Genomic DNA, 115,343 nt, shown 5'->3' with positions numbered 1-115,343 from the left:
CCAGCCTCTTGCGCTGGTCCGTGGCCAGCGCGACCAGGATCGGCTCCAGGGCCGTGTTGAGCTGGGTGATCGCCTCATCCACCGCGCTCCACTGCTCGGTGGTCATGTGCGTGCTTGCAATGTTCTGTGCCATGTCTTCCGTGTCTCCATTTGAATGAACGTGCTTCCTTGCCGGCCGTCGTGGCCGGCCCGCGGATGAAAGCACAGATGGCGCGCGGGGTCCCGTACGCCGGCGAACGCCCGCGCGGTCACCGGGAGGGGTGCGCGCAGTTCCCCCGGCAGGGGTCGAAAGGGCCGCGGCGGCCCGTGCGAGGGCACCCGGCGGGGGTGTCATGCACCAGATTGGTGCGCTCGGACGGCAGCGGGGGTATGCCAGCGGGCCGGCCGGGCCCGTCAGTAGGCCCGCGGGGCCCTCGGCCGGGGTTGCGGCGCCCTCCGCCGGAGCTGGGACCGTGCGCGTGAATACCGGCGCGGTCCTCGCAGGCAGGGTGCACCGCTATCGCGAGGGCCGTGGCGGGGAGTGCGTGGACGCCTCATCGTCCGACCGAACGGCTCCCGCGGCCCTCGCGAGCGCCCCGCCGGCCCCGGAGGCAACTGCGTCTGAGCCTGCCGAAGTAGGCGATCCCGCCGCGATGGGCGATCATCTGGACTGGGGAAGCAGAAGAGCAACGCACCGGATCTCATGTCTCTTGAATCACAAGCTGAACGCTTCGTCGAAGCCCTCGTTTCACTGGAAGGAAAGGCCGGCAACCAACGGCTCCGCGACGTACTGGGCTGGGAGGAGAGCACCTACCAGCGGGTCAAGGATCACCTGGTCGAGGCGGGCCGGATCCTACCGGGACGCGGACGTGGCGGCTCGGTGGCCCTCGTCGACCCCTCGGATCAAGCGGCTGCCGCTGACGTGGCACGGCCGGCCCGTGGTGAGGCAACCAAGCCTGCCAGGGCTCGCAACGGCGACGGCAACCCCTACAGCAACCCCTACAGCCAGGCCTTCAACGCCATCGACAAGGCCATGCGCAACGACGAGGGCCTGGCGTCCGAGCTGGACTACGCCGAGCAGACCTCGTGGCTGCTGTTCCTGAAGTACCTGGATGACATGGAGCATGAGTGGGCTGATGAAGCCGCGCTCGAGGGCAAGACCTACGATGCCATCCTGACCAAACCTTACCGCTGGCAGGACTGGGCGGCGCCGAAGGTGGCAGACGGCAATCCCGACCCCAATGCCCGCACCGGCAGCGACCTGATCGAGTTCGTCAACGGCAAGCTGGTCCCGCACCTTAAGTCGTTCAAAGACAGCAGCGTCGATGCCGACAGCCTGCAGTACAAGATCGGCGAGATCTTCTCCGAGGTCGCCAATCGCTTCCGCTCCGGTTACACCCTGCGCGACGTGCTGCAGATCGTCGACACGCTAAGCTTCGGCAGCTCCGAGGCCAAGCACGAACTGTCCGACCTGTACGAAACCCGCATCAAGCGCATGGGCAATGCCGGGCGCAACGGCGGTGAGTACTACACCCCGCGCCCGCTGATCCGCGCGATGATCCAGGTGATCCAGCCCCAGATTGGCGAGACGATCTATGACGGCGCCTGCGGGAGCGCCGGCTTCCTGTGCGAAGCCTGGGAGCACCTGCGCCGCGACGATCTGTCCGCGAAGGACTGGGACACCCTCCAGCGCAGGACCTTTTACGGGCAGGAGAAGAAGTCGCTGGCCTACGTGCTGGGTGTGATGAACATGATCCTGCATGGGATCGATGCGCCCAACATCCGCCATGCCAACACGCTGTCCGAGAACGTCATGGACATCCGGCAGAGCGACCGCCATGACATCGTGCTGGCCAATCCACCGTTCGGCGGTGGCGAGCGGCAGGAGGTACAGCACAACTTCCCGATCCGCAGTTCGGAGACGGCCTACCTGTTCCTGCAGCACTTCATCCGCAAGCTCAAGGCCGGCGGTCGCGGCGCGGTGGTGATCAAGAACACTTTCCTCAGCAATACCGACAACGCCAGCGTCGAGCTGCGCCGCGAACTGCTGGCCAACTGCAACCTGCACACCGTGCTGGACTGCCCGTCCGGCACCTTCCAGGGTGCCGGCGTGAAGACCGTGGTGCTGTTCTTCGACAAGGGCACCCCGACGCGCAACGTCTGGTACTACCAGCTCGACCCCGGCCGATCGCTGGGCAAGACCAATCCCCTCAACGATGCCGACCTGACCGAGTTCGTCGCCTTGCAGAAGAGGAGGGCCGGCGGCGAGAAGAGCTGGACTGTCGACGTCGCCGACGTGGATGCGGCCACCTGCGACCTCTCGGTGAAGAACCCGCACGCCCCGGAAGCAGCGCCGCAGCGAACGCCACGGCAGATCATCGACGACATGCTGGCGCGGGATGCGGAGACAGCGCAGCTGCTGAAGCAGGTGAGGGGGATGTTGTGAGCGAGTGGGAGCAGATTCCACTCGGGGACGTACTGACCCTGCACTATGGAAAAGCGCTCGATGGCGCGATGCGCGGAGCGGATGGCTCGGTGCCTGTTTACGGCGCCAATGGAGTCAAGGACTACGCAGAAGTGTCACTGACTTCCGGTCCCACTTTGGTGGTCGGCAGAAAGGGGTCGGCGGGCGAAGTGACCAGAGCAGTGGGCCCGCTCTGGCCTTTGGACGTCACGTACTACACGGAGCATGATGCAGAAAGGATCGATTTCGTTTTCCTGGAGCATTTGCTTCGTCTGCTCGATCTGCCGTCCTTGGCGAAAGGAGTGAAACCGGGCATCAACAGGAATGACGTTTACGAACTGAGGATTTCGCTTCCGCCGCTGGATGAACAGAAGCGCATCGTCGCGAAGCTGGATCAGGCCTTCGCCGCCCTCGACCGCGCCCGCACCAATGCCGAAGCCAATCTTGCAGATGCGAAGACAGTCTTTGCCAGGCACGTTGACATCGCGCTCTCTGGTCGTGAGAAGACATGGCGCACAAAGTCACTCGGCGATCTTGCGGAACTCCGTAACGGAATCAACTTCACGAAGGCAAGCAATGGCAAGCAGGTTCGCGTGCTTGGTGTGAAGGATTTCAAGAACTACTTCCACGCGCCGGATACGGGGCTTGATCAAGTAACTATCGACGGCAAGCCCGATGCGGGCGAGTCCTTGCGCAGAGGCGACATCGTATTTGTTCGTTCAAATGGGAACCCCCAACTAGTCGGCCGCTCTCTCGTAGTTGAAGGAATGAGTCAGGATACGGCGCATTCAGGATTCACTATCCGGGCTCGACTTCACAACGAAGAGCTCTTGCCTGATTATCTCGGACACTTCGTCAAATCGAGCGCTGTCCGCAGGAAGATGGTGGAGGGCGGAATCGGCACAAACATCAAGAGCCTGAATCAAAGGACGCTTTCGCAGTTGCTCATTTCATATCCGGATAGGAATGAGCAAGCAAGGATTGTCGACCGTTTGAGAGCAATCCGCGACGAGACTCAACGCCTCGAATCTCTTTGCGTTGACAAGCTCGCCGACATTGACGCCCTCCGCCGATCTCTACTGCGCGCCGCCTTCTCCGGCCAACTGAGCTGATACGGTTGCCGGCATGTCCGAAACGGAAGCCGACACCCGCACCTACCGCATTGGTCCGGTGCTACGCGTACCTTCGTAGGAGTTGCATCACGGATGGCCAAGTCGAAATCGCCGACTGACGACGCGTATTCACCCGATGCAGCGGGGCAGATCCCGCTGTTCGGGGATCATGTGCCCCAGCATGTGGGCGAGGCGGCGCCGATGGTGCCGGGCAAGCAGTACAGCCAGCATGTGGTCTACGTGGACGAAAGCGGCGACCACAGTCTGGAAAGCATCGATCCGCAGTACCCGGTGTTTGTGCTGGCGTTCTGCGTTTTCCACAAGAACCACTACGCCACACGCGTGGTGCCGGCTCTGGAAAGCTTCAAGTTCAAGCACTTCGGACATGACGTGGTCGTGTTGCACGAAACCGACATCCGCAAGGAACGTGGCAGCTTCCGCTTCTCCAGTCGTCCGCACAAAGAGGCATTCCTTGATGAACTGACGGGCATCATCGAAGCCAACAACTTCATTCTGATTGCCTCGGTCATTGACAAGATGCGGCTGCGTGAGCGCAGTGAAAACCCGTACCACCTCGCCCTCGGATTCTGCCTAGAGACCCTGTACGAGTTGATGCAAGAGAAGGGTCAGGATGACCTGCCGACGCACGTGGTGGTTGAATGCAGGGGCAGGAAGGAAGACGCCGAGCTCGAACTCGAGTTCCGTCGCATATGCGCGGGCGAGAACCGGTTCGGCAGTCCCTTGCCCTTCGAGGTGGTGTTCGCCGACAAGAAGACCAACTCGACGGGCCTGCAGTTTGCCGATCTGGTGGCCCGCCCAATCGGGCTGTCGGTGACCAGGCCGGGGCAGGTCAATCGCGCTTTCGAGGTGCTGACGCGCAAGTTCTTCTGCAGTGGCGGCCGCAAACAGGTCGGAACCGGGTTTGATGGATGGGGGTTGAAGATTCACCCGGCCCCAGAAAGCGAAAGGCCCCGGTGATCGCACCGAGGCCATGACGCCGGCCGGGAACCCCCAACCCACTTGCGGCGAGTATGGGGTCTGGTTGACACAATTTGCAAGAAAGTCAGGCCGGGCATCCGATGGCTGGCAGCTGCAGGGGCGGGTACATTCATGAACATGATCGAGACCGAGGCCGACACCCGTGCCAACCGTATCGACCCGGTGCTGCGCGACGCGGGCTGGGGCGTGGCGGACGGCGCGCAGGTACACCGGGAGCTGATCTGCCCCGGCCGCATCCTGGCAGGTGGACAGCGTGGCACCGGGCTGTCGGCGGATTACGTGCTGAGTTACCGCGGCCGCAAGCTGGCGGTGATCGAGGCCAAGAAGGCCGGTCTGGGCCATACGACCGGGGTCGGCCAGGCCAAGGACTACGCGGACCGCCTCAAGGCACGTTTCGCCTATGCGACCAACGGTATCGGCTGGTACGGCATCGACATGCACACCGGCGCGGAAGGCGACATTGCCTTGCCGTTCCCGACGCCGGAGCAATTGTGGTTGCGTTGCTTTCCGGACGGCAACGACTGGCGAGAGCGCTTTGGTACGGTGCCCTTCGAAACCGGCGGCGGCAGGTGGCAGCCGCGCTATTACCAGCACAACGCCATCACCGCCGTGCTGGAGGCCATCGCAAAGGACCGGAATCGCGTCCTGCTGACCTTGGCCACCGGCACCGGCAAGACCTCGATTGCCTTCCAGATCGTCTGGAAGCTGTTCCATTCGAAGTGGAACCTGAGCCGTGACCCGGTCCGCCGGCCACGCATCCTCTTCCTCGCCGACCGCAACATCCTGGCCGACCAGGCCTTCAATGCCTTCAGCGCCTTCCCGTCGGATGCGCTGTGCCGCATCCGGCCGGAGGAAATCCGGAAGCGTGGCGGCATTCCCCGCAATGCCAGCGTCTTCTTCACCATCTTCCAGACCTTCATGACCGGTGGCGGCGCTCCGGACGAGCCGCAGTTCACCTTCGAGGGCTACGAGCCGGACTTCTTCGACTTCATCGTGATCGATGAATGCCACCGTGGCGGCGCGCGCGACGAGAGCACCTGGCGAGGGATCCTCGAGTACTTCAAGCCTGCCGTACAGCTGGGCCTGACCGCCACGCCCAAGCGCGACGTCAATGCCGATACCTACGCCTACTTCGGCGAGCCGGTCTATACCTATGCCTTGAAAGAGGGCATCGGCGACGGCTTCCTGACCCCGTTCAAGGTCAGGCAGATGGCTTCGACGCTGGACGAGTACACATTCACGGATGGCGACGTGGTGCTGGCCGGCGAGATCGACCGGGACAGGACGTACACGGAGGCGGACTTCAATACCCGGCTGATCATCGACCAGCGCGAGCAGAGCCGGGTGCAGGAGTTCATGGACCAGATCGACCAGCGCCAGAAGACCCTGGTGTTCTGTGCGACCCAGGATCACGCCGCGCGCGTGCGCGACTTCATCAACCAGATCAAGGACAACCCGGACCCGCACTACTGCAAACGCGTGACCGCCGACGACGGCGAGCTGGGCGAGCGCCACCTGCGCGAGTTCCAGGACAACGAGAAGACGTTGCCGACCATCTTGACGACCTCGCAGAAGCTGTCCACCGGCGTCGATGCGCTGAACATCCGCAACATCGTGCTGCTGCGGCCGATCAGGTCGATGATCGAGTTCAAGCAGATCATCGGTCGCGGAACCCGCACCTTCGACGGCAAGGATTACTTCACGATCTACGACTTCGTGAAGGCCTACGAGCACTTCAACGACCCCGAATGGGACGGCGAGCCACTGCCGCCAGAGGACACACGGCCATCGCGCAAGGATCGGGACCACGACGGGCCCTTTGACCCGCCTGACGGCCCGCCGCACGTTGATGAGCCGCCACCGCCCGAGCGTGTCGTGGTGAAGCTGGCCGACGGCAAGGAGCGCAGCATCCGCTACGTGTCCGCCACGACCTACTGGCATGACGGTCGCCAGATCAGCGCCCAAGAGTTCATGGAACAGCTGTTTGGCGACCTCGATGCGCTGTTGACCCACGAGGACGAGCTGCGGGCGATCTGGAGCGATCCCGACCGGCGGGAGGCCTTCATCCAGCAGCTGACGGACCGCGGCTACGACAGCGAGCGGCTGGACGACATGCGTCGCCTGATCGATGCGCCCAACAGCGACATTTTCGACGTGCTGGCCTACGTGCGCTTCACGCTGGCACCCCTGGCCCGCTCACAGCGGGTCCGCTGCGCACTGTCCAATGGCCTGGGCGGATACGAGCGGGAGATGAAGTCGTTCCTGGAGTACGTGCTGGGCAATTACGAGCGAAACGGCATCGGGGAGCTGGCCAGCAACAAGGTCGCGGACTTCCTGCGTATTCGCTACGGCGGCGTGAACGATGCCAAACGGGTCCTGGGCAGCGTGGAAGTGATCCGCCGGGCTTTCGTCGACATCCAGGGGCATCTGTTCCGATAGCAGGCTGACTGGTTTCATTGGCATTTGGCGGGGAAGCCTCAAGGAGGTTCCGATGAAGTTCGAGGGGAGAACCATTGCCGGGAGTAAACTGCCGGCACTCGTCCACGAGTTGCGGGTTGGGCGCCGGACGCTCAAGGCCGGAACCCGGCAGTCGATCAAGCCGCGGGCGGCGTTGACGAATGCCCAGAGGGCGCGGCGGACAGCCCGCGCCGCTCGTGCATAATCCGGACACGACCCCGGGGAGGGGTGCGTTCGAGATCACGTTTCAAAGGGGGACATCGTCGATGCTGAAGAAAAGCCTTGCCGCCGTGTTCATGGCCGTGCTCCTGGCCAGCTGTGCGTCATCCGGATCGAGCCCGTCGGTGCCGCGCATCGATGCGACGACGACGGCGACCGCGGAGGCCTCCTACAAGGCCATGCACGCACGGCTGCCGCAGCAAAAGCAATTGCAGCTCATGCTGGCCATGCTTTCCATCAACATGATCGGCGTCAACAGCGCCCATGAAGTCGCCGGCAACCCCGACCTGCAGTCTCCGTCCATCGGCCGCATCAAGGACGTGGTCGCGGGAATGTCCGCGGACGAGATCATTGCGTATGCCGCGGAGCATTCAACCGTAAGGATGGAAGTGACCCCCCAGTAGGACGGAACTGGAAGGCGTTACACATGGCCCGCGGCACCGCAGGGCCTGGTCGATCACCCAGGTCGACGCCGCATCGCGGCGGCGCTTGGTTCCCTGGACAACCGGCCCTGAAAGGGGGTGTCGTGAAACCTGTAATCCTTCTGCTGCTCCTCGCGGTGCCCTTCGGGGCGGTGTTGGCAGCGATATCCGCACCCAAGCCCGAGGTGGAGCTCTACGAAGTCGACGGAGCGTCGCTTGCCGAGCTGAGGGAAGGGCTTGCCACGCGCGGTCCGGTCGGCCAGGACGCCGTGCGGTACCACGGCTACACGGAGTGGCACGTGAGCTGGAGTTACAGGACCGCGACCGATGGCGCGAGCTGCGAGATCGTTGACTTCAGCACAACCGTCACCGCGACGATAATGCTGCCGATCTGGCGCCCGGCGCCTCGGGTCGACGCAGGGCTCGTTGAACGCTGGACGACATACCGCAATGCGCTGGAGCGGCATGAACTGGGCCACCACGCGTTTGCGTTGGCGGCCGCCGACGAGCTGGAACGGGAGCTGGGCGCCTTGAGCGGCGATGCGGGCTGCGCACCGCTTGTCGAGCAGTTGAACGCGCGCGGTAGCGAGATCGTCGCGCAGCAGGCCGAGCTTGAACGTGAGTACGACAGGACCACCGACCACGGCGCAACCCAGGGCGCGATTCTTTGACGGTGCGCTTCGCGCATACTCGGCCAGCGCCCCGGAGCCTGGGGTGGGGCGCGCCCCGCCTGTCCACCTGACCGGAGTCCACATGGTCCGTTTCATCCTGCTTGCCGCGCTCATGGCCAGCGCGCCCGCCGCCGCAACCGATACGGGGATGCCCGGGGCGCTGCCCGAAGCGCAGGAGGCCGCGGCCCTTCGCACGGCGGAAGCGACGGGCCGGGTGATCTATCGCCACGACCAGGCGGCGACCGTTGCGACCGACGTGGCCCTCGCTGACCGCGCCTTCCGAAGCGACGGGCGACTCGACGGTTGGATCACCGAAGAGCAGGACGGCGGGATCGTCGTGACCTTCATCGACGACACGCCGTCGGCGCTCTACCGCGTGACCGTATCGGCGAATGGGGTCGCCGGTCCGCTGGAGGCGCTGGACGCGCCCACGCCACTGTCACCGCATGAGCAGGCGGCGGCCCGCGCGCGATCGGCGGCGCTGGCGAGCGGTTTCGAGCCCTGCACGCGCACCTACAACAGTGTCGTGCTGCCGCCGGGTTCGCCTGCAGGACCGCACTGGGTGGTCTATCTGCTGCCCGGCACCACGGATCCGCATGCCGTGCCGATCGGAGGCACGTACCGGTTCGACGTGGACGGCACCACCGTCGTCAGCCAGCGGGGTTTCACCCGCACCTGCATTGCGCTGCAGAAGAATGAAGTTGCAGAACACAGTTTGGCGTTTCTCATGATCACCCACCTGTTGGATCCGATCCCGACGGAAGCCCATGTGTTCTGGAGCCTGTGGGCGCAAAAGCCCATGTACGTGTCGACGGTGCCGAAAGGCAGCCTGTGGTTGATCGAGGACGGCACGATCCAGCTTATCGAGCGCGACGCCGCCGAAGGGTGACGGCGCCCAGCCGGACGCCGGGACAGGGGGCGAACGTGGGCTCCGCTGGCACCCGGCGGGTGATGCATACTCCGCAAACCGCCCCGGGTCCGGGGTGTAGTGGGCGTCAGGCATCAATGGAGAGCCTCATGCGACTCATGCCGCTGTTCTCGCTGCTTCTCGCAGTTCCGCTCGCGACGCTCGCCGCGGAACCGAACAGTGATCGCACCGCAATTGAAGATGTCGTCGAGCAGTTTCGGGCGTCGATCATCGAGAAAGACAAGGAGAAGTTTCTTGAGACGTTCCTGCACAACCGGGTGACCTGGCAGGCCGCCACTTCGACTGAGCGACATGCTGCCGAACTCCAGTCCGATCCGGGGGCAAGGAGGGTTTCATACCGTCCGGAAGACACCCCGGAGGCATTCATCGATGGCATCGTCAACAGCCCATCCGAGATTGAAGAAACGTTCTCCGGCGTAACGATCGACACTGATGGCATGGTGGCTTCAGTCGCCTTCAATTTCGAGTTCCTGCGTAATGGGGAAGCGATCAACACCGGCCGCGAGTATTGGCTCCTGGTCCAGACTGGAACCGGGTGGAAGATTGCGGCCGTCACGTGGTCCCGGAACACACCTTGAGGCATGGCCCGATTGATGCGTAGCCGGTCAATCAAGCCGGCATCCGTTCGACGCTCGGGGTAAATTCACCGGCAACGCCGCAGGAGTCGCAGTCATGCATCGTGCAGTGCCCTGGCTCAGAACCCTGATCTCGCTGCCACTGGGCGTGGCGGCCATCGTCATGTTCCACAAGGGTGTGGGCGTCCTCTTGCCGCGCCTGTACGGCACTGATCTTTCGAACGACCCGGACCGGCTCGCCATGCTGGGCCTGACCGTGGTCGCAGGCATCCTCGGGAGCTTCGTCGCGGCAGGCGTGGCCCGGCACCGGCTATGGCTCCACATGGGACTGTTCCTGATCGTGATGATCGCCATCGATCTTCCGGCGGTGCTCGGCTACCTGTCGCCGCAACCGCTGTGGTTCAAAGCGATGGTGATGTTGACCCTGCCGCTGCAGGCGTGGCTCGGAGGCCTGTTGGCACGCGCGGTGTTCAGAAAGGCTTACGGGCCGGCGGCCTGAGCGTTCGTTCAAGCCAGCGTCGCTTCGCGGCGCGGCGTAACCCAAGTGTCAGAGGCCCATCCATGTCCACGCAGTCGATCACCATCAGGCACCTGGAACCGGCGGACATCGCGCAGGTGCACGCGCTGTACGCGGAGCCCCATGCCTACGCGGACACGCTCCAGCTGCCGTTCCAGCCCGTGGCCGCCTGGGACCGGAAGCTGGATTGCAGCCAGCCGGGCACGGCCTGCCTGGTGGCCCTCCGCGGGGACGAGGTCGTGGGCCAGATTGGCGTCGAGGTCCATCAATCCCCCCGTCGACGCCACGTCGCGACCTTCGGCATGGGGGTGAAGGCGGCCGCGCAGGGCACGGGCGTCGGCTCCGCGCTGGTGGCGGCCGCCATTGAGCTGTGCGAGAAGTGGATGAACGTGTCGCGGATCGAGCTGGAGGTCTATACGGACAATGCGGCGGCGATTCGCCTGTACGAGAAGCACGGCTTCACGATCGAGGGCACGTGCCGCCGGTATGCGTTCCGCAACGGACAGTACGTGGACGTGCATGTCATGGCGCGGGTCGCGGCCTGAACACTGCGCAGAGCCGCGAATGCGAATTCCGATAGCGCCGTCCGGGTGGTGCATGCTTCAAGGATCGCCCTGGATAGAGCGTGTCGTTGACACCAGGCGGCCATGACATGAAAAAGTCCGAAGCGCAGTACTTCGAGATGAACCGCATCGGCTGGGACCGCCGGACGGCGGTCCACGTCGAGTCCGGGTTCTACGACGTGGACGGCTTCATGGCGGGCGCGTCGTCGCTCCGGGAAATCGAGCTGGCCGGGCTGCAGGATGTCGCGGGTAAAAGGCTGCTTCACCTGCAATGCCATTTCGGGCTGGATACGCTGTCGTGGGCCCGGCAGGGCGCCCTCTGTACGGGTGTCGACATATCCCCCGTCGCGATCCAGCAGGCGCGGGCACTGGCCGGGCAGGCCGGGCTGTCGGCCAGTTTCGTATGCGCGGACGTCTACGGGTACGCCGCCCCGTCCCCCGAATCCTTCGATATCGTGTTCACCTCGTATGGGGCGATCTGCTGGCTCCCGGACCTGGACCGTTGGGCCGATGTCGTGGCGTCGAACCTCGCCCCGGGCGGCAGGTTCTACATGGTCGAGTTCCACCCGATCCATGATCTGCTGGCCGGCTTCTCGTACTTCACCCGGTCGGAGCCTGACGTGGGCGAGGAAGGCACCTACACCGAGAACGGGGCGGATGCGGTGGCCGAGCTGGCCACCTGGGCCCACCCGATGTCCAGCGTGATCAATGCCTTGCTGGGCGTGGGCATCAGGATCGATCGGGTCAGCGAGTTTCCCTTCAGTCCCTACAACTGTTTCAAGGGCATGGTGGAGCGGACGCCTGGCCGGTTCCATCTGGAGCATCTGGGGAATGACGTGCCGATGGTCTACAGCATCAGTGGGCGGAAGGTCGCTTGAGAGCGCAGGTGGACAGAGTCGATATGACGCTGCGCGCCCTTGTGTCACATCTGTGCTGCTTTGCGTTGAGCCCCATTGCCGGGAGTCCCGCATGAGCACCACGACCATCCGCCTGCCGGACGAACTGAAGGCCCGCGTTGCCAAGGCGGCGGAGGCGGCTGGTACCACGTCGCACAACTTCATCCTGGAAGCGATCGCCGAGAAGGCGGAACTGGCCGAACGGCGCGCCGACTTCCACGCATTGGCCGAGCAGCGCTATGCGCAGTTCCTGGACACCGGTGAAAGCATCGCGTGGGAAGACGCGCGGACCTGGCTTAAGGAGCGCCTGGCGGGCAAGCGCGTGAAGCGACCTGCGGCCAGGAAGCGGGCACGCTGAGGTGGCGCGTGTCCGTTTGGTGCCTGCCGTGTTCGACGACCTGGGCCGCATCGTCGATCACCTGCACCAGCACGAGGTCGAAGACGCCGGAGCGCGCGGCGACCCGATCATCAGCGCACTCGATGTGCTTGAAGACAATCCACTGATCGGCCGCCCTGCCGGCGACGGCCGCCGCGAACTGCTGATCGGCCAGGATTCGCGGGGCGACGTGGCGTTGTACCGCTACCTGCCGGTGCTCGACACCGCGCTGGTGCTGGCGATCCGGGCGCAACGCGAGGCGGGCTACGCAGGCGACTGACGTGGCCGCGCTCGCCGCCTGGACATGGCTGCTGGCGTTTTCAGAAGCATCCGAAGCCACCCCCCACAATCCCCAAGGCAAAAAAAAAGCCCCGCGTCGCCGCGGGGCTTTCTCGTGCATCGGGTCCAACCGGACCCTGCGACCCTCAGTAGTCCTTCTGCAGGTTGAGCATCACGCCGTGGTCGTCCTGGTCGTCGCTGCCCGCTTCCGTGCGGTACTCGACGCGCGTGCTCCAGCCGCCGTCGCCATCGAAGCCCAGGCCCAGGCCGAGCATGAAGCGCGAACGGTCGAACCCGCTGGGTGACAGCGTGTAGAACGGCCCGCTGGCGAGGTCGGCGTAACGCACCAGCGCATTGCCGCCGCCTTCCAGCTCGCGCTGGTACTCCACGCGGAGCTGCGGGAGCAGCCAGCCCTGGGTGATGCGGTGGCGCCAGTCGACGCGCAGGCCGAGGTTGCCGGTGCTGCCGTCCACGTCCATCGCCTCGTAGCGCAGCGCGAGAACCGGGTGGCCGGTCTCGGTGAACGCATCCAGCGAACCGCGCGTGACATCGAAGCGGGCGTACGGGGTGAAGCGCAAGCTGCCCTCGCCGAGGTCGGCACCGACCGACACCGAGCCGAACCACTGGTCGCCGTCGCGCTGGCCGCGCACCGTGCCGGTGTCGGCGGTGAGCTGGCGGCGCATGTCGAAGTCCAGCGTCTGGTAGCCGACCAGGCCGTCGACGAACCAGTGCTCGCCCGGATGGAAACTGCCGTAGCCGACGAGGGCCTTGGCGACGCCTTCCAGGCGGCTGCCGGCGTTGCCGACCTCGTTGTCGTCGCGGCCGTAGCCAAGGCCGGCACCGAGGGTGAAGGACGGGCCAAGGTCGACGTCGAAGCCGACGCTGAGGCCGTCGCTCTCGAAGCCCACCGCGGAACCGCCCTGGCCGTCGAAGCTGCCCGAGCGGATCGAACCGCCGATCCAGGCACCGAAGCCGCGTGCGGCCTGCTGGCTGCCCAGCGGGGTCTCGTCGGCGCTGGGCGCCATGCCGGCCGGGGCCGGGATCGGCTGGGCGCAGTCGTCGCCCGGTTCGGTCACCAGCGAAGGCATGCAGCTGCGCTGCATCGCGACGCTGACGCTGCTGTCGACGCCATTGCCGCGCTGGCCCGAGTGCAGGCGCTCGAGGCGCTGCTGGAAGTTGCCGACCTGGGCGCGCGCGAAGCGGCGGGCCGACTGCAGCTGGGCGTCGACCAGGCCGCGGACTTCGGCGTCCTGGGTCGGGTCGGGCCGGTCGGTGGCCTCCAGCACATAGTCCCGCGTGCCGGTGAAGCCCAGGGCGTCGGTCGCGGTCAGTTCGAAGCTGAACTCACCGGCGGCCTGCAGGGTGCCCGACAGCGTGCCGTCGGTGGCCAGTTGCAGGCCGGCCGGCAGCGCACCGCCGGTGACCTCGAACGTGTACGGCGCGGTGCCACCCTCGGCCTGGAACACGGCGGCGTAGTCGACGCCGTAGGTGGCGGTGGGCAGGGCGTCCGGGCCGATCGCGATCGTCGGCGCGTCCACGTCCAGCGCGTAGGCCTGGGTCACGGTGCCGGCGGTGCCGGCGGTGGCGTCGGTCGCGGTCACGCTGAAGGTGAAGCGACCGGCCTCGGTCGGCGTGCCGGACAGCGTGCCGTCGGTGTTGAACGACAGGCCGGCGGGCAGGGTGCCGCTGGCCAGCGCGTAGCCGTACGGTGCGATGCCGCCTTCGGCCGCGAAGGCCTGCGTGTAGGCGACGCCCGCGGCGGCGGTCGGCAGGTCGCCGGCGGCCGGGGTCATCGCCAGCGCCGGGGCCTGCACCACCAGCTCGAAGCGGCGGGTCAGGGTGGCGCTGTTGCCGGTGGTGCTGTCGGTGACGGTCAGGGTCAGGGTGAAGGTGCCGGACTCGACCGGGCGGCCGCTGAAGGTGCGGCTGTCGCGGTCGAACTGCACGCCCTGCGGCAGGGTGCCGGTCAGGCTCACCGAATACGGCGCGATGCCGCCGTGGATCGTCAGCGCCTGGTTGAGCGGGCTGCCGGCGACGACGGCCTCGAGCACGCCCGGAGTGACGTCGAGCGCCGGCGTGGCGATCTCCAGCGCATGGACCTGCGAGCCGGTCTGGCCGTGCGCATCGGTCGCGATGACCGTGAGGCTGAAGCTGCCGGCCTCGGTCGGGGTGCCCGACAGCGTGCCGTCGGTGGCCAGCGACACGCCGCTCGGCAGGCGGCCGGCCGACACCGCGAAGGTGTACGGCGCGGTACCGCCGGTGGCCGACACGGTGGCGGCATAGGCCTGGCCAGCGGTGCCGGTGGCCAGCGTGGCCGGGTCGAGGGTGATGGTCGGGGCCGCGACCACCAGGGTGTAGCTCACGGCCACGGTGAACGGTGCGCCCACGCCGGTCGAGCCGGTATCGGTGGCGGTCACGGTGATCGGGTAGCTGCCCGGTGCGGTCGGCGCGCCCGACAGGGTGTCGCCGCTGAAGGCCATGCCGGCCGGCAGCGCACCGCCGAGGGCATAGCTGTAGGGACCGACGCCACCGCTGGCGGTGAAGGCCTGCGAGAACGCGGTGTCATAGCCGGAATTGAAGCTCGATGCGCCCGGTGCGAGGGCCAGGGCCGGGGCCATGATCTCCAGCGCATGGACCTGCGAGCCGGTCTGGCCGTGCGCGTCGGTCGCGGTGACGGTCAGGCTGAAGCTGCCGGCCTCGGTCGGGGTGCCCGACAGCGTGCCGTCGGTGGCCAGCGACACGCCGGCCGGCAGGCGGCCGGCCGACACCGCGAAGGTGTACGGCGCAGTACCGCCGGCGGCCGACACGGTGGCGGCATAGGCCTGGCCGGCGGTGCCGGCGGCCAGCGTGGCCGGGTCGAGGGTGATGGTTGGAGCCGCGACCACCAGGGTGTAGCTCACGGCCACGGTGAACGGTGCGCCGACGCCGGTCGAGCCGGTATCGGTGGCGGTCACGGTGATCGGGTAGCTGCCCGGTGCGGTCGGCGCGCCCGACAGGGTGTCACCGCTGAAGGCCATGCCGGCCGGCAGCGCACCGCTGAGCGCATAGCTGTACGGACCGACGCCGCCCGTGGCGGTGAAGGCCTGCGAGAACGCGGTGTCGTAACCGGCGTTGAAGCTCGACGCGCCCGGCGCGAGGGCCAGCGACGGGGCGGACACCTCGAGGGTGAACGCGCCGGTACCGGTGAACGGCCCGTCGCCGGTGCTCGAATCGGCCGCCGAGGCGACCAGGCCGAAGTTGCCGGCCTCGGTCGGGGTGCCGGACACGGTGGCGCTGGTCGCGGTGGTGGCCGTGACCGACAGGCCGGCGGGCAGGCCGCTGACCTGGAAGCCGGAGAACGGCGCGCGGCCGCCCGCCCAGGTGAAGGTCTGGGTGTAAGGAATACCGGCCTGTGCGGCCAGGCCGCTGCCCGCGGTGACGGAGATCACCGGGCCGCCGACCGTGATCGACACCGTGGCCGGGGCCGAGGTGCCCCCATCGTTGGTCGCGGTGAAGCTGAAGCTGTCACTGCCGGCAAAGCCGGTCGACGGCGTGTAGGTGGCCGTCGTCCCGGACAGCGAAACCGTGCCGTGCGCCGGCGCGGTGGCGATCGCCACGGTGTCGACGACGCCATCGATATCCAGCGCGATCACGCCCGATACGTCGTAGGGCACCGTGGTGGTGCTGTCATGGGCGACCGGCACCGCGTTGGTGATCGAGACCGAGTAGGCCTGCGAACCCGTGAACGGACCGCTGCCGGTGCTGTTGTCGGTGGCGGTGACGGTGAAGTTGAAGGTGCCGGCGGCCGTGGGCGAGCCGCCGAGCGCGCCCCCGCTGGAGAGCGAGAGGCCGGGCGGCAGCAGGCCTGCGGTCACGGCGAAGGCATGCGGGGCGGTCCCCCCGCTGGCCGTCATCGACGCCGTGTAGGCGGTGCCCACCGTGCCCGTTGCCAACGTGGCCGGCTGCACCGCGATGAGCGGCGCATCGACCGTCAGCGAGTAGGCGCGGCTGCCCGTGTTCGGGGCCGGGGCGGTGACGCTGTCGGTGGCGGTCACGGTGAAGTTGAAGGTGCCGCCCGCGGTCGCGGTGCCACTGAGCACGCCGCTGGTGTCCAGCACGAGGCCCGCGGGCAACGCGCCGGCGGTGATCGCGAAGCTGTACGGCGCGACGCCGCCGCTGACACTGAGCGCCTGGCTGTAGCCGACGCCGACGGTCGTGCCCGGCAGCGTGGTCGGGGCAAGCGACATCGGCGCAGACGGGGTGACGGCGTTCGACGCGGCGGATGCCAGGCCGTTGCCGGCGCTGTTGCTGGCTTGCACCGTGAAGGTATAGGTCTCGCCGTTGGTCAGGCCGGTGACGGTGAGCGGGCTGCCCGCGCCGGTGGCCAGGATGGCGCCCGGGCTCGAGATGACCGTGTACGAGGTGATCGCCGCGCCGCCGTTGGAGGCGGGCGGGGTGAACGTGACCGTGGCCTCGCCATCGCCGGCCGTCGCGGTGCCGATGATCGTGACGCCCGGCACGACCGCGTCCACGTTGAACGACTGGTTCACCACCGGGGCCGGCGCATGGGTCGCGTCGCCCGGCTGCTCCGCACGGATGGTGCAGGTGCCTGCGCTGTAGAACGTCAGCGCGCCGCCCGTGGTGATCGTGCAGATGCCCGGGGTGGCCGACGAGAAGAAGACGGTCAGGCCCGAGCTGGCGCTGGCGCTCAGCGTCGGCGTGGTGCCGAAGTCCTGCGCGCCCGGGTTGTCGAAGGTGATGGTCTGCGGGGTGAGGTCGTCGTTGAGGATGGTGACGGTCGCGGTGTTGTCGGCGATCGTCGCGTTCGCCGGTCCGGACAGGGTGACGTAGAACGTCTCGTCGCTCTCATGCACGGTGTCGCCGTTCACGAGCGCGGTGATCGTGTCCGTCGTCTGTCCCGGGGCGAAACTCAGCACGCCGCTGAAGCCGACGTAGTCGTCCCCGGCCCACGCGGTGTCGTTGCTGCCCGCGTAGTTGACCGTCACGACCTGGCCGCTGGGGGCGGACAGGCGCACGGTGACGTTCACCGGCGTGGTGCCGGCGTGGCCTTCGATCACGCTGGTATCGTCGATCGACACGCTCGGAAGGGGATCGTCGTTGGTGATCGTGCCCCGGCCCTGGCTGTCCCAGATCGTCGCGCCCGTGGCGTTGCTGATGTTGACGAGGAACGCTTCGTCGGCTTCGTTCAAGGTATCGCCGTTGGCCAGCACGGTGAAGGTGCCGCTGGTACTGCCCGCCGGAATGGACATGCCGGTCTGGGTGTTTGCCACGTAATCGCTGCCCGCGCGCGCGGCGCTGTCCGCTGTCGTGATGTCGAAGGAGACGCCACCGGCCGGCGCAGGCGCATCCAGGGTCACGGTGAACGTAAAGGGTGTGGTGCCGGCATTGCCTTCGGTCCCCGTCACGTCGTCGATCGTCAGGCGTGGCAGCGGCTGCGCGTCGTCGTTGACGATGGTGCCGGTGGCGCTGGAGAACGGACCGGTCCCGTAGCCGGTGCCCGGCGTCACGGTGAGCACGACGGTTTCGTCGGGCTCGTAGGTCGCATCACCGATCGGGTTGATGACGACTTCCCAGTTCATCGCACCCAGCGGCAGCGTGACCGTGCCGCTGGGCGGCGCGTAGTCGCTGCCTGCGGTGGCGGTGCCGCCCAGGCTGTAGTTCAAGGTGACGGGAGTGGCCGCCAGCTTGTCCAGGCCGACCTGGAATCGCAGCGGCTGGCCGCCGTTCTCGGTGACGCTCGACACCATCGCGAAGGCCTGCGCCTGCGGGGGCGTGTTGCCGTAGGGGACCACGTAGCGATTGATCTGTCCGCTGCGCGGAACGCCGTTGCTGGTCGCCGTGAAGCCACCGAACATGTCGATGCCCCAGGTGTCCGAGGCAGTCGTGACGTAGGTGAACGTACAGGTGGTGCTGCCGCCCGGATCCAGCGGCAGGCCCGCGCAGTTCAGCGGCCCCACGGTGCGGCTCATGTTCTGGAGGACGATCGCGCTGGTCACCGCGTTCGAGCTGCCGAACGTGGCCTGGAAGGTGATCGTCTGGCCGGGCCCGGTGTAGTAGCCGGGCGACGCGCCGGTGATCGTCATCACCTGGGCCGTGGCCGGCGAGGCCAGGCCAAGGCCGGCGAGCAGCAGCAGCGCCGCCGAAGCGAGCCTGTGCGACACGCGGGACTTGGGCTCGGTGCCACCGGCGCGCGAACGCACACCGCCGGCGTCGCCCTTCCGGGCGCGCAACGTCTTCAAGAACATCTGGATCCCCTGTGATGTGGCGGCAGCAACCGATCCGGTTGTGCCGATACTGCCCCCTCATGGTGGCAGATCAGGGAACTGTGAGCCAGTGCCGGTTTTGGCGGTTGCAACCCGCGCCATCGCGCGGGTCGCCCCGGTTGGGCTTGGGGAGACTCAGCCCCGTTCGCGTTCGATCGCGCGCCAGCCGATGTCGTGGCGGTGGAATTCGCCGTGCCAGGAGATGCCGGCGACTTCGGCATAGGCGTTCTTCTGGGCTTCGGCGACGGTATCGCCCAGCGCGCAGACGCAGAGCACGCGGCCGCCGGCGGTGACGACGTGGTCGCCTTCCAGCTTCGTGCCGGCATGGAACACTTTGGCGCCCTCGACGTCCGGTGTGTCCCAACTGCCGATGGTGTCGCCGGTGCGCGGCTTGTTCGGGTAGCCCTCGGCCGCCATCACCACGCCGAGCGAGGCGCGCGGGTCCCAGTCGACCTCACGGCCGGCGAGTGCGCCGTCGATCGCGGCCTCGACCAGCTCGGCCAGGTCGGAGCGCAGGCGCAGCATGATCGGCTGGGTCTCCGGGTCGCCGAAGCGCACGTTGAACTCGATGACCTTCGGAGCGCCATCCTTGTCGATCATCAGGCCCGCGTAGAGGAAGCCGGTGAACGGCGCGCCGTCGGTCGCCATGCCGCGCACGGTCGGCTCGATCACCTCGCGCATGATGCGGTCGTGGATTTCGGGCGTGACCACCGGCGCGGGCGAGTAGGCGCCCATGCCTCCGGTGTTCGGGCCGGTGTCGCCGTCGCCGACGCGCTTGTGGTCCTGGCTGGTGGCCATCGGCAGGGCGGTGTGGCCGTCGACCATGGCGATGAAGCTCGCCTCTTCGCCATCAAGGAACTCCTCGATCACGACGCGCGCGCCGGCCTGGCCGAATGCGTATTCGGACAGCATGTCGGTGACGGCGGCTTCGGCCTCGGCCTCGCTCATGGCGACGATCACGCCCTTGCCGGCGGCCAGGCCGTCGGCCTTGATCACGATCGGCGCGCCCTTCTCGCGGATGTATTCCAGTGCGTCCTCGGCCTGGGTGAACACCGCGTAGTGCGCGGTCGGGATGCCGTGGCGGGCAAGGAAATCCTTGGCGAAGGCCTTGCTGCCTTCGAGCTGTGCGGCGGCGGCGGTCGGTCCGAAGATGCGCATCCCGGCCTCGCGGAAGCGATCGACCACGCCCGCGACCAGCGGGACTTCGGGGCCGACCACGGTCAGGCCGATGCCCTCGTCGCGGGCCAGTGACAGCAGGCCCTCGAGGTCGGTCGCGGCGACGTCGACGTTGCGGCAGCCGGTCTCGGTGGCGGTGCCGGCGTTGCCGGGGGCCACCAGCACTTCGTCGACGCGCGGCGACTGCGCCAGCTTCCAGGCGAGGGCGTGCTCGCGGCCGCCGGAACCGATCACAAGGACTTTCATGGGCACTCCTGGCCTGGACGTGTAACTGGGAACACGGATTTTACGGGAGGTTGCGGAAACGGCGCATCGCGGGCCGATCCGGGGCGCACTGTTACCATCGACCGCGTTGCCCGTGGGGCGCAGGCCGGTACGTGCGGACGATGGATGCAGTGCTCGACGTGATCGAGGCGGTGCTGGCGCCGGTGATCGGTGCCATCAACGGGGTGCTGTGGGGCTACGTGCTGGTCTATGGCCTGCTCGCGGTCGGCCTGTACTTCACCCTGCGCCTGCGCGGCCTGCAGCTGCGGTTGTTCCCGCACATGCTGGCGCTGGTGGCACGCGGCACCCATGCGGATGCCAGCGGCATCTCGCCGTTCCAGGCGCTGTGCACCAGCCTGGCGGCGCGGGTCGGCACCGGCAACCTGGCGGGCGTGGCGATCGCGCTGGGGCTGGGCGGCCCGGGCGCGCTGTTCTGGATGTGGTGCACGGCGGTCGTCGGCATGGCCACGGCCTATGCCGAGAGCGCGCTCGCGCAGCTGTACAAGGAGCGCGGCGAGGACGGCCAGTTCCGCGGTGGCCCGTCCTACTACATGACGCGCGGCCTCGGCCATCGTTGGATGGGCGTGGCCTTCGCACTGGCGCTGCTGCTCAGCTACGGGCTGATCTTCTCCAGCGTGCACGCCAACGCCATGGCACAAGCGCTGGACGGTGCGTTCGGGCTGGGGCGCGCGACGGTGGCGACCGGGCTGGTGCTGCTGGCGGCGGCGGTGATCTTCGGTGGCCTGCGTTCGGTCGCCCGTTTTGCGCAGTGGGTGGTGCCCTTCATGGCGATCGCCTACCTGTTGCTGGCGGGCTGGGTGCTGGTGACGCGCCTGCCACAGGTGCCCGAAGTGCTCATGCTGGTGGTGCGCAGCGCGTTCGGCCTCGACGCCGCCGCGGGCGGCCTGCTCGGGGCGCTGAGCGTGGCCATGCTGCAGGGCGTGAAGCGCGGTCTGTATTCGAACGAGGCCGGCATGGGCAGCGCACCGAACGTGGCCGCCGCGGTGACGCCGGTGCCGCACCATCCGGCCAGCCAGGGGCTGGTGCAGGGGCTGGGGGTGTTCATCGACACCCTGCTGCTGTGCACGGCCACGGGCGTGATCATCCTGCTGGCGGGCGTCGGCGCGGAGGGCGACGGCGTGCAGGTCACGCAGGCGGCGATGACGGTGTTCCTCGGCGACTGGGGCGCGGGCTTCGTCGCGGTGGCGATGTTCTTCTTCGCCTTCACCACCATCCTGGGCAACTATTCCTACGCCGAGGCCAATCTGGTCTACCTCGGCGGCGGGCGCGGCAGCCTGCTCGCGCTGCGGCTGGCGACGCTGGCGGTGATCGTCTGGGGCGTGTATTCGAAGGTGCAGTTGGTGTGGGACGCGGCCGACGCGTCGATGGCGATCATGGCGACGATCAACCTGGTCGCGATCGTGCTGCTGTCGGGCGTGGTGGTGCGGCTGACCCGCGACTACGAGCGGCAGCTGAAGGGCGGCGCCGCGCCGCGCTTCGTCATCGGCGAGCACCCCGGCCTGGCGCGCGGGGTGGACGGCGAGATCTGGCGCTGAGGTTCAGCGCCCCTGGCGTCGGTGGTGCAGCGCGCGGGTGGTGACCACCGCCAGCGTCACCACGGTCAGCGGGATCACGAACCAGGTCATGGCGTGGCTGAAGCCGTCCAGCGCGGCGTGGCCGGTGCTGTCCAGCAGCAGGTAGGTCGCGTAGGCGACGTAGTAGCCGAGGAACAGCGCGCCTTCCCAGCGGGCGATCAGGTGCCCGGTGAAGAAGATCGGCAGGCAGGCGACCGCGGTGGCGACCATCACCGGCAGGTCGAAGTGCAGCGCGGCGCGGCTGACGTCGATGCCGGTCGGCGAGACCAGCGCGGTCGCGCCCAGCACCAGCAGCAGGTTGTAGATGCCGCTGCCGATCACGTTGCCGGCGGCGATGTCGCGCTCACCGCGCAGCGTGGCGAGGATGGAGGTGGCGATCTCCGGCAGCGAGGTGCCGATGGCGATCACGGTCAGCCCGATCACCAGCTCGCTGATGCCCATCGCCTGCGCGATGGTGACCGCCGAGTCGACCAGCCAGCGCGCACCCAGCACCAGCAGGCCCAGGCCGACCACCAGCATGCCGATGTTGAACCACAGCGGGCGCTTGGGCGGTGCGGGCGCGGCATCGCCGGCGTCCTTCTCGCGCCGGGCCAGCCACACCAGCAGGACGGTGTAGGTGACACCACCGACGACGAGCAGGGCGCCATTGGCGCGCGAGAGTTCGCCGTCGGCCGCCATCAGCCAGGCCAGCGCGGACACGCCGACCAGGACCGGCACGTCGAGCCAGATCAACTGGCGCGCGACCACCAGCGGCACGATCAGCGCCGAGATGCCCAGCACCAGCAGCACGTTGACGATGTTGCTGCCGACCACGTTGCCCAGCGCGATGTCGGGCGAGCCCTGCAACGCCGCGCCGATGCTGATCGCCAGTTCCGGCGAACTCGTGCCCATGGCGACCACGGTCAGGCCGACCACCAGCGACGACAGCCCGGTGGCCAGCGCGATCCGCGAGGCCCCGCGCACCAGCAGTTCGGCACCGCCGACCAGGACGACCAGGCCGGCCAGCAGCCAGAAAACAACGGAGATATCCATGCTCGACATCATGACCGAGTTGAGCCCCCTGAGTCAGGGCTGACGTTCACCAAGCGCCGCTTGGTGAACCCCAAAATCCGCGGTGCGGATTTCGGGCCCCGTCAAGGCGGCTCCAGACCCCCATTCGCACCTGCGGTGCGAATCGCCCCCTGACTCAGGGGGCAATGCAGCCGGACGTGTCATCGACCCTGCAGGCATCAATGCCTGAAGTGGCGAACGCCGGTGAACACCATCGCGATGCCGTGTTCGTCGGCGGCGGCAATCACTTCGTTGTCGCGCATCGAACCGCCCGGCTGGATCACCGCCTTGATGCCGGCGGCGGCGGCGGCGTCGATGCCGTCGCGGAACGGGAAGAACGCATCCGAGGCCATCACCGAGCCCTCGACGACCAGGTCGGCGTCGGCGGCCTTGATGCCGGCGATGCGCGCGGAATAAACCCGGCTCATCTGGCCGGCGCCGACACCGATGGTGCGGTGGTCCTTCGCATAGACGATCGCGTTCGACTTGACGAACTTGGCGACCTTCCAGGCGAACAGCAGGTCCTCGAACTGCGCGTCGGTCGGTGCGAGCTTCGTCACCACCTTGAGCTCATCGCGGGTGACCACGCGGGCATCGGCGGTCTGCATCAGCAGGCCGGAGCCGATCCGCTTGGTGTCGATGAAGCCCGGCGACGGCGGCGCCAGCGGAATGCGCAGCACGCGCACGTTGGCCTTCTTCTTCGCGTAGGCCAGCGCCTCGGCGTCGTAGTCGGGGGCGATCAGCACCTCGACGAACTGGCGGTCGAGGATGGCCTTGCAGGTCGCGCCATCGAGCGGCGTGTTGAAGGCGAGGATGCCGCCGAACGCGCTGGTCGGATCGGTGGCGTAGGCGAGCTCGTAGGCATCGCCACAGGCCACGCCCACCGCGACGCCGCAGGGGTTGGCGTGCTTGACGATCACGCAGGCCGGCGCGTCGAACTGGCGTACACACTCCCAGGCCGCGTCGCTGTCGGCGATGTTGTTGTAGCTCAGCTCCTTCCCCTGCAGCTGCTCGAAGGTCGCCAGCGAGCCGGGCGCCGGGTACAGGTCGCGGTAGAACGCCGCCTGCTGGTGCGGGTTCTCGCCGTAGCGCAGGTCCATGACCTTCACGAAGCTGCCGTTGGCCTGGGTCGAGAACGCCGTGCGCGATGGCAGGTCGCCCGAGGTGTCGGTGACCGAGGACAGGTAGTTGCTGATCGCGGCGTCGTACTGGGCCACGCGGTTGAAGGCGGCGACCGACAGTTCGAAGCGCTTCTCAGCCGACAGCGCGCCGCCGTTGGCCTTGAGCGCGTCCAGCAGCGACGCGTACTGGGCCGGATCGGTGGCGACGGCGACGCGGGCGAAGTTCTTCGCCGCGCTGCGCAGCATGGCGGGGCCGCCGATGTCGATGTTCTCGACCGCGTCGGCCAGCGTGCAGTCGGCGCGCATCGTGACGGACTCGAACGGGTAGAGGTTCAGCACCAGCAGGTCGATGGCACCGATGCCGTGCTCGGCCATGACCGCGTCGTCGGTACCGGCGCGGCCCAGCAGGCCACCGTGCACGAGCGGGTGCAGCGTCTTGACGCGGCCGTCCATCATTTCCGGGAAGCCGGTGACGTCGCTGACGTCCTTCACCGCCAGGCCGGCGTCGCGGATCGCCTTCGCGGTGCCGCCGGTCGACAGCAGTTCGACGCCCAGGCCCGCGAGGGCGGTGGCGAGTTCGATCAGGCCGGTCTTGTCGGACACGGACAGCAGGGCGCGGCGGATCGTTACGGCGCCGGGAGTCTGGGCAGCGGTCATCGGGATGCGGGTGCGGGACGAGGGGAGCCGGCGATTATACCGGGGCCCCTGCATCCGTTCCCGATGGCGGCGGCGTGGCACCCGGCCACGCGCGGGGCGGGTCAGGCCAGGCCGTACTCGCGCAGCTTCTTGCGCAGCGTCGCGCGGTGGATGCCGAGCATCGCCGCGGCGCGGCTCTGGTTGCCTTCGCAGTGCTGCATCACCTCGGCGAGCAACGGGATCTCGAGTTCGCGCAGGGCGATCTCGTAGAGGTTCTCGGTGTCGCACCCGTCCAGGTCGCCGAGGAAGCGTCGGATGGACGTCGCCACGTGGTCGCGCAAGGGCACGCGCGGGCCGGAGCGGGCGGTATCGGTGGTTCGGTCGGTGGCAGCGTTCAAATCGGGTCCCCTGTACGACGGCCCGTCCGGAGTCACCCGGCACGGCGTGCAGTGGGGCAAAGGACGGACGAAGCAGTCTAGCGCGAGTGTCCCGGCCGAAATACAGCAGGGGTTCACATTCGGGGCAGCGTGTCAGCGGAACTCGAAGGTATAGGCCACGATGTGGGCGGCCGGCTCCACCACTTCGAAGGCGACGGTCGTGCTCTGTTCCGGGGCGAGGGTGCCCTGGGCCTCCCCGGGACGGTACTCGTCCGGCTTGAAGGCACGCTGGCCGGCCTGCCGGCCGTCGGCGTCGGACAGGCTCAGGACCAGGGTCGGCCAGGCCTGCGGCCAGCGCGCATCGTTGCGGAAACTGGCATTGATCCTCAGCAGGCCGGGTTGGCCGGGGACGGGTCGCACGCTGCGGTCGAGCATGGTGAATGCCTCTGGCTCGTGCCAGGGCGGCAGCGTGCAGCGAAAAACCGTGCAGGTGGCCAGCAGCAGTGGGCGCCAGCCGGCGCGCGCGGCCAGTTCGGCGCGCTGTGCGAGCAGCAGTTGCAGGGCGAGCAGCAGGGCAAGCGTGCCCAGCGCCAGCCAGGCCGGCCAACGCGGGGAGGTGGCGAGCGGGTCGATGCGGACCCGGGTGAAGCTGGGGCCTCCGCGTCGCGGTGGAGGCGCGCTGGACCGGCTGTCCGGGGGCGGCGGTGCTTCCGCGGACGGCGGTGCCACGCGGTCAGGGGCGGCAGCGGGCGCGTCGGGGGCCGATCCCGATACCGGATCGCCGTGGGGCACCGGCGTGGACTCGGGCGCGGTGTCATCCGTCATGCGCTGGCATCGCGGGCAGCGCGCCGCGTCGGCACCGGAGGCCTGCGCGATCAGGAAGCCACAGTGAGGGCAGGGAACGAACATGGGGTCGAGTGTAAGCAACCGGAGCCGCGCTGCGGAACCGCAGGCCGTGGTTCAGCCCCGGCGGACCCCGGTGACGCGGATCCAGTCCTCGAGCCGTTCCGCCCGCAGGTCGTCGAAGCGCGCGGCATAGACGGCGATGACGTCGTCCTCCTGGCCCGCGAGGATGCCGGACAGTGCCAGTTGGCCACCGGGCGCCACCTGTTCGCCGATGACGTCGGCCAGTTCGATCAGCGCCGAGGCGAGGATGTTCGCGACCACGACCGGGTAGGTCCCGGTCGGGGCGTCGCCGGGCAGGTGCACCGACATCCGGTCCTCGACACCATTGCGCTGCGCGTTGTCCAGCGTCGCCGCGACCGCCTGCGGGTCGTTGTCGATGCCGACCGCGCGCACCGCACCGAGCTTCAGCGCGGCGAGCGCCAGGATGCCCGAGCCGCAGCCGAAGTCGAGGACATCGCGACCGGCGACCTGGCCCTCCCCGGCCAGGGCGTCCAGCCACTGCAGGCACAGCGCGGTGGTCGGGTGCGTGCCCGAACCGAACGCGAGCCCCGGATCGAGGCGCACCACCGCGGCGTCGTCGGCGTCGGCGCCCTCGGGCAGCGCATGGTTCCACGGCACGATCCAGGTCCGCGCGCCGAATTTCAGCGGCGCGTACTGGTCCATCCATGCGCGCTCCCAATCCTGGTCCTCGACCTCGCGGAAGCGCGCGCGCGACCAGTCGAGGCCTTCGTCGTGCGCGGCCAGCGCATGCAACAGCAGTTCGGACGGCGTATCGCCGGGGAACAGCGCGGTCAGCACCATCTCGCCCCATAGCGGGGTCTGGCCGACGCCCGGCTCGAAGATCGCCTGCTCGTCCGGCGCGTCGGCATGGGCATCGGCCAGCGTCACCGCGAGCGCGCCGACGTCCTCCAGCGCGCGCTCGTAGCGCGGCTGCTGGGCTTCGGTGCAGGGCAGGGTGAGTTCGAGGAAGGGCATGGCGTCAGACGATCGACAGCGCCTTTTCCTTCTGCTCCTTCAGGCGCTTTTCCAGGTAATGGATGTTCTGGCCACCCTGCTGGAACCCGAGGTCGGCGAGGATGCGCTGCTGCAGCGGGATGTTGGTCTTGATGCCGTCGACGACCATCTCGCTCAGCGCCACGCGCATGCGCGCGATCGCGGTCTCGCGGTCGGGCCCGTGCACGATCAGCTTGCCGATCATCGAGTCGTAGTTCGGCGGCACGCGGTAGCCTTCGTAGATATGGCTGTCGACGCGCACGCCCGGGCCGCCCGGCGCGTGGAAGTGCTGGATCAGGCCAGGGCTCGGCAGGAAGCTCTCCGGGTCCTCGGCATTGATGCGGCACTCGATCGCATGGCCTTCCAGCACGATGTCGTCCTGGGTCAGGCTGAGTGTGTTGCCCGCGGCGATGTTGAGCTGCTCGCGGATCAGGTCGACGCCGGTGACCATCTCGGTGACCGGGTGCTCGACCTGGATGCGGGTGTTCATTTCGATGAAGTAGAAGCGGCCGTTCTCGTACAGGAACTCGAACGTGCCGGCGCCGCGGTAGCCGATGCGGATGCAGGCCTCGACGCAGACCTTGCCGATCTCCGCGCGCTGTTCGGGCGTGATGCCCGGCGCCGGGGCCTCCTCGACGACCTTCTGGTGGCGGCGCTGCATCGAGCAGTCGCGCTCGCCCAGGTGGATCGCGTTGCCCTGGCCGTCGGCCAGTACCTGGATTTCCACGTGGCGCGGGTTCTCCAGGAACTTCTCCATGTAGACCATGTCGTTGCCGAACGCCGCCTTGGCCTCGGTCTTGGTGGTCTGCACGGCGTTGTGCAGGTGCGCCTCGGTGTGGACCACGCGCATGCCGCGCCCGCCGCCGCCACCCGCCGCCTTGACGATGACCGGGTAGCCGATTTCGCGCGCGATCTTCGCGTTGGTGTCGGCGTCGTCGCCGAGCGGACCGCCGCTGCCGGGCACGCAGGGCACGCCGGCCTCCTTCATCGCGCGGATCGCCTCGACCTTGTCGCCCATCAGGCGGATGGTCTCGGCCTTGGGGCCGATGAAGACGAAGCCCGATTCCTCCACGCGCTCGGCGAAGTCGGCGTTCTCCGACAGGAAGCCGTAACCGGGATGGATGGCCTGGGCGTCGGTGACCTCGGCGGCGGCGATGATCTGCGCCATGTTGAGGTAGCTCTCCGGCGAGGGCGCCGGCCCGATGCAGACCGACTCGTCGGCCATGGCCACGTGCTTGAGGTTGCGGTCGACGGTGGAGTGCACCGCGACCGTGCGGATGCCCAGGGCGTGGCACGCGCGCAGGACGCGCAGCGCGATCTCACCCCGGTTGGCGATTACGACCTTGTCCAGCATCGGCCCGGCCTCAGGCGATCACGAACAGCGGCTGGTCGAACTCGACCGGCTGGCCGTTCTCGACCAGGATCTTGACGACGGTGCCGGCCACGTCGGCCTCGATCGGGTTGAACATCTTCATCGCCTCGATGATGCCGAGGGTCTCGCCCGCGCCGATGCTCTGGCCGGCGCTGACGAAGGCGGGCTTGTCCGGGGCCGGGGACGCATAGAAGGTCCCGACCATCGGCGAGCGGACCACGTGCCCGTCCGGCAGCGCCTCGCCGGCCGGCTCCGCGGCGGGGGCGCCCATGGGCGCGGCAGCTGGGGCGGCCGGGACGTGGACGGTGTGCGGTACCGGCGCGGCCATGGGCACGCCGCCCTTCGGCGTGCGCGCCAGACGGACGGACTCTTCGCCTTCCTTGATCTCGATCTCGGCGAGGTTGGATTCCTCGAGCAGGTCGATGAGTTTCTTGATCTTTCGCAGGTCCATGGATCGGGCCTCTCTGGGTTGTCGGGTGCCCCGGCCGGGGCAGGATTCAGTGCGCCTGGACGGCGTCGAGCCGGCGCAGGGCGGCGTCCAGTGCGTAGCGATAGCTGTCCGCGCCGAAGCCACAGACCACGCCGGTGGCGAGGTCGGAGAAATAGCTGGTGTGCCGGAACGGCTCCCGCGCATGCGGGTTTGACAGGTGGATCTCGATGAAGGGGATCGACACTGCCGCCAGCGCATCGCGCAGGGCGACCGAGGTGTGGGTGAAGGCGGCCGGGTTGAGCAGGATGAAGTCGACCTGGCCGCGCGCGGCCTGCACGCGGTCTACCAGGGCATGCTCGGCATTGGACTGGAAGCTTTCCAGCCGGTGCCCGGCCGCCTCGGCCCGGCGGGCGAGGTCGGCATCGATCTCGGCGAGCGTGGTGGCGCCGTAGATGCCGGGCTCGCGGGTGCCGAGCAGGTTGAGGTTGGGGCCGTGCAGGGCCAGCAGGTGTGCCATTCGGGCCGTGTTCGCCTTCGAAGGCCGGGAGTGTGCGCGATGGCCGGACCGCTGTCTAGGAGTTCGCCGCAAAATCGACGAAGTTGTCGTGTTTTAAGCGAACGTTTGAATTTGTCGAAGCGGGCGGGAGATGGCACCCGGCCCCTTGGCAGCGGGGGTCAATCCGCCCAGTCCTCGATTTCGCCGGCTTGGAACGGCCCCACTTTCTGCTTCAGCAGCCGTCCGTCGGCCGAGACCAGTACCGAGTAGGGGAGCACGCCCCGCGGGTTGCCGAGCTGGACGCTGCTGTCGCGCGGTCCCGCCTGGTCGAGCAGCGTGGGGTAGTCGATGGGCACGCGCTCAAGGAAGGTACGCACCGCTTCGGCGTCGTCCAGTGCAATCCCGAGCACGCGGGTGCCGGCGTCGCCCTGCGCGGTCGCGTACCGGTTGAGCTCCGGCATCTCTTCGATGCAGGGGCCGCACCAGCTCGCCCAGAAGTTGATGAGGGTGGGACGGCCCGCCAGGTCATCCGGCAGGGCCACCGGTGTCCCGTCGAGGTCGGGCAGCCGGATCGAAGGAATCCGCTCACCCTGTTCCGCGATGACCAGGCCCTCTGGCGCCGGCGGTGCCGAAGCCGAGAGCGCGCCCTGCAGCGCACGCTGCCCCAGGTCCGTCCGCAGCAGCGGCCCCGGGCCGCCCAGCCACAACCCGACCCCGGCGCCCAGCACCGCACCGCCCAGTGCGACGGCGAGGACGTGGCGGACCTTCATCGCGCCGCGTCCTCGAGCGCCTCGCGGGCGATGTCGGGCGTGAGCACCGTCGGCAGCACCCGGCCCTCGCCTCCGTTCGCGGGGAACACCACGTACAAGGGCACGCCCACGGCTTCGTAGCGCTGCAGGAAAGCGGTGATCCCGGGATCGACGTCGGTCCAGTCGCCGACCATGTAGACCGCGTCCGCGGCATCCAGTGCGTCCCGGAAGCCGTCCCCGGCGAACACCGCTTTCTCGTTGGCCTTGCAGGTCACGCACCAGTCGGCCGTCATGTTGACGAACACCGGCCGGCCGGCGGCGCGCAGGTCGGCGAGACGCTGCTCCGAATAGGCCACCGCGGCGAGGGCCTGGTGCGTGCCCGTGTCCATGCCCGGCGTGCGATCGGGGCGGGGCAGGGCGTGGATGCGGGCGAGCGGCCAGGCCAGGGCGAACAGGGCGAGGCCGGCCGCCACCAGGCCCCAGGCGCGGCCGCCCGAGCGGTGCCGGCTCCAGGCCCAGGCCGCGAACGCGGCCAGCGTGGCGGCGACCAGCCACAGGCCCACGGCATCGGCGCCGCGTTGCTTCGCCAGCACCCAGACCAGCCATGCGGCGGTCAGGTAGAGCGGAAACGCCAGCAGTTGCTTGAGCGTCTCCATCCATGCCCCGGGTCGCGGCAGGCGCCGCGCCAACGCCGGCACGAAGCCGATCAGGAGGAAGGGCAGGGCGAGGCCGAGTCCGAGTGCGACGAACACGAGCAGGGCGGTGAGCGTCTCGGCCGTGAAGGCCCAGGCAAGCGCGGCCCCCATGAACGGCGCGGTGCACGGCGTGGCGACCACCACGGCGAGGACCCCGGTGAAAAAGTCACCCACGGGCCCCTGCCGGGTGGTGAGACCGTGGCCCACGCCGGTCCAGGCGCCGCCGACGTGCCAGACCCCGGACAGGCTCAGGCCCAGTCCGAACATCAGCAGGCCGAGCGCGGCGACGACCAGCGGTTGCTGCAGCTGGAATCCCCAGCCCAGCGCCAGGCCGGCCTCGCGCAGTGCCAGGGCGAGCGCGCCGAGGGCGGCGAAACTGATCACGACGCCGGTCGTGTACCACAAGGCGCTGCGCCGCGTGGTGCCCGGACTGCCGGCGGTGCTGGCCAGGGACAGCGCCTTCAGCGACAGGACTGGCAGCACGCAGGGCATCAGGTTGAGGATCAGGCCGCCCCCCAGTGCCAACAGGAGGGCCGTCGCGAGGTTCAGGCGGGTATGCCTGGCGGGCACGCTGTCCGCGGAGGCGCCGGCGGGAAGGGGCGAGGCGACGGGCCGGGGCGTCGGGGTGCTGCTGGCGGCATCGCCGGTGGCATCGACCCCTGCGTCAGCGTCAACGTCCGGGTTCCGGGCATCGGCAGGCGGTGCCTCCGGATCCGTGGATTCGTCCGGCGACGGGGGGGGCGTTGCATCGTCGCCCGCTTTGGCCGGCGGGGGCGTCGCGGACGACGCGGGCAGCGGTTCGGCGGCCGGCAGCGACAGCCCAAGCTGACGCGTCATCAGCGGGTAGCAGATGCCGCCGTCCTGGCAGCCCTGGAATTCCACGGTGAGGGTCGCGGCGGTGGCCGCCCCTGCCTCGCGCCGCAAGGGAACGCGCGCCGCGACCGGGTCGAAGAACACGCTGACGGTGCCGAAGTGTTCGTCGTGATACGGGCGTGCTTCCGGCCATTCCGCGCGCCCCGTCTGCATGCCCTCGGCCTCGATGGCGAACGCGGTCTTGTCGCGATAGAGGTAATAACCGGGGGCGACATCGAACTGGACACGCACGTGGCGCGCATCCTGGACAGTGGCTGTCACGCCAAACGCCTGCTCGGCGGGCAGCGGGCGGGGCAGTCCGGATGCGGTCGTCGCTGGCAGGAGGGGGTTGCCGGCCGGGGCCACGTTGGAGCTGCCGGCGGCGCTGCCCGGCAGCCGCAGGCCGCCGGGATTGGGGGTGGGCGCAGGCATTGAAGCGTCGGCTGCCGCCGGCAGGGTCACGCTCAGTTCGCGTGTCTGCGGCGGATAGCAGATGCCGAGGTCGGCGCAGCCCTGGTACTTGACCTTCAGGGTCACGGTCCCCACGCCGGCTCGCCCCGGCAGGATCGCGGTCAGGTGCTGGCGGTAGGTCTCGACGTCGCCGAAGAACTCATCGGTGTAGGCCTTGCCCGGTGGCAACCGCAGCGCGCCCTGGCCAAACGCGGGGCTGGCTTCGACCGAGGTGCGGTGGCGATAGAGGTAGTAGCCCTCGGCGATCTTCCAGTCGATCCGGATGCGGTCCGCCCCATCGGCCCGCGCGCTGAGCACATAGGCCTCGTCGACCGGCAGCAGGTCGTCGGGGTTCACCGCGGCGTGGGCCCCTGTCCAGGGCCCGGCGAGCGCCAGCGCGGCGCCCAGCAGTGCAATCAACGCAAGGCCCGGGTGGCGGGGTGCGGTCCGGCGGGATTCAATCATCGATGCGGGTCTGTTCGGCCACCCAGTGCAGGTAGGGGTCGAGGCCACCGCGGATTTCGACCGCGACGAGTTCGGGGAGTTCATACGGATGCAGCTCCCGGGCGCGTTGGACCAGGGCTTCAAGGCGGTCGGGGTGGGTCTTGATCAGCAGCAGGCATTCCTCGTCCTGCTCGACATGGCCGTTCCAGCGGTAGGTGGAGCGGACCCTGGGCATCGCACTGACGCAGGCGGCCAGGCGCTCGTGGACCAGCGCGGTGGCCAGGGCGTCGGCGCTGTCCGGGGGACAGCTGCAATAGACCAGCAGGGCGACCGGGCTCGGACTCTCACTCATCCGCGCATTGTAGGCGGCTTTCAGCCGCCGCCCGCGCGGGCCCCCTTGCCGGATTCGGCGGGCCGGCCGCGCCCGGTCCGGTGCAGGGCAAGCTGCTCGACCACCTCCACCAGCGGCGCGCGTGCGAGGGCGGGCGACTCCCGGAACGCCGCCAGCAGGCGCAGTTCGAGCGGGTCTTCGACCAGTACCGCGTCAACCGCGGCCACGGAGTCCATTGCGATGTCCTCCGACAGTGGCATCCGCCCGCGGCCGGTGGCCAGCCACTCGAACTGCACCGAGGTGGCCAGCGCGATGGCGCGCAGGTGGGAGGCACTGGGCGATTTGGCCTGGGTGCCTTCCCAGTGGCTGACGGCACTGCGTTGCACACCGACCATCTGGGCCAGCCCGGCCTGTGAGAGCCCGGCATTGCGGCGCGCAAGCCGGATGCGTTGTTGCGGTGTCATGCCGGTCTCCTGATGCGGTGGGTCTGCGTGGTACGGGGAGGTGCGCCCGCGGGCAGGCGGGGGCAGCGAAGTCGCCGCAGGCGCGTCACATGCCAGCATTGCTCACCTGGCGACCAATAATAACAATCATCTGCCTACCAATGGTAGCTAGGATGTGCACGGATCGTGAATTCTACAGGCTTTGACCGTTCCGGAAGGGGGTGGCCGCTACCGGTAGTCGCTGGCGGGCACGCGTCTGGCACTGGAAAAGGTGACGCTGGGCGCGCAACATTGCTCCAGGCCGACACGGACGGCCGGCATCAGACACTGATGTCAGGTTGGAGAGTGGCGCAGGACGCGCATGCTAGGGACCGGCCATCTCTGCACCATGAAAGGGCGCGTCACTTCGGGGACGCGCCCTTTCTTTATCCGGGCCGGCCTCGTCGAGCCCACAAAAATTTCCGCGCCGGCCCCTTGAAAGCCCCGGGCCCTCCCCCATCTGGTGGGCATCCCGGCGTGCCGGGCGCTGTCGTCCCGGGCTTGGCACTCGCCCGGGGCAACTGCCAGAAAAGCCAATATTTGCCATCCCATTCAATTACTTGCGTGAGGTTCAAATGAACATCAAGCCGCTCTACGACCGCGTGGTCATCAAGCGCATGGAAGAAGAGAAGATGTCCGCCGGCGGCATCGTCATCCCGGACTCGGCCACCGAGAAGCCGATCCGCGGTGAAGTGGTCGCCGTGGGCGAGGGCAAGACGCTGGACAACGGCAACGTGCGCGCGCCGAAGGTCAAGGTCGGCGACAAGGTCCTGTTCGGCAAGTACAGCGGCACCGAGGTGAAGCTCGACGGCGTCGAGTACCTGGTGGTGAAGGAAGACGACATCTTCGCGACGCTCGGCTGAGCGCGCGGTCGCCCTTTCCCCTGACTCCCCCATTCCAGACTTCTTTTTGAGGTAACCGCAATGTCCGCGAAGGAAATCCGTTTCGGCGAGGACGCACGCTCCAAGATGGTGCGTGGCGTCAACACCCTGGCCAATGCCGTCAAGGCCACCCTGGGCCCGAAGGGCCGCAACGTCGTGCTCGACAAGAGCTTTGGCGCCCCGACGATCACCAAGGACGGCGTGTCCGTCGCCAAGGAGATCGAGCTGGCCGACAAGTTCGAGAACATGGGCGCGCAGATGGTCAAGGAAGTCGCTTCCAAGACCTCCGACAACGCCGGTGACGGCACCACCACCGCGACCGTGCTGGCCCAGGCCTTCATCCGCGAGGGCATGAAGGCGGTCGCCGCCGGCATGAACCCGATGGACCTGAAGCGCGGCATCGACAAGGCCGTCGCGGCCGCCGTCGAAGAGCTGAAGGGCCTGAGCAAGCCGTCGTCCACCAGCAAGGAGATCGCCCAGGTCGGCGCCATCTCCGCGAACAGCGACACCAACATCGGTGACCTGATCGCGCAGGCGATGGACAAGGTCGGCAAGGAAGGCGTGATCACCGTCGAGGACGGTTCGGGCCTGGAGAACGAGCTCGACGTCGTCGAGGGCATGCAGTTCGACCGCGGCTACCTGTCGCCGTACTTCATCAACAACCAGCAGTCGATGCAGGCCGAGCTGGACGATCCGTACATCCTGCTGCACGACAAGAAGATCTCCAACGTGCGCGACCTGCTGCCCGTCCTCGAGGGCGTGGCCAAGGCCGGCAAGCCGCTGCTGATCATCGCCGAGGACATCGAGGGCGAGGCCCTGGCGACCCTGGTCGTGAACAACATCCGTGGCATCGTGAAGGTCTGCGCGGTCAAGGCCCCGGGCTTCGGCGACCGCCGCAAGGCGATGCTGGAGGACATGGCGATCCTGACCGGCGGCACCGTGATCTCCGAGGAAGTCGGCCTGCAGCTGGACAAGGCGACCATCGATGACCTGGGCCGCGCCAAGAAGGTGCAGGTCTCGAAGGAGAACACCACGATCATCGACGGCGCCGGCGACACCGGCGGCATCGAGGGCCGCATCAAGCAGATCAAGGCGCAGATCGAGGAGACCTCCTCGGACTACGACCGCGAGAAGCTGCAGGAGCGCGTGGCCAAGCTGGCCGGCGGCGTGGCGGTGATCAAGGTCGGCGCTTCGACCGAGATCGAGATGAAGGAGAAGAAGGCGCGCGTCGAGGACGCCCTGCACGCGACCCGCGCGGCCGTGGAAGAGGGCATCGTCCCGGGCGGCGGCGTCGCCCTGATCCGTGCGCTGGCCGCCGTCGGCGAGCTGACCGGTGCCAACGAAGACCAGAACCACGGCATCGCCATCGCCCTGCGTGCGATGGAAGCGCCGCTGCGCGAGATCGTCACCAACGCCGGTGAAGAGCCGTCGGTCATCGTCAACAAGGTGAAGGAAGGCAAGGGCAGCTTCGGCTACAACGCCGCCACCGGCGAGTTCGGCGACATGCTCGAGCTGGGCATCCTGGACCCGACCAAGGTGACCCGCACCGCGCTGCAGAACGCCGCGTCGATCGCCGGCCTGATGATCACCACCGAGGCGATGGTCGCCGAGCTTCCGAAGAAGGAAGAGCCGGCCATGGGCGGTGGCGACATGGGTGGCATGGGTGGCATGGGCGGCATGGGCTTCTAAGCCCGGCCGTCGCATCCCGCGACACGTTGCAACGAAAACCCCGCCGCGAGGCGGGGTTTTTCGTGACCGTCGGCACGACTCATTGTCGGTTCAGCTGGACTCCGGGCGGTTTTGTGCAGCGCAGCGTGCAAGCCGCTAACGCTTCCTTCACGATCGACCTGCATCCCGACGTGGGGGAGGGAGCAAGCCCGCAACCGGTTCGACCGGGGCGGGCTTTTTTAATGCGTGCTTCAACGCATCTCGTCGACCGCATTGCGCATTCATGGTCCTGACCCGGCCCACGCTGTGACGGTCAGAGATTGGGGCCACCTGGTCGGGCGGCCGGCTACCCATCGGACGCAGCGTGCCATCATCCGGTCATGGAGCCTGCAACCCCTGATCCCGACGACGGCGTGGCCCGCAGCCTGCAGCGCCTGCGCGCGCTGTCGCCCGACGTAGCGGCGCTGGTGGACGATCCCGTGAACGGGGCACGGCTGCGCCAGGTCGCGCTGGCCAGCGATTTCGCGATCGACACATGCCTGCGCCAGCCGGACCTGCTTGCGGATCTGTCTGCCGATCCCGATGCGCCGGCCCGGCCGGTGCCGACATTGGCGCCGGACGCGCCGCAGGCGTGGGCGGGGTTGCTGCGCCGCCACCGTGCCGCGGAATCGACCCGGCTGGTCTGGCGCGACGTGCTCGGGCTGGACGACGTCGATGCGACCCTTGCCGGCAGCACCCGGCTGGCCGAGGCCTGCCTGGTCGCGGCGCTGGATGCCCTCGAGGCGGACTTCGCGAAGCGCCACGGGGTGTTCCGGGACGCCGATGGCAAGGTCAGGCGGCTGGTGGTGTTCGGCCTTGGGAAACTGGGGGGCGGTGAGCTGAACTTCAGTTCCGATGTCGACCTGGTGTACGGCTACGACCTCGACGGCGTGCCCGATCCCGACGCCAGCGACGGCGCGCGGCCGCTCGCCCCCGATGTCTACTTCGCGCGGCTGGGCCAACAGCTTGCGAAGCTGCTCGACGAGGTGACCGCGGACGGCTTCTGCCACCGCGTGGACCTGCGCCTGCGGCCCTACGGCAGCGCCGGCCGCGTCGCGTGGTCGTTCGCGGCGATGGAACAGTACTTCCAGCACGAAGGCCGTGACTGGGAGCGCTATGCGTGGCAGAAGGCAAGACCGGTGGCGGGGGACATCGAGGCCGGCGAGCACTTCCTGGTGGCGCTGCGCCCTTTCATCTACCGCCGCTATCTGGATTTCGGCGCACTGGATGGCCTGCGCACGATGAAGGCAGCCATCGCGGCCGAGGTTGCCCGCAAGGAGCTTGCGGACGACATCAAGCGGGGGCCCGGTGGGATCCGTGAGATCGAGTTCCTGGTACAGGCGCTCCAGCTGATCCGCGGCGGTCGCGAACCGGACCTGCGTGGGCGCGCGCTGTTGCCGGGCCTGCAGGCCCTGGTCGATGCCCACCAGGTCGAGCCGGGGGCGGCCGGGGCCCTGTCGGCGGCATACCGGTTCCTGCGCCGCCTGGAGAACCGCCTGCAGATGCGCGACGACGCGCAGGTGCATGCGTTGCCCGGGGATCCGCAGGCCCAGGCGCGCCTGGCCGCGGGGCTCGAGTATCCCGGATGGGACGCATTGCTCGCGGACCTCGACCTGCACCGTGCCGCGGTCAGCACCGAATTCGACGCGCTCCTGGCCCCGCGCCACGCGCCCGTCGCACCGGATGCGCTGGCCGGCTACTGGCGGGCCCTTCCGCAGGCGGGTGATGCGGGGGTACTGGCCAGTGCGGGTTTCCATGAGGTCGAGTCGGCCGATGCCCTGCTGCGTGACTTCGCGCGCAGTCCCGGCGTCGCCGGCCTTTCGGACGGCGCACGGGCCCGGCTCGACCGGGTGCTGCCTCGCCTGCTGGATGGCGCTGCCGACGCCCTGCACCCCATGCTGGCATTGCGCCGCCTGCTGACCATGCTGCACAACATCCTGCGGCGCAGTGCCTACCTGGCCCTGCTGGACGAGCAGCCCGCGGCGCTGGCGCGGATGGTCGAAGTGGTCTCGCAGAGCGCGCTGCTGGCCGAACGGCTGGCCCTGCACCCGCTCCTGCTGGATGAACTGCTCGACGCGCGCGTGTCGGGCCCGTTGCCGACGCGCGATGAACTCGTCGCGGCCTGCGCCGACGTGGCGGGAGGCGATGACGCCGAAGCCGTCCTGCTGGCGCTCAACGAGGTGCGGCAGGCGTTGAGTTTCCGCATCGCCATGGCGTTCCGCGACGGACGGCAGGACGCCGAGGCCACTGCGCGCCAGCTCGCCTGGCTGGCCGACGCGGTGGTCGCGCGGGTGCTTGCGGTCGCCCAGGCCGAGGTCGCCCGCGCGCACGGCATCGTGCCGGGTGCGCGGTTCGCGGTCATGGGCTACGGCAGCCTGGGAGGGGCCGAGCTCGGCTTCGGTTCCGACCTCGACCTGGTCTTCATCTACGACGCGGAGCCCGAGGCCCCGTCCAGCGGGGCGCGGCCGCTTGAAGCCTCGCGCTGGTTCGGTCGGCTTGCGCAGAAAGTGGTGGCCCTGCTCGATGCGGTGACCGCGGCCGGGCGCCTGTACGAGGTTGACGTGCGGCTGCGGCCCGACGGTGCCCAGGGCCTTCTGGTCTCCAGCCTGGCGAGCTACTCGGAGTACCAGCGTGACCGCGCCTGGACCTGGGAGCACCAGGCGCTGGTGCGGGCGCGGCCGGTGGCGGGGGATGCATCACTGCGCGAAGCGCTGGAGGCGGTGCGGGAGGCAACGCTGGCGCGTCCGCGCGATGCCGCGACGCTGGTGGCGGACGTGGAGAAGATGCGCGGCCGCATGCGGGTCGAGCTGGACCGCAGCGATGCGGCGATGTTCGACCTCAAGCAGGGCGAGGGCGGTCTGGTCGACCTGGAGTTCCTGCTTCAGTACGTGGTGCTGCGTGATGCGACGTCGGTACCGGGCTTGACGGGCCCGCGCGACACGCCGGGGCTCCTGCTCGCCTTGCGCCGCGCCGGCATCCTGGACGCGACGGGCGCCGACGCATTGCAGCGCGCGCATGCGCACCTGCTGGCGGTGGGCCTGGGCTGCACCCTCGACCGGCGTCCGCGGCGCGCCCCGCTGGATCCGCAGATCGCCGAGGCCCGTGCCGCCATCGGTTCGGCGGTGCGGGCCCAGGGGCTGGATTTCGCTTCCGGGCCTGTCGCCTGAGCGATCAACCGTAGCGGCGGCACCTGCGCTGACTTCTGCGTGGGTGACGGAAGGCGGGCGGTGGATCGGTGGGCACGCTGCAGGCGCTGCCTGGATCCGTTCGCCTACAGGTCCAGGCGCGCTGCCACCTCCGCGGCGACCCGTGCGGTCTCGCGCAGGGGGGTGACGGAAAAGGGATGCAGGTGGGCATCGAGGGGACGCACGCGATCCCGGCCCAGCAGGCTTTCGACGAACTGGCGCGGACGCCCCGACAGTCCTTCGAGCCCGGCGATGAATACCGGTGCAGGCGTGGCGGCCGCCTCGGACACCATATTGACGGAGTCCGCCGTGCAGACGATACGGTCGGCCCAGCCCAGCACGCCCGCGTACGGATTGGGACCGTCGCCCTCGTCGCTCCAGACCAGGCCGGGCAGCCAGCCGAGGCGTTCGCGGACCCGCCGCGCGACCCCCGGAGGCGTCCGCCGGGAGGTCGTGGCAAGCACGCTGCCGCCTTCGGCGGCGACCCGTTCCGCAATTTGATCCAGCAGGGCTTCCCAGTCCGCTTCGTCGTAGCGGGCATGGGCGCTGGGGCCGCCCAGGAGGACGGCCGTACGGGGTCCCGGCAGGGCGCCCGGGCCGGGAACGTCCCGGCGCCCCGCCGCCAGCCAGAGGTCATCGACCGGATTCAGGCTGCCGAGCAGGGTCAGTACGTTCGGACCGCGCAGTCCGTCGTGTTCGGGCGCGATCACCAGGTCCCAGTGGCGGGTCGGGATACGCGGGGCGAGCACCTGCACGCTGCGGGTGTCCGGCCGGCGCAGCAGCCGCGTCGCCAGCGCGGCCTGCCTGCCACAGCCGATCACGAGCCCCGGGCGCGAGGCGGGCGGCAGGTGCAGGGCCGCCGCGAAATCCGCGCCGTAGGCATGGCCACTGGCGGGCAGGCGCCGCGGCGATGCCCAGCGCCACGGCGGCTTTGCATCGAGCGTCCAGTCATGTGCGTGCCGTCCCAGCGCGGCGGCAAGCGCCGAGGCCTGCCGGCGGTTGCCGGCATTGCCGTCCGTCATCGTCCATGTCGTGTCATTGATCGGCATGCGGGGCGGGGTTTGTTGCACGCATGTGATGAATCCGTTCCGGCGGTGTGGACGGCCGGCCTGAACCGAGACTCTACACTTGCCCGTGCAGGCCGCGAGCCGTCCCACGTAACCCGGGACCCCCGATGGCCGAACCCGGCACCTCATGGAGACCCCGATGCCCACTCTGCCCGACGCTTCGCTCGACCAGTTGTTCCGCATGGCCCGTACCCACAACGAGCTGGGGGGCGAGGTCAGCGACGAAATCCTGCGCCAGCTGTACGACCTCGCCAAATGGGGCCCCACCAGCGCCAACATGTGCCCGATGCGGGTCGTGTTCGTGAAGTCGCGCGAGGCCAAGGCGCGGCTGGAGCCGGCGCTGGACGAGGGCAACCGGGCCAAGACCATGGCCGCGCCGGTCACCGCGATCGTCGGTTTCGACGAGGACTTCCACGAAAAGCTGCCGGTGCTGTTCCCGCATACGGATGCGAAGAGCTGGTTCGAAGGGCCGCGCGAAGCCCGCCACGTGCCGGCGTTCCGCAATGGCAGTCTGCAGGGCGCCTACCTGATCCTCGCCGCGCGCGCGGTTGGCCTGGACTGCGGCCCGATGTCCGGCTTCGACAACGCAAAGGTCGATGCCGAGTTCTTCGCCGGCACCGCGATCAAGTCGAACTTCCTCGTCAACCTCGGCCATGGCGATCCCGGGAAACTGTTCCCGCGCTCGCCCCGCCTGTCCTTCGACGAAGCCGCGCGCATCGTCTGAACCGCCCCCACGCCAGGAGTCCCGCACCATGCTGAAGCGCCTCGTACTTTCCTCCGTGCTCGCGTTCGCGAGTTCCGCCGCCATCGCCGCGCCGGTCACCTACGACATCGACCCCAACCACACCGACGTCATCGCGTCCTGGAGCCACTTCGGCTTCTCCAACCCGGTCGCGCATTTTGGCGACGTCGACGGTTCCGTCACCTATGACCCGGACAACGTCGGGCAGTCCAGCGTCGAGGTCACCCTGCCGCTCAGCGGACTCGAGGCCCACGTCCCCGATTTCAACGACCATCTTCGCAGTGCGGACTTCTTCGACGCCGCCCAGTACCCGGAGATCACCTTCAAGAGCACCCGCGTGGAAGCCGCCGGCGAGGGCAAGCTGCGCGTGTGGGGCGACCTCACCGTGCACGGGGTGACGAAGGAGGTGCTGCTGGACACCACGATCAACAAGCTCGGCGAGCACCCGATGGGCAAGCGCGCCGCTGCCGGCTTCGATGCCCGCACCGTCATCAAGCGCAGCGAGTTCGGCGTCGGCAAGTACGTGCCGAACGTCAGCGACGAGGTCGAGATCCGGATCACCGTCGAGGCCATGGTGCCCAAGCCCGCCGCGGGCGGTTAATCTGCCGCTACCCCCACCATCCCGGGCGTCCCGCAGGGGCGCCCGGACAGGCAGACCATGATCATCGAACGTCGCTCGGCCGACCGCGGCCGCGTCCACGCCGGCTGGCTGGACAGCCGCCACACCTTCTCCTTCGGGCATTACTACGATCCGGCCTGGATGGGCTTCGGGGTGCTGCGGGTCATCAACGAGGACCGCGTTGACCCGGGTGCGGGTTTTCCCGCGCACGGCCACGCGAACATGGAGATCCTCAGCTACGTGGTCGAGGGCGCCTTGTCGCACCAGGACAGCAGCGGGGGCGGGGGCGTGGTCGGTCCGGGTGAACTGCAATGGATGGGGGCCGGCCACGGCGTCGAGCACAGCGAATTCAATGCGTCGGCGACGGAACCGGTGCACTTCCTGCAGATATGGATGCAGCCGGACCGCGTGAACGCATCGCCGGCCTATGGGCAGCGGGCGCCCACGCCCGCCGATGCCACCGGGCGCTGGCACCTGCTGGCGTCTCCCGACGGTGCGGACGGCAGCCTCGCGATCCGCCAGCAGGCCCGCCTGTCCGAGGCGCGGCTGGAGCCGGGACAGGCGATTGCCGCCGACCTGCTGGACAGCCGTCGCTACTGGCTGCAGGTGGTCCGCGGCGAGGCGACCGTGGAGGTGGCCGACACCGTGCGCGTCATGGAAGCGGGCGATGCCCTTGGCCTGGCCGGCGAAGCGGGCGCGATGCGGCTCTCGGGCAACGCCACGGTGCTGCTGTTCGACCTCCCGGCCTGAGGCCTGGGCTCGTGGGGGTCGCGTAACGCGTGCTGCGGGGCTGGTAGAATCGCACTCCCGCGTCAGCCATTCCCCGCGCCGCCATGAACGCAGCCGCTCCTTCGCACACCCCCCAGCAGGCCAATGCCGAGCAGCGCTATGCCGTCACGCGCGCGGACCTGCCGTTGAGTTGCCCGACGCCGTCGATGGCGCTGTGGAACTCGCACCCGCGCGTCTACCTGCCGATCGAGGCGGAGCACGAGGTGCAGTGCCCCTATTGCGGCGCGCACTTCATCCTCGAGGATTGATCGCGTTGAAGCCGGGCGGGCAGCGCGCGGCACGACGCGCCGTGAGTCCGTCCAAGGGCGGTGACATGCCCGGCACGCCGGCCGCGTATCGCCCTGCAGCGCTCTGCCCACGCGGGTTCCCGGGCGCGGTGGGGGTCGGGACACCGCTCGCAACCGGCGCTTCCCTGACCGCGGGCGTTGCCCCATGAAACGGGCGACGATCCTCCAGCTCCTGCCCGCGCTTGAATCCGGTGGGGTGGAACGTTCGACGCTGGAGGTCGCCGAAGCGCTGGTCCGTGCGGGCCACCGGGCGCTGGTGGCCTCGGCGGGAGGGCGGCTGGTGCCGCGCCTGCAGGCATTGGGGGCGGAGCACATCGAACTGGATATCGGACGCAAGTCGCCGCTGACGTTGCTGCGGGTGGGCGCGCTTCGCCGTCTGTTCGCGCGCGAGCAGGTGGATATCGTCCACGCGCGTTCGCGTCTGCCAGCCTGGCTGGCGGTGATGGCGCTCCGCGGCCTTCCGGCCCCGAGCCGGCCCCGTTTCGTCACCACCGCGCACGGGCTGAACTCGCCGTCGCGCTACAGCCAGGTCATGGCCCGTGGCGAACGGGTCATCTGCGTGTCCGCGACGGTGCGTCGCTATCTGCTGCAGCATTATCCGGCGACCGACGCATCGCGGCTGGTGGTGATACCGCGCGGCATCGAACCGGCGGCGTTTCCCGCCGCGCCCCGGCCAGACCCGGCCGCGCGCGCCTGGGTGGCGGGCCTGCATCCCGCATTGGGCGGGAACGGCCCCCTGTTGCTCTTGCCGGGCCGCGGCACCCGGTTGAAGGGCCATGCCGATGCGCTGGGTCTGCTGGCCGCGCTGCGCGAAGCAGGCACGGACGCCCGGCTGTGGCTGCCGGGCGCGCGCGAGGCGGGGCGCGAACGCTACATTTCCGAGCTTGAGGCCGAGGCCCGGGCGCTGGGCATCGCGCCATGCGTGGCCTTCACGCCCCCGACCGACGCCATCGCACGTGCGTATGCCGCGAGCGACCTCGTGCTGCAACTCTCGCGCAAGCCGGAAGCGTTCGGACGCACGGTGATCGAAGCCTTGGCCTGTGCACGGCCGGTGGTGGGCTGGGCGCACGGGGGAGTCGGCGAACTGCTCGACGAACTCCAGCCACGCGGTGCGGTCCCGCCGTTCGACACGGCGGCGCTGCGGCATGCGGCAGCGGCGTTGCTCACCCCGGGCGAGCGTGGGCGCCCCGCGCCGGCTGCCGGTACGATGTCCGCCTATACCCTGCGCGCGATGCAGGACGCCACGCTAGCGGTCTATGACGAACTCCTCGACTGACATCCCGGAATCCCCGCCCACCGCGCCCGCCGCCTGGCGTTGGGCCCCGGTCTGGGTGCTGCTGTACGTGGCCCTGTGGCCGGCGCCGGGCTATGCCGAAGGGATCCTGGTGCTCGGTGCGCTGGTGGCCATCGTCAAGCTGCTCGTTTCGCGTTTCCGGGGCGGCACGCGCCTGCTCAGCGGCCAGGCCTGGGCCCTGACCAGCGTCCTCTTCTTCGCCTACTGGCTGCCGGAACTGGTGTCGGCCTTCGATGCCGTCGACGTTCCGCGCGCACTGAAGGAAGCCGCGGTCGACCTGCGCTACCTGCCGTTCCTGTGGCTGGCCGCCGCCGCGGTGGCCGATACGCCCGCACGACGCACCACCTTCGGCGGGCTGTCGGTGATCGTGGCCGTGTGGACGCTGGACGCTCTCGTGCAGGCGATCACGGGCAACAGCCCGCTGTTCGCCGGGATCGACAGCATCAAGCACGCGATCAGCGGGCGGGGCATGTGCAGCGCCGAGGACATCGCGGGTGTCGACCGGCTCAGCGGCATCCTGGGTCCCTGCAACCTCAAGCTCGGGCTGGTGCTCGCCAGCCTGTCGCCGTTCGCGCTCTATACCGCCGGGCGACGGGCCGGGACCCTCGGCTGGCTGGTCGCGGCCGGAGCGGTCGGGGTGGTCGTGCTGCTGGCGGGCTCGCGGGCATCGTGGCTGACGTATGGCCTGGTGCTGCTGCTGTCCGGCTGGCGGCTGCTGGGCTGGAAGAAGCTGCTGGGCGTGTTCGCCTTCGGTGCCGTGCTGTTGGCGGTGTTGAGCCTGACGTCGCCGCAGGTCGCGCAACGCGTCGAACGCACCGCCCACGCGCTGACCGGCGACGAAGTCGGCGTGGACACCGCACTCTCCGGCCGCGCCCGGATCTGGGGCGCCGCCCTGTGCATGGCGCGCGAGCACCCTGTCAACGGTGTGGGCGCGCGCGGGTTCCGCGAGGCCTTCCCGGCGTGCGATCCCGATCCGGGCGAGCTCGCCGCCTGGGGCGAGGGCCCTGCCTACCATGCCCACCAGATCGTGCTCGAGGTCCTCAGCGAAACCGGTGGGTTCGGCCTGCTGCTGTGGCTGGCGGGGGCTGCGCTGGCGTGGCGCGCATGGCGCTATGCGCCGGAGCGCGACCGCGAACACGCGCGTCCTGCGATGCTGGCCCTGGCGGTCACGGTCTTTCCGCTCAACACCCACCTCGCCTTCTATTCGACCTTCTGGGGCGGATTGACGCTGTTGCTGGCCGCCCTGTATGCCGGGAGCCTGCTGGCGCGGGACGCCGGCGCCGAGTAGCGGGCCCTGCCTCGCGCGGATGCTCAGTAAGGCGACGCCTGGCCTTCGGGCCTCCGCTTGAAGCGACGGTGGATCCACAGGTACTGGCTGGGTGCCTCACGCACCATCGCCTCGATCGCTGCATTGACGCAGGCCGTGTCGGCGACCGGGTCCGGGGAGGGCACTCCGGCCAGGGGCGCGCCGAGCCTCAGCACGTAGTCCGCGCCTTCGCGGCGGTGGAAGAACGGGACCACCGCGCAGCCGCTCATCCGCGCGAACTGGTGGGTCGCGGTGATGGTCGCCGCGGGCACGCCGAAGAACGGAACGAACACGGTGTCCTTGCCGTGCATGTCCTGGTCGGGCGCATACCAGAGGATCCCGCCCTGCTTGAGGTGCCGGATCGCCGGCCTGACCTCCTCGTTGGCGAACATGGCCGTCGCGTAACGCTGCCGTCCGCGCCGGACCGCCCATTCCATCACGGGGCTGCGGTAGCGGCGGTACATGCCCGCCAGCGGCAGCCGGTCGCACATCAGCCGGCCGCAGATCTCCAGTGTCATGAAATGGCCGGATACCAGCAGCACCCCGCGTCCTCCTGCGCGGAGTGCCTCCACCTGTTCCACGCCTTCGATGCGGACCGTGCGGCGCATCGGTGCCGCGGAGCCCCACCATGCGCGGGCGAACTCGAGGAAGCCGATGCCGAGGTCGCGGAAACTTTCGCGCAGCAGGCGCGCGCGGTCGGCTTCGGGCATTTCGGGGAAGCACAACGCCAGGTTGGCCGCCGCGGCACGGCGCCGGTCCCCCGCGAGGACGAACGCGAGCGCGCCGATTCCGCGCCCGAGCAGGCGTTGCACGGACCACGGCAGCGCGGCAGCGAGCACCATCACCCCCAGGCCCAGCCAGGTCGGCCAATGACGGGGGCCCATGGGAGGGCGGGGAAGTGGCGTGTCGTCGCGCATCGGACGATTCTAGCGGCGCCTCCTCCGGCCGTCCCACCCGCGGCGTGATGCCTTCGCTATCCTGTGCGCATGCGGAGCGACCCCATCGAGCGCCTTCTACGCGGCCTGTATTCGGCCGTGCTCTACCTGCTGGTGCCGATCACCCTCTACCACCTGATCTGGCGTGGCTTCCGCCAGCAGGCGTACTTCCTGCGCTGGCCGGAGCGTTACGCGGTGTATCACGGCGCCGCCGCCAGCCGGGAGCAGGGCGCCCGGACGGTCTGGATCCATGCCGTGTCGGTCGGCGAGGTCAATGCCGCGGCGCCGGTCGTCAACGCCCTGCGCCGTACCCGTCCCGACCTGCGGCTGCTGCTGACCACGATCACGCCGACCGGTTCGGACCAGGTGCAGGCGTTGTGGGGCGGACAGGTCGACCACGTCTACCTGCCCTACGACCTGCCCGGCGCGGTGGGCAGGTTCCTCGACCACTACCGGCCCGCGGTCGCGCTGATCATGGAAACCGAACTGTGGCCGAACCTGCTGTTCGGGTGCCGGGATCGCGACATTCCCACGTACATCCTCAATGCACGACTCTCCGAACGGTCGCTGCGAGGCTATCGTGTGCTCGCGCCGCTGGTCGCGCGCGCGCTGCGGACGGTCCACCGCGTGGCCGCGCAGTCGATGGCCGACGCCATGCGTTTCGTGCGCCTCGGCGCCCGGAGCGAACAGGTGGTCGAAGCCGGCAACCTCAAGTTCGACGTGCCGACGCCCGAGGGGCTGGATGCCTTCGCACGACAATGCCGCCAGGCCCTCGCCGGCGCGCCGGTGTGGATCGCCGCGAGTACCCATGAAGAAGAGGAAGCGGCGGTGATGGCGATGCACCGTCGCTTGCGCGAGCGCCACCCCTCGCTGCTGCTGTTGTGGGCTCCGCGCCACCCGGAACGTTTCCGCGTCGTGGCGGAGCTGGCCCGGTCGTCGGGGGCCCGGGTCGGGACCCGCTCGCGTGGGCAGTGGCCCCGGGCGGACGACAGCGTGTTCGTGGTCGATACGCTGGGGGAACTGATGCGTTTCTATGCGGCGGCCGACGTGGCGTTCGTGGGCGGCAGCCTGCAGCCGGTGGGCGGGCACAACCTGCTGGAGCCCGCCGCCGCCGGTACCGCGATCGTGACCGGCCCGCACCTGCACAACTTCGCGGGTATCGCGAAGCTCTTCCGGGAAGCGGGGGCACTGCGCATCGGGAGCGATGCCGATGCGGTGGGCCGCCATGTCGCCGACCTGCTGGAGGACCCGGTGTCGCGCAACGCCATGGCCGAGGCCGGCCATGCGCTGGTGGAGTCGGGCCGGGGCGCGCTGGCCTCGACCCTCGCCCTGGTCCAGCCGGCACTGCCGCCGGTCCCGCCCGCGGTCGGCGCGGAGCGCAGCCAGCGCCCGCGCGGCTGACCGGCCCGGCGCCCGGGAATGCCATCCGGGCTCGTGGTGTGCGCAGCTGCCGCCCAAAGCCGCCCAAAGAAAAGGCCGGCGATGGCCGGCCTTCCCAATCCCTGCGATGGCAATGCCTCAGGGCGCCGCGCTCGTGTCCGCCGCGGAGATGTCCACCGTCAGCATGCGGTTCACTTCCATCACGTCGTCGCCTTCCAGGGTACCCGCCGCCTGCTCGAGCAGCAGCCGGGCCTGCAGGAAGTTGTAGCGCGACTCCGCATACGCCTGCTGCGCGCTGAAGAGCGTGCGCTGGTTTTGCAGGACGTCCAGCACGGTCCGGGTGCCGACTTCCAGCCCGACGTTCGAGGCATCGTATGCGCTCTGGGCGGACACCAGCGCGGCACGGCGGGCTTCCACCTCGCTGATGCCGGCGACCACCGTCTGGTAGGCATTGCGGGTGTTGCGCTCCAGTGCGCGGCGCTGCTGTTCTAGCTCATCCTGGACGACGTCGCGCTGGGCCAGGGCCTGGCGCACGCCCGACTGGGTCGCGCCGCCAGCGAAGATCGGCACGCTCAGGGTCAGCCCGATGCTGCGCGACTTGCTGCTGTTCTCGTAGTCGTTAATGGCATCCGAGATGTTGTTCGTCTGGGTGCCGTCGTTCTCGGTGCCGCCATAACGCCCACCGAAATACAGCGACGGATAGTGGCCCGAGCGCGCGGTGCCGACATCGGCCTCGGCCGACTCCAGCTGGTAGCGCTTGGCCTGCAGGGCAGGGTTAGCGTCGATCGCCGTCTGCACCCAGTCCTCGACGCCCATCGCGTCCGGCAGGGTGGGCTGGAAGTCGGCCGGAAGGCCCTTCAGGACGCGGATCGGCTGGCCGGTGATCTCCGCCAGGGCCTGGTACGCATCCTCGACCGCGTTGCGGGTCTGGATGGTGATCGCGCGAGCGCTTTCATACTGTGCGCGCGCTTCGTGCACGTCGGTGATCGGCGCCAGGCCGACCTCGAGGCGCTTCTCGGCATAGTCGAACTGCTTGCGCGCGGCCTCTTCCGCGGCCTCCGCCGCCGCCAGCGTTTCCAGCTGCACCAGCACCGTGAAATACGCCGCCGAAGTGCGGGTGATCAGGTTGTCGCCGGCCGACTCCAGCTGGTAATCGCTGGCGGTGCTCAGCGCGCTGGCGCTGCGGTAGCGCGTGATGCGCGAATGGTCGTAGACCATCTGGTCCAACTGGATCCCGTAGTCGCGGGCGGTGACTTCGTTGGTGGTGTCGCTGTTGGTCGGCGGCAGTCCGGCGAACACCTGGCTGCCGTCGGAGTCACTCCGGCTGCGGGAAATGCCCGCCGACCCGTTCAACTGGGGCAGCATTGCCGCACGGGCCTGCACGCGTCCCTCCTGGGTCACGAGGCGGCTGGATTCCGCGGCGGAAAACTGCGGGTCGCCGGCACGGGCCAGCTCGTAGGTCTGCATCAGGTCCTCGGCCGAAGCCAGCGAAGGCACCAGCGCGAAAGCGAGGGCAAGAACGAGGGGGCGGCGGATCATGCGGGGTCCTTTTGATTCTTTCAGAACTCGAAAACAGGCGCGGGGGCCGCACCGGCAAGGTAGGGGAGGTCGGTCTCGAACAACGATTCGACGCGTGCCGCGTTGACACCGTCGCCGCTGCCCGCGTGCATCAGCAGCGCTTCCATGGCAGGCGCGCGCCCGCGGACGGCGAACAGGCGGCCACCCGGCTGCAGCCATTCCAGGAACCGTTCCGGCACGGTGTCGACCGCGCCGGTGACGCAGATCGCGTCGAAGCGGCGGCTGTTGTCCCAGCCGAAGGCGTCCGCATGGATGATGCTGGCGTTGGCGATGCCCTGCTCGACGAGGCGCGCACGCGCGCCATCGACCAGGTCGGCGTGGCGCTCGAGGCTGATGACCTCGCGCGCCAGGCGGCTGAGGCAGGCGGTGAGATATCCGCTGCCGGTGCCGATCTCGAGCACGCTTTCCCCGGCCTGCACGTCGATGGATTGCAGTGTCCGGCCTTCCATGACCGGTTTCATCATCGTTTCCCCATGCGCCAGCGGCAGCGCGAGGTCGGCGTAGGCGAGGTTGCGGTGCGCCGGAGCGACGAAGGACTCGCGCGGCAGGGCACCGATCACGTCGAGGATGCGCGGGTCGAGCACGTCCCAGGGGCGGACCTGCTGCTCCACCATCAGTTCGCGTGCCTTGGCAAAATCCATCGTCGTCATGTTCGTGTCTTCAGTTCGCGCGGTAGCCGGACATTCTAATCGAGCGGCCGGCACGCGGCGGCGACGGCGGCGCCATCGCAGGCGCAGGATGCCGTGGGGAGGCCAGGTGATTTAGTGCCATAAGTCACCATGACACATCGCGTATTCAGGTCCGTGGGGCGCGGCCGTAGGCGCGCAGGAACATGTCGACGGAGGCCCGCAGGTGCGCCTCGGGGCTGCGTGTCCCGGGCTTGCAGCAGCCGAACACCAGCTGCGCATGGGGCTCGCCCTTGAGCAGGGTGAAGAACTGGCTGGCGGCGCAGTCGACATCGTCGATGTCGAGCTCGCCGGCCTCGATGCGCCGTCGCAGGAGCTGGGCGAAGTCCGCCTGGACACGCATCGGCCCCGCTTCCCAGAACAGCCGGGTCAACGGCGAATCGGCCATCTGCGGCGAGCACATCATCCGGTGGCCGGCGACCGCCTCGGGCGTAGTGATCATCGCGTAGAAGGCATCGGCGATCTCGAGCAGGCGGGTGCGGATGGGCAGGTCCGGACGCATTTCGAACAGCGAAGTCGGCAGGCTCTGCTCGCAATGCGCCTTCACCGCGGCGGCGAAGAGGCCTTCCTTGTCGCCGAAGTGGCTGTACACCGTGAGCTTGGACACGCCGGCCTCGGCCGCGATCTGCTCCATGCTGGCGCCGGCGAAGCCGTGCTGGGTGAACATGCCCTTGGCCGCTTCCAGGATGGCGGCGCGCTTGGCCGGATCCTTGGGGCGGCCCGGGCCTGCGGGGCGAGTGGGATGCTGCGAGGACATGACGTAATACTAGACTATCGGGTTCTATATTTATACAGTACCCGTCAGTTCATTAATATTCGCCGAGGCGCCCCCATGCCGTCCCCCCGCCCCCTGTGCCATCCGGGATTCAGACGATTCGCCATTGCCGCCCTGCCCGTGCTGATGCTGGCCGCGTGTGGAGGCGAGGCGCCGGAGGAAGCGGCCCGTCGGCCGGTACTGGTCACCCATCCGGTGGCGATGACGACCGGCAGCGACACCTTCGTCGGCGATGTGCGTGCGCGGGAAGAAAGCCCGTTGTCCTTCCGTGTCGGCGGGACCCTGGTGGAGCGCAAGGTGGACGTGGGTGATCGCGTCTCCGAGGGCGAGTTGCTGGCCGTCATGGACGGTGACGACTACGGTGCCCGGGCCCGCGCCGCGCAGGCGCAGCTGGCTGCGGCCGAGGCGGAGCTGTCCCGCGCGCGCGCCGACCAGGCCCGGATGTCGAAGCTGGCCGACGAGCAGCTGGTCAGCCGTTCGGCGATCGACGCGCAGGACGCGGCCGCGGTTGCCGCGCAGGGACAGGCCAATGCGGCCCGTGCCGAACTGCAGGTCGCGCGCAACCAGGTCGAGTACACCGAATTGCGTGCCCCGGCCGCGGGCGTGATCGCCGGACGCGAAGCCGAGGCCGGCCAGGTCGTGGCCGCCGGGCAACCGGTGTTCACCCTGGCCGCAGACGGTCCGCGCGAGGTCGCCTTCGCGATTCCGGAAGGGCAGGTGGAATCCCTGCGTCCGGGGATGGCCGTCGAAGTATCCCTGTGGTCGTTGCCGGGCAAGCGCTGGCCCGGGCGCATCCGCGAGATCGCCCCGGCCGCGGATCCCGCTTCCCGCACCTATGCCGCGCGTGCCGCGGTCGACGCCGATACCGCCGAGGTCGAGCTGGGCCAGAGCGCTCGCGTGCACGTGGAGGCCAACGGCACTGGCGCGCTGGGTGTACCGCTTGCGGCACTGGTCGAGGTCGACGGCGAGCAGGCGGTCTACGTGGTGGACCCTTCCACCTCGAAGCTACGCCTCCAGCCGGTTCGCACCGCCGCGTTCGGCGCCGAGCAGGTCCCGGTGCTGGAGGGCGTGGGTCCGGGCGACTGGGTGGTCGCCGCAGGCGCGCACCTCCTGCGCGATGGCCAGGCGGTCTCGCCGGTTGACCGCGACAACCGGCCAGTGGCCGCCAACGGCGCGCCCGCGCCCGAAGCGGAGTAGGCGCGATGCGCTTCAACCTGTCCGAGTGGGCGCTGCGCCACCGCAGCCTCGTGGTCTACCTGATGCTGGTGGTGGCGATCGCCGGTGCGTTCTCCTATCTCAACCTCGGCCGCAGCGAGGACCCCGAGTTCACCTTCAAGGCGATGGTGATCCGGACGATGTGGCCCGGCGCGACCGCGGAGGAAGTGTCGAAGCAGGTCACCGAGCGCATCGAGAAGAAGCTGATGGAGACAGGGGAGTACGAGTTCATCCGCTCGTACTCGCGCGCCGGCGAGTCGCAGATCATCTTCATGGCGCGGGATTCCATGCGTTCGAAGGAGATCGAGCCGCTGTGGTACCAGGTCCGCAAGAAAGTGGGCGACATCCGCGCGACCCTGCCTTCGGAAGTCGTCGGCCCGTTCTTCAACGACGAATTCGGCGACACCTTCGGCAACATCTACGCGTTGACCGGCGAGGGCTTCGACTACGCGGTCATGAAGGACTACGCCGAACGCATCGAGCTCGCGCTCCAGGAACTGGGCGACGTCGGCAAGATCGAGCTGTTCGGCGTGCAGGACGAGAAGATCTGGATCGAGCTGTCGAACGACAAGCTGGCCACGCTGGGCGTACCGGCCGCGGCCGTGCAGCAGGCGCTGGAGCAACAGAACGCGGTCGTCCCGGCCGGCTTCTTCGAAACCCCGAGCGCGCGCGTGCCCCTGCGCGTGGATGGACGGTTCGAGTCGGTCGATGCGATCCGTGCGTTCCCGATCCGCGTCGGTGACCGCACCTTCCGCCTCGACGACCTGGCCGAGGTCCACCGCGGATTCGCGGACCCCGCGGCGCCGATGATGCGCTACCAGGGCCGGGATGCGATCGGCATCGGTGTCGCGATGCGCGAGGGCGGCGATATCCTCGAGCTCGGCAAGACCCTTGATTCCGAGTTCGCGCGCCTGCAGGAAACGCTCCCGGCGGGCATGGAACTGCATCGCGTGGCCGACCAGCCGGCGGCGGTGGATGCTTCGGTCGGCGAGTTCGTCAAGGTACTCACCGAGGCCGTCGTCATCGTGCTGCTGGTGAGCTTCCTGTCGCTGGGCCTGCGCACCGGGCTGGTCGTCGCGCTGTCGATCCCGCTGGTGCTCGCGATGACCTTCGCGGTCATGTATTTCTACGGTGTCGGCCTGCACAAGATCTCGCTCGGCGCGCTGGTGCTGGCGCTTGGCCTGATGGTCGACGACGCGATCATCGCGGTCGAGATGATGGCGATCAAGATGGAGCAGGGCTACAGCCGGATGAAGGCGGCCGCCTTCGCCTGGGAAAGCACCGCGTTCCCGATGCTGACCGGCACCCTGATCACCGCGGCGGGCTTCCTGCCGATCGCGACCGCAGCGTCGAGCACGGGCGAGTACACCCGGTCCCTGTTCGAGGTGGTGACGATCGCCCTGCTGGTGTCGTGGATCGCCGCGGTGATGTTCATCCCTTACCTCGGCGACAAGCTGCTGCCCGACCATGGCCATGCGGCGACGCTCAAGCCGGGCTCGATGGCCGCGCGCTGGCATGCCGCGCGCCAGCGCTGGGCCGACCGGTACCCTGCCTTCGCCGAACTGATCGCGCCGCCACCGCATGACGGTCGCGACCATGATCCCTATGCGACGCCGTTCTATGCGCGGTTCCGGCGCCTGCTGGGCTGGTGCGTCGGCCACCGCAAGACGGTCATCGTGGTGACGGTCGGGGCATTCGCGGCCTCGGTCCTGCTGTTCCGCTTCGTGCCGCAGCAGTTCTTCCCGGAGTCCGTGCGCCCCGAGCTGATGGTCGACATGGAGCTCGCCGAGGGCAGTTCGCTGAAGGCGACCGAGGCGCAGGCGCGACGACTTGAAGCGATCCTCGCCACCCGCGAGGACCTGGACAATTACGTTGCGTACGTCGGCACCGGGTCGCCGCGCTTCTACCTGCCACTCGACCAGCAGCTGCCCGCGGCGAACTTCGCGCAGTTCGTGCTGCTGCCGAAGGATACGGACGCGCGCGAGGCGGTCCGCCAGTGGATCATCGAAGACGTGGTGCCGCAGTTCCCCGAGCTGCAGTTGCGCGTGACCCGCCTGGAGAACGGACCACCGGTCGGCTACCCGGTGCAGTTCCGCGTGTCGGGCGAGCACATCGACCAGGTGCGCGCGATCGCCAACGACGTGCGCGCGAAGATCGAGGAGAACCCGCACGTCGCCAACGTCAACCTCGACTGGGACGAGCCGGGCAAGGTCGTCCACCTGCGCATCGACCAGACCCGTGCGCGTGCGCTGGGCGTGAGTTCGGCCGAGGTCGCGCAGTTCCTCGGCGGTGCCCTGTCCGGCTCGCCGGTAAGCACCTACCGCGAGGGCGACGAGCTGATCGAGATGCGCCTGCGCGGTACCGAGGCCGAGCGCCTCGACCTCGACGGCCTGCGCAACCTGGCGATCCCGGTGGCGGGGGGTACCAGCGTACCGTTGTCGCAGGTCGCCACGCTGGAGTACGGCTTCGAGGACGGCATCATCTGGCACCGCGACCGCAAGCCGACCATGACCGTGCGTGCCGACATCTACGACGGCACCCAGCCGGCGACCGTGTCCGCGCAGATCTCGCCGACCCTGGATGGCCTGCGCGAAGCCTTGCCGTATGGCTACTCGATCGACGTCGGCGGCAGCGTGGAGGATTCGGCGCGCGGCCAGAACTCGATCGCGGCCGGCATGCCGCTGTTCCTGTTCGTGGTGTTCACGCTGCTGATGATGCAGTTGCGCAGTTTCTCGCGCAGCGTGATGGTGTTCCTGACGGCGCCGCTGGGCCTGATCGGCGTGACGCTGTTCCTGCTGGTGTTCCGCGTGCCCTTCGGCTTCGTGGCGATGCTGGGCACGATCGCGCTGGCCGGCATGATCATGCGCAACTCGGTGATCCTGGTCGACCAGATCGAGCAGGACCGCGCCGATGGGGCGGACGCCTGGCAGGCGATCATCGAGGCGACGGTGCGACGCTTCAGGCCGATCGTGCTGACCGCATTCACCGCGATCCTCGCGATGATCCCGCTCTCGCGCAGCGTGTTCTTCGGCCCGATGGCGGTGGCGATCATGGGCGGCCTGCTGGTCGCCACGGTCCTGACGCTGTTGTTCCTGCCGGCGCTCTATGCGGCGTGGTTCCGGGTGCGGATGCCGGAGTCGGCACGCCGCTGAGCCGGGTGCAGGGGGGGCTGGCGGTGCCAGCCACCCCTGCGAACACGGGCTGGATCAGCCCTCGGCACCCCAGGGCGCCGGCGGCGCCGCGACCGGGTTGGCCAGGTTGAACTCGACGCGGAACAACCGGTGGGGCCGCGAGAGTTCGTAGGCGAAGCGCAGGCCGGGCTGGACCTCCAGCGCCCAGACGTTGGTGTTGGAGACGTCACGGCCCTCGCGTGAAAACAGGGCTTGCGACTCGGCGTCGACCGGGAACTCCTGGCGCTCGCGACTGCCCGGCACCAGGCTGTCGCCACCGTACTGCGTCAGTACGTCAGGATGGCCGTCCGCATGGCGGTGGTCGTGCTTCAGGCGCAGGCCGTCGGCGGTGCGGGTCAGGACCCAGGTGCGCGAGCGGTCGTCACCGACATGGAAGGGGATGCGGATTTCCTCCGCGCTGCACTCGCGCACGTGCATGACCAGCGGCTTGCCGGCGAAGGGGTCGTTGGTGTCCGCAGGCATGTTCGCGGTGATGCGCCCGGCGAAGGCCTGGCCGCACAGCGTGGCAAGGCGCTCGAAGAAGGCATCGGCCGGGGCTTCCACCGGCGCCGGAAGCGCCGTGGCGGAGGGCGGTGCCGCCGCGGGCGCAGGCGGTGCCTCGGCGCGCGGCGGGTCGGTGGGCTGGCAAGCGGACATCGACAGGGCCGCCAGAAGCAGACCACCGGCCAGGCGACTGTGGAACGGGAGCTGGGTATGGGTCATCCGCCCAGCGTACCCGTTCCATGGCGCGTGCGTCGCCCGGCTCAATCGCGCATGGCGACCGCCGGGCAGGCGACATCCAACTGGGCGAGCACGGCCGCCGTCGCCTCGCGCGTCGACACTGCCTGGCCCTGGGGCGCGAGGTCGGCGGTGAACACGCCGGCATCGAGTGCGGCCGAGACCGCGTCCTCGATGCACCTCGCCTCCTGCTCCAGTCCCAGCGAATGGCGCAGCAGCAGGGCGGCGCTGAGGATCGTCGCATATGGGTTGGCGATGCCCCGACCGGCGATGTCCGGTGCGGAGCCGTGGATGGGTTCGTACAGGCCTGCCCGTCCTTCGCCCAGCGAGGCGGAGGGCAGCAGGCCCAGCGAGCCGGCCAGCATCGAGGCCTCGTCGGTGAGGATGTCGCCGAACATGTTCTCGGTCACCACCACGTCGTAGTCGCGCGGCCTGGACAGCAGGTGCATCGCCATCGAATCGACCAGCTGGTGTTCCAGCGTGATGTCCGGGAACTCGTCGGCGACGACGCGCGTCGCCGTCTCCCGCCAGAGTCGCGACGTCTCGAGCACGTTCGCCTTGTCGACGGAGGTGACCTTGCCGCGACGGGTCCGCGCCAGCGTGCAGGCCCGGCGGACGACGCGTTCGATCTCGGCGACGCTGTATTCGCACAGGTCGCTGGCCGTGGTGGCGGTGCGGGTCTTCTCGCCGAAGTAGACGCCGCCGGTCAGCTCACGGACCACGATCATGTCGACGCCATTGAGCAGGTGCGGCTTGATCGGCGAGGCGCCCAGCGCGGCTGGATGCGGCGCGACCGGGCGAAGGTTCGCATACAGCCCCATGGCCTTGCGGATGGCCAGCAGGCCCTGTTCGGGCTGGACCGGCGCTTTCGGGTCGGACCACTTCGGGCCGCCGACCGCACCGAGCAGCACCGCATCCGCGCGCTGGGCGGCGTCGAGCGTCGCGGCGGGCAGCGCCTCGCCGGTGGCATCGATCGCGGCACCGCCGATCAGGTGCCTGTGGAAGCGGAAGTCACGGTCGTGCCGCGCACCTACCGCATGCAGGACATCGACCGCCGCGGCGGTGATCTCGGGGCCGATACCGTCGCCGGGCAGGACGACGATGTCGAAGGCAGTGGATTCATGCGGCACGGCGGGACTCCTCGAAGCGTTGGATGGCGTCGTCCTGGCCCAGCAGGTAACCGAGCTGGTCGACGCCCTGGAGCAGGCAGGTCTGGGCGAAGGCATCGAGGGGGAACTCGACCGTGTTGCCGCCCGGCAGGACGATCACGCGGCGGGCAACGTCGATCTTCAACTCGATGCCGGGACGATCGATCAGCTCGTCGACCACGTCCTGGTCGAGCACGATCGGCAACAGGCCGTTCTTGAGTGCATTGCTGCGGAAGATGTCGGCGATCTCGCTGCTGATGACGGCGCGCAGTCCCAGGTCGGTCAGCGCCCAGGGCGCGTGCTCGCGCGACGAACCACAGCCGAAATTGCGGCCGGCGACGAGGATGCGCGCGTCGGCGTTCTCCGGTCGGTTGAACGGGAAGTCCAGGTCGGGCGTCCCGTCGGAGCGCGTGCGCCAGTCGCTGAACGCATGGCGGCCGAGCCCCTGGCGTTCGGTCGTGGTCAGGAATCGCGCCGGGATGATCTGGTCGGTGTCGATGTTGCGCTCGCGCAGCACCACGGTGCGCGACACCAGGGTCGTGAACGCATCCATCAGGCGGCCTCCTCGGGCAGATAGGCGCGGGGGTCGGTGATCTCCCCGGCGACGGCGCAGGCGGCGGCCGTCAATGGCGACGCCAGCACGGTGCGGGCCCCCTTACCCTGGCGGCCCTCGAAATTCCGGTTGCTGGTCGACACCGCGAGCTGGCCGGGACCGACCATGTCGCCGTTCATCGCGATGCACATCGAGCAGCCCGGCTCGCGCCATTCGGCGCCGGCGTCGCGGACGATGCGGTCAATGCCTTCGGCTTCGGCGTCGCGCTTGATCCGTTCGGACCCCGGCACGACCAGCATGCGCACCCGCGGATGGACCTTCCGTCCTCGCAGCACGCGGGCCGCGTCGCGCAGGTCGGACAGGCGCGAGTTGGTGCAGCTGCCGACGAACACGACATCGACCGGTCGGCCCGCGAGGGCGGCATCGGCCTGCCAGCCCATGTAGTCGCGGGCCTTGGCGTCGTCGTCGTTGGAGGTGTCGGGCAGGTGGCCGTCGATGCTGGCGACCTGGCCGGGGTGCGTCCCCCAGGTGACGGTCGGGCGGATGTCGGCCGCGTCGACATGGACTTCGCGGTCGAAGGTGGCGCCCGGGTCGGTGCGCAGTTCGCGCCAGCGCTCGACGGCGGCGTCGAAGGCTTCGCTGTCTCCCGTCGAGGTGCCGGGTGCGCGCTCGGTATCGCGAAGGTAGGCGAAGGTGGTGTCGTCGGGGGCGATCAGGCCCGCGCGGGCCCCCGCTTCGATCGACATGTTGCAGACCGTCATGCGTTCGTCCATCGACAGCGCTTCGATCGCGCTGCCGCGGTATTCGATCACGTGCCCGGTCCCACCATTGACGCCGATCACGCCGATGACATGCAGGATCAGGTCCTTCGCGGTGACGCCGCGCGCGAGCTGTCCGTCGATGGTGATCGCGAGCGTTTTCGGCTTGCGCTGGAGCAGGCATTGGGTGGCCAGCACATGGCCGACCTCACTGGTGCCGATGCCGAACGCCAGCGCGCCGAACGCGCCATGCGTGGCGGTGTGGCTGTCGCCGCAGACGATCGTCATGCCGGGTTGGGTCAGGCCGAGTTCGGGACCGATGACGTGGACGATGCCGCGCCGCGGACTGGCCATGTCGAACAGCTCGATACCGTGGCGTTCGCAATTCTCGCGCAGGCGATCCACCTGGGCGCGCGCCTGTTCGGTCGCGAAGGGCAGGACGCCGTCGGCATCGGCCGGCAGGGTGGGCGTCGAATGGTCCAGGGTCCCCTTGGTGCGCTCCGGGCGACGTGGTGACAGCCCACGCGCGTCGAGTTCGGCAAACGCCTGCGGGGACGTGACTTCGTGGATCAGGTGCAGGTCGATGTAGAGGATGCCCGGGGCTTCGGCCGATTCGGGCTGGACCAGGTGGGCGTCCCACAGTTTGTCGAACAGGGTGCGGGGTGAGTGGCTCATGGCGGGATGTGTCTTGGGCTTCGTGTCGGTCATGAAAGGAACGGGCCGTCAGGCAAGGGCCGCGGCCGGCACGGCATGGGTCGGGGTACGCGCCGGCTCGCGCCCCGTGCGGACGATGCGGTTGGCGATGTCCAGCCAGGCGTGGGCGCTGGCTTCGAGGATGTCCGTGCTGGTGCCGGAACCGGTCCATTCCACGCCGCCGACGCGCGCGATGACCTGGGCCTGGCCCTGGGCGTCGTCGCCGGTGGTGACGCTGGACACGTGGTAGCTCTCGACGTCCAGGTCGACTCCGGTGGCCCGCGCCAGTGCGGCGAACAGCGCGTGGACGGGTCCGTCGCCCACCGCGGCCTCGCTGACGCTGCGATCGTCGGTATCGAGCAGCTGCACGCTGGCAGTCGGCAGGGTGTCGCCTTCGCCGGCCCCGGTGCTGACATGCAGTCGGGTCAGGCGCCAGCCACGAGCGGCCGCGGAGTCCGCGCCCAGCACCAGCGCCTCGAGGTCGCCGTCGAAGACCTCGCGCTTTTTTTCGGCCAGCGCCTTGAACCCCGCGAATACCCGGTTCAGCGCGGCCTCTTCGAGATTGAAGCCGAGCGCCTGCAGGCGGTCCGCCAGCGCGGCGCGACCGCTGTGGCGACCCATCACCATCTGCGACTGCGACCAGCCGACGTCCTCCGGGCGCATGATCTCGTAGGTGCCGCGGTGCTTGAGCATGCCGTGCTGGTGGATGCCGGATTCGTGCGCGAAGGCGTTTTGTCCCACCACGGCCTTGTTGCGCTGCACGGCCATCCCGGTGATGCGTGACAGGAGCCGTGAGGTCGGGACCAGCCGGCGGCTGTCGATGCGGGTGCTGGCGTTGTAGTAGTGGGCACGGACCCGCAGCGCCATCACCAGCTCTTCCATGGCGCAGTTGCCGGCGCGCTCGCCGATGCCGTTGATGGTGCACTCGACCTGGCGGGCACCGCCCTCGATCGCGGCCAGCGAATTGGCGACGGCCAGGCCCAGGTCGTTGTGGCAGTGGGTGCTGAAGATGGCTTTCTCGGCATCGTGCACGTTCGCGCGCAGGTACTCGAACAGGGCGCGGATCTCGCTGGGCGTGGTGTAGCCCACGGTGTCCGGGATGTTCAGCGTGGTCGCACCGGCGGCGACCGCGGCGCTGCAGACTTCGGCCAGGAAATCGGGTTCGGTGCGCAGCGCGTCCTCCGCCGAGAACTCGACGTCATCGACATGGCGGCGCGCGCGTTCCACGCCCATCACCGCGCGCTCGAGCACCTGCTCGCGGCTCAGGCCCAGCTTGTGCTCGCGGTGCAGCGGACTGGTCGAGATGAAGACATGGATGCGAGGTGCCGCGGCTCCCTCGAGCGCGGACGCACATGCGTCGATGTCGCCCTCGTGGCAGCGCGCGAGCGTGGCGATGGTGCTGCCGCGCACCTCGCGGGCGATCGAACGGACGGCATTGCGATCGGCCTCGGAGCTGGCCGGGAAACCCGCCTCGATCACGTCGACGCCAAGCTCCGCGAGCGCAAGGGCGAAGCGGAGCTTCTGCGCGGCGGTCATGCTGCAGCCCGGCGATTGCTCGCCGTCACGCAGGCTGGTGTCGAAGATGCGGATCGGGGTGGGTTCGTTCATCGGAAGGCTCCGTCTTTCTGGCGCGTCAGTGCCAGGCGGCTACCGCTGCGCGCGGTCGAGGGGCGGGGGTGGGATCGGACGGCATCGTCGGCACAGGCAGGAGCATCGCAATGGCGGGCTCCTGCAACGGCGCGGCCAGTTCACGCTGGCGACGACGCGGACGCCGGGGCGCGCGGGGCCGGACTTCCGACAGCAGCGTCGCAAGCACGCCGGCATCGAGGTTGCCGCCAGACACCACCGCGCACTTGCGCTTGCCGGCCACGCGTCGGCCGGCGGCCAGGGCCAGCGCACCCGCGCCTTCGGCGATGACGTGTTCCTCCAGCGCGAGGCGCACGACGGTTTCGCGCAGTTCGGCCTCGCGGACGATCACGACGTCGTCCAGCAGGTCGGTCAGCAGTTTGCGCGTCAGATGGCCAGGCTCCTTGACGCGCACGCCATCGGCCAGGCTCGCGACCGGTTCGATCGCACGCGTGTCGCCTTTCAGGGCGCGGGCCATCGAATCGACGCCCTCGACCTGGGCGCCGACGATCCGCACGCCCTGCGCTTTCATCGCCAGCGCGACACCGGCGGCCAGGCCACCGCCACCGATCGGCACCAGCACCACGTCGGGCGCCAGCGCCGCCATCTCCAGGCCGACCGTGCCCTGGCCGGCGATCACGTCGGGGTCGTCGAAGGCGGACAGCAGGCGATAGTCGTTCTGCAGGGCCAGCTCGTGCGCGAACGCCTTGGCCTCATCATAGCTGTCGCCGTGCAGGCGCACGGTGGCACCCCAGTGGGCGACGCCGGCGACCTTGGTTTCCGGTGCGCAGCGCGGCATCACCGTGATGGCCTGCTGGCCCAGCCGGTACGCGGCCCATGCCAGGCCCTGCGCGTGGTTGCCCGCCGAAGCGGCGATCACCGGGCGGGTGTCGCCGCGCTCGCGGGCGGCCAGCAGCGCATTCAATGCGCCACGCACCTTGTAGGAGCCGGTGCGCTGAAGGTTCTCCAGCTTCAGCCAGCAGCCGAAGCGCTCCGCGTGGTGCAGCGGCGTCGCCGACAGGTAGCGGCGCAGGCGGGCCTGCGCCGCGAGCACGTCGGCGGCACCGACGCGTACGTGGGTGTCCTCGTCCTTGCGCGGTACGTCACCGTCCATCGATCAGACCGTCGTCAGCCAGTGGGCGAAGCGCGCGTCCTGGCCGCGGACGATGCGTGCATACAGGGCTTGGAACTCGCGGGTGACGGGGTTCTCGCCGAACACCACGTCGTCCAGCGAGGCAATGGGCGCGACTTCGGCAGCGGTGCCGCAGACGAACACCTCGTCGGCCTGCTTCAGCTCCTCCAGCGAGACCGGCCGCGAGGTGGCACCGGTCAGCTCGATCAGGGTGGCGCGGGTGATGCCATCGAGCGCGTCGGCATGCCGGGCCGCGGTGATCGCGCCGTCCTTGACCATGAACACGTTGGCGCCGGTGCATTCGACGACGACGCCTTCGTCATCCACGAACAGGGCTTCGTCGAAGCCGCGCTGTTTCGCTTCGCGCTTGGCCAGCACGGAGTTGATGTAGCCGCCGCACAGCTTCAGCGGCGGCAGCGACTTCGCCGGGTTGCGGCGCCAGCCCGAGACGCCCAGGCGCGCGGCCTTGCCGGCGAGGTGCACCGGCTGGGCGATCGTCGCGACCATCAGGTGCTGGGTGAGCGGCGCGACGTCCAGGCCGATCGTGCCGCTGCCCAGCCAGGCGAGGGGGCGGATGTAGGCATCGCGGTGCTGGTTCGCGCGCAGCGTCTGCAGCACCGCCTCGCTGGCCTGGGCGACGTCGAAATCGATGCCCAGCAGCACGGCGCCCTTGCGCATCCGCTCCATGTGCTCCGGCAGGCGGAACACCGCGGCACCGCCGTCGTCCGTGGCGTAGCTGCGGATGCCCTCGAACACGCCGCTGCCGTAATGCATCGCATGCGTGGTCAGGGGCGCCTGGGGTGAATCGAGCGAGACCATCCGGCCGTCGAACCAGGCCCAGGGGGCCTGGCTGGACGCCGGGGTGTTGTCGCGCGGCGTCTCGTTGGATTCGGCCACCGGCGCGGCATCGTTCAATTGCATGGGGAAACCTCCACGGCCAGGCAGTCGTACAGCTTGGCCAATTGCGTCTGAAGAGTGGTGTCGGGACGGTCGCCCTCGACGGTCATGCGCAGGTACCAGCGATCGCCGTCGGCCTGGGCTTCGCCGTCGACGGCGAGCGGACGGAAACCACGGCGTTCGGCGGCCCCGAGTACGCGTGCCAGCGCGCCCTCGGCCTGTCGCAGGGTCAGATCAAGCTGGTATCGCATGGCTCGGGTTCTCCGTACCGGGGGGGGTGGGGGTCGAGGTCGAGTCGGCTTCGGCCTGGGCTGGCTCGCCGTCCATCATCTGGGCGTTGTTGTGGTTGGGCGGCACCAGGGGCCAGACATTGGCCTTCTGGTCGATGGCGACGTGCAGCAGGGCCGGGCCGGGTGCGTCCATCAGGGCCTGCAGCGCCGCCTCGACGTCGCCCGCGCGCTCGACATGCAGCGCCTGGATGCCGAAGGCCGCGGCCAGCGCCACGAAGTCCGGGTTGTCGGACAGGTCGATCTCCGAATAGCGCTTCTCGAAGAACAGCTCCTGCCACTGGCGGACCATGCCCAGCGCCTGGTTGTCCAGCAGCACGATCTTCACCGGCAGGCGATAGCGCGCCAGCGTCGCCAGCTCCTGCACGTTCATCAGGAACGAGCCGTCACCGCTGACGCAGACCACGCGCGCCCCGGGGGCCTGCATCTGCGCGCCCAGCGCCGCCGGCAGGCCGAAGCCCATCGCGCCGAGTGCGCCACTGGTGAGGTGCTGGCGCGGCTGCTGGAACCGCCAGTGCTGCGCGACCCACATCTGGTGCTGGCCGACGTCGCAGGCGACCACCGCATCCGGGGCGATCTCCGACAGCCGCCTCAGCAGGGCCGGGGCATACACCGTCTCTCCCGGTGCGTCATAGCGCGGCGCGTGGTCGCGCGCGCGCTGCAGGCAGGTTTCCAGCCATTCGCGCCGGGGGATCGCGTGGCGGCCGTGGACATGCGCGGCGCACGGCAGGGTGAGGGCCTTCAGCGCGGTGGCCATGTCGCCGTTCACCGCCGCGTCGGCATGGCGCAGCTTGCCGATCTCGCAGGCATCGGGGTCCATGTGGATGACCCGCGCGTTGGGTGCGAACTCGGCCAGCTTGCCGGTCGCGCGGTCATCGAAACGCGCGCCGACCACGATCAGCAGGTCGCACTCCTGCACCGCCAGGTTGGCGGCGCGGGTCCCGTGCATGCCGAGCATGCCCAGGTTGAGCGGATTGTCCGGCGGCAGCGCGCCCAGGCCGCGCAGGGTGAGCACGGTCGGGATGCGGGTCGCGTTGACGAAATCGCGGAAGACATCGACCGCGTTCCCGAGCGCGATCCCGCCACCACCGTAGACGACCGGACGCCTGGCCTGGGACACCAGTGCCAGCGCCGCGTGCAGCGAGGCATCGGCCGGCCGCGGGATGTCGTCGATGGGAGAAGGGACGTGCAGGGGCAGGGCGCTCGCGTCCGCCACCTGCACGTCCTTGGGGAAGTCGATCAGCACCGGGCCGGGACGTCCGGACCGGGCGATCCTGAAGGCCTCGGCGACCACGCGCGGCATGTCCTCCACGCGTCGCACGAGGAAGCTGTGCTTGACGATCGGCATCGTCATGCCGAACACGTCCAGCTCCTGAAAGGCGTCCGTGCCCATCAGCGGCGTGGCGACCTGCCCGGTGATGACGACCATCGGCACCGAGTCCAGCATCGCGTCGGCGATTCCGGTGACCAGGTTCGAGGCACCGGGACCGGAGGTCGCCACGCACACACCCACGCGCCCGCTGGCCCGCGCATAGCCGTTCGCGGCAAACGCCGCCCCCTGCTCATGGCGGACCAGGACGTGCTTCAGGTCCGAATCGTGCAGGGCGTCGTAGAACGGCATGATCGCGCCGCCCGGGTAGCCGAACAGCGTGTCCACGCCTTCGGCGACCAGGGCCCGCGCCAGCCAGCGGGCGCCGTTCATGCGGCAGCCTCCTCCGGTTGCGCTGCCGGGCGTGCCGCCGCCTGCGGCTGCGGCGCATTGGCCAGCCACTTCATGTTGGCGCGCAGCTTCTTGCCGACGGCCTCGATCGGATGGTCCAGGTCGCCCTGCTTCATCGCCTTGTAGTTGGCGTTGCCGGCGGCATACTCGGCGATCCACTGGCGCGCGAAGGTGCCGTCCTGGATCTCCTCCAGCACTTTCTTCATCTGCGCCTTGGCGTTGTCGTCGATGACGTAGCTGCCGCGGGTCAGCGCGCCGTACTGGGCGGTCTCGCTGATGAACTCGTGCATGCGGGTGATGCCGCCCTCATAGAACAGATCGACGATCAGCTTCAGCTCGTGCAGGCACTCGTAGTAGGCGACTTCCGGCTGGTAGCCGGCCTCGACCAGGGTCTCCCAGCCGGCCTGCACGAGCTTGGTGGCACCGCCGCACAGCACGGCCTGCTCGCCGAACAGGTCGGTCTCGGTCTCTTCCTTGAAGGTCGTCTTGATGGCGTTCTGGCGCGCGCCGCCGATGCCGCCGCAATAGGCCAGCGCCAGCGCCTCGGCGTTGCCACTGCGGTCCTGGTGGATCGCATAGACGGAGGGCACGCCGCGGCCGATCTCGTATTCGCGGCGCACCAGCGCGCCCGGGCCCTTGGGAGCCACCAGCACCACGTCGAGGTCATCCCGCGGGTTGATCTGTTCGTAGTGGACGTTGAATCCGTGGGCGAACAGCAGGCAGGCGCCAGGCGCGATGTTCGGCTCGATCACTTCGCCGTACAGCTGCGGCTGCACCATGTCGGGGGTCAGCACGGCCACCAGTTCGGCACCCTTGACGGCCTCGGCCGGGGTCTTGACGGCGAAGCCGTCGGCCCTGGCCTTGATCTCGGTGGGGCCGCCCGGCCGCAGGCCGATGGTCACGTCGAAGCCGGAGTCGCGGAGGTTGAGCGCATGTGCGCGGCCCTGGCTGCCGTAGCCGACGATGGCGATGCGGGGTTTGCTGGTGGACATCGTGGTTTCCTTGCGTGTGGATTGAACGTGTGGAGTGGAACGGGTGCGGCGTGCGTCAGGCCGGTTCGGGTTCGGCCACGCGGGAAGAGGTGGCATCGACCAGGGTCGAGGCGATCGCGCGCCGGTCATCGAGCGGACCGGGCGAGGTCACCGCGCCCTTCGATGCGGAACCGACGATGCGCGCGTACTTGGCCAGCACGCCGGTGCGCACGCGCGGATGGAACGGCGCGGGCGCGCGGGCGGACAGGTCGGCATCGACGTCGATCCGGCGCGTCGAGACATCGATGCGGACGCGGTCGCCGTCGCGCAGGCGGGCGATCGGGCCGCCCTGCGCGGCCTCGGGCGCGATGTGCCCGACCATGAAGCCATGCGTCGCGCCGCTGAAGCGGCCGTCGGTGATCAGCGCGACGTCGTTGCCCAGGCCCTGGCCGACCAGGGCCGCGGTGACCGCCAGCATTTCGCGCATGCCCGGGCCACCGGTCGGGCCCTCGAAGCGGATCACCACCACGTCGCCGGCCTGCACCTGGCGGGCCTGCACGGCGGCGAAGGCGGCTTCCTCGGAGTCGAACACCCGCGCCGGGCCTTCGAAATGGTCGCGGCCATGGCCGGCCAGCTTGACGATGCAGCCTTCCGGCGCGACATCGCCATACAGGATGGAGTAGCCGCCGCGCGGCTTGATCGGATTGGCGACGGCGCGCACGACGTCCTGCGCGGCGGGCGCCGGCACTGCGTCGAGCTCCTCGAAGAAGGAGCGGCCGGTGACCGTCGGCACGTCGTCGAGCAGGCCCGCGGTGCGCAGTTCGCGCGCGACCAGGGCGGTGCCGCCCTGCTGGAACATCTCGGCGGCGGTGTAGCGCCCACCGGGCTTCAGGTCGGCGATGACCGGCGTCGCCGCGGCGGCCTCGAACTCCTCCAGGGTGAACTCGACGCCGGCTTCGTGCGCGATCGCCAAGAGGTGCAGCGCCGCGTTGGTCGAACCGGCGGTGGCCGACACCGCGCGGGCCGCGTTGCGCAGCGCGGCCGGAGAGAGGAGGGTGCGCGGTGTCGGGCCGCCCCTGCGCAATTGCGCCATCACCATCTCGCCGCACCGCCGCGCGGCGGCGGGCTTGTCTGCGTGCACGGCGGGGATGTCGTTGAGTTGCAGCGGCGACAGGCCGAGGAAGGTCAGCACCATCGCCATCGTGTTGGCGGTGAACTGGCCGCCGCAGGCGCCGGCGCCCGGACAGGCGTGGGATTCCACGCGGTGGAGTTCCTCGTCGTCGATGCGGCCGGCGGCATGCGCACCCACGGCCTCGAACACGTCCTGCACGGTCAGCGGCCGGCTTTCCTCGTCCTTGGCGCCCGCCTTGGAGGGGCAGCTGCCGGGCATGATCGTGCCGCCGTAGAGGATCACCGTCGGCACGTCCAGGCGCGCGGCGGCCATCGCGGCGGCGGGGATGGTCTTGTCGCAACCGACCAGCAGCACCACCGCGTCCAGGCTGTGTCCCACGACGGCCAGTTCGATGGAGTCGGCGATGGTCTCGCGTGAGGCCAGCGAGGCACGCATGCCATCGGTGCCCATCGCGATGCCGTCGGTGATCGCGATCGTGTTGAACTCGATCGGCGTGCCGCCGGCCTCGCGCACGCCTTCGCGCACGTGCGTGGCCAGGTCGCGCAGGGTCAGGTTGCACGGCGACACGTCGGTCCACGTGTGGATGACACCGACGAACGGCTGGGCGATGGCGGCATCGTCCAGGCCGGTGGCGCGCAGCATCGCGCGTGCCGGTGCATGCGCGGGGCCCTGTTTGATGGCGTTGCTTCTCACGTGGAGGGATCCTTCGGGTCTGGCGTCTGCGTTTGCGGTTTCATGAAACGAAAAACCCCGCGCCGTTGCGGGCGCGGGGTCCTGGTATTCCTCGGGTTTGCTCGTTCTATCTAGGCAACCCCGTACCCCGCGCTTGTTGGCCCGGTAATAAGTACGAGTACAAGAATGAGCGCCGCCGCGATCGCGAGCGGGACGGCATTCACGAGCAGGTCGCGCAGCGCGTCGGCGCGGCCCCGGGGGGCGGCGATGGCGGTCTGCGGGTGGCTGCTGCGGTGCGTCATGGACTGGAGAAGATCATCGTTGCGCGGGCATGTCAACTGTTTCGTCCGAAAGGAATTCGATACGTCTGCGTACAGCCCCGCCGCTGCGTTCAAGTGCCCTCCAGCACTTCGACCAAGGTCTCATAGGTCGCCGGCATCGCATCGGCATGGGCCGGACGCGCCAGCGACGCGGCAAGCGCGGGCGGTGCCGGCACCGCGTGGCCGACCAGCGGTTCGACGATGCTGTCGAACTTCGCCGGATGGGCGGTGGCGACGACCGCCCATGGCCGGCGATCGCCACGCGCGCGCAGGCCCTCGAGTACTTTCAGGCCGGTGGCCGTGTGCGGGCAGGGGACGACGCCGTGGCGCGCGGGTGCGGCGCGGATGACGTCGCGGATGGTCGCGTCGTCGATCGCGGTGGCGGCGGTGGCCGCGCGCAACGCCTCGTCGTTGTCGTGCCAGTGGCGCAGGCGTTCGAAGTTGCTGGGTGCCCCCACGTCCATGGCGTTGGCCAGCGTCGCGCGGGTCGGCTGGGCGGCATAGTCGGCCCCGGCGAAGTAACGCGGCAGGGTGTCGTTGGCGTTGGTCGCCAGCCGGATCTCACCGATCGGCAGTCCCATGCGACGGGCCAGCACGGCAGCGCAGGCGTTGCCCAAATTTCCGGTCGGCACGATGAAGTTGAGGTGGTCGCCGGTCCGGGCGTGGAAGCCCAGCGCCGCATGCGCGTAGTAGGCGGCCTGCGGCAGCAGACGGCCGAGACTGATGCTGTTGGCCGAACCCAGCGGGACCTGTTCGCGCAGCACGGTGTCGGACAGTGCCTGTTTCACCAACCGCTGGCAGTCGTCGAAGCTGCCGTCCACGCGATACGCCCGTACGTTGTCGCCCCAGCAGCCCAGGCCATGCGCCTGCCGCGGCGACACCCGCCCGTCCGGGTAGAGGATGACGACCTTGAAGCCGGGACGTCGATGGAAGGCGGCGGCCACGGCCGCGCCGGTGTCGCCCGACGTCGCGACGAGGATGGTCGTCGGCGGGGCCTCGACCGGCCTCAGGCGCGACAGCGCTTCGGCGAGGAAGCGCGCGGCATAGTCCTTGAAGGCGGCGGTGGGGCCGTGGAACAGCTCGAGCAGGTGGTCGCCCTCGCCCTCCAGGCGGCGCAGCGGCGCGTCGAAGTAGAAGGCGGTCGCGCACATCGCGGGCAACTCCGTTTGCAGGCGCGAACCGGTGAAGTAGGGCGCGAGTACCCACGTCGCGGTATCGGCAAGCTGTGCGCCCGGCCTATCGAGCGTCAGTGTCGGAATCGACTCGGGTACGTACAGGCCGCGGTCGGGGGCCAGTCCGGCGACGAGGGCGGTGTCGAGGTCGGTGGCGGGCGCATGCCCGCGGGTGCTGTTGAAGTGCATGGGATCGGTGCATGGGGGCCACGCGCGGTCTCGGCACCGCGCGGGCGGGCGGAAACGGTCAGCGGATCACGTCGGCACGCGGGCCGGCGACAGGGCTGACATGGACCCGGGCGTCGAAGCCGGCATCGACGAAGGCCTGCCGCATCGGTGCGGCGGCGGCCTCGGCCTCCGCCTTCGATTCGAACCAGGCGAACGTGCTCGGGCCGGCGCCCGAAATGCTGGCGCCCAGTGCGCCGTGGTCGAGGGCCGCTTGCCGGGCCCGGTCGAAGCCGGGAATGAGCGGCGCGCGACGCGGCTCGACCAGCAGGTCGACCAGGCCTTCGCGCAGCAGCGACGCATCGCCGCGCTGCAGGCCGGTCAGGAACAGCGCCAGGTGCGCGCTCTGCTGGACCACCAGCGGGAGCGGGTAGGGCTCGGCCAGCACTTCGCGGGCCCGTCGCGTCTCCAGCATCTGGTCGGGATGGACGACGACGGCGTGCAGCCAAGCGGGCACCGCCAGCGCGATCATCCGGTCATGCGTGGCCATGACCACGCCGCCGAGCAGCATCGGCGCGACGTTGTCGCCGTGCCGGCTGCCGCTGGACACGGATTCGCCATCGAGCGCGAACGGGTAGAGCGCATCACGCGACAGCGGCGCGTCGAGGAGGGCGTTCGCCGCGACCAGCGCCGCCACGCAGGACGCCGCCGAGCCGCCCAGGCCGGATCCCAGCGCGATGCCCTTCTGGAGCGACAGCTCGAAGCCATGCGCCAGGCCGAGCCGCTCGCGCAGCGCGATCAGGGCCTGGCCGGCGGTGTTGCGAGGTGCGTCCAACGGCAGCCGGTCGACGCCGGGCACGTCGCCGGTGATGGCGGTGATGCGGACCTCGGGGGCGTCGATGCGGCGCACCGTGGCGACGTCGCGTGGACCCTCGATGGCGTGGCCGAGCAGGTCGAAACCGACGCCGATGTTGCCGACGCTGGCGGGCGCGAACGCGCGGGCTTGCTGCGTCGGGGCGGAGTCCTGTTGCACGGGCCTGTCTCCCTGCCGCGGTGCGGCGATGTCCATGATCGATGTACTCATGCGCGGGCTCCAAACGTCTGCGCGATCGCGAGGATGTCGCCGAAGATGCCGGCAGCGGTCACGTCCGGGCCCGCGCCGGGGCCTTGCACCACCAGCGGATTGTCAGGATACCGGGCGGTGCGGAACTGGATCAGGTTGTCGGTCAGCTGGCCGTGCAGGCTGGCGTGGCCCGGCTCCGGCACCGCCAGCCCCACGCGCGCGGTATCGGCGTCCAGGCAGGCCAGAAAACGCAGTTTCCCACCGCGCTCCTGCGCATCCCCAAGGCGTCGCTGCATGTCGGTGTCCATCTCATCGATGCGCGCGAGGAACGCGTCCAAAGGCAGGTCCCGCAGCGTCGGAGGGACCAGGTTCTCGATCTCCACGTCCTCCATCGAGAGGGCCAGCCCCGCTTCACGCGCGAGGATCACCAGTTTCCGGGCAACATCGGTGCCGGAGAGGTCGTCGCGCGGGTCGGGTTCGGTATAGCCCAGGGCACGTGCCTCCAGTACCAGTTCGGAGAACGGGCGCGAGCCGTCGAACTTGTTGAAGAGCCACGCCAGGGTACCGGAGAAGATGCCCTCGATCCCGTGCAGGGCGTCGCCGGTATCGAGCAGGTTGCGCAGCGTCTGCACGACCGGGAGGCCCGCACCGACGGTCGCCTCGTACCGGAACCGTCCCCCGCGTCGCTGCGCGGCCTGGATCGACTGGAAGCGCGTCCAGTCGCCGCTGCCGGCATGCTTGTTGGGCGTGACCACGTGGATGCCCGCGGCCAGCCAGTCGGCGTAACGATCGGCGACCGCATCACTGCCGCTGCAATCGACGATCATCGCGTGCGGCAGGTGCTCGGCACGCACGTGCTCGGTGAAGCGCTCGAGGTCGAGCGGTTCGGCACCGGCGAGCGCGTCCACCGCGCTGGAAGGATCGAGCGCCTTGTCGGCAAGGTGCATCCCGCGGCTGTTGGCGATGGCGCGCAGGCGGATGTCGAGGTCATGGTCGCCGGAAAAGCGCGGCGCGGCCTGGACCAGCTGACGCAGCAGGGCCTGGCCGACATTGCCGGGGCCGATCAGGCCGACGGACAGCGTCTGCGGCGAAAGCCAGAAGGCCGCATGCGCCGCGCGCAGCCCCCGCTGGGCGTCGGCGGCGGCCACCGCCACCGAAATGTTGCGTTCCCCGGCCCCCTGGGCGATGGCACGGATGTTGACGCGCGCCTGGGCAAGGCCGGACAGCAGGCGCGCCGCCACGCCGGTCTTGCCGACCATGCCGTCGCCCACCGCGGCGAGCACGCTGATGTCCGGCGTGACCGTCACCCCCTGAACCTGCCCCTCCGCGATGGCCTCGGCGAATGCCGCCTCCACGGCCGCTCGCGCCGCGCTGGCCTGCGCGGCATCCACCACGCAGCAGATGGAGTGTTCGGACGAGCCCTGCGAAATCATCGTGACCGACACGTTCGCGGCATGCAGGGAGGCGAACATCCGTTCGGCGGTGCCCGGGACCCCTATCAGGCCGCCGCCCGACAGTTCCAGCACGGCCAGGCCCTGGGCCACGCTGAGGCCCTTCACCGGCGTGCCGCTGGCGCCGGCGCTGGCCGCGGTGGACGAAGCGCTGATCAGCGTACCCGGTGCATCCGGGTTGAGCGAGTTGCGGATGTGGACCGGCAGCTCGCGCTGGATCGCGGGTGCCATCGTCTGCGGATGCAGCACCTTCGCACCGAAGTACGCCAGTTCGCAGGCTTCCGCATAGGACAGCATCGGCAGGCACACCGCATCAGGCACCAGCCTCGGGTCCGCGGAGAGGACGCCATCCACGTCGGTCCAGATGGTCAGCGCATCGGACTCGAACAGCGCGGCGAAGATGGCGGCGGAGTGGTCGCTGCCGTTGCGGCCGAGCGTCGTCGGGCGACCCTGCGCATCGCTCGCCACGAAACCGGTGACGACCACCTGGCGTACGTCCCGCGTGCTCCGCCATGCCGCCAGGCGTCGCCGCGAGGCCTCCCAGTCCACCGCGACCCCCAGTTCGCCGGGGTGCACCACCAGCACCTCGCGCGCGTCCAGCCGCAACCAGCCTGCGTGCTCGCCGCCCAATGCGGCATGCATCAATCGGGACGAGAGCACTTCGCCAAGGCCATGGATCCAGGCGGACTCCGCCGGTGCGAGCGGTGCGCGCGGTGCGATGTCGACCAGGCGCGTGTGCAGGGTGTCGAAATCCGCGGCGATCGCGGCATCCAGTCCGGCCCCCGTCACCGCCCGTGCGGTATCGAGGTGGCGCTGTTTCAGCGCCTGCCAGCCCGGGAGCCAGTCATCGCCGCGTTGGGCCTGGTGGGCGAGGCCGATCAGGGCATCGGTCACGCCGTGCATCGCCGATACCACCACCACCCGCCGCTGCGTGCCGTCGTCCACGAGCTGCGCCGCATGCTGGATGCGCGCGGCATCGGCCAGGCTGCTCCCGCCGAACTTGTGGGTGCGGCTGGCGACATGCGAAGTCACGGGGGGCGCCTGGCGCATCCCGGCTGCGGGGGGCGCTGCGAGGGGTGGGGCGAGGGGTGGGGCGTGGAGGGGGCTGGACTGGGACATGGCGGGCTTCCTTGTGGAGCCCCGTCCTCGAATCCCGGTGCCAGACCGCCGCACCCGGATCGGGGGGCGGAGCGGCGTGGTTGCTTCAGTTCACGCGCGGTCGCACCCCGGCAGACAAGTGCCGGTGGTGGTAATGGTGGTGATCGCGGTGACCTCGAGGGACGACGCACTGAACCCGCACGTCATCGACGCGCCCCCGGAGGGCGGCACGCAGATGGACGGCGGAAGCGTGTTGCGATGCGTCATGACGCCGAGATAATCACAGGGCGTCCAGGAGTGTCAACGGTTTCGTCTGGAACCGGACGGGCCTTACCCGCGGCCCGTGCGCCTGCGCCGGGATGAACGGACCCCCGTGGGCGCACGCACCGGCGGTGCCGCGGCGTGGCCCCCTTCCGTGCCTTCGTCGCCGTGCAGCGTCATCAGCGATTCCAGCAACTGCTCGTCGGCGCTCGAGCAGACACCCAGCAGCAGCGCCTCCTCGCAGCCTTCCGCCGTGGTGTAGGCGTGGCCCATGCTCGAGTCCAGGTACACCGCTTCGCCCGCCTTCAACACGATGGGGTCGTAGAACTCCGTGTGCACGCGGATCGCACCTTCCAGCACGTGCACGTACTCCTCGCCGGTGTGGTGGACGAGGGCGCCGAACTCCTCGAGGCTGCCCGAGCGCACCCGGGTCAGGACCGGGATCATCCGCTTGCGGCGAAGCTCGGGGCACAGGTAGTAGTAATCGTAGTTGGGCGTGTTGACGCGCACCGCATCCTCGATCCGGCCGATGCTGCGGCGTGCGGTCACGGCGGGCTCGGGATCGCCTTCCTCTTCGGCGAACAGCTCCGACATCCGCATGTTCAGGCGCTGCGCGACCTGCTGCAGCTTGTCGTAGGTCAGGGACAGGCGGTCATGCTCGACCTTGGAGAGCGTGGACACCGGGATCCCGCAGCGCTCACTCATTTCCTTCAACGTCCAGTCGTTCCGGGCGCGGAGCGCGCGCAACAGGTTGCCGATCGTCGGGTGGGGCGAGGTCATCTAGGAGGCGCTTCCTGCTGGGGTGGGACGTTCCGGTGCGGGCGCACGCAGGTCGAAGATCATGATCGCCTTTTGTGACGGTCTTTGCCATACCGGGTTGACAATTTTCCAATCAGGATCACTATTGCCAGAACAGGACGGAGGCGGGGGTCTCCAGTCCGCCCATGCCGCCGACCGCGGCCCATCCGGGGAGAGATGATGTCCAAGCATTCGTCGGCCACGCTGGCCTGCCTTCTGGGCGCCCTGCTGGCGCTGATGCCCGCCGTGTCCCAGTCCCGCACCGCCGACGCGGTCCAGCCGGTGGCGGGCCCGGTGCCTGCGGATCCTGATGTCGCGGATGTCGCGGATGTCGTCGAGGGCGTTCCCGGCGTGGAGGTGCCGCCCGCGGACGACGCCGGCGGGCTGACCGGTGCCGACGTCGGCGCGTGGCTGGACGGGTTCCTGCCCTATGCGATCCGGCAAGGCGGCATCCCGGGGGCCGTCGTCGTGGTGGTGAAGGACGGCGAGGTGCTGGTCTCGCGCGGCTACGGTCATGCGGACGTCGAGGCACGCACCCCCGTCGACCCGGCGACCACGCTGTTCCGCCCGGGCTCGGTCTCGAAACTCTTCACCTGGACCGCGGTGATGCAGCTCGTCGAGCAGGGCAAGCTGGACCTCGACGCCGACATCAACACCTACCTGGACTTCCAGATCCCCGAGCGCAATGGCGCGCCGGTGACGCTGCGCAACGTGCTCACCCACACCACCGGCATGGAGGAGGCGATCCGCGGCCTGATCATCGCCGACCCGACCCAGTTCGTGGCGCTCGATGCCTACCTGAAGCACTGGGTGCCAACGCGGATCTTCGATGCCGGCACGACGCCGGCCTATTCCAACTACGCGACTGCTTTGGCCGGTTACGTCGTCGAACGGGCGTCGGGCCAATCCTTCGACGACTACATCGAGCAGCACATCTTCGCGCCGCTGGGCATGCGCCATGCGAGCTTCCGCCAGCCGCTGCCGGAGGCCCTGCAGCCGCTGATGGCCAAGGGCTATGCCTATGGCGAAGACGCGCCCAAGGAGTTCGAGTTCGTGACCCCCGCGCCGGCGGGCAGTCTCTCGGCTTCGGGCGAGGACATGGCGCGCTTCATGATCGCGCACCTGCAGGACGGCGCGTACCGCGATGCGCGCATCCTCGAGCCGGCGACTGCCCAGCAGATGCACGGCACCGCGCTGGACATGCTGCCTCCCTTGAATCGCATGCTGCTGGGATTCTACGAATACAACGTCAATGACCGGCGGGTGATCGCCCATGCCGGCGACACGCAATGGTTCCACAGTGACATGCCCTTGTTCATCGACGATGGGGTGGGCGTGTTCGTATCGTTCAACAGCGCGGGTCGCGAGGGCGCCGCCGGCAAGATCCGCGGTGCGCTGCATAAGGCGTTCGCGGAGCGCTACCTGCCCGGCAAGGTCGAAGAAACCGCGGTCGATGAGGCCACGGCGCGCGAGCATGCCGCGCAGATGGCGGGCCTGTACGACAGCAGCCGTCGCCCCGACCGCAACTTCCTGGCCATCCTCAACCTCGTGGGGCAGACCAAGGTGGTCGCGACCGAGGACGGCAGCATCTCGGTGCCGGCGCTGACCGGCCTCGATGGCCTGCCGGTGAAGTGGAAGGAGGTCGCCCCCTATGTCTGGCGCGACGTCGCCGGCAGCGACCGCCTCGCCGCGCAGGTCGTCGACGGCAAGGTCGTCCGCTGGAGCTTCGAGCCGGTGTCGCCCTTCACGGTGTTCGAGCCGGTGCCGTGGTGGCGCTCGGCCGCCTGGCTGCTGCCGCTGGTCGGCGTGGGCATCATCGCGCTGGCGCTGACGGTCCTCACGTGGCCGATCTCCGCCCTGGTCCGTCGCCACTACGGCGTGCCATACCGGCTGGTGGGCGAGGACGCGCGTGCGCACCGGATCATCCGGATCGCGTCGCTGGTCGTGCTCGTGACCGTGCTCGGCGTGTTCGGCACCATCGCCGCGATGTTCAGCAGTCTCGACATGCTCGGCCCCGCCAATGACGGCCTGGTGCGTGCGCTGCGGATCGTGTCGCTGGTGGTGTTCCCGATCGGCGCCCTGGTGGCCCTGTGGAATGCCTGGCAGGTCCTGCGCAGCCGCCGTCGCATCTGGGCGAAGTTGTGGGCGATCGTGCTGGCCGCCGGTTGCGTGGCGATCCTGTGGATGGCCGTGGTCTACCACCTGGTCGGCTACAGCGCCAACTACTGAGGTCGATGGGCGTGGCCTCCGGGTCGCGCCCATCCGGGCCTGCCGGAGGACACGAATGAGCACGCATGCCCCGCGCGTCACCCTGACGCTGCGCAACGAACCCTTGCCGCTGGCCGCCCCGTTCCGGATCTCCGGCTACGTGTTCGAGGCGATGCCGGCGACCGTCGTGGTCCTGGATGACGGTCGCTTCGAGGGCCGTGGCGAGGCCGCGGGTGTCTATTACCTGGATGACACGCCGGCCACCATGCTGCCGACGCTGGAGGCATTGCGCGACACGATCGAAGCGGGTCTGTCGCGCGATGAGCTGCGGTCGCTGCTCCCACCCGGCGGTGCGCGCAACGCGCTCGACTGCGCATTGTGGGAACTGGAGGCGCGCCGTGCGGGCGTGCCTGCATGGCAACTGGCGGGCCTGCCGGAGCCGAGGCCGCTGCTTACGACGTTCACGCTTGGCGCAGACGACCCGGCCGTCATGGCGACGGGCGCGCGCGGCTACGCGCAGGCAAAGGCGCTCAAACTGAAACTGACGGGCGATGCGTTGCTCGACGGCGAGCGCGTGCGCGCCGTGCGCGAGGCCCGGCCCGATGTCTGGATCGGCGTCGACGCCAACCAGGGTTACGTGGCTGACACCCTTGAAACCCTGTTGCCTGCGCTGCACGCGGCCCGCGTCTCGCTGCTGGAACAACCCTGCCGGCGCGGCCATGAGCACGAACTGGACGGCGTCGACCGCCGCATCCCGATCGCCGCCGACGAGAGCGTGCAGGGCCTGGACGAAGTCGATGCGCTGGTGGGCCGCTTCGACGTCGTCAACATCAAGCTCGACAAGTGCGGGGGCCTGACCGAGGGCCTGATGATCGCCGCGCGCGCCCGGGAGCTGGGCCTGAAGGTGATGGTCGGCAACATGGCCGGCAGCAGCTGGGCAGCGGCGCCGGGCTTCATCCTGGGCCAGCACTGCGATGTCGTCGACCTGGACGGGCCGGTGTTCCTGAAAGAGGACCGGGCCCCGGCGGTGGTGTACCGCGACGGCATGATCGAATGCCCCGACGCGGTCTGGGGCGGACCGGTTCCCGCGCGGTGACGACACCCGGCGCCATCGCAACCCTGGTGCCGGCGGACAACGCGTTTGCCCTGCTCGCGGTGTTCTTCGGTTTGGCCGCGATCGGTGCCCGGCTCGAACGGACGCGCATTGGCCAGCGTGTCTCGGGCGTGATGATCGTGATCGCGCTGGCAATGGCGCTGGCCAACCTCGGCGTGATCCCGCGTTCGGCGCCGACCTACGGCGTGGTCTGGCAGATCCTGGTGCCGCTGTCGATCGCGCTGTTCCTGTTGCGCGCGGATCTCGTGAGCATGGTGGTCGAGGGCGGGCGAACGCTGGTGGCCTTCGTCGCGGGCGTGTTCGGCGTGGTCGCAGGCGCCTGGCTCGGGGCGCTGCTGCTGGACCTCGGGCCGCACGAGGCGGAGTTCGCCGCGGTGTTCGGTGCGACCTATACCGGCGGTTCGCTGAACTATGCGGCGGTCGCCGAGGCCATCGGCTTCCGCGATCCCACGGCCCTGGCCGCCGGCATCGCGATCGACAACGTGGTCGGTCTCGGCTACCTGCTGATGGTCGGTGCGGTGGCGAACGCGGCGTTGTTCCGTCGCCACTTCGGCTGGCGAAGCGAACGCCTCCACGAAGCCGCGGATGGCGATGCGATCAACCGCCGCCCGCCGTCGCTGATCGACCTGTCCATCGCGCTCGCCCTCGCGGCGCTCGCCTGCGCGAGTGGTGATGCCATCGCGGCGGCCATCGGCCAGCCCAGCTACGGCATCCTCTTCATCACCGCGATCATGGTCGCGATCGCGACGATCGGCCGGCGGTGGCTGCGCGGCCTCTCCGGCGAAGACCTGGTCGCCACGCTCTTCATGTACCTGTTCTTCGCGATGCTGGGTGCCGGCGCCGACCTGCGCGCGCTGCTGGACGCCGCACCGGCGCTGTTCGCCTACGTGCTGGTGCTCTTCGCCGTGCACATCGCCTTCGTGCTGCTGGCCGGGCGCCTGTTCCGCCTCAACCATGCCGAACTGGTGATCGCGTCGACGGCGTGCATCGGCGGCCCGCCGATCGCGATCGCCTTCGCGGTGCTGTTCGGCTGGCGCCGCCTCGCCGTGCCTGCGGTCGCAACCGGCATCCTCGGCTACGTGGTCGGCAATTTCGTCGGCATCGGCCTGTACCGGGGGCTCTCGTGAGCCGCCATGACCCTTTCCGTAATCGACCGGGAGCCCTCACGTGATGCGATCCCTCTTGAGCCTGTCCGTCCTGCTCGGCCTCGCCGGCTGCGCTTCGATGCCTGCGTCGGTGCTCGATGCCGACGCGACGTACGACCTGATCATCCGCAATGGGGTGGTCCATGACGGCACGGGTGCTCCGCCGCGCCGGGTCGACATCGCGGTCGAGGGTGACCGCATCGCCGCATGGTTGCCGCCGGGGGCGGGTACCGCGACCGAGGTGCTGGATGCCGGGGGCGATGCGGTAGCGCCCGGGTTCATCAACGTCCTCAGCTGGGCGGTGGAGTCGCTGATCGAGGACGGCCGCGGGATGAGCGACATCAAGCAGGGCGTGACGCTGGAGATCTTCGGCGAAGGCTGGTCGATGGGCCCCTACACCGACGCGATGAAGGCGGATGCCGTCGCGCAGCAGGGCGACATCAAGTACCCCGTCGAATGGAACACGCTCGGCGGCTATCTCGACGGCCTGGTGGCGAAGGGGGTTTCGCCGAACGTGGCGTCGTTCGTGGGTGCGACCACCGTGCGCATCCACGAACTGGGCGAAGGCGATGTCGACCCTGATCCCGCGCAGTTGGCACGCATGCAGGAGCTGGTGCGCGAGGCGATGCGCGAAGGCGCGCTCGGCGTCGGCGCGTCCTTGATCTATCCCCCCGCGGCGTTCGCCGAGACGCCCGAACTGATGGCGCTCGCGCAGGCCGCGGCGGAATCGGGCGGCGGCTACGTCGCGCACATGCGCAGCGAGGCCGATCGCTTCCTCGAAGCGCTGGACGAAACCATCGCGATCGGGCGCGCCACCGGCCAGCATGCCGAGGCCTACCACCTCAAGGCCGCGGGCGAGCAGAACTGGCCGAAAATGGCAGAAGCCATCGCCAGGATCGACGCAGCCCGTGCCGAGGGCGTCTCGGTGGCGGCGGACATGTACGCGTATACGGCCGGCGCGACCGGACTCACCGCCGCCCTGCCGCCGTGGGTGCAGGCCGGCGGCCATGATGCGATGGTGGAGCGGCTGCGCGATCCCGCGATCCGGGCGCGCGTCGCCACCGAGATGCGCGACCCCGACGTCGAGTGGGAAAACCTGCGCCTGCTCGCCGGTTCCGACGACCGGATCCTGCTGATCGGCTTCAACAGCGAAGCCCTCAAGCCGCTGACCGGCAGGACGCTTGCCGACGTTGCGCGCGTGCGCGGCAGCTCGCCCGAAGACACGGTGATGGACTTGATCGTCGAAGACGACTCGCGGGTCGGCGCCGCCTACTTCCTGATGAGCGAGGAGAACGTCGAACTGGGCCTCCGCCAGCCCTGGGTGAGCCTGGGCTCGGATGCGGAAGCATCGGCGCCCGAGGGCGCCTTCCTGAAGTCCAGCACCCATCCGCGCGCCTACGGCAATGTCGCCCGCTTCCTGGGCCATTACGTTCGCGAACGCGGCCTGATGCCGCTCGAGGAGGCCGTGCATCGCCTGACCGGGCTGCCGGCCCGCCACTGGAAGCTGGAGGGCCGGGGCTGCCTCGCAGTGGGTTGCCATGCCGACATCGTCGTCTTCGACCCGGACACGATCATCGACCACGCCACCTTCGAGGCGCCCATGCGCTATGCGACCGGCGTCAGCGACGTGTTCGTGAACGGGGTGCAGGTCCTGCGCGCCGGCGAGCACACCGGGGCCACGCCCGGCCGCGTGGTGCGCGGGCCCGGTTGGACCGGTGCCCGTCCGGTGGCCGAAACCGATTGACAAGCACCTGTTTGGGATCAATAGTCCGTATCGGGGAATTAATTTCCAAATAGAAAAAACGGGCGCCGCGCCGGAGCGGATGCCCGTCCGGTATCCCATCCGTCCTGGAGGCGCCGCATGACCATCCCGAAGCCGAACCGGCCTTTCCGCCGCACGCCCCTCGTCGCTGCCGTCGCCTGCGCGCTCGCGCTCGGCGGCCCGGCGATGGCCCAGCAAGCGGACGCCACCGACGGCGCCGTACGTGACGACGCCGTCGAACTCGACGCGGTCCTGGTGACCGCCAACAAGCGCGTCGAGAACATCCGCGAGGTGCCCTCCGCGATCAGCGTCATCGACGGCGCGCGGATCGAGCGCTCCAGTGCGACACAGCTCAGCGACTTCGCCGACTACGCCCCCGGCCTCAACGTCTCCAGTGACGGCACCCCGGGCAAGACGACGGTGACCATGCGCGGCATCGCGCCGCTGTCTTCGGGTGCAACGGTCGGGACCTACATCGACGAGACGCCGGTGGGCTCCAGCGGCCTTTACCAGGCCGCGACCATCTTCGCCCTCGACCTGCTGCCCTACGACATCGACCGCGTCGAGGTGCTTCGCGGTCCCCAGGGCACGCTGTACGGCGCGGGCTCGATGGGCGGCCTGCTGAAGTACGTCACCGTGACGCCCGACCCGACCCTCACCGAGTTCCGCATCGGCGGCGGGCTGTCGAGCGTCAGCGGCGGCGGCACCGGGAACAACGTGCGCTTTGGCGCCAACTTCCCGCTCGTGCGCGACAGCCTGGCGATGCGCGTGAGCTATGCCAGGAACGACATCCCCGGTTACATCGACAACGCGGTGAACGGCGAAGAGGACATCAACGATGGCCTGCAGACGAGCGCGCGCGCCGCGCTGGCATGGCAGGGCGAGCGCGCCGGCCTGAAGCTCAGTGCGATGCGGCAGACGATCGACAGCGACAACAACGCCTTCATCCTGTTGGACCCGGCCAATGGCGGCTTCATGGACGGCGACCTGGAGAACCGCGTCTGGGTCGACGAGACCTTCCGCAAGGACATCGACTACTACGCGGCGACGCTCGACGTGGACTTCGGCTGGGCCGACTTCACGTCGGCGACGGGTTACTCCGACACCGAGACCTTCCGTCGCCAGGACACGACCGTGCCCTACGGCAACTTCGCCGACCTCGCACTCGGGTTGCCGGACCCCGGCAGCTCCTACTTCGACAACACCCTGACCCTCGACAAGCTGACCCAGGAGTTCCGCCTGACCTCGAAGTCCGGCACGCCGCTCGAGTGGATGGTCGGCGTGTTCTACACGGAGGAAGAGGGCGACAACCGCCAGTTCATCGCGCTGAACCAGCTCGACGGCAGTCCCTTGCCGGCGCCGTACGACGATATCGCCGGCAATCTCGCGCTGCTGTACCTGCCAACCGAGTACAAGGAGACGGCGTTCTTCGCCAATGCCAGCTATGCCTTCACCGACCGGTTCAGGCTCGGTGCCGGCGTGCGCTACGCGGAGAACGACCAGGACTTCAGCCAGAACGTGGTCAGCGGCCTGCTGCTGCCGGTAGGCGAGACGCCCAACGGTTCGAGCGAAGACGTGTTCACCTGGAGCCTCACGCCGCAGTTCAAGCTGGGCGAGGACAGCATGCTGTACGGCAAGGTCGCCACCGGCTACCAGCCCGGCGGCCCCAACGTGCTGTTGCCGGGCGTCCCGGCGCAGGTCGATTCGTCCACGCTGACCAGCTACGAGGTCGGGCTGAAGTCGATGTTCGCCGACAACCGCCTGCAGGTGGACGTGTCGGCCTACCGGATCGACTGGGAGGACATCCAGGTCATCGCGACGTTCAACGGCGCGTCCGGCCTCGTCAATGGCGGCACCGCGACCAGCCAGGGGCTGGAGTTCGCCTCCGTGTTCCGCCCGAGCGCGGATCTCCAGATCGGTTTCAACGCCGCATACACCGATGCCGAACTGAGCGAGGATTTCCCGACCGCGGTGATCCCGTCGCCGCCCTACGTCGTCGAGCTGACGACGGGCCTCGAAGGCGACCTGATGCCTTACGTGCCGGAGCTGTCGCTCTCCTCGACGATCGACTACTACTTCCCCGTCGGGTCGACCTGGGAAGGAACGATCGGCGGCGGGGTGCGCTGGATAGACGACCGCGTCGGCGGCACCACCCAGCGCGAGGTGATCACCACCGACACGCAGCCGCCGAGCGTGCTGGCGACCACGATCACGCCACCGCTGGAACTCGACAGCTACTACTCGCTGGACCTGCATGCGGCGCTGGGCAACGACCATTGGTCGTTCAGGGCCTATGTCAAGAACCTCACCGACGAGCGCGGCTACTCGGCGATGTCGACGAGCGAGAACCAGGTGACCGGCGCGGTGCAAGGCTGGCTCGCGGCTCCCATACAGCCGCGGACCTTTGGTGTCGAGGTCGACTACCGGTTCTGAGGTCGGGCAGGCATGTTGAAGCAAGAAGCCGTGGAGATGGCCCGCCCATCGAGGGGGGGCGTGGATGCGAGCGGGCCCGGCGAGGTGCCGGGCCCCTACCTGCTGTTCCTCGGCGACACCACCGAGCCGGGCTACGCCAAGACCGCTTTCGGCCTGCGCGACTGGGCGCGGGGGCGATGCGTCGGCGAGTACGTGCTCGAGGGCGGCACGGTCAGCACCGGACTGCCCGCGCTGACGCCTGCCGAGGCACGTGTGCGCGGCGCGCGGTCGATGGTGATCGGGGTCGCCAATGCCGGTGGGTTCATTCCCGCGCATTGGGTGGACGCGTTGGTGGCGGCCCTCGAGGCGGGCCTGGACATCGTCAGCGGCATGCATTCGCGGTTGCGGAACATCGAAGGGCTCGGCGAGGCGGCGGATCGCCTGGGTCGGCGGCTGATCGACGTGCGCGAGCCGCCGGCAGCCATCCCGGTCGCCAGCGGCAGGCCGCGCAGCGGCAGGAGGTTGTTGACCGTCGGCACCGATTGCGCGCTGGGCAAGAAGTACACCGCGCTCGCACTCGCGGCTGCGTTCCGCGAGCGCGGTCTTGATGCCGAGTTCCGCGCGACCGGCCAGACCGGCATCCTGATCGCCGGCGGCGGGATCCCGATGGACGCGGTGGTCTCCGACTTCGCTGCCGGTGCCGCGGAGCAGTTGAGCCCCGACGCCGATCCCGCGCACTGGGACGTGATCGAAGGGCAGGGCTCGCTGTTCCATCCGGCCTACGCAGGCGTCTCGCTCGCGTTGCTGCACGGCAGCCAGCCAGACGTGCTGGTGGTGTGCCACCAGCCCGGGCGAGCCCACATGCTGGGGTATCCGGGCTATCCGGTGCCCGCGATCGAGCAGACCATCCACCTCGCCCTCCGGCTGGGCGGTCGCACCTCGCCGGCGATCCGCTGTGCAGGCGTCAGCCTCAACACCTCGGGGATGGACGAGTCTGCGGCCCGCCGCCTGATGCGCGAGGAGCGCCACCGCCTGGGGTGCCCGGTCGCCGATCCCATGCGCGGCGGCGCGGAGTTCGAAGCGCTGGTCGAGGCCTGCCTCGCGTGAGGTCCTCGCCTGCCCGCGCAGGTCTCCTGGATGTCCCGCCGGGGCCGCTCCGTTGAGCCAGGGGTCTTCCCGCTTCCAGCGCTACCTGTTGCCCGGCCTGGCGTTCAAGTCGGTCGTCATCGGCGGGGGGTACGCCACGGGCCGCGAACTGGCCGAGTTCTTCCTGCCGGGAGGCCCGCGCGGCGGCCTGCTGGGCATCGCCTTGGCGATGCTGGTGTGGAGCGCGGTCTGCGCGGCGACCTTCGCGCTCGCGCACGCCGGCCGCGCCTTCGATTACCGCAGTTTCTTCCAGCGCCTGCTGGGACCGGGCTGGGTCGCGTTCGAGGTGGCCTACCTGTTGTTCATGGTGCTGATCCTCGCGGTGTTCGGTGCGGCCGCCGGCGCGATCGGGCAGGCCGTGCTGGGTTGGCCCCTGTGGGTGGGCACCGTCCTCCTGATGCTCGGCATCGCCGTGTTTTCCGGCCTGGGCGGGCCGATGGTCGAGCGGCTGTTCAAGTGGGCATCGGTGTTCCTGTATGCGGTGTTCGCGCTGTTCCTGGTGTTCTCGCTGGACGCGTTCGGCGACCGCATCGCGCGCGCCTTCGCCGGACCCGGGCCGACCGGCGCGTGGGCCCTCGATGGCCTGACCTACGCCGGCTACAACGTGGTGGCCGCGGTGATCGTGCTGCCGCTGGCACGGCATTTCACCCGCCGCCGGGATGCCCTGGTCGCCGGGGCGCTGGCAGGCCCGTTGGCGATGCTCCCGGCGCTGTTGTTCTTCGTCTGCATGGTGGGCTGGTATCCGGCGGTGGGCGCGGAGGCGCTGCCGTCGGACTTCCTGCTGCGCCGCCTGGACCGGCCGTGGTTCCACCTGGTGTTCCAGGCCATGGTGTTCGTGGCCCTGCTCGAAAGCGGCGTCGGCGCCGTCCATGCGGTGAACGAGCGGATCGTCGCCGGCTGGACCCTGCGACGCCGCGGTCCGGCGCCGGCCTGGTTGCGTCCTGCGGTCGCGGTGATCGTCCTGGTCGGGTCCATGCTGGTGGCCGACCGCGTGGGCCTCGTCGCGCTGATCGCCAAAGGCTACAGCGCACTCGCCTGGGTGTTCCTGGGTCTCTATGTGCTGCCCGTACTGACGTACGGCGCATGGTGGCTGTGGCGCAACCCCGCCGTCGGGGACCCGGGCCCTCCCCACCGCCCGGCATCCGCCCACCCCGAATCCACGCGCGGGTGAACCGCGCCGTCGCCCCGAGGAGATACACATGCCCGTCGCGCCCCGAACCCTGCCCGCCGCCGTCCTCGTCATCGGCCTGCTGGCTGCGACCCCCGTCCTCGCCGCGCCGCCCACCGACCTCGATACGCGGGTGGAGGAGGCGATGTCGCGCTTCGGCGTGCCCGGCATGGCGGTCGCGATCGTCGAGGAGGGCAGGCCGGTTTTCGCGAAGGGGTACGGTGTGCGGGAGCTCGGGGGCGACGCGGCGGTCGATGCCGACACGCTGTTCCTGATCGGCTCCACCAGCAAGGCCTTCACCGCGGCGGCGCTGGCGGTGCTGGTCGACGATGGCAAGCTCGGCTGGGACGACCGCGTGATCGACCACATGCCCGGCTTCCAGATGCACGATCCCTGGGTGACCCGGGAGATCACCGTGCGCGACCTGCTGGTGCATCGAAGCGGCCTTGGGCTGGGCGCCGGTGACCTGATGTTCGTGCCGCGCACCTCACGCAGCCGCGAAGAGCTGGTCGAGGCGCTGCGCCACATCAAGCCGGCGACCAGCTTCCGGAGCGGCTACGCCTACGACAACGTCCTGTACGTGGTGGCCGGTCAGCTGGTCGAAGAGGTCTCCGGCCAGCGCTGGGAAGAGTTCGTGCGCGACCGCCTGCTCAGGCCCGCCGGCATGGCGCGTTCGACCACGCTCGATACCGACCTTTACGCCACGCCGAACCGCGTGCAGCCGCATGCCCGCCTGGACGGCCCGATCCGCGGCACCGGCAACCAGCAGACGCTCGACGAGCGTGCGGGCCTGCCGCAGGTGACCGCCCCGGCCGGCCTGATCGCCTCGAGCGCCAACGACATGGCCCAGTGGCTGTCCCTGCAGCTCGGCCACGGTGCGCTGCCCGACGGCACCCGTGTCTTCAGCGAAGCACAGGCGCGGGAGATGTGGACGCCGGTCGTGCCGATTCCGGTCAGCCCCTTGCCCGAGCCGATCGCGGCGACCACGCCGCTGTTCTCCAGCTATTCGCTGGGATGGAACGTACGCGATTACCGCGGCGTCCGCGTGATCGAGCACAGCGGCGCGGTGTTCGGCGTCCAGGCCGTCGTCGTTCTGGTCCCCGAGCGCGACATCGGCTTCTCGCTGCACATCAACTCCGAGGACGGCGCGGTACTCCGGGGCCTGCAGTACGAACTGCTCGACCATTACCTGGATGCGCCGGACACCGACTGGATCAAGGCCTTCGGTGATTTCCGCCAGGCACGCGTCGACGGCGCGTTGCAGGCGCTGCAGGCCACCGCGCCGGAAGCAAAGCAGAGCCGCCCCTCGCTGCCGCTCGCCGACTACGCCGGTCGTTTCCGCGACCCCTGGTATGGCCCCATGGAGATCCGCCAGGAGCGCGACGGCCTGCGCATCGACTTCCAGAACACGCCCGACATGGAGGGCACCCTCAGCCACTGGCAGTACGACACCTTCCGCGCCGACTGGGACGACAAGACCCTGGAGCCGGCCTACGTCACCTTCGCCCTCGATGCGGAGGGCCACGTGGAGCGGGTGACGATGAAGGCGGTCTCGCCCATCGCGGACTTCAGCTTCGATTTCCACGACCTGCTGTTCACCCCCGTGCGCGGCGAGGAGTGAGGGGCGCCGCACACGGGGTGGCCCCGGGAGGTTCCCCGTGGTCCAATAGGCCCCGAAGCGGGGGTACCGCGGCCCCAGGGGCCCGCGGTTGAGACAGACCCTTCGAACCTGATCCGGTTGAGACCGGCGTAGGGAAGCTTCGCCGGACCGGCCCGTGGCCGGGCCGACGCCGCCCGCTTCGTCCCTGCCCCGATGGGCGCTCCACAGGACGAACCCGATGAACGCGGTCCCCTCCCAGTTGCTCCAGCAGGCCGACGAGCTGTCGGCCGATGTCGTCCGCCCGATCCCCGGTTCGCACAAGATCCACGTGCAGGGCTCGCGCCCCGACCTGAAGGTCCCGATGCGGGAGATCGTGCTGGAGCGCACGCCGACCATGTTCGGCGGCGAGGACAACGCCCCGCTCGCGGTCTACGACACCTCCGGGCCCTACACCGACGCCAACGCGCGGATCGACCTGGCCAGCGGGCTGGCACCGCTGCGCGCGGCGTGGATCGCCGAGCGCGGCGATACCGAAGTGCTGCCCGGGCTGTCGTCCGAGTACGGGCGCAAGCGCGAGGCCGACCCGCGCCTGGACGCGGTGCGCTTCGGCAAGCGGCCCTTGCCTCGCCGTGCCGTGGCCGGCGCCAACGTCACCCAGATGCATTACGCGCGTCGTGGCATCGTCACCCCGGAGATGGAGTTCATCGCGATCCGCGAGAACCAGCGCATCGAGGCGATCCGCGAGGCGCACCTGCTCAACCAGCATCGCGGCGAGTCGTTCGGCGCGAACATCCAGGCCCTGATCACGCCCGAGTTCGTCCGCGACGAGGTCGCGCGCGGACGCGCGATCATCCCGTGCAACATCAACCACCCCGAGAGCGAGCCGATGGTCATCGGCCGCAACTTCCTGACCAAGGTCAACGCGAACATCGGCAACAGCGCGGTGTCGTCCGGCATCGCCGAGGAGGTCGAGAAGCTCGTGTGGTCGATCCGCTGGGGTGCGGACAACGTCATGGACCTGTCCACCGGCAAGCACATCCACGAGACCCGCGAGTGGATCATCCGCAACTCGCCGGTACCGATCGGCACCGTGCCGATCTACCAGGCGCTGGAGAAGGTCGACGGCCAGGCGGAAGCGCTGACCTGGGAGATCTTCCGCGACACCCTGATCGAGCAGGCCGAGCAGGGCGTGGACTACTTCACCATCCATGCCGGCGTGCTGCTGCGGTACGTGCCGCTGACCGCGAAGCGCGTGACCGGCATCGTCTCGCGCGGCGGCTCGATCATGGCCAAGTGGTGCCTGGCGCACCATCGCGAAAGCTTCCTGTACGAACACTTCGAGGACATCTGCGAGATCATGAAGGCGTACGACGTCGCCTTCTCGCTGGGCGATGGGCTGCGTCCGGGTTCGATCGCCGATGCCAACGACGCCGCCCAGTTCGGCGAGCTGGAGACGCTGGGCGAACTGACGAAGATCGCCTGGAAGCACGACGTCCAGACCATGATCGAAGGGCCCGGGCACGTGCCCATGCAGCTGATCAAGGAAAACATGGACAAGCAGCTGCGCGAGTGCGGCGAGGCGCCGTTCTACACGCTCGGCCCGTTGACCACCGACATCGCCCCCGGCTACGACCACATCACCAGCGCGATCGGCGCGGCGATGATCGGTTGGTACGGCACCGCCATGCTCTGCTACGTGACACCCAAGGAACACCTGGGCCTGCCCAACAAGCACGACGTACGCGAAGGCCTGATGGCTTACCGCATCGCCGCCCATGCGGCCGACCTCGCCAAGGGCCATCCGGGCGCGCAGGCGCGCGACAACGCGATGAGCAAGGCGCGCTTCGAGTTCCGCTGGGAAGACCAGTTCAACCTGGGCCTGGACCCGGAGCGGGCGCGCGAATACCACGACGAGACCCTGCCGAAGGACGCGCACAAGTCCGCGCATTTCTGTTCGATGTGCGGGCCCCATTTCTGCTCGATGAAGATCACCCAGGACGTGCGCGACTACGCCGCCGAACACGGGCTGGATGCAGAGGCGGCGCTGTCGGAAGGCATGGCCGAGAAGGCCGCCGAGTTCCGCCAGGCCGGGGCCCAGGTCTATCGGAAGGCGTGACCGGTCCAGAAAAAAGGCGCCGTGGGGCGCCAATGGTGAATCCGAGCGTAATGGACTTCGGCGAGAGAGGGCCTGGGTGCGGCGTTCCGCCATGCGGAGCCGTACCGACAGGGTAGAATTCCGCGCGCCCATCCGCTTGGCCGTGCCCGCCGGGGCACTTTGCCGGATCTGCCGGGATGGGCGGTGACCGCCACTTCCGGCACATACCGGCCCGGCGGACCCTGTTCAGAATTTCTGGTTGATGTCCCTCTCCAACGACACCTCCTTTCCCATCGGTGACCGGCTGCGCATCGGAGAGTGCGTGGTCGACGTGCCGCTGCGCGAGATCACCGCGCCCGGGGTGCGCCGTGCACGGCGCCTCACGCCCAAGTCCATGGGCGTGTTGATGGTGTTGGTCGCGAATGCGGGCAAGGTGGTCGGCCGGGAACAGCTCCTGGCGGAAGTGTGGCCGGACACGATGCCCGGCGACGACGTCGTGACCCAGGCCATCACCCAGCTTCGCAAGGCCTTTGGCCAGCAGCGCGACGGCGATCCGTACATCGAAACCATCGCCAAGACCGGGTATCGGCTGCTGGCGCCAGTGGCCTTGCAGGCCTCTGAAGCGGCGGCCCCTCAGGCCATCGCGCCGGCGACCCCGGCCGTCGAGGCTCCGGCCGGTCCGGGATTTGCCGCGTCCGGGCCCTCCGAAGCGCCTGCCCCGGACCGTGGCTGGCTGCGCGAGCGCGTGCTGGTGGTGACGCTTGCGATCGTCGGTGCGCTGGCGCTGGTCGGCGTGCTCGCCGGCGTGCTGATGGTGCGCGACGGGGGCGAGGCGAGTGCCGGGGCCTCGCCTGCGGACCCCGTGCCCGCCGTGCCGGCACGGCCCTACCGGCTGCTGACCTCGGCGCCGGGATTCGAGCTGGCGCCGACGTTGTCGCCGGATGCCTCGATGGCGGCCTACTCGGCCACGCTGCCGGGGCGACGCGGCACCGTGATCCAGGTGCAGACCACCGATGCCTCCCAGCCTCGACAGATCAGCTTCCCGCCCGACGGGGTGTCCGATCGCCAGCCTGCATGGTCGCCGGACGGTCGCGAGATCGCCTACATCCGCTACGGACCGGGCGACGCTTGCCATGTGCTGGTGACGCCCGCCAATGGCGGGGGCAGCGAGCGCAGCGTCACCGCATGCGATGTCAGCGGCCTCGTCAGTTTCGGCTGGAGCCCCGACAGTCGCCAGTTGATCTTCGGCAGCATGGGCCGGGGTCCGCAAGGCGCGGGCCTGCGCCTGCTGGAACTGACCACCGGGCAGTGGCGGGACGTCGAAGGCGTGTGGGATGGCGTGTCGCTGGATCATGACCCCGGCTTCTCGCCCGACGGAAAGTGGATAGGATTCGTGCGCAACCCGCAGATCGGCGATCTATGGCGGGTGCCGGCGGACGGCGGAACGCCCGAGCAGCTGACCCACATCGGCGGGGAGTTCCGCGGATGGGACTGGCTGCCCGACGGCAGCGGCATGGTCTTCGGGCGGCGGATCGACAGCGAGGTGCGCCTCTACCACCTGGACCTGGCAAGCGGCACCATCCGCGACCTCGGCCTGGACGATGCCCAGTCGCCCAGCGTGGCCCGCCGCGCCGGGGTGCTGGCGTTCGTGCGACGCCGACCGCAGTTCGGCCTTTTCCGGACCGAGCGCGAGGGCGACGACCTGGAAGGCGCGAGGGAGCACCTGTTCGCCTCGTCCGGACGCGACACGTTGCCGTCGCTCGCGCCGGATGGCCGGCAGATGGTATTCGCGTCCGACCGGACCGGGCACTTCCACCTCTGGTGGGCCGATCTGGAGCAGCCCAACACGCTGCGACAGGTGGAGGGCGTGCATCCGGCGACCCATGCGCGGCCCGAATGGGCCCCCGACAGCCGGCGGATGCTGGTGGTGGGATACGACGAAACCGGTCGTGAGGGGGTGTTCGAGGTCACACCCACCCGCGGACAGGTGAGTTTCCTGCCGATGCCCGGACCGCGGTTCCGCGTGCTGCAGGCGATGTACACGCCCGACCCGGGCCGGCTGTTGATGACGGTGCGCGACGAGGCCGGCACCCTGTGCCTGGCCCTGCTCGACCGGACGACGTCACCGTGGCGCGTGGTCTCGAAGATCCAAGACGTGTCCCTCGCACGGGTGGACGCATCGCATGCGAGGGTCCTGTTCACGCGGCCGTCGGAAAACGGCCTGTGGGAAGTGGATCTCGGGCTGGCGGCCGGCAGCATCCGCAAGATCGACGCAGAGCGCCCGGTCCGCTGGCGTTTCCAGGCCTGGGCGGTGGCCGAGGACGGCAGCATCGACTACATCGAACCGCAGCCGGCCTGCCTGAGCAGCCTGCGCCGGATCGGCGTGGACGACGCCGTCGGGCACGCCACCCATCGCTGCCTCGACCGCGACCACCTCAGCGCCACCACGGGGTTCACCAGTTCGTCCCGGGCCAATGTCGTGATCTCGGCCCAGGCCGTTGATGACGGCACGGACATCGGCCTGATGGAGGTGCCGGGCGGCACCGCGACGACGCCTCAGGTCGAGGTGCCCGGCTGGATCAAGTAACTGATCCACAAGTAAAAAACCCTTTCAGCTTTCTTTCGGACGTGCCTCGGAACGAATTCGCCCAAGCCTTCGGGTTCCATCAGGCTTTTGCGACCGGTTCCGGCAAGGATCGGGCCACTTCAAGCAAAGTGGGTGACCCGGTATGGAACAGGTGCTTCGGGCCGATCGAGGCCAGTCGGTGCAGTTCGAGGGGGGCGAGTCGCCGGCCATGGGCACGTGCATCGCCGTGTCCCGGCTGGGAAGTGCCCAGGGCGGCGGCCAGCAATTCTCGGTCTGGATCCAGGTGCGGGGCTCGGCCTGGGTGGAAGCCCGGGAAGGGCGCTTCCGCCTGCGTCGAGGCGACTGGATCGCGTTGGAGAAGGACTCCCGTCCCATCGTGCAGGCGGATGCCCATGGCCTGTGCATCGGCCTGGGGCTGTCGGCGGACGCGCTGCAGGCCATCGCCCGCTTCACCCACTGCGGCCTGTACGCCGGCCGGGGCCACGTCCGGCTGAGGGACCTGCGCACCGCGCTCTCCCTGTGGCGCGGCGTAGCCCGCCAGGCGGGTGGCCACCCGGGCGGCGACATGGCGGCGCTGCGCCCGATGCTGGTGCAGCTGGCCGCGTTCCAGCAGCACATCGCCGCCCGCGTCGCGCGCTGCCCGGGCCGCTCGAGCACGCGCAAGCGCCAGGTGTTCAGCCGCCTGCAGCGCGCCCACCTGTTCCTGGAGGGCAATCGCGACCGCGTCGTCCGCATCAGCGAGCTGGCCGAGCTCACCAGCTTCTCCAGCTGGTACTTCTCCAAGACCTTCCACTCGCTCTATGACGAGAGTCCGCAGGCCGCCGCCGCGCGCATGCGACTGGAGCAGGCGGCCGACCTGCTGCTCAACACGTCGATGATGGTGGGCGAGGTCGCGGCCGCCTCCGGCTTCGACAATTGCTGCAGTTTCGCGCGTGCGTTCAGGGCCCGTTATGGCATGTCGGCAAGCCGCTATCGCAGTCAGGCGGCGAAGGCAGGATCGGCAAACTTTTCGGGCGCGGCCGGCAAAGCACGCTGGCGAACCGGAACGTAACGTGACGGGGCGTTTTAACACGCCCATAACGATATTTTGGAGAGAGACAGATGAACCATTTGCGTTCCGCTGTGCGCGTCGGCCTGCTGCCGGCCAGCATCGCCCTCGCGCTCACCCCGGTCATCGCTGGCGCCCAGGAAGCCGATACCGGCGCCGAGGCGACCACGCTCGACCGCATCGAGGTCACCGGCTCGCGCATCCGCGGCGCCGACATGGAGACCCAGCAGCCGATCATCACCATCGGCCGCCAGGAGATCGAGCAGCAGGGCCTGACCTCGGTCGCCGACATCCTGCAGAACATCACCGCCGCCGGTTCCCCGGCGATCTCGCGTGCCGAGGCCCTGGCTTCGGGCGAGAACGTGGGTGGTTACTACATCGACCTGCGCAACCTGGGCGCCACCCGCACCCTGGTGCTGGTCAACGGCAAGCGCCTGCCGGCCACCACCGGCGGCTACCAGGACCTGAGCCAGATCCCGACCTCGGCGATCGACCGCATCGAGATCCTGAAGGACGGCGCGTCGGCCATCTACGGTTCCGACGCCATCGCCGGCGTGGTCAACGTCATCACCCGCAAGCGCTATGACGGTGCCGAGGCCAATGCCTACATCGGTCAGTACAGCGAGGGCGACGGCGAGATCGAGCAGTACTCGTTCACCATGGGCGCCAACGGCGACCGCGGCGGCGTGACCCTGTCGGTCGAGTACAGCAAGGAAGACCCGGTCCTGGCCGGCGACCGCTGGTTCAGTGCCTACGGCAATGCCGGTCCGGACTACCCGGGTTCGGGCTGGAGCCCGGTCAGCCATAACGGTTCCTGGCTCGGCCCCTGCGGCCCGGGCGGCGCCGATGCCTGGTGCACCCTGAACGCCGGTGGCGACCCGACCAACGTCAACGACTACCACGTGATGACGCCGGACGAGTACGCCAACTCGAACCAGCAGATGTTCGTGCGCACCGGTATCGAGCGCAAGTCGGTCTTCGCCAACGCGAACTACGACATCAGCGACCGCATCAACTTCAACGCCGACGTTCTCTACAACCACCGCACCACCGACCAGCAGATCGCCGGCTACCCGTACCAGTCCGGCGCGTTCGACACCCCGTTGTCGGGCGACAGCGCGTTCAACCCGATCGGCCAGGACATCGAGTTCCGCCGCCGCCTGTGGGAAGTGCCGCGCACCACCAAGAGCGAGCTGGAGACCTACATGTTCTCCGGCGGCTTCAACGGCTACTTCGACATCGCCGGCAAGCCGTGGGACTGGGACGTCGGCGCGATGCTGGGTGAGCAGCGCGTGACCAAGCGTGGCCATGGCGACGCCAGCCTGTTCGCCACCGCCGACGCGCTGGGCCCGTCGTTCATCAACGCCGATGGCGTCGCCCAGTGCGGCACCGCCGCCGACCCGATCGGCCTGGACGCCTGCCGCCCGTGGAACCCGCTGCTGCCGAACGGCGTCGCCGGGCAGGGCTCGCTGTCGGATCCGGAGCTGCAGAAGTTCCTGTTCCCGTACTACACCGACACCGGCCTGACCGAGACCAAGAGCTACACCGCCAACCTGACCGGTTCGCTGTTCGAGCTGCCGGCCGGCGACCTGGGCATCGCGCTGGGCTACGAGCACCGCAAGGAGTCGGGCCGCTTCGTTCCGGACGCGTTCGCGCAGACCGGCATGAGCACGGGCCTGGGTGCGACCACCACCGAAGGCGCCTACGACCTGGATGAGTTCTACATGGAGCTCAACATCCCGGTGCTGGCCGACATGCCGTTCGCGCAGGAGCTGACCTTCAACGCGGCCAGCCGCTACTCGGACTACAGCAACTTCGGCGACACCATCAACAGCAAGTTCGGCTTCACCTGGCGTCCCGTGCAGGACGTGCTGGTCCGCGGTACGTGGGCCGAGGGCTTCCGCGCGCCGTCGATCGACAACCTGTACGGCGGCATCGGCACGAGCTTCGAGGACTACACCGATCCGTGCGGCGTCGGCGCCGTTGGCAGCGTGAACGGCAATGCCGCCTGTACCTCTGCCGGCGTGCCGCTGGGTTACGTGCAGCTCGGCCAGGGCCTGGTGCCCTGCACCAGCTACCCCTGCCAGACGCCGGACCAGTTCGTCACCGGCTCCAACGCGAACCTGATCCCGGAAACCTCCGAGAGCCAGACCGTCGGCCTGGTGTGGAGCCCGCGCTGGGTGGAAGGCCTGGACATCTCGCTCGACTGGTACAAGTACGAGCTGCAGGACATGATCATCGCCGACAGCGTCGATCGCATCCTGCGTGACTGCTACGTGCTGGACATCAGCAGCCGTTGCGCTGGTATCGAGCGTGCGGCCGACGGCCACATCACCAACATGTTCTACGGCCTGGCCAACCTGGGCTCGATGGAGACCGAGGGTTACGACCTGGGCGTCAAGTACCGCCTGCCGGAGTTCTCGTTCGGCAAGTTCGTCATCGACTTCCAGAACACCTACACCAGCAAGTACGACCAGGCCGCCGAGAACAGCGACGGCGACCCGATCACGGTCGGCTACGTGGGTACCCCGGGCATCTTCCGCCTGCGTTCCAACCTGGGCGTGAACTACGAGTTCGGCGACTTCGGCATCAACTATGCCGCGCGCTACTACTCGGGCATGAAGGAGAGCTGCGTCCCGAACCGTCCGTGCACCAACCCGGACCGTTACGCGAACGGCGAGCCGGATGCCGTGCGCTGGACCGGCAGCAACACCTTCCACGACGTCCAGTTCTCCTGGCGCGCCCCGTGGAACGGCACCGTCGCCGTCGGTGCGAACAACGTGTTCAACCACCAGGGTCCGATCATGTTCTCGCAGCCGAACAGCAACTACGCTTACTACGGTGGTTTCGACATCGGCCGCGTGGTCTACATGAAGTACCAGCAGCGCTTCTGATCCAGCGAAGCATTGCGTGACACGGCCACGGCCCCGCGAGGGGCCGTGGCTTTTTCATGTCCCAAGCAGCGCGTCGTCGCAAAAACGAAAGCCGCCCTGGGGCGGCTTTCGCATGGTTCCGAGGTGGTAGAGCCGGAACCTTCAGAAGTTCGGCTTCTCGTCCTCGGCGGTGTCGTTGTAGCGCTGGATGGCGTCCTGCAGGATCGCCTTGGCCTCGCTGGCGTTGCCCCAGCCCTCGAGCTTGACCCATTTGCCCTTCTCGAGGTCCTTGTAGTGCTCGAAGAAGTGGCCGATGCGCTCGAGCCAGTGCGGCGAGACCTGGTCGATGTCCTCGATGTGGGCATAGCCGCCGAAGATCTTCGGCACCGGGATCGCGAGCAGCTTCTCGTCGCTGCCGGCCTCGTCGCTCATCTTCAGCACGCCGACCGGCTTGCAGCGGATCACCGAACCCGGGACCAGCGGCAGCGGCAGGATCACCAGCACGTCGGCCGGGTCGCCATCGCCACACAGGGTGTGGGGGACGTAGCCGTAGTTGCAGGGGTAGCGCATCGGGGTCGACAGGATGCGGTCGACGAAGATCGCACCGGAGGCCTTGTCGACCTCGTACTTGACGGGCTCTGCGTCCTTGGGGATTTCGATGATGACGTTGATCTCATCCGGCGGGTTCTTGCCGGTGGGGACGAGGTCCAGGCCCATGCTGCATGCTCCGACTGCGGGGTCCGCCGGCGCGTGCCGGGGCGGACGGGTGGGGAAGGCCGGGCATTTTACGTCGGATGCTGATGCGCTGCAGCATCGCGAGTTATGTGTGGCTTACCGAGGTGAGCGTCGCTTCGGCCGGGGCCGCCGCCCGGCGGGAGGGGGGTTGCTCCGCCCTCCTGACGTCATCCATGACTCTAAGTCGGGTCGCCGGACGTCCTGTCCGGCTCTCCGCAACCCCCCTCCCGCCGGGCGACGACCTCGTGATCGTATAGAGGTGCGGTTTCTTGGGGCACGTGATCAGCGATCAAAGACCCAGCACGGAGACGGTGCCCCAACCCCCTGACCGCTGTCCTTCCCAGTTGGATCGTAAGTGCTCTGACAGTAATGCTCTGGACTGATGCAGATGGGGAACCGGAGCACCGGTCCCCACCCAGATGGCGACGGCGACGCACGTCGGGGCAGGGGGTGGCGGAGAGCCGGACAGGACGTCCGGCGACCCGACTTGAAGACAGGACGTCGCCAGGAGGGCGCAGCCACCCCCTGCCCCGGCGGGTGGCGCACCCCTCCCGGAGCCCCCTCGCTTTCCTCGATCCGAACCGATCCGAACCAAACCCACGCACGGCAACCCGCATAGAAGGAGCCCCGCCGAAGCGGGGCTCCCGTGACCACCTGTACCGCAATCCGCTACAGCAACGGCACCAGCAGCAGCGCCACGATGTTGATGATCTTGATCAGCGGGTTGATCGCTGGACCCGCGGTGTCCTTGTAGGGGTCGCCGACCGTGTCGCCGGTCACCGCTGCCTTGTGCGCTTCCGAGCCCTTGCCGCCGAAGTGGCCGTCCTCGATGTACTTCTTCGCGTTGTCCCACGCACCACCGCCGGTGGTCATCGAGATCGCCACGAAGATGCCGGTCACGATCGTGCCGATCAACAGCCCGCCCAGCGCCTTCGGTCCCAGCAGCAGGCCCACCACCACCGGCACCGCGACCGGCAGCAGCGACGGCACGATCATTTCCTTGATCGCCGACTTCGTCAGCATGTCCACCGCCTTGTCGTACTGCGGCTTGCCGGTGCCGGCCATGATCCCCGGGATCTCGCGGAACTGCCGGCGGACTTCCTCGACCACCGCGCCGGCCGCGCGGCCCACCGCCTCCATTGCCATCGCACCGAACAGGTACGGGATCAGGCCGCCGATCAGCAGGCCGATGATCACGTAGTGGTCGGACAGGTCGAAGGTGAACACCTCGCCCGGGTTGTTGGCCTGCAGGTTGTGCGTGTAGTCGGCGAAGAGGACCAGCGCGGCCAGCGCGGCCGAGCCGATCGCATAGCCCTTGGTCACCGCCTTGGTCGTGTTGCCGACCGCGTCGAGGGGATCGGTGACGTCGCGCACCTCGGACGGCAACTCCGACATCTCGGCGATGCCGCCGGCGTTGTCGGTGATCGGGCCGTAGGCGTCGAGCGCCACGATCATGCCCGCCATCGACAGCATCGCCGTCGCCGCGATCGCGATGCCGTACAGACCGCCAAGCGCGTGGCACGCCCAGATCGCCGCGCACACCGCCACCACCGGCATCGCCGTCGACTTCATCGACACGCCCAGGCCGGCGATGATGTTGGTGCCGTGCCCGGTCGTCGAGGCCTGCGCCACGTGCTTGACCGGCCCGTACTGGGTGCCGGTGTAGTACTCGGTGATCCACACGATCGCACCGGTCAGCACCAGCCCGATCAGCGCGCAGAAGTACAGATTCATCGCACCGTATGCGTTGTCGGCCATCAGTTCGGTGGTGATCGGATAGTAGGCGATCGCCGCCAGCACCGCCGACACGATCACGCCCTTGTACAGCGCGCCCATGATCGAGCCACCCGCCTTCACCTTGACGAAGAACGCACCGATGATCGAGGCGATGATCGACACGCCGCCCAGCACCAGCGGGTACAGCACGCCATTGCTGCCGACCTCGGTCACCATCAGGTAGCCCAGCAGCATCGTCGCGATCACCGTCACCGCGTAGGTCTCGAACAGGTCGGCCGCCATGCCCGCGCAGTCGCCCACGTTGTCGCCGACGTTGTCCGCGATCACCGCCGGGTTGCGCGGGTCGTCCTCGGGAATGCCGGCCTCGACCTTGCCCACCAGGTCCGCGCCGACGTCCGCGCCCTTGGTGAAGATGCCGCCGCCCAGCCGCGCGAAGATCGAGATCAGCGACGAGCCGAAGGCCACGCCGACCAGCGCGTGCAGCACCTCGGAGGTCGGGAGCTTGAAGCCCAGGTTCAGCACCGCCCAGTAGCCGGCCACGCCCAGCAGGCCCAGGCCCACCACCAGCATGCCGGTGATCGCGCCGCCGCGGAACGCCACGTCCATCGCCGGGCCGATGCCCTTGCGCGCGGCTTCCGCGGTGCGCACGTTGGCCTTCACCGACACGTTCATGCCGATGTAGCCGGCCGCGCCGGACAGCACCGCGCCGAGCAGGAAGCCAATCGCCGTCGGCCAGTCGAGGAACAGCCCGACCACGACGAACAGCAGGGCGCCCGCCACGCCGATCGTCATGTACTGGCGGTTGAGATAGGCCCGCGCGCCTTCCTGGATCGCCGAGGCGATCTGCTGCATGCGTTCGTTGCCTGATGGCTGCGCGCCGATCCAGCGCGCCGAGATGACCCCGTACAGGATCGCGATGACGGCGCAGACAAGCGCCAGGACCAGACCGTACTGCTCCAGCATGAACCCCTCCCCGGATAACGAGTGGACCTACGTGGAATTTCGGATATCGATGTTGTCGTTCGTGGCGTTGCGGGAGCGCCTCTCGGCGGCCGGTGGGGGCAACGGCCCGACTATCGCACAGGTTGACACGTGCGCGCTGCCACGGTCGGCCCGGCTTGCGGCATGAATCCCCGCTTCAGTCACGTGAGCGCGTGTTCAGACCGCTTCTGCCAGCCTGAGCGCGTTCGTTCCGGAGGCCCCTGCACATGCCGTATCTGCCGCTTTTCTGCCTGGCGCTGGCCGTGGCCGCCGCGCCGCAGGCCCACGCCGCCGCCGCTGACCCGCAGCCCGAGATCGAACGTCCCGCAGCCCTCCCGCAGGCGGTCGGCGCGGTCCATTCGCTGCGCACCATCCCCGAGGCCTGCGCGCGCATCGAGGGCATCTTCACCGGCGATGCCGCCGAGCCGTATCGCTTCGCCGTGGTGAAGACCCATCCCAACTGCACGCCGCGCGCGCGCTTCGTCGACGCCGACAAGGCGGCGCCCTCCGCCGACACGGGCTGGTTGTTCAACGATGTCATCCGGGTGCCGGCTGCCGACTGCCCCTCGCAGCAGGCGGTGGTGCGGGTGTGGCGCAAGCCCGCGGAGGTCGCGCCGCCCGAACTCGACGCCCAGGGCCGCGCCCGCATTTACCTGCAGGACTCGGCGCAGACCCGTGCCGACGCGGCTGCACGCGTGCCGGTGTTCGCGGCGGCGATGACCGTCGAAGGCGAGGCCTGCGCCACCCGCTGACGGGGCCAGGATCCTCTGCCCGCGGCACGATCGCCCGTTCCGGCAAGGTCCGGTTCACGCAGGCTTTACATGGCCTTCACGTAACGTGGCCGGACCCGGTCGCGTGTGAAGGAGCAGCAGATGAAGCGGTATCTCAGGGGCCTGGCGGCCCTCTTCGTCGTCGGGATGATGCTTCCCGCGGCGGCACTGGCGCAGGAGAAGCGCCCGAACATCCTGGTCATCTGGGGCGATGACGTCGGCATGTACAACATCAGCGCCTACCACCGCGGCCTGATGGGCGGCAGCACGCCGAACATCGACCGCATCGCCAACGAGGGCATGCTGTTCCTCGACCACTATGCGGAAGCCTCGTGCACCGCCGGTCGCGCTGCCTTCATCACCGGCCAGTACCCGATCCGCGTCGGCCTGGCCACCGTCGGGCTCGCCGGCGCCGAGCAGGGCATGAGCACCAAGGACCCGACCATCGCCAGCCTGCTCAAGCCGATGGGGTATGCGACGGGCCAGTTCGGCAAGAACCACCTGGGCGACCGCGACGAACACCTGCCGACCAACAACGGCTTCGACGAGTTCTTCGGCATCCTCTACCACCTCAATGCCGGTGAGTATCCCGAGCAGTACGACTACCCCGAGAACTCCCCGCTGATGCAGCCGTGGCGCGGGGTGATCCACTCCTGGGCCGAGCCCGGCGGCGGGCAGCGCGTCGAGGACAAGGGGCCGTTCGGACAGGAGCGCCAGCGCAACCTGGAGTGGGAGGTGCTGGCCGAGTCCAAGCGCTTCATCCGCGATGCGGTGGCCGCCGACACGCCGTTCTTCGTCTGGCACAACACCACCCGCATGCACTACCGCACCAACCTGTCCGAAAAGTACCAGGGCAAGAGCGGCTATGGCCTGTACGCGGACGGCATGATGGAGCTGGACGACATCGTCGGCGAGCTGCTGGCGCTGGTCGACGAGCTCGGGGTCGCCGACAACACCATGGTGATGTTCGCCACCGACAACGGCGCCGCCTCCAACAGCTGGCCGGACGGCGGCAACCAGCCGTTCCGGGGCGAGAAGGGCGTCGGCGGCTACGAGGGCGGCTTCAAGGTGCCGGTGGTGGTCAAGTGGCCCGGCGTCATCCCGCCCGGTTCGGTGACCGCCGAGTTCATGGCGATGGAGGACTGGCTGCCGACGATCATGTCGCAGCTGGGCGAGCCGGACATCAAGCAGGAACTGCTGGGCAGCTACCGTGCCGGCAGCCGGTCCTACAGCCGCATCCATCTCGACGGCTACGACCAGTCGGCGCTGATCACCGGCACCGGCCCGACCGAGCGCAAGGAGTTCTACTACTTCACCGAGACCACGCTGCATGGCGTGCGTTACGGCGACTGGAAGTTCCTGTTCAAGAAGCAGGACAAGTGGTTCAACGGCGTGCAGCAGAACATGATCACGCCGCTGGTGACCAACCTGAAGCTCGACCCGTTCGAGCGCTTCCACGAGGCGCGCGGCTTCGACGAATGGCAGGAGAACCGCGCCTGGACCTATGCACCGGCGTTCGCCCAGGCGGGCAAGTTCGTGCAATCGCTGAAGGAGTACCCGCCGCGAACCGCCAGCGTGGACTTCAACCTCGACGAGATGATGCGCCAGCTGACGCCGTCCGAGGGGCACTGAGGGCACTGACCGGCCGGTGCAGTTGGCCGGCCGGTTGCTGCTGGGCGGGTCGGACTGAATAGACTCGCGGGATGCCGCGGCCGGGTGTGTCGGGATGCCGGGGCCGGGTGTATCCGGGGGCGAATGTCCCCCGGCGCCGGCCCGGCCGGCGCCTCCTCCTTGATTTCGCCCCCGGATACACCCGACCCCGGCGTTTCCAGGCATGGCAGTGAGCGGCGCGGTCGTCACCGGCGCCTCGGGGTGGGGAGCTCGACGCTTTGAGGTCGGAACTCGGCGCTTCAGGGTGAAAAGCTCGACGCTTGGAGGTCGGAACTCGAGGGTTCGAGTTCGGAACCCGGCGCTTCAGGGTGGGGAACTCGACGTTTCGAGGTCGGACTTCGGCCCTTCAGGGTCGGGACCTGGACGTTTCGAGTTCGGAACCCGGCGCTTCAGGGTGGGGAACTCGACGTTTCGAGGTCGGACTTCGGCGCTTCAGGGTCGGGAGCTGGACGTTTCGAGTTCGGAACCCGGCGCGTCAGGGTGGGCAACTCGACGTTTCGAGCTCTGAGCCCGGCGCTTCAGGGTAGGAACCTCGACGTGTCGAGGTCGGAGCCTGGCGCTTCAGGGTCTGGATTCGAGGTTTCGGGGCCGCAGCTCGATATTTCGGGGTCGCAGGCCGGGTGTGCGGTGGCCCCCCCGGTCGATCACAACGACGACGCCCGGCGTGGGGGCCGGGCGTCGGGGGACCGCATGGGATCGGAGCGTTGCGTGGGACGTGCGTTCAGTCGCCGCTGGCCAGTGCTTCGTCGTCGGTGGGCGCCGCCGGGTCGGCGGGGCCGATCGGCTTGCGGCGGCGGCGGGCGAAGCGGCTGCCGAGTTCGCGCACCAGGCCGTCCAGGCCCTGGTTCCGGCCGGTGACCTTGAGCAGGGCATAGCCCTCTACCGCGGCATTCATGACGTCGCTGCCGAGCGCGGTTTCGGTGTCGCGCAGGCGTTCGGTCAGCTGGGAGAGCTGCAGGAGCAGCGGTCGCAGCGCGTCCAGCGCCCGTTGGTCGGCGAGTGCTTCCTCCAGGCCCAGCGAGGCGGGCACAACCTGCCGGTTCTCGGCCAATGCGGTCAGGGTGGCCCGGCAAAAGGCCTCGGACTTGTCACCCATCTTCAGCAGCCCCTGCCGCTGATCGGCATCCAGGCCGAGGGTCTTGGGTTCGAGCAGGGCCTTGAGCTGCGTGACCAGCTCGGTTGCCTGCTGGCGTTCGGTATCGGAGATCTCGATCGAGATGAGGTTCTGTGGCATGGGAATGCGCCTTCTTCAGTTCCGTTGATGGCCCTGCCGTGTGCCATGCGTGGCGTCCGTGGGCAGGGATGGGCGCTCCGCGTCGTCCGTGAGGCGGTGGGTGCCGATGGCGGCCGCAGGCGCGACCGGAGCGGGGCGAGTGTGCCATGACCGCGGGCACGGCGTCGCCCGTGGGGCCGGATCGGACCGCCCTATGGCCGCCAGCGCGGCAGCGTCCGCTTCACCGCGACGTTCTTCAGCGCCACGTATTTCGGCAGGCCATCGCGCCCATAGGGCGGCGGGGCTTCGCCGCGGATGAGCGGTTCAAGGTAGCGGCGCGCCGCGGGGGTGATGCCATGGCCGTCGCGGCGGATGAAGCCGGCCGGCATCTTCTTCTCGTGGTTGGCGACCTTCTCCAGCGGCGCCGGTTCGATCCGCCAGCGGTAGGGCGTGTCGGAGGTGCGCACGATCACCGGCATCACCGCGTTCATGCCCTTGAGCGCGTACTCGACCGCCTTGCGGCCGACCGCCTGGGCCTGGTCGAGGTCGGTCTTCGAGGCAAGGTGGCGCGCGGAGCGCTGTAGGTAGTCGGGCAGGGTCCAGTGCACCTTCAGCCCGAGCGCGTCCTTGACCCGCCCGGCGAGGAAGGAGGCGACGCCGCCGAGCTGGGTGTGGCCGAAGGAATCCGTGCCGCCGCCGGCATCGGCGACGAAGCGGCCGTCGGCGGTCTGGATGCCCTCGCTGGCGACGACCACGCAGTACCCGACCCGCTTGACGGTGGCCTGCACCTTGGCGAGGAAGTCGGCTTCGTCGTAGGGACGCTCTGGGAACAGGATCAGGTGCGGTGCCTCGTCGCGGCCGTTGCCGGCCAGGCCCCCGGCGGCGGCCAGCCAGCCGGCGTGGCGGCCCATTGCCTCGTAGACGAAGACCTTGGTCGAGGTCTCGGCCATCGCCGCGACGTCGAGTGCGGCCTCGCGCACCGACACCGCCGTGTACTTCGCCGCCGAGCCGAAGCCGGGGCAGCAGTCGGTCACCGCGAGGTCGTTGTCGACCGTCTTGGGCACGCCGATGCAGGTGAGGTCGTAATCGAATTCGGCCGCCAGCCGCGAGACCTTGAGGGCCGTGTCGGCCGAGTCGTTGCCGCCGTTGTAGAGGAAGTACCGGACGTCGTGCGCGCGCAGCACCTCGAGCAGGCGCTCGTAGCGGGCGCGGTCGGCCTCCAGTGACTTCAGCTTGACCCGGCACGATCCGAACGCACCGCCGGGGGTGTGGGCGAGGGCGCGGATGGCGGCGATGGACTCTTTCGAGGTGTCGATGAGGTCCTCGCCCAGTGCGCCGAGGATGCCGTTGCGTGCGGCCAGTACTTTGACCTTGCGGGCCCGCGCGGTCTGGATGACGGCCGAGGCGGTGGCATTGATGACGGCGGTGACACCGCCGGACTGTGCGTAGAGCAGGGTTCCCTGGGCCATGGCGACGCGCTCCGGAAGGCGGGGGCCGGGGCCGTCGTCCATTGGGTGAATGCCCGCCAGATCCCGGGAAATGCCGCCCGGATGCGGTAAGCTGGACGCCGTTTCGCCCGGCCGGGCGGTGGCGGCCAGTGTAGCGCCCCGTCCCCTTCGATGCGGGCCCACGGTCTTTATTCTCTGCGGAGCAATGCAATGCGATTGGTACTTCTGGGCGCGCCGGGTTCGGGCAAGGGCACGCAGGCCACCCGGCTCAAGGATCATCTGGACGTCCCCCACATCTCCACCGGCGACCTGCTGCGCGCCGAAGTGGCGGCCGGCAGCAAGCTCGGCCTGGAGGCGAAGGAGATCATGGCGCGGGGCGAACTGGTCAGCGACGCGATCCTGCTGGGCATGCTCGAGGACCGTTTCTCGCGCGCCGACACCGCCAACGGCTTCATCCTCGACGGCTACCCGCGCAACCTGGCCCAGGCCGACGCCCTGGACGCCCTGCTGAAGCGCATCGGCCAGCCGATGGACGCCGCCGTGCAGCTCGACGTCGCCACCGACCTGCTGGTCGACCGCATCGCCGGCCGCGCCCAGGCGGAAGGCCGCGCCGACGACAACCCGGAGTCCGTGCGCAAGCGCCTCGACGTCTACAACGAGCAGACCGCCCCGGTGGTGGAGTTCTTCCGCCAGCACGGCCAGCTGACCGTGGTCGACGGCGTCGGCTCGATGGACGAGGTGTTCACCCGCATCATCGAAGCGATCGAACCGGCCCGCGCCGTCGGCTGACAGTGAAGATCCACATCCTCGGCATCGCCGGCACCTTCATGGGCGGCGTGGCCGCGCTTGCGCGCGAGCTCGGCCACGAGGTCGAAGGCAGCGACCAGGCGGTCTACCCGCCGATGTCGACCCAGCTCGAAACGCTCGGCATCGACCTGCGCCAGGGCTACCTGCCCGGGAACATCGGTGCGGACTGCGACGAAATCGTCGTCGGCAATGCGCTGTCGCGCGGCAACCCGGCGGTCGAGCAGGTGCTGGACGACGGGCGCCGCTACATCTCGGGCGCGCAGTGGCTCAGCGAGCGCGTGCTGCCCGGCCGCGACACGCTGGCGGTGGCCGGCACCCACGGCAAGACCACCACCACGACGATCCTGACCTGGCTGCTGCAGGTCGCCGGCCGCGAGCCCGGCTTCCTGATCGGCGGCGTCGCCGAGGACTTCGGCGTGTCGGCGCGGATCGGCGGCGGGCGCGAGTTCGTGGTCGAGGCCGATGAATACGACACGGCCTTTTTCGACAAGCGCAGCAAGTTCGTCCATTACCGGCCGCGGGTCGCGATCCTCAACAACCTCGAGTTCGACCACGCCGACATCTTCCCCGACGTGGCCGCGATCCAGCGCCAGTTCCACCACCTCGTGCGCACCGTGCCGCGCCGCGGCCGGCTGATCGTCAACGGCGAGGACGCCCGCCTGGCCGAGGTGCTGGCGATGGGCTGCTGGACGCCGGTCGAGCGCTTCGGGCTGGAGGGCGAGGGCCTGGACTGGACCGCGCGGCTGGTTTCCGCCGATGGCAGTGCCTTCGCTGTCGTCCACGAAGGCGTCGAGATCGGCGAGGTGCGCTGGCCCCTGCTCGGGCGGCACAACGTGATGAACGCGCTCGCCGCACTGGCCGCGTGCCATGCGGTCGGCGTCGACGTCGCCACGGTGCTGCCGGCACTGTCCGGCTTCCGCAGTGTCAAGCGGCGCATGGAAGTCATCGGCGAGGCCACTGGTATCACCGTGTACGACGATTTCGCCCACCACCCGACCGCGATCCGCACCACGCTTGAAGGCCTGCGCGCGAAGGTGGGCGATGCGCGCATCGTCGTGGCGATGGAGCCGCGCAGCAATTCGATGCGCCTGGGCGCGCATGCCGACGCACTGGCGCCGTCGCTTGCGCTGGCCGACACGGTGGTGTTCCTGCACCGGCCGGAACTCGCCTGGGATGCCGGCACGGTGGTGGCGGCGCTGAAGGGCGAGGGCGTGGCGGTGCCGGACGTCGAGGCGCTGGTCGAGGCCCTGCGCGAACGCGCGGGCGGCGGCGACCATGTGGTGTTCATGTCGAACGGTGGCTTCGACGGCGCCCCGCGCCGGTTCCTCGACGCACTGCGCGCGGCGGGCTGAATCCCGGGCCGGGCCCGCTGCGTCGCGTCCCTGCGCCCCGGGGTGACGCGCTCGCCGCGATGCGTACACTGGGCACGTGGATACCCCCGCGCTGCCCGTCGAATCGCTGCCACTGTTCCCGTTGCACGCCGTGCTGCTGCCGGGTGCGGCATTGGGCCTGCGCGTGTTCGAGCCGCGTTACCTCGACCTGGTGCGCGAGTGCGGCCGTGCCGGGCATGGCTTCGGCGTCTGCCTGATCATCGACGGCGAGGAAGTCGGCGCGGTGGCTTCGGCAGCCGCCTTCGGCACCGAGGCGGTGATCGAGGACTTCAACACCGGCGACGACGGTCTGCTGACCCTGCAGGTGCGCGGGCGCCGGCGCTTCCACGTGCACAAGGTGCGGGTGCGCGACAACGGCCTGCAGGTCGCCGACGTGAGCTGGTGCGAGGCCGATCCGGTCGAGCCGCTGCAACCCGAGCACGGCCTGCTGGCGACCCTGTTGCACGAAGTGATCGACAAAGTTGGCGGGGAGCATTCGAAGGCGCCGGAATCGCACTTCGACGACGCGGCCTGGGTGGGCTGGCGGCTGGCCGAGATGCTGCCGCTGGAGAATGCCCAGCGCCAGGTGCTGCTGCAGACCGGCGACCCGCACCAGCGCCTGCAGCAGGTGCTGGCGTTACTGCCCGAGTGAGCCGTCGACGCGGTCGTCGCTGCGCAGCCGCATGACCGGCAGGCCGCTGGCCGGGTGCGCGGCCTCGGCATGCACGAAGCCGGACAGCGCCTCGCGCACCGCCCGGTAGGAGGCGCCAGCGTCGGGTTCGGGCCGCCACAACGCCATCGCGTCGAAGGGGCGGTCCAGGTACAGCCGCTGCGTGGCGCCGACCCAGAGCGGGGTGCCGTCATCCAGCGCCGTCGGCGCGGGCCATATGCGCAGGGCCATGCGCCGCGGCGTGCCGTCCGCGGTGCCTGCCATCGGCGGCAGCTCGCGCACCATCAGCAGGGCTTCGGCCCGCGTGCCCAGGGTCGCGGGCAGCACCGGCTGGTCGGTGCCGGGGGTGTCGTCGTCGAGCAGGCCCAGCGTGGCGATCCAGTCGGCCTGTGGCTGCACGCGCCAGCCATCCGCTTCCATGGCGGCCTGCAGCGGCGCCAGCGGGCCTGCGACCTGCAGGTCCAGCGACCAGCGCCGACGGGCGTCGCTTTCGTCGCGCTGGGCGGGCAGGTGCGCCCAGTCCTCGTTCCACCAGCGGTCGGGGGCGAGGATGGTCGTCGGCGCCTGGCCTTCGAACTTCGCCAGCAACCCGTCCGCCGCGCGCGGGGCATGCCACAGCGCGGCTGCGATGAAACTGCCGTAGAACATCCAGGCGAGCGGGCGCATCCAGAACGAGCGGGTCTGGTGGCTGCGGTAGGCGAGGCCCAGCACCAGCAACCAGAGGATGCCGAACAGGGTCCCGCCGATCACGTCGCTGAGCCAGTGCGCGCCGAGATAGAGCCGGGCGAAGCCGACCACGGTGGTCACCACGCCGGCCACCAGGTAGGGCCATACCCGCTTGCGGCCGGGAAGTTCGCGCGCGATCAGTACCGCGAAGAAACCGAACACCACGGTCGCCATTGTTACCGACACCGAAGGGAAGCCGAACCCGGCCGGTGCGGTGGGTGGTCGCGGCATGTCGATCGCGGCTTCCAGCAGGGCGGTCAGCACCAGGCCGAACACGATCGCGGCGATCCAGTGCGCGGCCGCCATCCAGCGCCGCCGCCAGGCCAGGTACACCAGCGGCACGGCCGCCGCCGTGCCCAGGACCGGCGTGTCGCCCAGGCTGGCCAGGCCGGCCATCAGGCGGTCGGCGAGGGGGTTGCGCAGGTTGAGCATCGCGGTGTGCAGGGTCTGGTCGAGCGGCAGCGGACCGCCGCTGGCGAGCAGCCCGGCCAGCAGCGAGAACCACGCCCAGCTGATCGCCAGCAGGCACAGCGCGAGGATCACCAGCGAGGGCGACTCCGGGCGGTTCGGATCGACCAGCGCGGTGGCGTAGCGGCCCAGGATGGGATGCCGGCGGAACCAGTCCAGCGCCCTGGCCAGCCATTTGTCCGCGTGCATCGCCGACCAGCGCCACGTGTAGAGCACGCAGGCCCAGACCAGGCCGACCACGAACAGCAGCGCGACCAGCACCAGCGCCAGCCGGTCGGCCACCGCCGCGACCGCGTCATAGGAGGCTCCCAGCACCCAGCCGGGGGCGAGGAAGGCCGCGGCCCAGGCCACCGAGGCGACCAGGCTGGGCAGCAGGTAGCGCGGGAAGGGCATGTGCAGCATGCCGGCGATGGCCGGAACGAACGGCCGGACGGCGCCGACGAACCGGGCGATCACGATGCTCATCGCGCCATGGCGGCGGAACATGCCTTCGCCGCGGTCCAGCCACTGCGGGTAGCGCGAGAACGGCCAGCGCTGCCGGAGCTGCGGCCCCCACAGGCGGCCGACCCAGTAGCTCAGGGCATCGCCCAGCAGCGCGCCGGCGGCCGCGGCCACCAGTGCATAGGGTCCGTTGATGTGGCCCAGCCCGATCAGCGCGCCCACCGCGAACAGCAGCGGCATCGCCGGGACCACGATCCCCAGCACCACCAGCGCGTCGCAGAACGCGATCAGGAAGATCAATGCGCCGGCGGCGACGGGGTGGGCGGCGATCCACGCGGTCGCGCTGTCAATCCAGGCCGAATCCATCGCGGGATTATGGGGGAGCGGCGGCGATCCGCCCACCTCGCCGGCGCCTGACGGCCTGCGGCCGAGCCCCTAGAATCGCCCGATGCCTGATGAAGTCCGCGCCCTCAAGTCCGACAGTTTCGGCCGCATCGCCCTGATGCGTGACGCGGACGGCCTGTTCGTCCGCCGCGACCTGGCCCACGTGCCCGCCTGGTTGCGGCTGCCGGCGTGGTGGCTGGCGCGCCGCGAAGCCCGGGGCCTGCAGGCCGTGGCCGGCCTGGCAGACGTGCCGCAACTGCGCGCCTGGGATGGCCGCTGCCTCGACCGCTCTTACATGGAGGGCGCGGCGATGTACCAGCGTCCGCCTCGCGGCGACCTGGCCTATTTCCGCCAGGCCCGTCGTCTGTTGCAGGCCCTGCACCGGCGCGGCGTCGCCCACAACGACCTCGCCAAGGAAGCCAACTGGCTGGTGCTGGAGGATGGGCGTCCGGCGATCATCGATTTCCAGCTCGCGGTCAGGGGCGCGCCGCGTTCACGCTGGATGCGCCTGCTGGCCCGCGAGGACCTCCGGCACCTGTTGAAGCACAAGCGCATGTACTGCCCCGGGGCGATCACGCCCGTCGAACGCCGCGTCCTCAAGCGCCGCTCCTGGCTGCGCGAGGCCTGGTTCGCCACCGGCAAGCCGGTCTACCGGTTCGTGACGCGCCGCGTGCTGAAATGGGAAGACAACGAAGGGCAGGGGCCGAAGCCCTGAGCCGCGCGCGGTACCCTGTCCGCCCGTCCCTTACGCGACACTGACATGTCCCTGTCCGGCAAGACCCTGTTCATCACCGGCGCCTCGCGCGGCATCGGCCGCGCGATCGCCCTGCGCGCCGCCCGCGATGGCGCCAACATCGCCATCGTCGCCAAGTCGGGCGTCGCCAACCCCAAGCTGCCCGGCACCATCCACAGCGTCGCGGCCGAGGTCGAAGCGGCCGGCGGCCATGCCCTGCCGATCCAGTGCGACATCCGCGAGGAAGACCAGGTCCGGGCCGCGGTGGAAGCCACGGTCGACGCCTTCGGCGGGCTCGACATCCTCGTCAACAACGCCAGCGCGATCTGGCTGCGCGGCGCGCTCGACACGCCGATGAAGCGCTACGACCTGATGACGCAAGTCAACGCGCGCGGCACCTTCCTGTGCACCCAGGCCTGCCTGCCGCACCTGCGCGAGGCCGCGAACCCGCACGTGCTGACCCTGTCGCCGCCGCCCAGCCTCGATCCGAAATGGTGGGGCCCGCATGTCGCCTACACCTACGCCAAGATGGGCATGAGCCTGCTGACGATCGGCCTGGCCGCCGAGTTCGGGCCGCAGGGCATCGCGATCAACGCGCTGTGGCCGCGGACGGTCATCGCCACCGATGCGATCCGCATGATCCCGGGCGTGGAGCCCGAGGCCTGCCGGACCCCCGACATCATGGCCGACGCAGCGCATGCCGTGCTGGTGCGGCCCGCCGCCGGCTTCCATGGCCAGTTCCTGATCGACGACGAGGTCCTGCGCGAGGCCGGCGTCACCGATCTCGACGCCTATGCCGTCTCGCCCGGGCGGCCGCTGCTGCCGGACCTGTTCCTCTGATCCCACTTCCCCACGCCACCGGACACCACGATGAAGTACCTGCACGCCATGGTCCGCGTCCGCGACCTGGACGCCTCCCTCCGTTTCTTCGCCGACGGCCTCGGCCTGCGCGAAACCCGCCGCAAGGACGTGCCGCAGGGCCGTTTCACCCTTGTGTACCTGGGCGCGCCGGAGAACCCCGAGGCCGAAGTCGAACTGACCTGGAATTACGACGACGAGGACTACGGCAGCGCCCGCAACTTCGGCCACCTCGCCTTCGCCGTCGACGACATCTACGCGCTCTGCGCCCACCTGCAGGGCATGGGCGTGACCATCAACCGCCCCCCGCGCGACGGCCACATGGCCTTCGTCCGCTCGCCGGACGGCATCTCGATCGAACTGCTGCAGAAGGGCGGGCCGCTGCCCCCCGCCGAGCCCTGGGCCTCGATGGCGAACACCGGAAGCTGGTAGTCGGGCAGCTTCCTTCACGCAGATCACCATCCCCGAGCTCACGAAGTCGACGTTCGACGGTGTGGGGGTGGCGGAGAGCAGGCCAAGGATGGTCTGCGACCCGACTTGCAGTCAGGGACGACGCCAGGAGGGCGGAGCCACCCCCACACCGTCGAACGTCGACTCCAGCCGAAGCCTGCGCCCACGCCGCTTCGCTAAAGATATGCCTTGAACGCCCCGGCCCGGCGTAGCACGCCGGGCGTTCGGACGGGGCACGAGCCAGTGGCTCGTGGCGCCCCGCCCTCACCCCATCGGCGCCGGCAACCTCACCCCGCAGCAGCGGCAGAACATCGCGTCCGGATCGTGCCCTTCCAGACCGCATTCCGGACAGCCGCGCGAATCGTGGTGCTTACTGGTACGCGACGCTTCGCGCAGGCTGCTCGCCAGTTCCGCGGTATAGATGCCGGTCGGTACCGCGATGATGCTGTAACCGATCAGGATCAGGATCGAGGCCGCGAACCGCCCGAACGTCGTCTCCGGTGCGACGTCGCCGTAGCCCACCGTCGACATCGTCACGATCGCCCAGTACATCCCGGTCGGGATGCTGGTGTAGCCGTGCTCCGGCCCCTCCACCGTGTACATCACCGCGCCGAAGATCACCACGATCGTCAGGATCGCGCAGATGAACACGAAGATCTTCCGCCGGCTGCGCCACAGCGCCTGCACCAGCAGCCCGCCTTCCTCCACGTACTGGGTCAGCTTGAGGATGCGGAACAGCCGGAGGATGCGCAGGATCCGCACCACCAGCAGGCTTTGGCTGCCCGGCAACAGGATCGAGAGGTAGGTGGGCAGGATCGACAGCAGGTCGATGATCCCCCACAGGCTCAGCGCATAGCGCAACGGGCGTTTCACCACCATCAGGCGCAGGACGTACTCCGCGGTGAACAGGAGCGTGAACGCCCACTCCACCAGGTACAGCGTCGATGCGAAGCGGCCGTGGATGCGCGGCACGCTGTCGAACATGATCACCAGCACGCTGAGGAAGATCGCGACGATCAGCAGCAGGTCGAAATTGCGCGACGGCGGCGTGTCGTGCCGGTAGATGATGTCGAACCAGGTCTTCCGCCAGCCGGATTCGCGGGCCGGGTTGAGTTGCGGGGCAAGCAGGAATCGCATGGGCACCTCCGGCCGCGATTGTGCCGCATCCGGCCGTGCAATCGGCGAGAATGGTCGCCCACCCGCCCGGCCCCAATGCCCCATGAGCACCGCGAACGACACCCTCTGCGCCCTTGCCGACGACTATTACGTGCCGGTCTACCGACCGCGCCGGATCGTCCTCGACCGCGGCCAGGGCTCGCGCATCTTCGATATCGACGGGCGCGAATACGTCGATTTCGGCGGCGGCATCGCGGTCAATGCGCTGGGCCATGCCCACCCGGCGCTGGTCGAGGCACTCACCGCGCAGGCCCACAGGCTCTGGCACACCAGCAACGTGTTCGTCAGCGAGCCGCCGCTTCGACTGGCCCAGGCCCTGGTCGAGGCCAGCGGCTTCGCCAGTCGCGTGTTCCTGTGCAATTCCGGTGCCGAAGCCAATGAGGCGGCGATCAAGCTGGCGCGGCGCTGGGCCACGGCGCAGGGGCGCGACCCCGGCCAGCGCGTGATCCTGACCTTCCGCGGGAGTTTCCACGGCCGCACCCTGGCCACCGTCACCGCCACGGCGCAGCCCAAGTACCAGGAAGGCTTCGAGCCCCTGCCAGGCGGCTTCCGCTACAGCGACTTCAACGATCTCGCCGCCGCCGAGGCCGCGATGGCCGCGGGCGACGTCTGCGCCGTGCTGGTCGAGCCGGTGCAGGGCGAGGGCGGTGTGATGCCGGCGACGGAAGCGTTCCTGTCGGGCCTGCGCGCGCTGTGCGACCGTCACGGCGCGTTGCTGATGCTGGACGAGATCCAGTGCGGCATGGGGCGCACCGGCCGGCTCTTCGCGTTCGAGGATTACGGCGTCACGCCCGACGTGGTGACACTGGCCAAGGCGCTCGGTGGCGGCATGCCGATTGGTGCGATGCTGGCCGGACCGCGCTGCGCCGAGACCCTGCAGTTCGGCGCGCACGGCACCACGTTCGGCGGTAATCCGATGGCGGCGGCGGTCGCCGCGGTGGTCCTGCGCGAGCTGTCGTCAGACGCGATCCGCGCCAACGTGGCCCGTCAGGCGGAAGCGATCCGCACGGGGCTCGCGGCCATCCACGAGGAGTTCGGCCTGTTCGCCGACGTGCGCGGGCGCGGCCTGATGATCGGCGCCCAGCTCAGGCCGGAACGCGCCGGCGAGGCCGCGGCCATCCTTGACCGCTGCGTGGGACAGGGCCTGCTGCTGCTGCAGGCCGGCCCGGATGTCCTGCGCTTCGTACCCGCATTGAACATCGGCGACGCGGACGTCGCCGAGGGCATGCAGCGCCTGCATGCGGCGCTGCGCGAGCACGTCGCTGCCTGATCAGGCCAGGTCGGCGAAGGCGGAGCGCGCCGCCATGATGGTGTGCGCGATCTCCGCATCGCCATGCGCGCTGGACATGAAGCCGGCCTCGAACGCCGAGGGTGCGAGGTAGACGCCGCGCTCAAGCATGCCGTGGAAGAAGCGCTTGAAGCGTTCGCCGTCGGAGGCCTTTGCATCCTCGAAGGTGTCCACCGGCCCCTCGCGGAAGTACAGGCCGAACATCCCCGGCGCGCGGGTCGTGTGGAAGGTGACACCCGCCTCGCGGGCCGCGGCCTCCAGGCCATCGCACAACTGATGGGTGCGACGCTCCAGCTCGTCGTGAAAGCCGGGCTGGCGGATCAGGTCGAGCGTCGCCAGACCCGCCGCCATCGCCACCGGATTGCCGCTGAGGGTCCCGGCCTGGTAGATCGGGCCGGCCGGCGCCACCTGCGCCATGTACTCGCGACGCCCACCATAGGCACCCACCGGCATCCCGCCGCCGATGATCTTGCCGAAGGTGCTCAGGTCGGGGTTGATGCCGTAGAGCGCCTGCGCGCCGCCGGCGGCGACGCGGAAGCCGGTCATCACCTCGTCGAAGATCAGCAGCGCGCCGTGCCGGGTGCACAGCTCGCGCAGGTGCTGCAGATAGCCCTCGCGCGGCAGGATGCAATTGGCGTTGCCGACGATGGGTTCGATGATCAGGCCCGCGACCTCGTCGCCGATCTCGTCGAACAGCCGCGTGGCCGCGTCGAAATCGTTGTACGGGATCGTCATCGTCAGGTCGGCCAGCGCATCCGGCACGCCGGGCGAATTGGGCAGGCCCAGCGTTGCCACGCCGCTGCCGGCCTTGACCAGGAAGCTGTCGCCGTGGCCGTGGTAGCAGCCCTCGAACTTCACGATGCGCGTGCGCCCGGTGACACCACGGGCCACGCGGATCGCCGACAGGGTCGCCTCGGTGCCCGAGTTCACCATGCGCACCATCTCGCAGCTCGGCACGATGTGGGTGATCGCCTCGGCCATCTCGACCTCCAGCGCATTCGGCACGCCGAAGCTGAGGCCGCCGCGCATGGTCGATTCCACTGCCGCCATCACCTTCGGATGCGCGTGTCCCGCGATCATCGGGCCCCACGAGCCGACATAGTCGACATAGCGGTTGCCGTCGACGTCGAACAGGTACGCGCCCTCGGCGCGCTGCGCGAAGAACGGCTCGCCGCCCACCGACTTGAAGGCGCGCACCGGCGAGTTCACGCCGCCCGGGATCAGATCCTGGGCACGGGTGAAGAGGGCGTGGGAGCGGTCGTGGTTCATGGCAGGGGGTCCAGGAAAGGGGAGTCAGTCGAAGCAGGCGGCAAACGCGCGCGTGGCACGGGCCGGGTCGGGCGCGTCGAACACGCCGCTGATCACGGCGAGCAGGTCGGCACCCGCGGCTACCAGTGGGCCGGCATTGTCCGGGGTCAGGCCGCCGATCGCCACCCGCGGTACGCCGAGCGACCGGGCGGCGGACAGCAGGCCCGGCTCCGCGCGTCGCGCGTGGGGCTTGGTCGGAGAAGGAAAGAAGGCGCCGAACGCCACGTAGCTGGCCCCGGTGTCGACGGCCCGGCGCGCGCGCTCGATATCGGCGTAGCAGGAGGCGCCAATCAGCGCGCCGTCCCCCATCGCCGCGCGTGCGGGCCCCAGCTCACCGTCGCTCTCGCCCAGGTGCGCGCCCTCGGCCCCGATGGCGGCAGCCAGTCGCCAGTCGTCGTTGACGATCAGTGGCACGCCGTGCGCCCGGCACAGCGGCAGCAACGCGCGGGCCTGGGCCGCCCGCAAGGCAGTGCTCGCGCCCTTGTTGCGGTACTGCAGCCAGACGGCACCTGCGTCCAGCACCTGCGTGACCCGGTGCAGGAGCCGGTCCGTGTCGGTCTCGTCGGGGGTGATCGCATAGACGCCGCGTGAGGCGCGGGTCATCGTCGTCGGATCCGTGCTCATGTGACAATGCCGGTTGGAGCCATACGCCATTATCCGCCCATGACCGACGAAACCGTGACCGTGCCCTATCGCACCTGGATGTGCGTTGTCTGCGGCTTCATCTATGACGAGGCCGAAGGCCTGCCGGAGGAAGGCATCGCCCCCGGCACGCGCTGGGCGGACGTGCCCGACACCTGGACGTGTCCCGATTGCGGCGTCACCAAGGACGATTTCGAGATGGTCGAGGCCTGACGCCTATTCGCCCACGACGATGCCGGGCGCGAGCGTCATTACCGCACCGTCCTCAAGCTGCATGCGCTCGGCTTCGCCCGCGTTGAGTTCCAGCACGTAACGGGCGGGCCCGCGGCTGGGGTAGGGCGGACAGCCGTCGCCCAGCGAGCAGGGCGGTACGTCCCGCTGTTGCGACACCAGGCGAAGCTCATCGTCGAAGTACAGGATGTCCAGCGCGATGCGCGTGTTCTTCATCCAGTACGCCTGGGGCGATTCGCGTTCGTGGACAAAGAGCATGCCGTGCCCTGCCTCGAGTGCGTCACGGAACATCAGGCCCCGGGCGCGTTCCTCGTTGTCGTCCGCCACTTCGACGGTGAAGCGCTCGCCGCCCACTTCCACCCAGTCACTGCCGCCGCTGGCGCATCCGCTGGCGGAGAGCCCGATACACAGGCAGAGGAGCGGGCTCAGGGCGCGGCCCGTAGGGCGATTGCGAAGGCTCATGGCGGGGAATGGTGGTGGAGATGCGCCCGACCATCCGCCCCCGGGCCACCGGGGTCAAGCGGAAATTCATCCGGGGGGGCTTCCCAAACGTCTCGAAGCTGTGCAGAATGCGCGCCCCGCTGCCGGGAAGTTCGAGTTGGCGGGGCGTGTTGGAGGCGGTTTTTCGGGACGTGTTGACGGCTTGGGAAGTTGCTGTAAGATGCGCG

General features: G+C 69.2%; 93 protein-coding genes and 1 riboswitch (1 of these 94 running past the window's edge). Of the genes, 48 read left to right on the top strand and 45 right to left on the bottom strand.

What is annotated here, in order from left to right; translation table 11 throughout:
• Positions 1-133 carry the start of a hypothetical protein gene (locus H4F99_RS00465; protein ID WP_246371173.1) on the bottom strand. 365 nt of this gene lie to the left of the window's left edge, so 133 of the gene's 498 nt are visible here — the first part of the coding sequence; it begins with the start codon at positions 131-133; the stop codon falls past the left edge of the window.
• Between the two features lie 549 nt (positions 134-682).
• Between H4F99_RS00465 and H4F99_RS00460 the strand changes: the two genes are divergently transcribed.
• The 13 genes from H4F99_RS00460 (at position 683) to H4F99_RS00400 (ending at position 12,458) form a co-directional block, all read left to right on the top strand.
• Positions 683-2,425 carry a class I SAM-dependent DNA methyltransferase gene (locus H4F99_RS00460; protein WP_246371172.1) on the top strand — a complete coding sequence of 581 codons (1,743 nt, stop codon included), beginning with the start codon at positions 683-685 and terminating at the stop codon, positions 2,423-2,425.
• Positions 2,422-3,555 carry a restriction endonuclease subunit S gene (locus tag H4F99_RS14590; RefSeq protein WP_182667748.1) on the top strand — a complete coding sequence of 378 codons (1,134 nt, stop codon included), beginning with the start codon at positions 2,422-2,424 and terminating at the stop codon, positions 3,553-3,555. The genes H4F99_RS00460 and H4F99_RS14590 overlap by 4 nt, the downstream gene beginning before the upstream one ends.
• A 93-nt stretch (positions 3,556-3,648) precedes the next feature.
• On the top strand, positions 3,649-4,533 hold the full coding sequence (locus H4F99_RS00450; protein ID WP_246371171.1) for a DUF3800 domain-containing protein: 885 nt from the start codon (positions 3,649-3,651) through the stop codon (positions 4,531-4,533).
• Positions 4,534-4,671: 138 nt separating this feature from the next.
• Positions 4,672-6,993, top strand: coding sequence for an EcoAI/FtnUII family type I restriction enzme subunit R (hsdR, locus tag H4F99_RS00445; RefSeq protein WP_220480989.1), 2,322 nt, complete (start codon positions 4,672-4,674; stop codon positions 6,991-6,993).
• A gap of 179 nt (positions 6,994-7,172) precedes the next feature.
• On the top strand, positions 7,173-7,634 hold the full coding sequence (locus tag H4F99_RS00440) for a hypothetical protein (RefSeq protein ID WP_182667746.1): 462 nt from the start codon (positions 7,173-7,175) through the stop codon (positions 7,632-7,634).
• Between the two features lie 122 nt (positions 7,635-7,756).
• On the top strand, positions 7,757-8,323 hold the full coding sequence (locus tag H4F99_RS00435; RefSeq protein WP_182667745.1) for a DUF922 domain-containing protein: 567 nt from the start codon (positions 7,757-7,759) through the stop codon (positions 8,321-8,323).
• A gap of 43 nt (positions 8,324-8,366) precedes the next feature.
• Positions 8,367-9,212, top strand: a complete 846-nt coding sequence (locus H4F99_RS00430; protein ID WP_182667744.1) for a hypothetical protein — start codon at positions 8,367-8,369, stop codon at positions 9,210-9,212.
• A 128-nt stretch (positions 9,213-9,340) separates the two neighbouring features.
• A complete protein-coding gene (locus H4F99_RS00425) occupies positions 9,341-9,829 on the top strand; it encodes a Rossmann-fold NAD(P)-binding domain-containing protein (protein WP_182667743.1) in 489 nt (162 codons plus the stop codon).
• Between the two features lie 106 nt (positions 9,830-9,935).
• Complete coding sequence (locus tag H4F99_RS00420) at positions 9,936-10,325, top strand: hypothetical protein (RefSeq protein ID WP_182667742.1); 390 nt, start codon at positions 9,936-9,938, stop codon at positions 10,323-10,325.
• A gap of 62 nt (positions 10,326-10,387) precedes the next feature.
• Positions 10,388-10,888, top strand: coding sequence for a GNAT family N-acetyltransferase (locus tag H4F99_RS00415; protein ID WP_182667741.1), 501 nt, complete (start codon positions 10,388-10,390; stop codon positions 10,886-10,888).
• Positions 10,889-10,995: 107 nt separating this feature from the next.
• A complete protein-coding gene (locus tag H4F99_RS00410) occupies positions 10,996-11,784 on the top strand; it encodes a class I SAM-dependent methyltransferase (RefSeq protein WP_182667740.1) in 789 nt (262 codons plus the stop codon).
• A 91-nt stretch (positions 11,785-11,875) separates the two neighbouring features.
• Positions 11,876-12,160 (top strand): ribbon-helix-helix protein, CopG family, encoded by a 285-nt coding sequence (locus H4F99_RS00405; RefSeq protein WP_182667739.1) that lies wholly within the window; start codon positions 11,876-11,878, stop codon positions 12,158-12,160.
• A gap of 28 nt (positions 12,161-12,188) precedes the next feature.
• Positions 12,189-12,458: a type II toxin-antitoxin system RelE/ParE family toxin gene (locus H4F99_RS00400; protein ID WP_343064112.1), complete on the top strand. Its 270-nt coding sequence runs from the start codon at positions 12,189-12,191 to the stop codon at positions 12,456-12,458.
• Between the two features lie 145 nt (positions 12,459-12,603).
• Here the strand turns inward: H4F99_RS00400 and H4F99_RS00395 are convergent, their stop codons facing one another.
• Positions 12,604-18,696: a putative Ig domain-containing protein gene (locus H4F99_RS00395; protein WP_182667737.1), complete on the bottom strand. Its 6,093-nt coding sequence runs from the start codon at positions 18,694-18,696 to the stop codon at positions 12,604-12,606.
• Between the two features lie 159 nt (positions 18,697-18,855).
• The gene (gene purD, locus H4F99_RS00390) at positions 18,856-20,142 is read right to left on the bottom strand and encodes a phosphoribosylamine--glycine ligase (protein ID WP_182667736.1); all 1,287 of its coding nucleotides are present in this window, start codon (positions 20,140-20,142) and stop codon (positions 18,856-18,858) included.
• A 140-nt stretch (positions 20,143-20,282) separates the two neighbouring features.
• Here purD and H4F99_RS00385 point away from each other — a divergent pair, with 140 nt between their 5' ends.
• The gene (locus H4F99_RS00385) at positions 20,283-21,716 is read left to right on the top strand and encodes an alanine/glycine:cation symporter family protein (RefSeq protein ID WP_220480975.1); all 1,434 of its coding nucleotides are present in this window, start codon (positions 20,283-20,285) and stop codon (positions 21,714-21,716) included.
• A 3-nt stretch (positions 21,717-21,719) separates the two neighbouring features.
• Here the strand turns inward: H4F99_RS00385 and H4F99_RS00380 are convergent, their stop codons facing one another.
• From H4F99_RS00380 to H4F99_RS00325, 12 genes are all read right to left on the bottom strand, one after another.
• A complete protein-coding gene (locus H4F99_RS00380; RefSeq protein ID WP_182667735.1) occupies positions 21,720-22,787 on the bottom strand; it encodes a calcium/sodium antiporter in 1,068 nt (355 codons plus the stop codon).
• Positions 22,788-22,984: 197 nt separating this feature from the next.
• Positions 22,985-24,583 (bottom strand): bifunctional phosphoribosylaminoimidazolecarboxamide formyltransferase/IMP cyclohydrolase, encoded by a 1,599-nt coding sequence (purH, locus tag H4F99_RS00375; protein ID WP_182667734.1) that lies wholly within the window; start codon positions 24,581-24,583, stop codon positions 22,985-22,987.
• 101 nt (positions 24,584-24,684) lie between these two features.
• On the bottom strand, positions 24,685-24,960 hold the full coding sequence (fis, locus tag H4F99_RS00370; protein WP_182667733.1) for a DNA-binding transcriptional regulator Fis: 276 nt from the start codon (positions 24,958-24,960) through the stop codon (positions 24,685-24,687).
• Between the two features lie 132 nt (positions 24,961-25,092).
• The gene (locus H4F99_RS00365; RefSeq protein ID WP_182667732.1) at positions 25,093-25,764 is read right to left on the bottom strand and encodes a DUF3426 domain-containing protein; all 672 of its coding nucleotides are present in this window, start codon (positions 25,762-25,764) and stop codon (positions 25,093-25,095) included.
• A 135-nt stretch (positions 25,765-25,899) separates the two neighbouring features.
• Positions 25,900-26,820, bottom strand: coding sequence for a 50S ribosomal protein L11 methyltransferase (gene prmA, locus H4F99_RS00360; RefSeq protein WP_182667731.1), 921 nt, complete (start codon positions 26,818-26,820; stop codon positions 25,900-25,902).
• Positions 26,821-26,824: 4 nt separating this feature from the next.
• Positions 26,825-28,192, bottom strand: a complete 1,368-nt coding sequence (gene accC / locus H4F99_RS00355; protein ID WP_182667730.1) for an acetyl-CoA carboxylase biotin carboxylase subunit — start codon at positions 28,190-28,192, stop codon at positions 26,825-26,827.
• Positions 28,193-28,202: 10 nt separating this feature from the next.
• Positions 28,203-28,661 (bottom strand): acetyl-CoA carboxylase biotin carboxyl carrier protein, encoded by a 459-nt coding sequence (accB, locus tag H4F99_RS00350; RefSeq protein WP_182667729.1) that lies wholly within the window; start codon positions 28,659-28,661, stop codon positions 28,203-28,205.
• Positions 28,662-28,707: 46 nt separating this feature from the next.
• The gene (gene aroQ, locus H4F99_RS00345) at positions 28,708-29,157 is read right to left on the bottom strand and encodes a type II 3-dehydroquinate dehydratase (RefSeq protein ID WP_182667728.1); all 450 of its coding nucleotides are present in this window, start codon (positions 29,155-29,157) and stop codon (positions 28,708-28,710) included.
• A gap of 158 nt (positions 29,158-29,315) precedes the next feature.
• On the bottom strand, positions 29,316-29,906 hold the full coding sequence (locus tag H4F99_RS00340) for a TlpA family protein disulfide reductase (protein ID WP_220480974.1): 591 nt from the start codon (positions 29,904-29,906) through the stop codon (positions 29,316-29,318).
• A complete protein-coding gene (locus H4F99_RS00335; protein WP_182667727.1) occupies positions 29,903-32,347 on the bottom strand; it encodes a protein-disulfide reductase DsbD domain-containing protein in 2,445 nt (814 codons plus the stop codon). The genes H4F99_RS00340 and H4F99_RS00335 overlap by 4 nt, the downstream gene beginning before the upstream one ends.
• Positions 32,340-32,678 carry a divalent-cation tolerance protein CutA gene (gene cutA / locus H4F99_RS00330; RefSeq protein WP_182667726.1) on the bottom strand — a complete coding sequence of 113 codons (339 nt, stop codon included), beginning with the start codon at positions 32,676-32,678 and terminating at the stop codon, positions 32,340-32,342. The genes H4F99_RS00335 and cutA overlap by 8 nt, the downstream gene beginning before the upstream one ends.
• Positions 32,679-32,698: 20 nt before the next feature.
• Entirely contained in the window at positions 32,699-33,121 is a 423-nt protein-coding gene (locus H4F99_RS00325) for a helix-turn-helix transcriptional regulator (protein WP_182667725.1), read from the bottom strand.
• A gap of 593 nt (positions 33,122-33,714) precedes the next feature.
• Between H4F99_RS00325 and groES the strand changes: the two genes are divergently transcribed.
• The 3 genes from groES to glnE all read left to right on the top strand — a co-directional run bounded on the left by groES (position 33,715) and on the right by glnE (position 38,894).
• Positions 33,715-34,002: a co-chaperone GroES gene (gene groES / locus H4F99_RS00320; RefSeq protein ID WP_182667724.1), complete on the top strand. Its 288-nt coding sequence runs from the start codon at positions 33,715-33,717 to the stop codon at positions 34,000-34,002.
• Between the two features lie 60 nt (positions 34,003-34,062).
• Positions 34,063-35,709 (top strand): chaperonin GroEL, encoded by a 1,647-nt coding sequence (gene groL / locus H4F99_RS00315; RefSeq protein WP_182667723.1) that lies wholly within the window; start codon positions 34,063-34,065, stop codon positions 35,707-35,709.
• A gap of 359 nt (positions 35,710-36,068) precedes the next feature.
• Positions 36,069-38,894: a bifunctional [glutamate--ammonia ligase]-adenylyl-L-tyrosine phosphorylase/[glutamate--ammonia-ligase] adenylyltransferase gene (gene glnE, locus H4F99_RS00310; RefSeq protein WP_182667722.1), complete on the top strand. Its 2,826-nt coding sequence runs from the start codon at positions 36,069-36,071 to the stop codon at positions 38,892-38,894.
• A 104-nt stretch (positions 38,895-38,998) separates the two neighbouring features.
• Here the strand turns inward: glnE and H4F99_RS00305 are convergent, their stop codons facing one another.
• The gene (locus H4F99_RS00305; protein ID WP_182667721.1) at positions 38,999-39,961 is read right to left on the bottom strand and encodes a mitochondrial fission ELM1 family protein; all 963 of its coding nucleotides are present in this window, start codon (positions 39,959-39,961) and stop codon (positions 38,999-39,001) included.
• A gap of 157 nt (positions 39,962-40,118) precedes the next feature.
• Between H4F99_RS00305 and H4F99_RS00300 the strand changes: the two genes are divergently transcribed.
• The 6 genes from H4F99_RS00300 to H4F99_RS00275 all read left to right on the top strand — a co-directional run bounded on the left by H4F99_RS00300 (position 40,119) and on the right by H4F99_RS00275 (position 44,998).
• Entirely contained in the window at positions 40,119-40,703 is a 585-nt protein-coding gene (locus H4F99_RS00300) for a malonic semialdehyde reductase (protein WP_182667720.1), read from the top strand.
• 31 nt (positions 40,704-40,734) lie between these two features.
• Complete coding sequence (locus H4F99_RS00295) at positions 40,735-41,322, top strand: YceI family protein (RefSeq protein WP_246371184.1); 588 nt, start codon at positions 40,735-40,737, stop codon at positions 41,320-41,322.
• 57 nt (positions 41,323-41,379) lie between these two features.
• Positions 41,380-42,090, top strand: a complete 711-nt coding sequence (locus H4F99_RS00290; RefSeq protein WP_182667718.1) for a pirin family protein — start codon at positions 41,380-41,382, stop codon at positions 42,088-42,090.
• Between the two features lie 83 nt (positions 42,091-42,173).
• Entirely contained in the window at positions 42,174-42,377 is a 204-nt protein-coding gene (locus H4F99_RS00285) for a zinc-finger domain-containing protein (protein ID WP_182667717.1), read from the top strand.
• Positions 42,378-42,561: 184 nt separating this feature from the next.
• A complete protein-coding gene (locus H4F99_RS00280) occupies positions 42,562-43,692 on the top strand; it encodes a glycosyltransferase (RefSeq protein ID WP_182667716.1) in 1,131 nt (376 codons plus the stop codon).
• Positions 43,673-44,998 carry an O-antigen ligase family protein gene (locus H4F99_RS00275; RefSeq protein ID WP_182667715.1) on the top strand — a complete coding sequence of 442 codons (1,326 nt, stop codon included), beginning with the start codon at positions 43,673-43,675 and terminating at the stop codon, positions 44,996-44,998. Before H4F99_RS00280 ends, H4F99_RS00275 begins: the two co-directional genes overlap by 20 nt.
• Before the next feature lie 23 nt (positions 44,999-45,021).
• On the opposite strand, the gene lpxL is transcribed toward H4F99_RS00275, so the two are convergent.
• Complete coding sequence (gene lpxL / locus H4F99_RS00270) at positions 45,022-45,933, bottom strand: LpxL/LpxP family Kdo(2)-lipid IV(A) lauroyl/palmitoleoyl acyltransferase (RefSeq protein ID WP_182667714.1); 912 nt, start codon at positions 45,931-45,933, stop codon at positions 45,022-45,024.
• A 69-nt stretch (positions 45,934-46,002) separates the two neighbouring features.
• Here lpxL and waaA point away from each other — a divergent pair, with 69 nt between their 5' ends.
• A complete protein-coding gene (gene waaA, locus H4F99_RS00265) occupies positions 46,003-47,352 on the top strand; it encodes a lipid IV(A) 3-deoxy-D-manno-octulosonic acid transferase (RefSeq protein WP_182667713.1) in 1,350 nt (449 codons plus the stop codon).
• Between the two features lie 117 nt (positions 47,353-47,469).
• Here waaA and H4F99_RS00260 read toward each other — a convergent pair whose 3' ends face one another.
• The 3 genes from H4F99_RS00260 to H4F99_RS00250 all read right to left on the bottom strand — a co-directional run bounded on the left by H4F99_RS00260 (position 47,470) and on the right by H4F99_RS00250 (position 50,352).
• Complete coding sequence (locus tag H4F99_RS00260) at positions 47,470-48,870, bottom strand: TolC family outer membrane protein (RefSeq protein ID WP_182667712.1); 1,401 nt, start codon at positions 48,868-48,870, stop codon at positions 47,470-47,472.
• Positions 48,871-48,890: 20 nt separating this feature from the next.
• Entirely contained in the window at positions 48,891-49,559 is a 669-nt protein-coding gene (locus H4F99_RS00255) for a protein-L-isoaspartate O-methyltransferase family protein (protein ID WP_182667711.1), read from the bottom strand.
• A gap of 145 nt (positions 49,560-49,704) precedes the next feature.
• Entirely contained in the window at positions 49,705-50,352 is a 648-nt protein-coding gene (locus H4F99_RS00250; protein WP_182667710.1) for a TetR/AcrR family transcriptional regulator, read from the bottom strand.
• Positions 50,353-50,496: 144 nt separating this feature from the next.
• Between H4F99_RS00250 and H4F99_RS00245 the strand changes: the two genes are divergently transcribed.
• Together H4F99_RS00245 and H4F99_RS00240 are read left to right on the top strand one after the other, a co-directional pair.
• The gene (locus tag H4F99_RS00245) at positions 50,497-51,567 is read left to right on the top strand and encodes an efflux RND transporter periplasmic adaptor subunit (protein WP_182668107.1); all 1,071 of its coding nucleotides are present in this window, start codon (positions 50,497-50,499) and stop codon (positions 51,565-51,567) included.
• A 5-nt stretch (positions 51,568-51,572) separates the two neighbouring features.
• Positions 51,573-54,737: an efflux RND transporter permease subunit gene (locus tag H4F99_RS00240; RefSeq protein WP_182667709.1), complete on the top strand. Its 3,165-nt coding sequence runs from the start codon at positions 51,573-51,575 to the stop codon at positions 54,735-54,737.
• Between the two features lie 54 nt (positions 54,738-54,791).
• Here H4F99_RS00240 and H4F99_RS00235 read toward each other — a convergent pair whose 3' ends face one another.
• The 16 genes from H4F99_RS00235 to H4F99_RS00160 form a co-directional block, all read right to left on the bottom strand.
• Positions 54,792-55,478, bottom strand: a complete 687-nt coding sequence (locus H4F99_RS00235) for a hypothetical protein (protein ID WP_182667708.1) — start codon at positions 55,476-55,478, stop codon at positions 54,792-54,794.
• 41 nt (positions 55,479-55,519) lie between these two features.
• Entirely contained in the window at positions 55,520-56,623 is a 1,104-nt protein-coding gene (leuB, locus tag H4F99_RS00230) for a 3-isopropylmalate dehydrogenase (protein ID WP_343064111.1), read from the bottom strand.
• Positions 56,613-57,194 (bottom strand): 3-isopropylmalate dehydratase small subunit, encoded by a 582-nt coding sequence (gene leuD, locus H4F99_RS00225; RefSeq protein WP_182667706.1) that lies wholly within the window; start codon positions 57,192-57,194, stop codon positions 56,613-56,615. Before leuD ends, leuB begins: the two co-directional genes overlap by 11 nt.
• Positions 57,194-58,627, bottom strand: a complete 1,434-nt coding sequence (leuC, locus tag H4F99_RS00220) for a 3-isopropylmalate dehydratase large subunit (protein WP_182667705.1) — start codon at positions 58,625-58,627, stop codon at positions 57,194-57,196. The genes leuD and leuC overlap by 1 nt, the downstream gene beginning before the upstream one ends.
• A 48-nt stretch (positions 58,628-58,675) precedes the next feature.
• Positions 58,676-60,253, bottom strand: a complete 1,578-nt coding sequence (locus tag H4F99_RS00215) for a 2-isopropylmalate synthase (RefSeq protein ID WP_182667704.1) — start codon at positions 60,251-60,253, stop codon at positions 58,676-58,678.
• Positions 60,254-60,278: 25 nt separating this feature from the next.
• A complete protein-coding gene (locus tag H4F99_RS00210; RefSeq protein ID WP_182667703.1) occupies positions 60,279-61,385 on the bottom strand; it encodes a threonine dehydratase in 1,107 nt (368 codons plus the stop codon).
• A gap of 3 nt (positions 61,386-61,388) precedes the next feature.
• The gene (locus H4F99_RS00205) at positions 61,389-62,324 is read right to left on the bottom strand and encodes an aminotransferase class IV (RefSeq protein WP_182667702.1); all 936 of its coding nucleotides are present in this window, start codon (positions 62,322-62,324) and stop codon (positions 61,389-61,391) included.
• A complete protein-coding gene (locus H4F99_RS00200) occupies positions 62,315-62,551 on the bottom strand; it encodes an ACT domain-containing protein (RefSeq protein ID WP_182667701.1) in 237 nt (78 codons plus the stop codon). Before H4F99_RS00200 ends, H4F99_RS00205 begins: the two co-directional genes overlap by 10 nt.
• Positions 62,535-64,289, bottom strand: coding sequence for an acetolactate synthase 2 catalytic subunit (gene ilvG / locus H4F99_RS00195; RefSeq protein WP_182667700.1), 1,755 nt, complete (start codon positions 64,287-64,289; stop codon positions 62,535-62,537). The genes H4F99_RS00200 and ilvG overlap by 17 nt, the downstream gene beginning before the upstream one ends.
• On the bottom strand, positions 64,286-65,299 hold the full coding sequence (gene ilvC / locus H4F99_RS00190; RefSeq protein WP_182667699.1) for a ketol-acid reductoisomerase: 1,014 nt from the start codon (positions 65,297-65,299) through the stop codon (positions 64,286-64,288). The genes ilvG and ilvC overlap by 4 nt, the downstream gene beginning before the upstream one ends.
• 55 nt (positions 65,300-65,354) lie before the next feature.
• On the bottom strand, positions 65,355-67,103 hold the full coding sequence (ilvD, locus tag H4F99_RS00185; RefSeq protein WP_182667698.1) for a dihydroxy-acid dehydratase: 1,749 nt from the start codon (positions 67,101-67,103) through the stop codon (positions 65,355-65,357).
• A gap of 110 nt (positions 67,104-67,213) precedes the next feature.
• Positions 67,214-67,384, bottom strand: coding sequence for a hypothetical protein (locus H4F99_RS00180; RefSeq protein ID WP_182667697.1), 171 nt, complete (start codon positions 67,382-67,384; stop codon positions 67,214-67,216).
• Between the two features lie 89 nt (positions 67,385-67,473).
• Positions 67,474-68,763 carry a threonine synthase gene (thrC, locus tag H4F99_RS00175; RefSeq protein WP_182667696.1) on the bottom strand — a complete coding sequence of 430 codons (1,290 nt, stop codon included), beginning with the start codon at positions 68,761-68,763 and terminating at the stop codon, positions 67,474-67,476.
• Between the two features lie 58 nt (positions 68,764-68,821).
• Positions 68,822-69,823 carry a homoserine kinase gene (locus H4F99_RS00170; RefSeq protein ID WP_182667695.1) on the bottom strand — a complete coding sequence of 334 codons (1,002 nt, stop codon included), beginning with the start codon at positions 69,821-69,823 and terminating at the stop codon, positions 68,822-68,824.
• Positions 69,820-72,372, bottom strand: a complete 2,553-nt coding sequence (gene thrA, locus H4F99_RS00165) for a bifunctional aspartate kinase/homoserine dehydrogenase I (protein WP_425487976.1) — start codon at positions 72,370-72,372, stop codon at positions 69,820-69,822. Before thrA ends, H4F99_RS00170 begins: the two co-directional genes overlap by 4 nt.
• Positions 72,373-72,681: 309 nt before the next feature.
• A complete protein-coding gene (locus H4F99_RS00160) occupies positions 72,682-73,392 on the bottom strand; it encodes a helix-turn-helix domain-containing protein (protein WP_182667693.1) in 711 nt (236 codons plus the stop codon).
• Positions 73,393-73,590: 198 nt separating this feature from the next.
• On the opposite strand from H4F99_RS00160, the gene H4F99_RS00155 reads away from it, so the two are divergent.
• The 12 genes from H4F99_RS00155 to H4F99_RS00100 all read left to right on the top strand — a co-directional run bounded on the left by H4F99_RS00155 (position 73,591) and on the right by H4F99_RS00100 (position 94,589).
• Complete coding sequence (locus tag H4F99_RS00155) at positions 73,591-75,639, top strand: serine hydrolase domain-containing protein (protein WP_220480973.1); 2,049 nt, start codon at positions 73,591-73,593, stop codon at positions 75,637-75,639.
• A gap of 55 nt (positions 75,640-75,694) precedes the next feature.
• Positions 75,695-76,714, top strand: a complete 1,020-nt coding sequence (locus H4F99_RS00150) for a dipeptide epimerase (protein ID WP_182667692.1) — start codon at positions 75,695-75,697, stop codon at positions 76,712-76,714.
• The gene (locus tag H4F99_RS00145) at positions 76,672-77,859 is read left to right on the top strand and encodes a DUF819 family protein (protein ID WP_220480972.1); all 1,188 of its coding nucleotides are present in this window, start codon (positions 76,672-76,674) and stop codon (positions 77,857-77,859) included. Before H4F99_RS00150 ends, H4F99_RS00145 begins: the two co-directional genes overlap by 43 nt.
• 43 nt (positions 77,860-77,902) lie before the next feature.
• Positions 77,903-79,621 (top strand): N-acyl-D-amino-acid deacylase family protein, encoded by a 1,719-nt coding sequence (locus tag H4F99_RS00140; RefSeq protein WP_182668104.1) that lies wholly within the window; start codon positions 77,903-77,905, stop codon positions 79,619-79,621.
• A gap of 117 nt (positions 79,622-79,738) precedes the next feature.
• Positions 79,739-82,072, top strand: coding sequence for a TonB-dependent receptor (locus tag H4F99_RS00135; RefSeq protein WP_182667691.1), 2,334 nt, complete (start codon positions 79,739-79,741; stop codon positions 82,070-82,072).
• 12 nt (positions 82,073-82,084) lie between these two features.
• Positions 82,085-83,158, top strand: a complete 1,074-nt coding sequence (locus tag H4F99_RS00130; protein WP_246371168.1) for an N-acetyltransferase DgcN family protein — start codon at positions 82,085-82,087, stop codon at positions 83,156-83,158.
• 52 nt (positions 83,159-83,210) lie between these two features.
• On the top strand, positions 83,211-84,368 hold the full coding sequence (locus H4F99_RS00125) for a YkvI family membrane protein (RefSeq protein WP_220480970.1): 1,158 nt from the start codon (positions 83,211-83,213) through the stop codon (positions 84,366-84,368).
• Positions 84,369-84,396: 28 nt separating this feature from the next.
• The gene (locus H4F99_RS00120) at positions 84,397-85,986 is read left to right on the top strand and encodes a serine hydrolase (RefSeq protein WP_182667690.1); all 1,590 of its coding nucleotides are present in this window, start codon (positions 84,397-84,399) and stop codon (positions 85,984-85,986) included.
• 49 nt (positions 85,987-86,035) lie between these two features.
• Positions 86,036-86,139, top strand: a riboswitch (TPP riboswitch).
• A 64-nt stretch (positions 86,140-86,203) separates the two neighbouring features.
• Entirely contained in the window at positions 86,204-88,081 is a 1,878-nt protein-coding gene (gene thiC, locus H4F99_RS00115) for a phosphomethylpyrimidine synthase ThiC (RefSeq protein WP_182667689.1), read from the top strand.
• Between the two features lie 241 nt (positions 88,082-88,322).
• Positions 88,323-90,647, top strand: a complete 2,325-nt coding sequence (locus tag H4F99_RS00110; protein WP_182667688.1) for a winged helix-turn-helix domain-containing protein — start codon at positions 88,323-88,325, stop codon at positions 90,645-90,647.
• A 142-nt stretch (positions 90,648-90,789) separates the two neighbouring features.
• Positions 90,790-91,698, top strand: a complete 909-nt coding sequence (locus tag H4F99_RS00105; RefSeq protein ID WP_182667687.1) for a helix-turn-helix domain-containing protein — start codon at positions 90,790-90,792, stop codon at positions 91,696-91,698.
• 50 nt (positions 91,699-91,748) lie between these two features.
• Entirely contained in the window at positions 91,749-94,589 is a 2,841-nt protein-coding gene (locus H4F99_RS00100) for a TonB-dependent receptor plug domain-containing protein (RefSeq protein ID WP_182667686.1), read from the top strand.
• Between the two features lie 141 nt (positions 94,590-94,730).
• Here H4F99_RS00100 and ppa read toward each other — a convergent pair whose 3' ends face one another.
• A complete protein-coding gene (gene ppa / locus H4F99_RS00095) occupies positions 94,731-95,285 on the bottom strand; it encodes an inorganic diphosphatase (protein ID WP_182667685.1) in 555 nt (184 codons plus the stop codon).
• A gap of 687 nt (positions 95,286-95,972) precedes the next feature.
• A complete protein-coding gene (locus H4F99_RS00090; protein ID WP_182667684.1) occupies positions 95,973-98,003 on the bottom strand; it encodes a sodium-translocating pyrophosphatase in 2,031 nt (676 codons plus the stop codon).
• Positions 98,004-98,248: 245 nt separating this feature from the next.
• Between H4F99_RS00090 and H4F99_RS00085 the strand changes: the two genes are divergently transcribed.
• Both H4F99_RS00085 and H4F99_RS00080 read left to right on the top strand, forming a co-directional pair.
• Positions 98,249-98,773: a hypothetical protein gene (locus H4F99_RS00085; protein WP_182667683.1), complete on the top strand. Its 525-nt coding sequence runs from the start codon at positions 98,249-98,251 to the stop codon at positions 98,771-98,773.
• Between the two features lie 120 nt (positions 98,774-98,893).
• A complete protein-coding gene (locus H4F99_RS00080; RefSeq protein WP_182667682.1) occupies positions 98,894-100,423 on the top strand; it encodes an arylsulfatase in 1,530 nt (509 codons plus the stop codon).
• 760 nt (positions 100,424-101,183) lie between these two features.
• Here the strand turns inward: H4F99_RS00080 and H4F99_RS00075 are convergent.
• Positions 101,184-101,696 carry a hypothetical protein gene (locus tag H4F99_RS00075; protein WP_182667681.1) on the bottom strand — a complete coding sequence of 171 codons (513 nt, stop codon included), beginning with the start codon at positions 101,694-101,696 and terminating at the stop codon, positions 101,184-101,186.
• 191 nt (positions 101,697-101,887) lie between these two features.
• The gene (locus tag H4F99_RS00070; protein WP_182667680.1) at positions 101,888-103,144 is read right to left on the bottom strand and encodes a 6-phosphofructokinase; all 1,257 of its coding nucleotides are present in this window, start codon (positions 103,142-103,144) and stop codon (positions 101,888-101,890) included.
• 189 nt (positions 103,145-103,333) lie between these two features.
• On the opposite strand from H4F99_RS00070, the gene H4F99_RS00065 reads away from it, so the two are divergent.
• The 3 genes from H4F99_RS00065 to H4F99_RS00055 all read left to right on the top strand — a co-directional run bounded on the left by H4F99_RS00065 (position 103,334) and on the right by H4F99_RS00055 (position 105,952).
• Positions 103,334-103,912 (top strand): adenylate kinase, encoded by a 579-nt coding sequence (locus tag H4F99_RS00065; protein WP_182667679.1) that lies wholly within the window; start codon positions 103,334-103,336, stop codon positions 103,910-103,912.
• Entirely contained in the window at positions 103,909-105,282 is a 1,374-nt protein-coding gene (mpl, locus tag H4F99_RS00060; RefSeq protein WP_182668102.1) for a UDP-N-acetylmuramate:L-alanyl-gamma-D-glutamyl-meso-diaminopimelate ligase, read from the top strand. The genes H4F99_RS00065 and mpl overlap by 4 nt, the downstream gene beginning before the upstream one ends.
• A 76-nt stretch (positions 105,283-105,358) precedes the next feature.
• Positions 105,359-105,952, top strand: a complete 594-nt coding sequence (locus H4F99_RS00055) for an LON peptidase substrate-binding domain-containing protein (RefSeq protein ID WP_343064110.1) — start codon at positions 105,359-105,361, stop codon at positions 105,950-105,952.
• On the opposite strand, the gene H4F99_RS00050 is transcribed toward H4F99_RS00055, so the two are convergent.
• Positions 105,938-107,971, bottom strand: coding sequence for a bifunctional DedA family/phosphatase PAP2 family protein (locus H4F99_RS00050; protein ID WP_182667678.1), 2,034 nt, complete (start codon positions 107,969-107,971; stop codon positions 105,938-105,940). The genes H4F99_RS00055 and H4F99_RS00050 overlap by 15 nt on opposite strands.
• An 82-nt stretch (positions 107,972-108,053) precedes the next feature.
• Here H4F99_RS00050 and H4F99_RS00045 point away from each other — a divergent pair, with 82 nt between their 5' ends.
• The 3 genes from H4F99_RS00045 to H4F99_RS00035 are packed head-to-tail and all read left to right on the top strand — an operon-like array spanning position 108,054 to position 110,012.
• Positions 108,054-108,704, top strand: coding sequence for a protein kinase family protein (locus H4F99_RS00045; RefSeq protein ID WP_182667677.1), 651 nt, complete (start codon positions 108,054-108,056; stop codon positions 108,702-108,704).
• A gap of 45 nt (positions 108,705-108,749) precedes the next feature.
• Positions 108,750-109,562: an SDR family oxidoreductase gene (locus tag H4F99_RS00040; protein WP_182667676.1), complete on the top strand. Its 813-nt coding sequence runs from the start codon at positions 108,750-108,752 to the stop codon at positions 109,560-109,562.
• A gap of 30 nt (positions 109,563-109,592) precedes the next feature.
• Positions 109,593-110,012 carry a VOC family protein gene (locus tag H4F99_RS00035; protein ID WP_182667675.1) on the top strand — a complete coding sequence of 140 codons (420 nt, stop codon included), beginning with the start codon at positions 109,593-109,595 and terminating at the stop codon, positions 110,010-110,012.
• A gap of 282 nt (positions 110,013-110,294) precedes the next feature.
• Here the strand turns inward: H4F99_RS00035 and H4F99_RS00030 are convergent, their stop codons facing one another.
• Positions 110,295-111,167: an ion transporter gene (locus tag H4F99_RS00030; protein ID WP_182667674.1), complete on the bottom strand. Its 873-nt coding sequence runs from the start codon at positions 111,165-111,167 to the stop codon at positions 110,295-110,297.
• A gap of 82 nt (positions 111,168-111,249) precedes the next feature.
• Here H4F99_RS00030 and H4F99_RS00025 point away from each other — a divergent pair, with 82 nt between their 5' ends.
• Positions 111,250-112,476: an acetylornithine/succinylornithine family transaminase gene (locus tag H4F99_RS00025; RefSeq protein WP_182667673.1), complete on the top strand. Its 1,227-nt coding sequence runs from the start codon at positions 111,250-111,252 to the stop codon at positions 112,474-112,476.
• On the opposite strand, the gene hemL is transcribed toward H4F99_RS00025, so the two are convergent.
• Complete coding sequence (gene hemL, locus H4F99_RS00020; RefSeq protein ID WP_182667672.1) at positions 112,477-113,763, bottom strand: glutamate-1-semialdehyde 2,1-aminomutase; 1,287 nt, start codon at positions 113,761-113,763, stop codon at positions 112,477-112,479.
• Positions 113,764-113,787: 24 nt separating this feature from the next.
• Positions 113,788-114,426 (bottom strand): thiamine phosphate synthase, encoded by a 639-nt coding sequence (thiE, locus tag H4F99_RS00015; protein ID WP_182667671.1) that lies wholly within the window; start codon positions 114,424-114,426, stop codon positions 113,788-113,790.
• A gap of 6 nt (positions 114,427-114,432) precedes the next feature.
• Here thiE and H4F99_RS00010 point away from each other — a divergent pair, with 6 nt between their 5' ends.
• The gene (locus tag H4F99_RS00010; protein WP_425487982.1) at positions 114,433-114,657 is read left to right on the top strand and encodes a rubredoxin; all 225 of its coding nucleotides are present in this window, start codon (positions 114,433-114,435) and stop codon (positions 114,655-114,657) included.
• A gap of 3 nt (positions 114,658-114,660) precedes the next feature.
• On the opposite strand, the gene H4F99_RS00005 is transcribed toward H4F99_RS00010, so the two are convergent.
• The gene (locus H4F99_RS00005) at positions 114,661-115,137 is read right to left on the bottom strand and encodes a DUF192 domain-containing protein (protein ID WP_182667669.1); all 477 of its coding nucleotides are present in this window, start codon (positions 115,135-115,137) and stop codon (positions 114,661-114,663) included.
• Positions 115,138-115,343 lie beyond the last annotated feature (206 nt).

This window comes from Marilutibacter penaei (assembly GCF_014145395.1).
Taxonomy (GTDB): Bacteria; Pseudomonadota; Gammaproteobacteria; order Xanthomonadales; family Xanthomonadaceae; genus Marilutibacter; species Marilutibacter penaei.
The sequence above is the reverse complement of the archived record's forward strand: the minus strand, read 5'-3'. Positions and strand labels throughout refer to the sequence as shown.

Coding starts and splice junctions, on each gene's coding strand:
- H4F99_RS00460 (WP_246371172.1), top strand. CDS start 683: ATGTCTCTTGAATCACAAGCTGAACGCTTCGTCGAAGCCCTCGTTTCA.
- H4F99_RS00450 (WP_246371171.1), top strand. CDS start 3,649: ATGGCCAAGTCGAAATCGCCGACTGACGACGCGTATTCACCCGATGCA.
- hsdR (WP_220480989.1), top strand. CDS start 4,672: ATGATCGAGACCGAGGCCGACACCCGTGCCAACCGTATCGACCCGGTG.
- H4F99_RS00440 (WP_182667746.1), top strand. CDS start 7,173: ATGCCCAGAGGGCGCGGCGGACAGCCCGCGCCGCTCGTGCATAATCCG.
- H4F99_RS00425 (WP_182667743.1), top strand. CDS start 9,341: ATGCGACTCATGCCGCTGTTCTCGCTGCTTCTCGCAGTTCCGCTCGCG.
- H4F99_RS00415 (WP_182667741.1), top strand. CDS start 10,388: ATGTCCACGCAGTCGATCACCATCAGGCACCTGGAACCGGCGGACATC.
- H4F99_RS00410 (WP_182667740.1), top strand. CDS start 10,996: ATGAAAAAGTCCGAAGCGCAGTACTTCGAGATGAACCGCATCGGCTGG.
- H4F99_RS00405 (WP_182667739.1), top strand. CDS start 11,876: ATGAGCACCACGACCATCCGCCTGCCGGACGAACTGAAGGCCCGCGTT.
- purD (WP_182667736.1), bottom strand. CDS start 20,142: ATGAAAGTCCTTGTGATCGGTTCCGGCGGCCGCGAGCACGCCCTCGCC.
- H4F99_RS00385 (WP_220480975.1), top strand. CDS start 20,283: ATGGATGCAGTGCTCGACGTGATCGAGGCGGTGCTGGCGCCGGTGATC.
- H4F99_RS00380 (WP_182667735.1), bottom strand. CDS start 22,787: ATGGATATCTCCGTTGTTTTCTGGCTGCTGGCCGGCCTGGTCGTCCTG.
- purH (WP_182667734.1), bottom strand. CDS start 24,583: ATGACCGCTGCCCAGACTCCCGGCGCCGTAACGATCCGCCGCGCCCTG.
- H4F99_RS00365 (WP_182667732.1), bottom strand. CDS start 25,764: ATGACGGATGACACCGCGCCCGAGTCCACGCCGGTGCCCCACGGCGAT.
- prmA (WP_182667731.1), bottom strand. CDS start 26,820: ATGCCCTTCCTCGAACTCACCCTGCCCTGCACCGAAGCCCAGCAGCCG.
- accC (WP_182667730.1), bottom strand. CDS start 28,192: ATGCTGGACAAGGTCGTAATCGCCAACCGGGGTGAGATCGCGCTGCGC.
- accB (WP_182667729.1), bottom strand. CDS start 28,661: ATGGACCTGCGAAAGATCAAGAAACTCATCGACCTGCTCGAGGAATCC.
- aroQ (WP_182667728.1), bottom strand. CDS start 29,157: ATGGCACACCTGCTGGCCCTGCACGGCCCCAACCTCAACCTGCTCGGC.
- H4F99_RS00340 (WP_220480974.1), bottom strand. CDS start 29,906: ATGAAGGTCCGCCACGTCCTCGCCGTCGCACTGGGCGGTGCGGTGCTG.
- H4F99_RS00335 (WP_182667727.1), bottom strand. CDS start 32,347: ATGATTGAATCCCGCCGGACCGCACCCCGCCACCCGGGCCTTGCGTTG.
- cutA (WP_182667726.1), bottom strand. CDS start 32,678: ATGAGTGAGAGTCCGAGCCCGGTCGCCCTGCTGGTCTATTGCAGCTGT.
- H4F99_RS00325 (WP_182667725.1), bottom strand. CDS start 33,121: ATGACACCGCAACAACGCATCCGGCTTGCGCGCCGCAATGCCGGGCTC.
- groES (WP_182667724.1), top strand. CDS start 33,715: ATGAACATCAAGCCGCTCTACGACCGCGTGGTCATCAAGCGCATGGAA.
- groL (WP_182667723.1), top strand. CDS start 34,063: ATGTCCGCGAAGGAAATCCGTTTCGGCGAGGACGCACGCTCCAAGATG.
- glnE (WP_182667722.1), top strand. CDS start 36,069: ATGGAGCCTGCAACCCCTGATCCCGACGACGGCGTGGCCCGCAGCCTG.
- H4F99_RS00305 (WP_182667721.1), bottom strand. CDS start 39,961: ATGCCGATCAATGACACGACATGGACGATGACGGACGGCAATGCCGGC.
- H4F99_RS00300 (WP_182667720.1), top strand. CDS start 40,119: ATGCCCACTCTGCCCGACGCTTCGCTCGACCAGTTGTTCCGCATGGCC.
- H4F99_RS00290 (WP_182667718.1), top strand. CDS start 41,380: ATGATCATCGAACGTCGCTCGGCCGACCGCGGCCGCGTCCACGCCGGC.
- H4F99_RS00285 (WP_182667717.1), top strand. CDS start 42,174: ATGAACGCAGCCGCTCCTTCGCACACCCCCCAGCAGGCCAATGCCGAG.
- H4F99_RS00280 (WP_182667716.1), top strand. CDS start 42,562: ATGAAACGGGCGACGATCCTCCAGCTCCTGCCCGCGCTTGAATCCGGT.
- H4F99_RS00275 (WP_182667715.1), top strand. CDS start 43,673: ATGACGAACTCCTCGACTGACATCCCGGAATCCCCGCCCACCGCGCCC.
- lpxL (WP_182667714.1), bottom strand. CDS start 45,933: ATGCGCGACGACACGCCACTTCCCCGCCCTCCCATGGGCCCCCGTCAT.
- waaA (WP_182667713.1), top strand. CDS start 46,003: ATGCGGAGCGACCCCATCGAGCGCCTTCTACGCGGCCTGTATTCGGCC.
- H4F99_RS00260 (WP_182667712.1), bottom strand. CDS start 48,870: ATGATCCGCCGCCCCCTCGTTCTTGCCCTCGCTTTCGCGCTGGTGCCT.
- H4F99_RS00255 (WP_182667711.1), bottom strand. CDS start 49,559: ATGACGACGATGGATTTTGCCAAGGCACGCGAACTGATGGTGGAGCAG.
- H4F99_RS00250 (WP_182667710.1), bottom strand. CDS start 50,352: ATGTCCTCGCAGCATCCCACTCGCCCCGCAGGCCCGGGCCGCCCCAAG.
- H4F99_RS00245 (WP_182668107.1), top strand. CDS start 50,497: ATGCTGGCCGCGTGTGGAGGCGAGGCGCCGGAGGAAGCGGCCCGTCGG.
- H4F99_RS00240 (WP_182667709.1), top strand. CDS start 51,573: ATGCGCTTCAACCTGTCCGAGTGGGCGCTGCGCCACCGCAGCCTCGTG.
- H4F99_RS00235 (WP_182667708.1), bottom strand. CDS start 55,478: ATGACCCATACCCAGCTCCCGTTCCACAGTCGCCTGGCCGGTGGTCTG.
- leuD (WP_182667706.1), bottom strand. CDS start 57,194: ATGGATGCGTTCACGACCCTGGTGTCGCGCACCGTGGTGCTGCGCGAG.
- leuC (WP_182667705.1), bottom strand. CDS start 58,627: ATGAGCCACTCACCCCGCACCCTGTTCGACAAACTGTGGGACGCCCAC.
- H4F99_RS00215 (WP_182667704.1), bottom strand. CDS start 60,253: ATGAACGAACCCACCCCGATCCGCATCTTCGACACCAGCCTGCGTGAC.
- H4F99_RS00210 (WP_182667703.1), bottom strand. CDS start 61,385: ATGGACGGTGACGTACCGCGCAAGGACGAGGACACCCACGTACGCGTC.
- H4F99_RS00205 (WP_182667702.1), bottom strand. CDS start 62,324: ATGCAATTGAACGATGCCGCGCCGGTGGCCGAATCCAACGAGACGCCG.
- H4F99_RS00200 (WP_182667701.1), bottom strand. CDS start 62,551: ATGCGATACCAGCTTGATCTGACCCTGCGACAGGCCGAGGGCGCGCTG.
- ilvG (WP_182667700.1), bottom strand. CDS start 64,289: ATGAACGGCGCCCGCTGGCTGGCGCGGGCCCTGGTCGCCGAAGGCGTG.
- ilvC (WP_182667699.1), bottom strand. CDS start 65,299: ATGTCCACCAGCAAACCCCGCATCGCCATCGTCGGCTACGGCAGCCAG.
- H4F99_RS00180 (WP_182667697.1), bottom strand. CDS start 67,384: ATGACGCACCGCAGCAGCCACCCGCAGACCGCCATCGCCGCCCCCCGG.
- thrC (WP_182667696.1), bottom strand. CDS start 68,763: ATGCACTTCAACAGCACCCGCGGGCATGCGCCCGCCACCGACCTCGAC.
- H4F99_RS00170 (WP_182667695.1), bottom strand. CDS start 69,823: ATGAGTACATCGATCATGGACATCGCCGCACCGCGGCAGGGAGACAGG.
- thrA (WP_425487976.1), bottom strand. CDS start 72,372: ATGTCCCAGTCCAGCCCCCTCCACGCCCCACCCCTCGCCCCACCCCTC.
- H4F99_RS00160 (WP_182667693.1), bottom strand. CDS start 73,392: ATGACCTCGCCCCACCCGACGATCGGCAACCTGTTGCGCGCGCTCCGC.
- H4F99_RS00155 (WP_220480973.1), top strand. CDS start 73,591: ATGTCCAAGCATTCGTCGGCCACGCTGGCCTGCCTTCTGGGCGCCCTG.
- H4F99_RS00150 (WP_182667692.1), top strand. CDS start 75,695: ATGAGCACGCATGCCCCGCGCGTCACCCTGACGCTGCGCAACGAACCC.
- H4F99_RS00145 (WP_220480972.1), top strand. CDS start 76,672: ATGCCCCGACGCGGTCTGGGGCGGACCGGTTCCCGCGCGGTGACGACA.
- H4F99_RS00140 (WP_182668104.1), top strand. CDS start 77,903: ATGCGATCCCTCTTGAGCCTGTCCGTCCTGCTCGGCCTCGCCGGCTGC.
- H4F99_RS00135 (WP_182667691.1), top strand. CDS start 79,739: ATGACCATCCCGAAGCCGAACCGGCCTTTCCGCCGCACGCCCCTCGTC.
- H4F99_RS00130 (WP_246371168.1), top strand. CDS start 82,085: ATGTTGAAGCAAGAAGCCGTGGAGATGGCCCGCCCATCGAGGGGGGGC.
- H4F99_RS00120 (WP_182667690.1), top strand. CDS start 84,397: ATGCCCGTCGCGCCCCGAACCCTGCCCGCCGCCGTCCTCGTCATCGGC.
- thiC (WP_182667689.1), top strand. CDS start 86,204: ATGAACGCGGTCCCCTCCCAGTTGCTCCAGCAGGCCGACGAGCTGTCG.
- H4F99_RS00110 (WP_182667688.1), top strand. CDS start 88,323: ATGTCCCTCTCCAACGACACCTCCTTTCCCATCGGTGACCGGCTGCGC.
- H4F99_RS00105 (WP_182667687.1), top strand. CDS start 90,790: ATGGAACAGGTGCTTCGGGCCGATCGAGGCCAGTCGGTGCAGTTCGAG.
- H4F99_RS00100 (WP_182667686.1), top strand. CDS start 91,749: ATGAACCATTTGCGTTCCGCTGTGCGCGTCGGCCTGCTGCCGGCCAGC.
- ppa (WP_182667685.1), bottom strand. CDS start 95,285: ATGGGCCTGGACCTCGTCCCCACCGGCAAGAACCCGCCGGATGAGATC.
- H4F99_RS00090 (WP_182667684.1), bottom strand. CDS start 98,003: ATGCTGGAGCAGTACGGTCTGGTCCTGGCGCTTGTCTGCGCCGTCATC.
- H4F99_RS00085 (WP_182667683.1), top strand. CDS start 98,249: ATGCCGTATCTGCCGCTTTTCTGCCTGGCGCTGGCCGTGGCCGCCGCG.
- H4F99_RS00080 (WP_182667682.1), top strand. CDS start 98,894: ATGAAGCGGTATCTCAGGGGCCTGGCGGCCCTCTTCGTCGTCGGGATG.
- H4F99_RS00075 (WP_182667681.1), bottom strand. CDS start 101,696: ATGCCACAGAACCTCATCTCGATCGAGATCTCCGATACCGAACGCCAG.
- H4F99_RS00070 (WP_182667680.1), bottom strand. CDS start 103,144: ATGGCCCAGGGAACCCTGCTCTACGCACAGTCCGGCGGTGTCACCGCC.
- H4F99_RS00065 (WP_182667679.1), top strand. CDS start 103,334: ATGCGATTGGTACTTCTGGGCGCGCCGGGTTCGGGCAAGGGCACGCAG.
- H4F99_RS00050 (WP_182667678.1), bottom strand. CDS start 107,971: ATGGATTCGGCCTGGATTGACAGCGCGACCGCGTGGATCGCCGCCCAC.
- H4F99_RS00045 (WP_182667677.1), top strand. CDS start 108,054: ATGCCTGATGAAGTCCGCGCCCTCAAGTCCGACAGTTTCGGCCGCATC.
- H4F99_RS00040 (WP_182667676.1), top strand. CDS start 108,750: ATGTCCCTGTCCGGCAAGACCCTGTTCATCACCGGCGCCTCGCGCGGC.
- H4F99_RS00035 (WP_182667675.1), top strand. CDS start 109,593: ATGAAGTACCTGCACGCCATGGTCCGCGTCCGCGACCTGGACGCCTCC.
- H4F99_RS00030 (WP_182667674.1), bottom strand. CDS start 111,167: ATGCGATTCCTGCTTGCCCCGCAACTCAACCCGGCCCGCGAATCCGGC.
- H4F99_RS00025 (WP_182667673.1), top strand. CDS start 111,250: ATGAGCACCGCGAACGACACCCTCTGCGCCCTTGCCGACGACTATTAC.
- hemL (WP_182667672.1), bottom strand. CDS start 113,763: ATGAACCACGACCGCTCCCACGCCCTCTTCACCCGTGCCCAGGATCTG.
- thiE (WP_182667671.1), bottom strand. CDS start 114,426: ATGAGCACGGATCCGACGACGATGACCCGCGCCTCACGCGGCGTCTAT.
- H4F99_RS00010 (WP_425487982.1), top strand. CDS start 114,433: ATGCCGGTTGGAGCCATACGCCATTATCCGCCCATGACCGACGAAACC.
- H4F99_RS00005 (WP_182667669.1), bottom strand. CDS start 115,137: ATGAGCCTTCGCAATCGCCCTACGGGCCGCGCCCTGAGCCCGCTCCTC.